The following is an 89,783-nucleotide window of genomic DNA, read 5'->3' as shown; positions in this document are numbered from 1 at the left end:
AGACTCCCTGGAGAACCGGGTACTATTGCACCCCATTTGTCACCAACAGCTCCACGCACGTGGTCTGCACGTGAGCAAACTGGCCCCCTTGGGGGTTTTGGATAGGCCTGAGCCGTAAGCGCTGAAAGGTGCACGTACGGTTCTTAGGGGGGGATCAGCCAGTAATGGCTGGTTCCCACCCGACTTTCAGCCCATCGAGAGGCGTGCGGCCCACCGGGCCGATGGCGCGCAGGAAGCCCGGATTAACAAGATGGCAGTGAAATCCCTCGTGTTTCGAAGAAAGTTTCCCCTGCTGGTCACCGGCAGCCTGCTGGCTCTGCAGCCGGTCGCAGCATTGACTGTACAGGCCGCCGATCAGTTCGACTGCAAGGTATCGGCCACCGGCGGCTGGGATTGCTCCCCGCTGCAGAACGCCAATGCCAACCTGCCACCGCGCCCGGCGCATACCGCGACCTCGGTCAGCACCGCCGCGGCGGGCACCAGTGTATCCGGCAGCGGAGGCGAAACCGTCGAGGCAGAGCCGACCCAGCGCCTGGTCACCGAGTCCGGCGGTCGCGCGCTGAAATCCCGCAGTGCGGACTACTCGCACCTCGACTGGATTCCTCGGGAAAAACTGACCGCCGCCCAGTTGGCGGAAATCGGCCCCTATTGCGGCGGCTCCTACATCGAGCCGGTGCGTCCGGGCATGGATGACGGCGCGCCCAGCGACGAGAGCCCGACCTACGTATCCGCCAAGGCTTCGCGCTACGAGCAGGAAAAACAGATCGCCACCCTCGCCGGTGACGTGGTCCTGCGCCAGGGCAGCATGCAGGTGGAAGGCGACGAGGCCAACCTGCACCAGCTGGAAAACCGCGGCGAACTGGTCGGCAACGTCAAGCTGCGCGACAAGGGCATGCTGGTGGTCGGTGACCACGCCCAGGTCCAGCTGGACAACGGCGAGGCCCAGGTCGACAACGCCGAGTACGTGATCCACAAGGCCCATGCCCGCGGCAGCGCGCTCTACGCCAAGCGCAGCGAGAACGCCATCATCATGCTCAAGGATGGCACCTACACCCGCTGCGAACCGAGCAGCAACGCCTGGACCCTGAAGGGCAACAACGTCAAGCTGAACCCGGCCACCGGCTTCGGCACCGCGACCAACGCGACCCTGCGGGTCAAAGATTTCCCGGTGTTCTACACCCCGTACATCTATTTCCCGATCGACGACCGCCGCCAGTCCGGCTTCCTGCCGCCGAGCTTCAGCAGCACCAGCGACACCGGCTTCACCCTGGTCACCCCGTACTACTTCAACCTGGCGCCGAACTACGACGCCACGTTGTACCCGCGCTACATGGCCAAGCGCGGCATGATGCTGGAAGGCGAGTTCCGCTACCTGACCCACAGCAGCGAAGGGATGGTGACGGCCGCCTACCTGAACGACAAGGACGACCACCGCGAGAACTTCCCGGACTACAGCAAGGACCGCTGGCTGTACGGCCTCAAGAACACCACCGGCCTCGATTCGCGCTGGCTGGCCGAGGTCGACTACACGCGGATCAGCGATCCCTACTACTTCCAGGATCTGGATACTGACCTGGGTGTAGGCAGTACCACCTATGTCAATCAGCGCGGCAGCGTGACCTACCGGGGCGATACCTTTACCGGTCGCCTGAACCTGCAAGGTTATCAACTGGCGACCACCACCGACGTGACGCCTTACAACCGTCTGCCGCAGGTCACCTTCGACGGTTTCTTGCCATACAATCCGGGCGGCCTGAAATTCGACTACAAAACCGAATTCGTCCGCTTCGACAGAGACCTCGATGACGGATACTACATCGCGGACGAGAACGACCCTATCGGTTCCCGAGTACCCCGTGTCGACAACAACCTGAAGGGTCTGGCCCGGGCCAATGGCGACCGGGCACACCTGGAACCCGGCATGAGTCTGCCGATGACCCGGAGTTGGGGTTATCTGACCCCGACCCTGAAGTTCCTCTATACGAAGTACGATCTGGATCTGGACAGCCAGGGCAAGCAAACCCTTACTGCATATGACGAAACATTCGATAGCAGTCAGGATCGCTCGCTTCCGTTGGTCAAGGTTGATAGTGGCCTGTATTTTGACCGTGATATGACCTTTGCCGGCACGCAGTTTCGGCAAACCCTGGAACCAAGAGCGATGTATTTGTACGTTCCGTACAAGGACCAGGACAATATTCCAGTATTCGACACCAGCGAACCGTCGTTCAGCTATGACTCCCTCTGGCGAGAGAATCGGTTCTCCGGCCGTGACCGTATCGGAGACGCCAACCAATTGTCGCTCGGCGTGACTACCCGCTTCATCGAACCCAATGGATTCGAGCGCGCCAGCTTAAGTGCTGGACAGATTTACTACTTCCGTGATCGTCGTGTACAACTGCCCGGCCTGACCGAAAAAGATCTGGATCGTCTGCGTGCGACCAATCCTGACCTGAAAGATCCGGATACCGATAGCTGGCGTTCTCCATATGCACTGATGGGGCAATACCGCTTCAACCGCGACTGGAGGGTCAGCTCCGACTTCAACTGGAACCCCAACACCAGCCGTACCCAATCCGGCAGCGCCATATTCCACTATCAGCCAGAAGACAACCCAAACAAGGTGGTCAATGCTGGCTATCGCTACCGCGAAGATGCTCGCCGCTTCAACAGCTCCACGGGACGGTTCATGTACGGCCGCGAAGACGACATCATCAAACAGCACGACTTCTCGGTCATCTGGCCGATGGTGCCGCAGTGGTCCGTGCTCGCCCGCTGGCAGTACGACTACAACAAGAACCGCACCCTAGAGGCCTTCGGTGGCTTCGAATACGACAGCTGCTGCTGGAAGCTGCGTCTGATCAACCGTTATTGGCTTGATGTGGACGACGATGCCTTCCTTACGCAGAACGCAAAGGCCGACCGCGGCGTCTTCCTGCAGATCGTCCTGAAGGGCCTCGGCGGCATCGTAGGCAACAAGACGGAAATGTTCCTCGACAAAGGCATCCAAGGTTATCGTCAACGTGAAGATCAAGCTATGTAACCGGCTGCGCCCCCTTGCATTGGGCGCAGCACTCCTTTGCTCCTTCGCGCATGCCGAAGTGGTACCACTGGACCGGGTCGTCGCCATCGTCGACAACGATGTGATCATGCAGAGCCAGCTCGACCAGCGCCTGCGTGAAGTGCACCAGACGCTGCTCAAGCGCGGTGCGCCGCTGCCGCCCGAGCACGTGCTGACCCAGCAGGTGCTGGAACGCCTGATCATCGAGAACATCCAGCAGCAGATCGGCGACCGCTCCGGCATCCGCATCTCCGACGAGGAGCTGAACCAGGCGATGGGCACCATCGCCCAGCGCAACGGCATGAGCCTGGAGCAGTTCCAGGCCGCCCTCACCCGAGACGGCCTGTCCTACGCCGACGCACGCGAGCAGGTCCGTCGCGAGATGGTGATCAGCCGTGTGCGCCAGCGCCGGGTCGCCGAGCGCATCCAGGTCAGCGAGCAGGAGGTGAAGAACTTCCTTGCCTCGGACATGGGCAAGATCCAGCTTTCCGAAGAGTACCGCCTGGCCAATATCCTGATCCCGGTGCCGGAAGCCGCGTCCTCGGACGTGATCCAGGCCGCCGCAAGGCAGGCCCAGGAGCTTTACCAGCAGCTCAAGCAGGGCGCCGACTTCGGCCAACTGGCGATTTCCCGCTCGGCCGGCGATAACGCCCTGGAAGGCGGCGAGATCGGCTGGCGCAAGGCCGCCCAGTTGCCGCAGCCGTTCGACAGCATGATCGGCTCCCTGGCCGTCGGCGACGTCACCGAGCCTGTCCGCACCCCCGGCGGCTTCATCATCCTCAAGCTGGAAGAGAAGCGCGGCGGCAGCAAGATGGTCCGTGACGAAGTGCATGTCCGCCATATCCTGCTCAAGCCCAGCGAAATCCGCAGCGAAGCGGAGACCGAGAAGCTGGCGCAGAAGCTGTACGAGCGCATCCAGTCCGGGGAGGACTTCGGCGAACTGGCGAAGAGCTTCTCCGAAGATCCGGGTTCCGCCCTCAACGGCGGCGACCTGAACTGGATCGACCCGGAAGCCCTGGTGCCCGAGTTCCGCCAGGTGATGAACGATACCCCGCAGGGCGAGCTGTCCAAGCCGTTCCGCTCGCAGTTCGGCTGGCACATCCTGCAGGTCCTCGGCCGTCGCGCCACCGACAGCAGCGAGAAGTTCCGCGAGCAGCAGGCGGTAAGCGTACTGCGCAACCGCAAGTACGACGAGGAACTGCAAGCCTGGCTGCGGCAGATCCGCGACGAGGCCTACGTGGAAATCAAGCAGTGAGCCTGCGCTTCGCGCTCACTCCCGGCGAGCCGGCAGGTATCGGACCCGATCTGTGCCTGCTGCTCGCCCGCTCCGCCCAGCCCCACCCCCTGATCGCCATCGCCAGCCGCACGCTCCTGCAAGAGCGCGCCGGCCAACTGGGCCTGGCGATCGACCTTAAGGACGTTTCCCCGGCCGCCTGGCCAGAGCGACCGGCCAAGGCCGGCCAACTGTACGTATGGGATACGCCCCTGGCCGCCCCGGTCCGGCCCGGGCAATTGGACCGCGCCAACGCCGCCTACGTCCTGGAAACCCTGACCCGCGCCGGCCAGGGCTGCCTCGACGGGCACTTCGCCGGGATGATCACCGCACCGGTGCACAAGGGCGTGATCAACGAAGCCGGCATCCCCTTTTCCGGCCATACCGAATTCCTCGCCGACCTCACCCACACCGCCCAGGTGGTGATGATGCTGGCCACCCGCGGCCTGCGCGTGGCCCTGGCGACCACCCACCTGCCGCTGCGCGAGGTCGCCGACGCCATTAGCGATGAGCGCCTGACCCGGGTCGCGCGCATCCTCCACGCCGACCTGCGCGACAAGTTCGGCATCGCCCATCCGCGCATCCTGGTCTGCGGACTCAACCCGCACGCCGGCGAAGGCGGTCACCTGGGCCGGGAAGAGATCGAGGTGATCGAACCCTGCCTCGAGCGCCTGCGTGGCGAAGGCCTCGACCTGATCGGCCCGCTGCCGGCCGACACCCTGTTCACTCCCAAGCACCTGGAGCATTGCGACGCGGTGCTGGCGATGTACCACGACCAGGGTCTCCCCGTGCTCAAGTACAAGGGCTTCGGTGCCGCCGTGAACGTGACCCTCGGCCTGCCGATCATCCGCACCTCTGTCGACCACGGTACCGCGCTCGACCTGGCCGGAAGCGGCCGCATCGATAGCGGCAGCCTGCAGGTCGCCCTGGAAACCGCCTACCAGATGGCGGCCAGCCGCTGCTGACGGCGGTCGGCCATCGTTTAGCCCTGCCGGCCCGACGCTTCGCTGTTAAAATGGCGCCCTTTCGCATCCGCGCCTCCCGCCTTGGCCTGGGGCCCGCAGCCTGGAACCGTTTCCAATGTCCGAGCTTTACCAACACCGCGCGCGCAAGCGCTTCGGCCAGAACTTCCTGCACGATGCCGGGGTGATTCACCGCATCCTCCGTGCCATCCATGCCCGCGAGGGTCAGCGCCTGCTGGAGATCGGCCCGGGCCAGGGCGCCCTGACCGAGGGACTGCTGGGCAGCGGCGCACGCCTGGACGTGATCGAGCTCGACCAGGACCTGATCCCCCTGTTGAAGCTGAAATTCGGCCTCGAGTCGCGCTTCAGCCTGCACCAGGGCGACGCCCTCAAGTTCGATTTCGCCTCGCTGGTGGAGAGCGGCGAGAAGCTGCGAGTGGTCGGCAACCTGCCCTACAACATCTCCACGCCACTGATCTTCCATCTGCTGGAGCACGCGCCGGTGATCGAGGACATGCACTTCATGCTGCAGAAGGAAGTGGTCGAGCGCCTGGCGGCCACGCCGGGCGGCGGGGACTGGGGCCGGCTCTCGATCATGGTCCAGTATCACTGTCGGGTGGAGCACCTGTTCAACGTCGGCCCCGGCGCGTTCAACCCGCCGCCCAAGGTCGACTCGGCCATCGTCCGCCTCACCCCCTTCGCCGAGCCGCCCCATCCGGCACGCGACCCGAAACTGCTCGAACGGGTGGTCCGCGAGGCCTTCAACCAGCGCCGCAAGACCCTGCGCAACACCCTCAAGCCTCTCCTGAGCGTCGAGGACATCGAGGCCGCAGAGGTCGATCCGACCCTTCGTCCCGAACAACTCGACCTGGCCGCATTCGTCCGCCTGGCCAACCAACTGGCCGAGCTGCCAGGCAATCGTTAGTCTGATGAGACACTCGTCAGGAATCAGGCAAGCCGTATGAGCGATACCCAGCACCAGGTCAACGTCAGGGTCGACACCCGCTACCTTCCGGAACAGTCCGCCCCGGAGCAGAACCGTTTCGCCTTCGCCTACACGGTGACCATCGAGAACCAGGGCGAGGTTCCGGCCCAACTGCTGTCGCGCCACTGGATCATCACCGACGGCGACGGCCGTACCCAGGAAGTTCGCGGCGCCGGCGTGGTCGGCGAGCAACCGCTGATCGCCCCCGGCGCGCAACACACCTACACCAGCGGCACGGTGCTGGCGACCCGGGTCGGCAGCATGCGCGGCAGCTATCAGATGCTCGGCAGCGACGGAATCGCCTTCGACGCCGCGATCCCGGTGTTTCGCCTGGCCGTACCGGGAGCGCTGCACTGATGGCGGTCTACGCGGTAGGCGACCTGCAGGGTTGCCTGGATCCCCTGAAATGCCTGCTGGAGCGCGTCGCCTTCGACCCGGCCAAGGACCGCCTGTGGCTGGTCGGCGACCTGGTCAACCGCGGCCCGCAGTCCCTGGAGACGCTGCGCTTCCTCTATGCCATGCGCGAGTCGGTGGTCAGCGTCCTGGGCAACCACGACCTGCACCTGCTGGCGGTGGCGCACAAGTCCGAGCGCCTGAAGAAGTCCGACACGCTGCGGGAAATCCTCGAGGCGCCGGACCGCGAGCCACTGCTCGACTGGCTGCGTCGCCTGCCGCTGCTGCACTACGACGAACAACGCAAGGTCGCCCTGGTGCATGCCGGCATCCCCCCGCAGTGGAGCCTGGAAAAAGCCCGCCTGCGCGCAGCCGAGGTGGAGCAAGCATTGCGCGACGACCAGCGCCTGCCGCTGTTCCTCGACGGCATGTACGGCAACGAGCCGGCCAAGTGGGACAAGAAGCTGCATGGCATCGATCGCCTGAGGGTGATCACCAACTACTTCACCCGCATGCGTTTCTGCACCGAAGATGGCAAGCTCGACCTGAAGAGCAAGGAAGGCCTCGACACCGCGCCGCCCGGCTACGCCCCCTGGTTCAGCTTCCCTTCGCGCAAGACCCGCGGCGAGAAGATCATCTTCGGCCACTGGGCGGCCCTCGAAGGCCACTGCGACGAGCCCGGCCTGTTCGCCCTGGATACCGGCTGCGTCTGGGGCGCGCGGATGACCCTGTTGAACGTCGACAGCGGCGAACGCCTGAGCTGCGATTGCGCCGAACAGCGCGCGCCGGCCAGACCCGCCGCCACGCCCGCATGAATCCCCGGCGTCCGGTGGACGCCCTGTACACAGGTACCCCGACATGAGCGACACCTTCCAGCGCATCGCCCCCGAACAGGTCCGCCAGCTCCGCGAAAACGGCGCCCAGGTGGTCGACATCCGCGACCCGCAGAGCTTCGCTGTCGGCCATATCAGCGGCTCGCGGCACATCGACAACCACTCGGTGGCGGACTTCATCGCCGCCGCCGACCTCGACGCTCCGCTGGTGGTGGTCTGCTACCACGGCAACTCCAGCCAGAGCGCCGCCGCCTATTTCATCCAGCAGGGCTTCAGCGACGTCTACAGCCTCGACGGCGGCTTCGAGCTATGGCGCAGCGTCTATCCCGCGGATACCAGCAGCGGCGAAGCGGAGTAGGCCACGCCGCTACCCCGCCAAAAAAACTGTAACTTCTCTCGCCTTTCTTCCTTTACTCCGTCCAGAACGAACTATTCTTTTCCTCAGGCCATCCAAAACAGGGGAGAGCCGGCACACCGGCTTCCGGGCCATCGGCTGTGACCGTTAGGAGCGCTGGCGGAAAGGGAAGCACCGTGCAGCGACGGAGTCTGGGGGATTCTCGCCGGCCTGGCTGGCGGCCCCCCCGCACCCGCACGACCGATCCCGCGCCGGCTCACTGCATCGAGCGAGGAGACGTCATGAGCATTTTCAGTCACTTCCAGGAACGCTTCGAGGCGACCCGCCAAGAGGAATATTCCCTCCAGGAATATCTCGACCTCTGCAAGCAAGACAAGACAGCCTATGCCTCTGCCGCCGAGCGCCTGCTGATGGCGATCGGCGAGCCGGAATTGCTGGACACCTCGGTGGACTCCAGGCTGTCGCGGATCTTCTCCAACAAGGTGATTCGCCGCTACCCGGCGTTCGCCGACTTCCACGGCATGGAGGAATGCATCGACCAGATCGTCGCGTTCTTCCGCCATGCGGCCCAGGGCCTGGAGGAGAAGAAGCAGATCCTTTACCTGCTCGGCCCGGTCGGCGGCGGTAAATCCTCCCTGGCGGAAAAACTCAAGCAACTGATGGAGAAGGTGCCCTTCTACGCGATCAAGGGCTCGCCGGTCTTCGAGTCGCCGCTGGGCTTGTTCAACCCCGACGAAGACGGCGCCATCCTCGAGGAGGACTACGGCATCCCGAGGCGCTACCTGCGCTCGATCATGTCGCCCTGGGCAACCAAGCGCCTCAACGAGTTCGGCGGCGACATCAGCCAGTTCCGCGTGGTCAAGCTGTACCCCTCGATCCTCAACCAGATCGCCATCGCCAAGACCGAACCCGGCGACGAGAACAACCAGGACATATCCGCGCTGGTCGGCAAGGTCGACATCCGCAAGCTGGAGGAATACCCGCAGAACGACGCGGACGCCTACAGCTATTCGGGCGCCCTCTGCCGGGCCAACCAGGGCCTGATGGAATTCGTCGAGATGTTCAAGGCCCCGATCAAGGTCCTGCACCCGCTGCTGACCGCGACCCAGGAAGGCAACTACAACAGCACCGAAGGCCTCGGCGCCCTGCCCTACAGCGGCATCATCCTGGCTCACTCCAACGAGTCGGAATGGCACAGCTTCCGCAACAACAAAAACAACGAGGCCTTCATCGACCGCATCTACATCGTCAAGGTGCCGTACTGCCTGCGCGTGGCGGACGAGATCAAGATCTACGATAAGTTGCTGGTCAACAGCTCGCTGGCGCATGCCCACTGCGCGCCGGACACCCTGAAGATGCTCTCGCAGTTCTCCGTGCTGTCGAGGCTGAAAGAGCCGGAAAACTCGAATATCTACTCGAAGATGCGGGTATATGACGGCGAAAACCTGAAAGATACCGATCCCAAGGCCAAGTCGATCCAGGAATACCGCGACTCGGCCGGGGTCGACGAAGGCATGGCCGGGCTTTCCACCCGCTTCGCCTTCAAGATCCTCTCCAAGGTATTCAACTTCGACCCGCACGAGGTAGCGGCCAACCCGGTGCACCTGCTCTACGTCCTCGAACAGCAGATCGAGCAGGAACAGTTCCAGCCGGAAACCCGCGAGCGCTACCTGCGCTTCATCAAGGAATACCTGGCGCCGCGCTACGTCGAGTTCATCGGCAAGGAAATCCAGACCGCCTACCTGGAGTCCTACAGCGAATACGGTCAGAACATCTTCGACCGCTATGTGCTGTACGCCGACTTCTGGATCCAGGATCAGGAATACCGCGACCCGGAAACCGGCGAGATCCTCAACCGCGCCGCCCTCAACGAGGAACTGGAGAAGATCGAGAAACCCGCGGGCATCAGCAACCCGAAGGACTTCCGCAACGAGATCGTCAACTTCGTGCTGCGCGCCCGCGCCGGCAACAACGGCAAGAACCCGAGCTGGCTGTCCTACGAGAAGCTGCGCGTGGTGATCGAGAAGAAGATGTTCTCCAACACCGAGGACCTGCTTCCGGTCATCAGCTTCAACGCCAAGGCCAGCAAGGAGGACCAGCAGAAGCACAACGACTTCGTCAAACGCATGGTCGAGCGCGGCTACACCGAGAAGCAGGTCCGCCTGCTGTCGGAATGGTACCTGCGGGTTCGCAAGTCGCAGTAGTCTGCCATCGGTACGGTCGCTGCGACCGTACCGGTCGCCGTCGCATTCGGACCTCGGCGCCTCCGCTCCGGCGGGGCGCCACAGGCCCTGAGGAGCATTCATGAGCTACGTCATCGACCGGCGTCTGAACGGCAAGAACAAGAGCACGGTGAACCGCCAGCGCTTCCTGAGGCGCTACCGTGAACACATCAAGAAGGCCGTCGAGGAGGCCGTCAGCCGGCGTTCCATCACCGACATGGAGCACGGCGAGCAGATCAGCATTCCCGGGCGCGATATCGACGAACCGGTGCTGCACCATGGCCGCGGCGGGCGGCAGACCGTCGTCCACCCCGGCAACAAGGAATTCACCGCCGGCGAGCACATCGCCCGCCCATCCGGCGGCGGGGGTGGCCGCGGCGGCGGCAAGGCCAGCAACAGCGGCGAAGGCATGGACGACTTCGTCTTCCAGATCACCCAGGAGGAGTTCCTCGACTTCATGTTCGAGGACCTGGAGCTGCCCAACCTGGTCAAGCGCCACATCACCGGCACCGACACCTTCAAGACCGTCCGCGCCGGCATCAGCAACGACGGCAACCCGTCGCGCATCAACATCGTCCGCACCCTGCGCTCGGCCCATGCGCGGCGCATCGCGCTGTCCGGCGGCAGCCGGGCCAAGCTGCGCGCGGCGCTGAAGGAACTGGAGCGGATCAAGCGCGAAGAACCGGACAACCTCGGCGATATCCAGGAACTCGAGCTGGAAATCGCCAAGCTCCGCGCGCGCATCGACCGGGTGCCGTTCCTCGATACCTTCGATCTCAAGTACAACCTGCTGGTCAAGCAGCCCAACCCCACCTCCAAGGCGGTGATGTTCTGCCTGATGGACGTCTCCGGCTCGATGACCCAGGCGACCAAGGACATCGCCAAGCGCTTCTTCATCCTACTCTACCTGTTCCTCAAGCGGAACTACGAGAAGATCGAAGTGGTGTTCATCCGCCACCACACCAGCGCCCGCGAGGTCGACGAGGAGGAGTTCTTCTACTCCCGCGAGACCGGCGGCACCATCGTCTCCAGCGCGCTGAAGATGATGCAGGAGATCATGGCCGAGCGTTATCCGACCCATGAGTGGAACATCTACGCCGCCCAGGCCTCGGACGGCGACAACTGGAACGACGACTCGCCGGTGTGCCGGGACATCCTCCTCAAGCAGATCATGCCGTTCGTCCAGTACTACACCTACGTCGAGATCACCCCGCGCGAACACCAGGCCCTGTGGTTCGAGTACGAGCGCGTGCGCGAAGCCTTCGAAGACAGCTTCGCCCAGCAGCAGATCGTCTCGGCATCGGACATCTACCCGGTGTTCCGCGAGCTGTTCCAGAGGAGGCTCGTCGCATGAGCAAGCGCCAGCCCATCGCCACCGGCTCGGAATGGACCTTCGAGCTGATCCAGCAGTACGACCGGGAAATCAGCAGGATCGCCGAACGCTATGCCCTGGATACCTATCCGAACCAGATCGAGGTGATCACCGCCGAGCAGATGATGGACGCCTACGCCTCGGTGGGCATGCCGATCGGCTATAACCACTGGTCCTACGGCAAGCACTTCCTCAGCACGGAAAAGAACTACAAGCGTGGCCAGATGGGCCTGGCCTACGAGATCGTGATCAACTCCGACCCCTGCATCGCCTACCTGATGGAGGAAAACACCCAGTGCATGCAGGCGCTGGTGATCGCCCACGCCTGCTACGGGCACAACAGTTTCTTCAAGGGCAACTACCTGTTCCGCACCTGGACCGATGCCAGTTCGATCATCGATTACCTGGTGTTCGCCAAGCAGTACATCATGCAGTGCGAGGAGCGCTACGGGATCGACGCGGTGGAAGACCTGCTCGACTCCTGCCACGCCCTGATGAACTACGGTGTCGACCGCTACAAGCGGCCCTACCCGATTTCCGCGGAAGAGGAGCGGCAGCGGCAGAAGGAGCGCGAGGAACTGATCCAGCGCCAGGTCAACGACCTCTGGCGGACCATCCCGCGCGTCGGCGGCAAGGACAAGGAACAATCCATGGCGCGCTATCCGAGCGAGCCGCAGGAGAACATCCTCTACTTCATCGAGAAGAACGCGCCGCTGCTGGAGCCCTGGCAGCGTGAGGTGATCCGCATCGTGCGCAAGATCGCCCAGTATTTCTACCCGCAACGCCAGACCCAGGTGATGAACGAAGGCTGGGCGACCTTCTGGCACTACACGCTGCTCAACGACCTCTACGACGAAGGCCTGGTCAACGACGGCTTCATGATGGAGTTCCTGCAATACCACACCAGCGTGGTCTACCAGCCGTCCTTCGACAGCCCCTACTACAGCGGCATCAACCCCTACGCCCTGGGCTTCGCCATGTACCGCGACATCCGCCGCATCTGCGAGGAACCTACCGACGAGGACCGCCGCTGGTTCCCGGATATCGCCGGCAGCGACTGGCTGGCCACGCTGAAGTTCGCCATGAAGAGCTTCAAGGACGAAAGCTTCATCCTCCAGTTCCTCTCGCCCAAGGTGATTCGCGACCTGAAGCTGTTCAGCATTCTCGACGACGACCAGAAGGACGACCTGCTGGTCGCGGCGATCCACGACGAAGCCGGCTACCGCACCATCCGCGAGACCCTGGCGGCGCAGTACAACCTCGGCAACCGCGAGCCGAACATCCAGATCTGGAACGTCGACCGTCGCGGCGACCGCTCGCTGACCCTGCGCCACCAGCAGTTCGACCGCCAGCCGCTGAGCGACTCCACCGCCGACGTGCTCAAGCACCTGCATCGCTTGTGGGGCTTCGATATCCACCTGGAGACCCTGCAGGGCGACCAGCTCGTGCAGACCCACCACATGCCGCCCAAGGGCGCCAGCGAGGGCGAGGAAGGCTACCCGCGTTTGGACCTGATCATCCCGCCCATTTGATCGGTTGACGTCCGCCCCGACCGCCGGCCAGCATGCCGGCACGGTCGGGGCGCCCACAGCAGAACAAGAAGCCGGCCGTCCACGGGAGCCGCCATGCGCCTGTTCGCCATCGTCCTGCTCTGCCTCGTCCTGGCCACCTGCGCCAGCCACATCCCCAGCGCCCGGGTGACCCATCCGGCCAGCGCCGGACTGCCCGGCCTGCAAGGTTTCCAGTTGATGCCGCCGGAACAGGCGGTCGACGCCCTTCCCTACCGCAACCGCTATCCGCTGATAAACGCAGAGCTGCGCCAGGGACTGGCGGCCCACGGCTACCACGAGAGCGCTACCCCGCAATTCCGCGTCTACTACTGGCTGGCGCTACGCGACGCACCGCTGGAGTTCCGCCCCGACCTTCCGCCCACCTCCGGCATGGGGCCTTATCTGGCGATCCACCGCCTGCGCGACGAAACCGGGACATTGCGCGTGCGCCTGGTCGACCTGGAGGAGCGCGTTCTCTGGGAAGGTATGGTAAGCACCGGCCTCAGCCCCGCCAGGGCCAATCCGGAACAGCTCGAACTGGCGGTCGGCGCCCTGCTCCGGCAGCTTCCACGCGCCCGCTAGGACACCCTGGGGTAGACTTCCGCCTATCACGCGGAGGATTCCCATGCAGATTTACAAGGTCGGCGGCGCCGTGCGCGATCGCCTTCTCGGCCGTCCGGTCACCGATATCGACTGGGTGGTGGTCGGTGCCAGCAGCGACGAGATGCTCGCCCGCGGCTACCGCCCGGTGGGCGCCGACTTCCCGGTCTTCCTTCATCCGCAGAGCGGCGAGGAATACGCCCTGGCGCGCACCGAGCGAAAGAGCGGGCGCGGCTACGGCGGCTTCACCTTCCATGCCAGCCCCGAGGTGACCCTGGAGGAAGACCTGACTCGCCGTGACCTGACCATCAACGCCATGGCCGAGGACGAACAGGGCCGGGTAATAGACCCCTACGGCGGCCAGGCCGACCTCGAGGCGCGCCTGCTGCGCCACGTTTCCCCGGCGTTCGCCGAGGATCCCCTGCGGGTCCTGCGCGTAGCGCGCTTCGCCGCCCGCTACGCCGGCCTGGGCTTCCGGGTCGCCGCCGAAACCCTCGCCCTGATGCGCCAACTGGCGGAATCCGGCGAGTTGCAGGCGCTGACCCCGGAGCGCAGTTGGAAGGAAATTTCCCGCGCCCTGATGGAACCCAACCCCGAGGTCTTCATCCAGGTCCTGCACGACTGCGGCGCCCTGGCCGAACTGATCCCGGAAGTCGAGGCGCTATTCGGCGTACCGCAGCCGGCGGCCCACCATCCGGAAATCGATACCGGCGTCCATGTCCTGTCGGTATTGCAGCAATGCGCCCGCCACCGGCAGCCGCTCAGCGTACGCTGGGCCTGCCTGCTGCACGACCTGGGCAAGGGACTCACCAGCGAAGCGGACTGGCCCCGCCATATCGCCCACGAGGCTCGCGGCGTGCCGTTGATCGATGCGGTGAACCAGCGCTTCAGGGTGCCGCGCGACTGCCAGGAACTGGCGCGCCTGGTGGGCGAGTACCACACCCATGCCCACCGGGCGCTGGAGCTGCGCCCGAATACACTGCTGGAGCTGTTGCAGAGCTTCGACGTGTATCGCCGCCCGCAGCGTTTCGAGGAGTTCGTCGCCGCCAGCGAGATGGACGCGCGCGGCCGCCTCGGCCTGGAACAGCGGGACTATCCGCAGGCCGCCTACCTGCTCGGCGCGGCGCAGGCAGCGCGGGCGGTCAGCGTGAAGCCGCTGGTGGAAAAGGGCTTGAAGGGCGCGGAACTGGGCGAGGCGCTGAAGCGTGCGCGCCTCGCCGCACTCAAGGCCTACAAGGAAGAACGCGGAAAGGCCTGAAGCAGCGCTTCGGGAGTCAACGCCTGGCCACGCCATTCGAATGGCGCCGGCCAGAGCTTCTGCTGGATCCTCGCCTCGCGCCAGAGATCGCCCAGCGGCTGGCGGGCGACCGGATGCTCCAGGTTCGGCGCCAGCTCGGACAAGGGCCAGAGCACGAAAGCGTTCTTCAGCACTTCGGCGCGCGGCAGCACCAGGCCATCGAAATCGCCCACCAGGTCGCCGTAGAACAGCACGTCGATATCCAGCGGCAGCCCCTTGCGCTCTGGCGCATAGCGGCCATTGTCGGCCTCGATGTGCTTGAGTCGCAGGCTCAGTTCGGCCAGCGGCAGATCGGTGCGGGCAGACACCACCAGGTTGAAGAACGGCCCGCTCTTGATACCCACCGGCTCGCTCTCGAACACCGGCGAGCAACGCAGGTCATGAAGGAAACCGGCCAGCGCATCGAGGCCGGCATGCAGGTGGCGCTCACGCTCGACATTGCTGCCGAGGCCGAGGTAGACCGGGATCAGCGACATCCGCGTTCGATCTCCACGCCAACGCCACGGGCCGCCGGCACCGCGCCGGGCTTGGTCACGCGGATGCGCAGCCAGGGAATGCCGCGCTCGCCCATCAGTACCTCGGCGAGGCGCTCGGCGAAGGTTTCCACCAACTGGAAATGCGATTCCCGGGCGAATTCCTGCACCCGCTCGGACAACGCGGCATAGTCCAGCGCCAGGGCGAGATCGTCGCCCGCGGCGGCCGGACGGTTGTCCCAGCCCAGGGTCAGGTCCAGGCGCAGGCACTGACGGATGCCGCGCTCCCAGTCGTACACGCCGATGACGGTATCGACCTCCAAGCCTTCGATAAAAACTCTGTCCACTTCGCTACCCGCTCCAAGGGATGCCACGACAAGCGTGCGCCGCCCCGTTAGAATCGAGGACATCCTCGTCCTCGGTGGAATCCATGGTCTGGCTACTGGCGATCCTCGCCTACCTGCTCGGTTCCCTCTCCTTCGCCGTCCTGCTCAGCCGCTGGTTCGGCACCCAGGACCCGCGCGCCAGCGGTTCCGGCAACCCCGGCGCGACCAACATGCTGCGCGTCGCCGGGAAGAAACTCGCCATCCTGACCCTGCTCGGCGACGTCGGCAAAGGCCTGTTGCCGGTGCTGGTCGCCCGCTGGCTGGGGCTCGGCGTGATGGAGGAGGCCTGGGTCGGCATCGCCGCCGTGATCGGCCACCTGTATCCGCTGTACTTCAACTTCCGCGGCGGCAAGGGTGTCGCCACCGCCGCGGGCATGCTCCTCGGCCTCTATCCGCCGGCCGTACTGCTGGCCGCGGCGGCCTGGCTGCTGACCTTCAAGCTGTCGCGCACCAGCTCGCTCGCCTCGCTGGTGGCCACCCCGCTGACCCTGCCGTTGCTGGCCTGGCAGCAGCCCGGAGCGCTGCTGCCGATGACCGTGCTGACCGGCCTGATCGTCTGGCGGCACCGCGCCAACTTACGCGATCTGTTCGCCGGCCGCGAACGGCATTTCTAATCCATAAAAGGAAAAAACTTCATGCAGTCTGGCCCAGCTGCGTCATCGACACCTGCCTGACTGCGACCTGGCGGCCACTCAGACCGCCGGCAGCGACTCCATCGGCCAGCGCGGCTGGACGCTGATCGCCGGGCCGTCATGCTGGCCGGCGAGCAGGCGCTGGCAGCCGGCGTAGGCGATCATCGCGCCATTGTCGGTGCAGAAGCGCGGGCGGGCGTAGAACACCTGCCCCTTCATTTCGCCGAGCATCTTTTCCAGGCCGCTGCGCAGCGCCTGGTTGGCGCTGACACCGCCGGCGATCACCAGGTTCTTCAGGCCGGTCTGCTTCAAGGCGCGACGGCACTTGATCAGCAGGGTCTCGACCACCGCGGTCTGGAACGCCAGGGCGATGTCGCAGCGGGTCTGCTCGCTGTCGTCGCCGGCCTCGACGCAACGCTGCCAGGTGTTCAGGGTAAAGGTCTTGAGCCCGCTGAAGCTGAAGTCCAGGCCGGGGCGATCGGTCATCGGCCGCGGGAACACGAAGCGGCCAGGAGTGCCGCGCTCCGCCAGGCGGGCGATTTCCGGACCACCGGGATAGCCCAGGCCGATCAGCTTGGCGGTCTTGTCGAAGGCTTCGCCGGCGGCATCGTCCACCGATTCGCCAAGCAACTGGTAGCGGCCGATACCGTCCACCCGCACCAACTGGGTGTGACCGCCGGAAACCAGCAAGGCGACGAACGGGAACCGCGGCGGCTGCTCTTCCAGCATCGGCGCCAGCAGGTGCCCTTCCATGTGGTGCACGCCGACCGCCGGCACGCCCCAGGCGAAGGCCATCGCCTGGGCACAGGAAGCCCCCACCAGCAGGGCGCCGACCAGGCCGGGGCCGGCGGTATAGGCGATCGCGTCGATATCCGCCGGCGTGCAGCCGGACTCGTCGAGCACCTGGCGGATCAGCGGCAGCATGCGCTTGACGTGGTCGCGCGAGGCCAGCTCGGGCACGACGCCGCCGTAGACGCGATGGAGGTCGATCTGACTGAACAGCGCGTCGGCCAGCAGGCCGCGTTCGCTGTCGTAAAGGGCGACGCCGGTTTCGTCGCAGGACGTTTCCAGTCCCAGCACGCGCATGGGCTTGAGCCTTAGAGCTTGGCAAATACGAAGCCGCGCATGATAATCGGCGGCTTTGCGCCAGACCAGTGTTTTTCGATCGGAGGCTTTGCATTCCTCCGGCCGAACCGTTAATATCCGCAACCCTTGAAAACCGACGTATCCGCGCCACCTTGCCGGAGTACGTTCAACCCCCGGTAATCAGTGAAGGTACGACCTGGATGCCAGCCGTCAAAGTAAAAGAGAACGAACCCTTCGACGTAGCCCTGCGTCGTTTCAAGCGCTCCTGCGAAAAAGCAGGTGTACTGGCTGAAGTTCGCAGCCGCGAGTTCTACGAGAAGCCCACTGCCGAGCGCAAGCGCAAGGCCGCTGCCGCAGTGAAGCGCCACGCGAAGAAAGTACAGCGCGAACAGCGCCGTCGCGAGCGCCTGTACTGATCCACTCGACGCCCAGGCGTCAGTGATCGTGCCTCAGCCCGGCCCCGGCCGGGCTTTCGGCTTTCCGCCATGAGCGAAATCAAATCCCGCCTCCTCGACGCCGTCAAGGTCGCCATGCGCGCCCAGGACAAGCCGCGGCTGACCACGTTGCGCCTGGCCCTCGCGGACATCAAGCGCGTCGAAGTCGACGAACGCATCGAGGTGGATGAGGCCCGAGCCCTGCTGATCCTCGACCGGATGATCAAGCAGCGCCGCGACGCCCAGCGCCAGTTCAGCGACGCCGGCCGCCAGGACCTCGCCGAGGTCGAGGCCGCCGAGATCCTCGTGCTCCAGGACTTCATGCCCAAGCCCCTGGACGACCATGAGATCGACGCCCTGATCGAGCGCAGCATCGTCGACAGCGGCGCCCAGGGTCCGCAGGACATGGGCAAGGCGATGAACCTGCTGCGACCGCAGGTCCAGGGTCGCGTCGACATGGCACAGGTCAGCCAGCGCCTGAAGGCGCGCCTCTCCTCCTGAAACACCGCGCCGGCCTGATCGGCCCGGCGATAATTGCTATGCTGCCGCTCTGCGCCCACGCGCCGTCGTTTTCGAGAACACCATGGCCGGCCTGATTCCGCAAAGCTTCATCGATGACCTGCTGAACCGCACCGACATCGTCGAGGTGGTGAGTTCGCGCATCCAGCTGAAGAAAACCGGCAAGAACTACAGCGCCTGCTGCCCGTTCCACAAGGAAAAGACTCCCTCGTTCACCGTCAGCCCGGACAAGCAGTTCTACTACTGCTTCGGCTGCGGCGCCGGCGGCAACGCGCTCGGCTTCGTCATGGACCACGACCAGCTGGAGTTCCCCCAGGCGGTCGAGGAACTGGCCAAGCGCGCCGGCATGGACGTGCCGCGCGAGGAACGCGGCGGACGCGGGCACACGCCGCGCCAGCCGACCGACTCGCCGCTCTACCCGCTGCTCAGCGCCGCCGCCGAGTTCTACAAGCAGGCGCTGAAAAGCCACCCGGCGCGCAAGGCCGCGGTGAACTACCTGAAGGGCCGCGGCCTGACCGGCGAGATCGCCCGCGACTTCGGCCTCGGTTTCGCCCCGCCCGGCTGGGACAACCTGCTCAAGCACCTGGGTGGCGACAACCTGCAACTCAAGGCCATGCTCGACGCCGGCCTGCTGGTGGAGAACAGCGACACCGGCAAGCGCTACGACCGCTTCCGCGATCGCGTGATGTTCCCGATCCGCGACAGCCGCGGGCGGATCATCGCCTTCGGCGGCCGGGTGCTCGGCGACGACAAGCCGAAGTACCTGAACTCCCCGGAGACTCCGGTCTTCCACAAGGGCCAGGAACTCTACGGACTCTACGAAGCCCGGCAGAAGAATCGCGACCTCGACGAGATCATGGTGGTCGAGGGCTACATGGATGTCATCGCCCTGGCCCAGCAAGGCATCCGCAACGCGGTGGCGACCCTCGGCACGGCGACCAGCGAGGAACACATCAAGCGCCTGTTCCGCCTGGTACCGAGCATCCTGTTCTGTTTCGACGGCGACCAGGCCGGCCGCAAGGCGGCCTGGCGCGCCCTGGAGTCGGTGCTGCCGAACCTGCAGGACGGCAAGCGCGTGCGCTTCCTGTTCCTCCCCGAGGGGGAGGACCCGGACAGCCTGGTACGCGCCGAGGGCGAGGATGCCTTCCGCGCACGCATCACCCAGCAGGCCCAGCCGCTGGCGGAGTACTTCTTCCAGCAACTGATGCTCGAGGCCGACCCCGCCACCCTGGAAGGCAAGGCCCACCTGGCGACCCTCGCCGCGCCGCTGCTGGAGAAGATTCCCGGGAACAACCTGCGCCTGCTGATGCGGCAACGTCTGTCGGAAATCACCGGCCTGTCCGGCGAAAACATCGGACAACTGGCGCACCACAGCCCGCCACCGTCGTCCATGGACCACGGAGCGAGCGGCGTCTTGGACGGCGACGACTATTTCGCCGCCAGCGCCTACTACGAGAACGAGCCCTCCCATGCGCCGTTCGACGCTGCGCCAGGCTATGGCGAGGCGCAACCGCGCAAGAGCTGGAACAAGGACAAGAAGCCCTGGGACGGCAAGAAGTGGGATGGCAAGAAGAAGTGGGACAAAGGCGGCCGCGGCGACTTCAAGGCTCCGCAACGAACGCCGGTCAGCGTGGAGTCCACCACCCTCAACGCCCTGCGCACCTTGCTGCATCATCCGCAGTTGGCCTTGAAGGTCGACGATGCGGGCACCCTCGCCAGGGAGCAGGATACCTACGCCCAGTTGCTGGTGTCCCTGCTGGAAGCCCTGCAGAAGAACCCGCGGCAGAGCTCGATGCAACTCATCGCGCGCTGGCACGGCACGCCCCAGGGCCGCCTGCTGCAGGCCCTGGGCGAGAAGGAGTGGCTGATCGTCCAGGAGAACCTTGAAAAGCAGTTCTTCGACACCATTACTAAACTCTCCGAGAGCCAGCGTTTCGGCGAGCGGGAGGAGCGTTTACGCAGCGTCATGCAGAAGAGCTACAGTGAACTGACCGATGAAGAGAAAGCCTTGCTCAGAGAGCACTACAGTGTTGCCGCTTCATCGCCTTCCCAGAGCTGAACTGGCGCCTCAGCCCAGGCATCAGGTATAATCCTCTGCTTATTTTTTGCCCGCCAAGACCTTCAGTGGATAGGGTGTTATGTCCGGAAAAGCGCAACAGCAATCTCGTCTGAAAGAGTTGATCGCCCGAGGCCGTGAGCAGGGATACCTGACTTACGCGGAGGTCAACGACCACCTGCCGGAGGATATTTCCGATCCGGAACAGGTGGAAGACATCATCCGCATGATCAACGACATGGGGATCAACGTATTCGAGACAGCCCCGGATGCGGATGCCCTGTTGCTGGCCGAGGCGGATACCGACGAAGCCGCAGCGGAAGAAGCCGCAGCGGCCCTGGCCGCGGTGGAAAGCGACATCGGTCGCACCACCGACCCGGTGCGCATGTACATGCGTGAAATGGGTACCGTGGAACTGCTGACCCGCGAAGGCGAGATCGAAATCGCCAAGCGCATCGAGGAAGGCATCCGCGAAGTGATGAGCGCCATCGCCCAGTTCCCGGGCACGGTGGACAGCATCCTGGCCGACTACAATCGCATCGTCGCCGAAGGCGGTCGCCTCTCCGACGTCCTCAGCGGCTATATCGATCCCGATGACGGCAGCCTGCCCGCCGAAGAGGTGGAGCCGGTCAACCTGAAGGACGATTCCGCCGACTCGAAAGAGAAGGACGACGAGGAAGAAGAAAGCGACGACAGCAGCGACAGCGACGACGAAGGCGACGGCGGTCCGGATCCGGAAGAAGCCCGCCTGCGTTTCACCGCGGTCTCCGAGCAGCTCGACAAGGCCAAGAAGGCCCTGAAGAAGCACGGTCGCGGCAGCAAGCAGGCCACCGCCGAACTCACCGGCCTGGCCGAGCTGTTCATGCCGATCAAGCTGGTGCCCAAGCAGTTCGACGCCCTGGTCGCCCGCGTGCGCTCCGCCCTGGAAGGCGTGCGCGCCCAGGAACGCGCCATCATGCAACTCTGCGTGCGTGACGCGCGCATGCCGCGTGCCGACTTCCTGCGCCTGTTCCCGAACCACGAGACCGACGAGAAGTGGGTCGACAGCGTCCTGAAGAGCAAGCCGAAGTACGCCGAGGCCATCGAGCGCCTGCGCGACGACATCCTGCGCAACCAGCAGAAGCTGGCGGCCCTGGAAAGCGAGGTCGAGCTGACCGTCGCCGAGATCAAGGAAATCAACCGCGCGATGTCGATCGGCGAAGCCAAGGCTCGCCGGGCGAAGAAGGAAATGGTCGAGGCCAACCTGCGCCTGGTGATTTCCATCGCCAAGAAGTACACCAACCGCGGCCTGCAATTCCTCGACCTGATCCAGGAAGGCAACATCGGCCTGATGAAGGCGGTGGACAAGTTCGAATACCGTCGTGGCTACAAATTCTCTACCTACGCCACCTGGTGGATTCGCCAGGCGATCACCCGTTCGATCGCCGACCAGGCACGCACCATCCGCATCCCGGTGCACATGATCGAGACGATCAACAAGCTCAACCGCATCTCCCGCCAGATGCTCCAGGAAATGGGTCGCGAGCCCACCCCGGAAGAGCTTGGCGAGCGCATGGACATGCCTGAGGACAAGATCCGCAAGGTACTGAAGATCGCCAAAGAGCCGATCTCCATGGAAACCCCGATCGGTGACGACGAAGATTCGCACCTGGGCGATTTCATCGAGGACTCCACCATGCAGTCGCCGATCGAGATGGCGACCAGCGAGAGCCTCAAGGAATCCACCCGCGAAGTCCTCGCCGGCCTCACTGCCCGGGAAGCCAAGGTGCTGCGCATGCGCTTCGGCATCGACATGAACACCGACCACACCCTCGAGGAAGTCGGCAAGCAGTTCGATGTGACCCGCGAGCGGATCCGCCAGATCGAAGCCAAGGCGTTGCGCAAGCTGCGCCATCCGTCGCGAAGCGAGCACCTGCGCTCCTTCCTCGACGAGTGACGAACGAACCCCCGGCCTGAAAAACCGGGGGTTTTTCTTTGCCGCTTGCCCCGCCGCCCGGCGTCTACACTTCCGCTTATATTCCCGTCCACCGCGAGACCGCCTCATGCAGCGTCTGCAGGCCGTGCTTCTCCTGTGTCTGGCCTGCTGCTGGCCGGGGCTGGCCGGCGCCCTCACGCTCACGCCCGAGGAACGGGCCTGGCTGGCCGAGCACCCGAGCATCCGCCTGGGCGTGGACACCTCCTGGCCGCCATTCGAGTTCCGCGACGAACAGGGCCGCTACCAGGGACTCGCCGCCGGCTACGTCAGCCTGCTGCAGGAACGCCTGGGCGTCAGCCTGACGCCTGTCGAACCGAAGACCTGGACGCAGGTCCTGGAGCAGGCCAAGGACGGTCGGCTGGACCTGCTGCCCGGCATCATGGCTACCCCGGAGCGCCAGGAGTACCTGAGCTTCACCCGGCCCTACCTGGACTTCCCGATCATCATCCTGGCACGCAAGAACGGCCCGATGCCGAAGCGCATCGACGAGCTCTACGGACTCAAGGTCGCGGTGGTCGACCACTATGCTCCTCACGAACTGCTGATCGCCCAGCATCCCGACCTCACCCTGCTGCCGCTGCCTTCGGTAGCGGCAGCCCTGCAGGCGCTGGCCACCGACCAGGCCGACGCCTTCGTCGGCGACTTCGCCTCCAGCGTATGGAACCTCCGCCAGCTCAAGCTCAACGGCCTGGAGATCAGCGGCGAGACGCCATACCGCTACCAACTGGCGATGGCCGTGCCGCGCGGACAACCGATCCTCGCCGGGATCGTCGACAAGGTCCTCGCCGACCTCAGCGCCGAGGAGATCGAGCGACTCCAGGCCCCCTGGGTCGGCGGCCTGCTCGACCGACGTCCGGCCTGGCGCGAGATGGCGACCTACGGCCTTCCCATCGTCCTGCTGATCCTGGTCTCGGTCGCCATACTGCTGGCCATGAACCGCCGCCTGCGCCGCGAGGTGAGTCGCCGGCGGCAATTGGAGCGCGAACTGCGCGACAGCGAACAGCACTACCGGGGACTGGTGGAAAGCCTGAATGCCATCGCCTGGGAAATGCGCCTCGAGGAGAACCGCTTCACCTACGTCTCGCCCCACGCCGAACGCCTGCTCGGCTATCCTCTCGGCGAATGGCTGCAGCCGGGCTTCTGGCAGCGGACCCTGCACCCCATGGACGCCGAGTACGCCATCCACTACTGCATGAGCGAAAGCCAGGCCGGACGCGACCACAGCTTCGACTACCGGATGCTCGCCGCCGACGGCCGGGTAGTCTGGATTCGCGATCTGGTCACCCCGATCGCGCAAGGCCGGGACCTGCTCCTGCGCGGTCTGATGATCGACATCACCGAGGCCAAGCTCACCGAGCAGGCCATGCGCCTGTCCGAACAGAAGTTCGCTTCGGTGTTCCACCACTGTCCGGACATGGTGGTACTGGCCAATGGCGCCGACGGCCGCTTCCTCGCGGTGAACAACACCTTCGAGCAGCAGATCGGCATCGCCGCCGACGACGCCATCGGCAAGACCGCCACCGAACTGGGCATCTGGGCACTCCCCGGCCTGGGCCCGCAGGTCCTGGAAAAGCTCGGCCACGGCAACCTGACCAACCTCGAGGTGCCCCTGCGGCGCCGCAATGGCAGTACCTTCAGCGCGCTGCTCAGCGCCCAGCACGTGGCCCTCGACCAGACACCGGCGCTGGTGGTGGTGATCCGCGACATCACCCACCTGGTGGAGACCCAGGAACTGCTGCGGATCTCCGAGGAGAAGTTCGCCAACGCCTTCCATGCCTACCCCGACGGTCTGCTGATCAGCCGCCTCGAAGACGGCACGCTGATCGACGTGAACGAAGGCTTCACCCGTCTCACCGGCTACCGCCGCGACGAGGTCATCTCCCGCTCCACGCTCGAACTCGGCCTGTGGGTCGACACCGAGGACCGCAAGCGCCTGATCTCGCTGGTACGCCACCACACCCTGACCCAGGGCTTCACCGCCCCTGTACGGGACCGCAACGGTGGCATCCGCCAGTGCGAGATGTCCGCCCACCGGATCAGCATCGATGGCGAGGACTGCGTGCTGACCATCGCCCGCGATATCACCGAGCGCCAGCTCATGCAGGAGAAGCTGCAGCAGGCCGCCACCGTCTTCGAAAGCACCGCCGAAGGCGTGATGATCACCGATACCCGCCAACGCATCACCGCGGTCAACCGCGCCTTCAGCGAGATCACCGGCTACAGCGAGCAGGAGGCGCTGGGACGCTCGCCCAGCCTGCTCTCCTCCGGACAACACGACTCCAGCTTCTACCTCGCCATGTGGAACCAGCTGGAGCGCGACGGGCACTGGCAGGGCGAGATCTGGAACCGACGCAAGACCGGCGAGCTGTACCCCGAATGGCTGACCATCAGCGCGGTACACAATCCGCAGGGCGAGATCACCCACTTCGTCGGCGTCTTCGCCGATATCTCCACCCTCAAGTACGCCCAGGCCCGGCTCGACTACCAGGCCCACCACGATCCGCTCACCGGCCTGCCCAATCGCCTGCTGTTCGAGAGCCGGCTCAATCACGCCCTCGACGAGGCCCGCGAAGAGAGCCGTCCCGGCGCCGTGCTGTTCATCGACCTGGACCGCTTCAAGCACATCAACGACAGCCTCGGCCATCCCATCGGCGACCTGCTGCTCAAGGCCATCGCCGAACGCCTGCGCGACCAGTTGCGCGACGTCGATACCGTGGCCCGCCTGGGGGGCGACGAATTCATCATCCTGCTCCCAGGCCTGCACCAGGAAAGCGACGCCGAGCACGTCGCGCGCAAGCTGCTGAATGCCTTCACCGCGCCGTTCCAGGCCGACGGTCATGAATTCTTCGTCAGCGCCAGCGTCGGCATCGCCCTGTTCCCCAAGGACGGCGACGACGCCCCGACCCTGGTGAAGAACGCCGACGCCGCCATGTACCGCGCCAAGTCGCGGGGCCGCAGCCGCATCGAGTACTACACCCGCGAACTGACCTACCTGGCCACCGAGCGCATGGCGCTGGAAACCGAACTGCGCCGCGCCCTCGAGCGCGACGAGTTGCAGCTCTACTACCAACCCAAGCTGAGCCTGGAGAGCGGCTTGCTGGTCGGCGCCGAGGCACTGGTGCGCTGGTACCATCCGCTGTTCGGGGAAATTTCCCCGGAGCGCTTCATCCCCCTCGCCGAGGATTGCGGCCTGATCCTGCCCCTCGGCGACTGGGTGCTGGAACACGCCTGCCAGCAGATGGGCGAATGGCAAAAGCTGCACGCGCCGTTCGGCCCGCTGTCGGTCAACCTCGCCGGCGCCCAGCTCGGCCAGCCGCAACTGATCGAACGCCTCGAGCAACTGCTGGAGCAGTCCGGCCTGGAACCGTCGCGGCTGCAACTGGAAATCACCGAGAGCTTCATCATGAACCAGACCGAGGAGGCCCTCGCCGTCCTCCACGGCCTCAAGCGCCTCGGCGTACAGCTGGCGATCGACGACTTCGGCACCGGCTACTCCTCGCTCAGCTACCTCAAGCGCCTGCCGCTGGACATCCTGAAGATCGACAAGTCGTTCATCCGCGGCCTCCCCGACGATCCCCACGATGCCGCCATCACCCGCGCCATCATCGCCCTCGGCCGCAGCATGCAGCTCACGGTGATCGCCGAAGGCGTGGAAACCGAAGGCCAGCAGAGCTTCCTCACCCACGAAGGCTGCGAGCAGATCCAGGGCTTCGTCCTCAGCCCGCCGCTGCCCGCCGAGCTGTTCGCCAGCAAATTCCTCAAACCGCGCCAGCCGATTGGCGCTCCCCGAGAAGCGCCGGTATAATCCGCCGACCTGTGCGACACGCGTGGCGTGTCTCCGTCTCCAAGCTGTAGGGTCAGCTTGGGGGATTTCCGCAAGGAAATCGAACGCTTGGGTATCCATCCCCGGGAACCAAAACTCGCCCAGAAGTCTTTTGCCTTCAAGGACTTGCCGCAGCGGCGGTGGCAATAAAAACCCAAGGTCGTTGAGCTCTCGGCAGCACGACCGCAGGACCAGAACACCGGTCTTGGAGCGCATCCTAAAACCAACCCCTGCGGGAGAGTCGATCCCCGCTGGGGTCACCTCCTGCGTAATTTGAAACAGGAGGTAATAAATCAGGAACTGGCGGCCAGCAGGTCGTCCCTGTTCTCCCTTCCCCAAAGGAGACATGAGCGAAAGCTCTGTCTGTCATTGTCCAACCACTGCTTGTATGGAGTGGCAGCGGACTCGTTGTGCGACCAACGGTAGCCTAGGGAAACGTGCGTTGCTGGTAACGGCAGGGTGCGAAGCTTTCCCGACAACGTAGCCCCCGCGAGGGTGCGAATTCACCGTGAGGTGAACCGCAGAGGGTCGGAGTAGCACCGACCCAAGGCGCTAGGCTGACTGGTACGGGCAACCTAGGTGAACTGCTGATAAACACCGTAAGGATTGACGAGCCAAAGCTGCTGACAGGCTCGAACCAAAAGGTACGTGGTCGGTTATCTCCGTAGGTCGTGGAGATACGTCGCCTTCAGACCACCGGTGAAAAGGCAGGTCCTAACCCAGTCGTGTGACAGTCAGGGAACGTGGTAAGCCCGTATCGCCGCCCTCGGGGCAGGGGAGCCGTAAGGCGAACTGTTGGCGGTGCGGGTATGGGATCGCAGAGAAAGCGAACGCCAGGCTGTAATCGTCTGGATAGGGGTTGGAACATCACCCCACGGGAAACCGGGCAGACTTCTGCGTGGTCTTTCGTCGCAAGAACTCTGATTGAACCTGTCTCAATGAACCCAGGGCTCAGCAACATCGAGCCCACACAAACCAACCTTGGCGGGGTGCGCGCATCCCGTCAGGGACCGGCGTGCGCCTTCCGCTCGGGTGGACTAACCATCATGAGAGGAAAGCAGCATGAAAGAACTCAGCCCATCGGCCGGGTCTGCGCTTTCCGGCGCTCCGCAGCAGTGGCACGACATCGACTGGTGTCGGGTCCAGCGGAATGTCCGGGGAATGCAGGTACGGATTGCGAAGGCTTGTCGGGAAGGCAAATGGCGCAGGGTGAAGGCCCTACAACGGATGCTGACCCGCTCGACGTCGGCCAGGTACCTGGCTGTACGGAGAGTCACTGAAAACCAGGGCAAGCGCACGGCGGGAGTCGACCGCGTGCTCTGGGATACGCCTGACACCAAGTGGAAAGCGGCACAAGGGTTGAAAAGGCGCGGGTACCAACCTCGGCCTCTACGGCGAGTGTCCATCCCGAAGTCGAACGGAAAGGAGCGCCCCCTGGGTATCCCGACCATGACTGACAGGGCAATGCAGGCACTCTACCTGCTCGCTCTGTCGCCCATTGCAGAAACCACCGGCGATCCGAACAGCTATGGCTTCAGGATCGAGCGATCCACGGCGGATGCAATGTCCCAGTTGTTCGTTTGCCTATCCGGAAAGGCTTCGGCCCAATGGATACTGGAGGCGGACATACAAGGGTGTTTTGACCACATCAATCATGACTGGCTACTGAACCATGTCCCCACGGACAAGGTGATCCTCCGGAAATGGTTGAAGGCCGGCGTGATCCACAAAGGCCAGCTCCAGGCAACGGATGCTGGAACACCTCAAGGCGGAATCATCTCGCCTACTTTGGCAAACATGGTGCTCGATGGCCTGGAATCACAGCTCAAGCGACACCTGGGCGTGACAAGGGCGAAGAAGCTGAAACTCAATGTGGTGCGCTATGCGGACGACTTCGTCATCACCGGTGTCTCTCCCGAGGTACTGGAGAAAGAAGTCAAACCCTGGGTAGAGCAGTTCCTGGCGGTACGCGGGCTGCAGCTCTCTCTGGAGAAAACGCGGATCGCCCACATAGATCAGGGCTTCGACTTCCTCGGTTGGAACTTCCGCAAGTACAACGGGAAGCTTCTGATCAAACCCAGCCAGAAGAACGCGAAAGCGTTCTACGGCAAGGTGAAGGAGGTCATCGAAACCAGCAGGACGGCAAGGCAAGAGGACTTGATCCGAACGCTGAATCCGATTCTGCGCGGCTGGGCGCTGTATCACCAGCCAGTGGTTGCCAAGCAAACGTTCAGCCGCATGGACAACAGAGTGTTTCTCAAGCTCTGGCGTTGGGCGAAACGGCGGCACCCGAACAAGTCACTGGATTGGATCAGGAGGCGATATTTCCGGATTCACGGGGACAAGACTTGGGTGTTCGCTACCACGGTGCTGGAAAGCAACGGTAAGAAACGGGAGGTCGCGCTGTACTCGCTGGCGAGCACGCCGATTGAGCGACATAGGAAGGTGAGTGGGGAATACAACCCCTACGATCCAGCCATGGAAGCAATAGGTGAAAAACTGCGAACGGAACGGATGTTGAAAAAGCTGAAGTACCGAACTCAGATCAGAAACCTATACCTCTCCCAGAAGGGGCTCTGCTCGCTCTGCAACCAACCGATAACCAGGGAAACCGGGTGGCACGACCACCACATCCTCTATCGCTCACAAGGCGGTGGAGACTCCCTGGAGAACCGGGTACTATTGCACCCCGCTTGCCACCAGCAACTCCATGCTCGTGGTCTGACAGTAAGCAAGCCGGCCCGTTAGGGGGCTTTGAAAGGCTTGAGCCGTATGCGTTGAAAGGCGCACGTACGGTTCTTAGGGGGGGATGGGCCAGCAATGGCCCATCCCCACCCGACTCTGGGGGCCTATAGCTCAGTCGGTTAGAGCAGAGGACTCATAATCCTTTGGTCCACGGTTCGAGTCCGTGTGGGCCCACCACCTTCAAAGCCGCGCACTGCGCGGCTTTGCGCTTTCTGGGATAGTGGCCTCATAAACGGCTCCATGGCCAAAAGGTACAAGATCGGTACAGTACTGGTTAGCCAGTCTGCCTTTGGAGTCCTTATCTGATGGCAACAATCGTCCCCCTTCCCGTGGTCCGCAAAACGGACTGGCCGACCAACGAAAAAACCTTCCGCACCAAGCGCGACGCCGAAGACTGGGCACGCCGCACCGAAGACGAGATGGTACGCGGCGTGTACATCCAGCACAGCGGCTCCGAGCGCATGTGACCTGCCCCCATTTTGTAGCCCGAGAGCTACATGTCCCTGCATCAAATTTTATCGATGCCCAAGGGGTACGGCCGACCTCTGTCCACAAGGTTTCTGAAGTGCTGAAACAGGCGCTTTAGCTGACTCAGTCACCCTGAACAGGCATGCTCATCAAGCTATCAACCCAGCTTGAGAATTAGACAGTGAGCCGAATAGCTGGCATTATCGGCTCACAGAATGAGCCGAATAGGCTCTCTAATCGGCTCAAGATGAACATCCCTTATGAACGACCCACTCTGGATCTGGCAGCAGCCCGACTGGCCGCAGTTCAACTGGCAAGCCGAAGCGCTTGCACCACTGCTGCGCTCCTGTAGCCAGGCTCAGGGTCGTTTGTTAGGAATGCTCGGTGCCGTGGGGAGTGACACCGAAGTGCAGAGCAGCCTGGATGCCATGCTGCAGAACATCGTCACCTCTTCAGCCATTGAGGGAGAGCAACTGAATGTCGGTTCGGTGCGCTCATCACTGGCACGGCGACTGGGATTGCACGAAGAAGGTCGAACCACCTCTCGCTCCGAAGGCCTGGCGGAACTGCTGCTCGATGCCACCCACGCACATCAAGAGCCGCTAGACGAACAGCGACTGTTCACCTGGCACAGTTGGTTATTCCCCACCGATGACCAACTTCTGGCTCGACCACTACACATCGGCGCACTGCGCGGCGAAGAGCCCATGCAGGTAGTTTCGGGTCGGATAGACCGCCCTACCGTATATTTCGAAGCCCCTCCCCGCGCAGGGTTGGAAGCGCAACTGGCGGACTTTCTCGCCTGGTTCGAAAGCAGCCGCAGCGATGCCAGCCTCGACCCCTTTCTGCGCGCCGGTATCGCACATTTCTGGTTCGTGACCCTGCATCCCTTCGACGACGGCAACGGTCGCCTCACCCGCGCTATCACCGATCTGGCATTGGCTCAGGGCGAGCAGCAAGCCATTCGCTTCTACGCCATGTCTGCGAGCATCCTCGACGACCGCGCCGGCTATTACCGCATCCTAGAAGCCAGTCAGAAAGGCGGGCTGGATATCACCAAGTGGCTGCAGTGGTTTCTCGAAACCTTGCTCAAGAGCCTGGAGCAAGCCCTTGCCCGTATAGACCGCGTGCTGGTCAAGGCGCGCTTCTGGCAGGCACATCGCAGCCAAACGCTATCGGCGGAGCAGATCAAAGTGCTTAACCGCCTGCTCGATGGCGGCGAAAGGGGGTTCGAGGACGGCATCAGTGCGGCGCAATACCAAGCTGTGGCCAAGGTTTCCAAAGCCACCGCGACCCGCCACCTGAGCGACCTGCTGGAAAAGGGCTGCATCGAGCGACTGCCCGGCGGAGGGCGTAGCACCCGTTACCAGATAGCACGCTGAGCGCCTGCACCTGGCTCATCAGCCCTTGATGCGTCATCGCGCCATAGGACAATGGTCGCCTCTCCATTAAGCAGCTCGGCTCAAGGAATAAAGTGGATTACAGCCCGATAGTCGCCCAGGTCTGGGGCATGCTGACCTGGTTTATCCCGGCAGCCCTGCTGATCGGCCTGCTCAAATCGCCTTGGGCCAAGGGGCAGATCGGTGAACTGCTGGTGCGCCTGTTCGCCCATTGGCAGCTGGACAGGCAAACCTACCGCCGCCTGCACAACGTCACCCTGAACACGCCGGACGGCACGACACAGATCGACCACGTATTTTTCTCACCCTACGGCATCTTCGTGCTGGAAACGGCAGGTTTCCAGCACCTGCCGATAGGTCTCTACCGTTGCACCGGCGAGCCGTGCTGCAGGTCACAGGCTTTGGTGTGAATCGCCCCCACTGCGCGATCAATTGCAGGGTGTCGGCGGCAGCAGCGCAAGTTTCGGCGAAGGCGAACTGGCGCTGGCGGAGCGGAATCCGATGGACGTGGCGCTCTGCTCGCCGCCTGAGCGTGGGAAGGCACTTATCAGGCACTTCCGAAGGCACTACCGGACGATATCGATTCCATCGCCAACGCGGTAACTTCGAAGCACTTAAACCTTCATGAAACTGCAACTTCCAACTCGATCGACAGCTCTGGAAATACATCCTCGGTATTTTCCAAGACCCTAACCAAAGTCTGGATCGTTTCGTCACAGGAAACGCTGGAGCGCCTATTCCAGAGCGCTTCGAACAATCGGTAAAAATAAAATCCAAATAATCAGACGCAGTTCAAAACAACCAGAACAGATAGTTTTTCCGCCTTTCCCAACATGCTCCTCTCGCCTTGACTCGTTCGATGCAGCGGATCGCCCATGCGTATTTCCGGCATTGTCCGAGGCCCATTCCCTGTTCGACGCGATACCCGGCGCACCCATAACAATATGCCGCCCTCCACGGGCCGATAGCGCCAGTTGTGAGCTTGTCCACCACTGCATTTCCCTCACTGCAAGGAGAGAACATGAGTCGCTCACCCATCCCTCGCCACCGAGCGTTGCTGGCCGGTTTCTGCCTGGCTGGCGCGCTGTCCGCCCAGGCGGCCACCCAGGAAGAAATCCTCGATGCGGCACTGGTCAGCGGGGATTCCTCGCAACTGACCGACAGCCACCTGGTCGCCCTCCGCCTGCAGCAGCAGGTCGAGCGCATCCGCCAGACCCGCACGCAGTTGCTCGACGGTCTCTACCAGAACCTCAGCCAAGCCTATGATCCTGGCGCCGCCAGCATGTGGGTCCTGCCGGCCAACCCGGACAATACCCTGCCCTTCCTCATCGGCGACAAGGGCCGCGTGCTCGCCAGCCTGAGCCTGGAGGCCGGCGGCCGCGGGCTGGCCTATGGCACCAACGTGCTCACCCAACTGAGCGGGGCCAATGCCGCCCACGCGCCGCTGCTGAAGCGGGCGGTGCAGTGGCTGGTGAACGGCGACCCGGGCGCGGCCACTGCGAAGGACTTCAAGGTCAGCGTGGTCGGGGTGGACAAGACCGCCACCCTCAACGGCCTGAAGAGCGCCGGCCTGCAACCGGCGGACGCCGCCTGCAACGCGCTGACCGACGCCAGTTGCGCCAGCACCAGCAAATTGCTGGTACTGGGCAACGGCGCCAGCGCCGCTAGCCTGAGCGCCACGGTGCGCGCACGGCTACAGGCCGGGCTGCCGATCCTCTTCGTGCACACCAATGGCTGGAACCAGAGCAGCACCGGCCAGCAGATCCTCGCCGGCCTGGGCCTGCAGGAAGGCCCCTACGGCGGCAACTACTGGGACAAGGACACGGTGCCATCCAGCCGCACCCGGACGCGTTCGGTCGAGTTGGGCGGCGCCTATGGCCAGGACCCGGCGCTGGTGCAGCAGATCGTCGACGGTAGCTGGCGCACGGACTACGACTGGTCGAAATGCACCTCCTACGTCGGTCGCACCACCTGCGACGACGTGCCGGGACTGAGCGACTTCAGCAAGCGCGTCGATGTATTGAAAGGCGCCCTCGACGCCTACAACCAGAAGGCGCAGAACCTCTTCGCCCTGCCCGGCACCACCTCGCTGCGGCTCTGGCTGCTGTGGGCCGACGCGGTGCGGCAGAACATCCGCTACCCGATGGACAAGGCCGCCGACACGGCGCGCTTCCAGGAAACCTTCGTCGCCGACGCCATCGTCGGCTACGTGCGCGAAGCCGGCGCGGCGCAGAAGGAACTGGGCAGCTACGCCGGCCAGCGCCAACAGTCGATGCCGGTATCGGGCTCGGAGGAAACCCTGACCCTCACCTTGCCGTCGGCCCAGGGCTTCACCGCCATCGGCCGCATGGCGGCGCCGGGCAAGCGCCTGAGCATTCGCATCGAAGACGCTGGCCAGGCCAGCCTGGCGGTCGGCCTGAACACCCAGCGCATCGGCTCGACGCGGCTGTGGAATACCCGCCAGTATGACCGCCCGCGCTTCCTCAAGAGCCCGGACATCAAGCTCCAGGCAAACCAGTCGGTGGCGCTGGTATCGCCCTACGGCGGCCTGTTGCAACTGGTCTACAGCGGCGCCACGCCGGGTCAGACGGTAACCGTCAAGGTAACCGGCGCGGCCAGCCAGCCGTTCCTCGACATCCAGCCGGGCGAGGACAGCAGCCAGGCGATTGCCGACTTCATCCAGGCGCTGGACGCCGACAAGGCCGACTGGCTGGAGATCCGCAGCGGCTCGGTGGAGGTCCACGCCAAGGTGGAGAAGGTCCGTGGCTCGATCGACAAGGACTATGGCGGCGACGTCCAGCGCTTCATCCGTGAGTTGAACGAGGTGTTCATCGACGACGCCTACACCCTGGCCGGCTTCACCATTCCCAACCAGGCGAAGACTCCGGCAATCCAGCAGGAATGCGCGGTGCGCGGCTGGGACTGCGACAGCGAGACCCTGCACAAGCTGCCCGGCACCCAGCACATCAACGTCGACCAGTACGCCCAGTGCGGCGGCGGTTGCAGCGGCAACCCCTACGACCAGACCTGGGGCCTGAACCCGCGTGGCTGGGGCGAAAGCCATGAGCTGGGCCACAACCTGCAAGTGAATCGACTGAAGGTCTACGGCGGGCGCTCGGGCGAAATCTCCAACCAGATATTCCCGTTGCACAAGGACTGGCGCGTGCTCCGCGAGTTCGGGCAGAACCTCGACGATACGCGGGTCAACTACCGCAACGCCTACAACCTGATCGTCGCCGGACGCGCCGAGGCCGATCCGCTGGCAGGCGTATACAAGCGCCTGTGGGAAGACCCGGGCACCTACGCGCTGAACGGCGAGCGGATGGCCTTCTATACCCAATGGGTGCATTACTGGGCCGACCTGAAGAGCGATCCGCTGCAAGGCTGGGACATCTGGACCCTGCTCTACCTGCACCAGCGCCAGGTGGACAAGGCCGACTGGGACGCCAACAAGGCCGCTCTCGGCTACGGCACCTACGCCCAGCGCCCGGGCAACAGCGGCGACGCCAGCAGCACCGACGGCAACGACAACCTGCTGATCGGCCTGTCCTGGCTGACCCAGCGCGACCAGCGGCCAACCTTCGCGCTATGGGGCATCCGTACCTCGGCAGCGGCCCAGGCGCAGGTGGCGGCCTACGGTTTCGCCGAGCAGCCGGCGTTCTTCTATGCCAACAACCGGACCAACGAATACAGCACGGTGAAGCTTCTGGACATGAGCCAGGGGTCGCCGGCGTGGCCGTTTCCGTGAGTCGTAGCTGAGGGGGCTGGCGCGGGGTGATGCTTCTCGCTCCGCGCCGGTCCTCATGCCCCTCTCCCCGACGGGAGAGAGGGTCGGCCATGCCAGCGGGCAATGCCGTGCCAGGCTGGCAAGCAAAACTGTCGTTCAAGCTGAACGATCCTGCGCAATAATGAGCCCCTTCCACCAGCAAGGACCGCTCATGACCGACCGCCTTCCCTGCCGCGCCTGCGGCCATCTCATTCTCCCGACCACGGCGGCGAGGAACGACGGACTGTGCATGCCCTGCAAGGGCGGCTACCGGCAGAACATCGAGGATGGCAAGCGTTTCCACACGGAGCGACGGCGCTACCTGACGAGTCCGCAGGCGCTGTACTGGAGCGCGCTGGTGAATCGCGTCTACGATGGCCGCGAGAGATTCGCCGGGCTGTCGCCGGCCGAACGGAGCTACTACGCAGTGAGCGTGCTCAGCGGCGAAGTGCACAACGGCGGCTTCGACCAGTACTTCGGCAACTCCTCCGGCGACCAGTACCAGGCGGCGCGCGCGGGTCTTCGCGAGTTGGAGGCGGAGGACGCCCTGGCCCTGCTGGAGCGAGCCGCCGCCCTGCTGTTCGGCGACGGTCCGGTGCCAGTCTCCCAGGCCGAACGCCAGTTGCGCATGCCGACCTGGGCCGATGAACCCGACCGCGACTGCGAAGCGGCCCTGGATGCGCTGGACACGCGCTTCTACGCCCTGGCCGACGCGCTGGGCGAACGCCTGCTGGCCCATGCCCGCCACCATGCATTGTTTGCCCTGGACGAGCCCGATGAAGCCTGAATTGGATGCCCTAGAGGCCTGGCTCGGACAACCGCTGCCGGCTGCCTTCGTCGCCGCTCTGGAGCAGCACGGCGGCCGCCTCGTCGAGCCGGACCTGCTGCTCTACGCCGCCGACGAGTTGCTGGAACGCAACCGGGCCTTCGAAACCTCTCTCTACTGCCCCGGTTACCTGGCCATAGGCGACGACAGCGGCGGCCGCGCCGTGGTGATGGCCCTGGACGACCATTGGCAGGCGCTGTTCCTGGTCGACCATGGCGCGATGACCCCGGACTGCTTCGAACCCCTGGCACCCAGCCTGGAGGCCTGGCTGGAAGCCGGGCCCTGCCTGCCCGAATGACGGAGAAACGCCCATGATTCCTTTCGGCCTCAGCCCCGAACAATTCCGCGAGCGCTACCGCCGCGACCTGCAACGCGCCGCGCCGGGCGTGATCCAGCGCCTGCGCGAGCTGCTCCGGCAACCCTTGGAGGAAGGACTGCGCGACGGCGAGATCCAACTGTTCCTCGGCGAGGACGGACGCGACGCAGCGGAAGCGTGGTTGTACCTGAATGGCGCCAACAACCGGGTCGACGCCAGCGACCCGCGCCTGTTTCCCGGCAAGGCGCTGGACCTGGCGCTCGGCCTGGGACATGCCCCGGATTTCGACGAAGCCTACTTCGCCGACGGCTTCGGCGGCGTCGACCTGCTCGCCGATACGCTGCAAGCCTGGTTCGCCGAGTGCTGGTGGAAGGCCGGCGGCTGGGCCTGGCCGATCCCGCTGTGGCTGCACGTACACGATGGCTTCGGCGACGGCCGTGGCATCGCCCTCACCGAACGCTGCTGAACAGGGAGACCACGCATGGAACTGATCCGCAACCTGGACGATGCGAACATGGGCGAAGTGTATTGGCGCCTGTACCGGCGCTACATCAGCCTGTTCATCGAGAACGAGGCCGACGACGCCTACGCCTGGCGCTGCGCCCGAGCCCTCGACGAACTGGATGACGCCGTGGTCGAGCGGCTTTGTGCCGCCAGCCTGCGCTACCGCGCCGCGCGCCTGGAGCGGCTGGGCGAGTCTGCGGAGGAAGTCGCGCCGGCGCGCGGGGTGCTGGAACGGATCGAACCGGGCGAGCTGATCGTGCCCGACCCGGAACAGGGCGACGAAGCGGTGATCCACCTGTCGCTGAACTGCGAATGGGACCGCGAACACGGTATGGAATGGATCGTCCGGGGCGGCGAGGTGCTCTATGTCGGCCCCTTCCACGGCGAAGACCCGTGGCGGGACTTCACCGTGAAGGAACCATGGAACTACGCCTGAGCAGGGGCCTCAACGCTTGGCGATGATGTACACCGCGTGGACGATGCCCGGGATGTAGCCGAGCAGGGTGAGCAGGATGTTCAGCCAGAAGGCGCCGCCGAAGCCGACTTGCAGGAACACGCCCAGCGGCGGCAGGAGGATGGCGATGAGGATGCGGATCAGGTCCATGAACGGAACTCCTTGGTCCAGGGTCGATACGGTGTCCGGCGCGTGAGCCGGCGTTTTTTCGCGTCACCCTATGACTGACTCCCGCCATTCGCGGAGGGTTCAACCGCAACGGTACTCGCCGCCTGTCACGCGCAGCGGTACGCTTGAGCCTACGCTCATGCGAGCGGACAACCCGCAAGGAACATCCATGTCCGACCTGCCCCCGCGTCCCGCCTTCTGGCCGTACCTGCCGGGCTACGCCCTGTTGCTGCTTTCGGTGCTGCTCTGCGCCAGCGGCAGCTACCGTTTCGTCACCCCGATGGCGCTCGCCGACGGCGTCGACCTGGTCTACCTCAGCCAGGGCCTGGCGCTGCTACCGCTGGGTACCGGGCTGGTCGGCCTGCTCGCGGGCTTCCTCCTGCATGTCCGCGGGCGCTGGCTCGGCGCGCTGCTGGCGCTGCTGCCGGCGACGCTGATCTGCGCCTGGAACCTGTACAACTATGCCGCCCACGGCGACGAGGCGTTGTCGCCGAGTTTCGCCCAGTACACCCAGGCGCTGCTCGGCCTGCTGCTGCTCGGCGGCGTGCTGAGCCTGGTCGACCTGCTCCACGGCAGGCCCTCGACGCTGCTGCGCAAGGGCCTGCTGGGGCTGGGCTGGCTGGCCCTGGTGGCCTGGCTGGGGTTGCTGTTCTACCTGCAGCGCCTGTACGGCCTCACTTTTTGAACTGGTCGTAGGCTTCCAGCGCGCGCAGCGAATAGACATAGGCGGCGCCGGCATTCAGGGAGATGGCGGTAGCCAGGGTCTGGGCGATTTCCGCCTCGCTGGCGCCGGCCTTCAGCGCGGCCTCGGTGTGCACGCCGATGCAACCGTCGCAACGGGTGGTAATAGCCACGGCGATGGAGATCAGTTCGCGGGTCTTGGCATCCAGGGCGCCCTCGGCGCTGGCTTCCTCCAGCGCGCCATAGGCGGCGAGCATCTTCGGGTGTTGCTTGCCCAGGGCACCGAAGGCTTTTTTCACGGCGGGGACGAACTCGGTCCAGTTGTTCAGCATGGTGATATTCTCCGTTGCTTTCGCGCCGGGAGTGGCGCGTCGGGTTACCAGTCTCGACCAGTCTGGACCGCGCCGCCTGCCCATGCGTCTCTACTTTCGACCTGATCGGCTCATCCCATGGACCCACTCGACCGGCTCATCCAGCTCGCCAACCTGCAGGGCCGCCTCGACCAGCGCTGCCAGCTACAGGGCAGCTGGGCGCTGGAGCACCCGCAAGCGGTGCCCGGCGAGGCGACCTTCCATATCGTCATGGCCGGCACCTGCTATTGCGAATTCCTCGATGGCGCTCGCCTCGACCTGCATCCCGGCGACCTGATCCTGTTGCCACGCGGCACCCCGCACCTCCTGCGCAGCGACAGCCCGGCGCAACCCTGCGAACCCACCGTAGAGCGCCGCGGCAGCATCCCGCTGTACCAGTTGAACGGCCCCGGCGAGGCCCTCGACATGCTTTGCGGCAGCTACCGCTACCACGCCGGTGCCAGCCTGTTCGGCGCGCTCCCCGAGCGCCTGCTGGTGCATATGGACGAGTCGACCCAGCAGCCCCTGCGCGCGCTGATCGGGTTGATGCGCGAGGAAGCCGAGAGCACCCGCAGCGGCGCCCGCTCGATCATCGACGCGCTGGCCACCGCGCTGTTCGCCCTGGCCCTGCGCGCCTACCTGGACCGCCAACCGCTGGGCGACGGCCTGTTCGGCCTGCTGGGCGACGCCCGCCTGGGACGAGCCCTGCGGGCCATGCTGGAACGCCCGGAGCATGCCTGGACCCTGGAACAGCTTGCCCAGCAGGCGGCGATGTCGCGGGCCAGTTTCGTCCGCGCCTTCTCCGCCCTCGGCGGGACCTCGCCGTGGATCCTGCTGACCCGCATCCGCATGGAAAAGGCCCGCGGTCTGCTGCGACAAACGCAGAAGAGCCTGCTGGATATCGCCGCCGAGACCGGCTACCAGTCGGAGGCGGCGTTTTCCCGCAATTTCCGCCAGGCCTTCGGCGAATCGCCGGGCCGTTTCCGCCGCCAGGCCGACTCCGCTCGCTGAAAGCGCTACCGGCGCACATTTCGGCGATCCGCTGCTATGCAATGTGAATGATTTTCGCAACATCCTGTACGAATTCACTGACAGTACGGCTACACTGTGCTTTCCCGGCAAGGAGGCGCGGGGGTACTTGTCGCGGCACCCACTCTCCCGCTTTACCAGTACGCCCAGGAGGCAAACATGGAATGGTTTCTGAAATGCGTGAAGGAACACTACTTCGACTTCAACGGGCGTGCCCGTCGCAAGGAATACTGGATGTTCACCCTGGTGAACATCATCATCTCCGTCGCGCTGAGCGTCGTGCTCGGCCTGATCAGTGAAAAGCTCCTGCCGATCGCCAATCTCTACTCGCTCGCCGTGCTGCTGCCGGCCCTGGGCGTCACCGCCCGGCGTCTGCACGACATCAACAAGAGCGGCTGGTGGATGCTGATCGCGCTGATCCCGATCGTCGGCCTGTACCTGATCTACCTGCTGGCCAAGGACAGCGACGCCGGCCAGAACCAGTACGGCCAGAACCCGAAAGGCATCGCCTGATTCCTTCCCGCCGGGCCGCACGGCTCGGCGTTCTCCCTCTCCCTGTTTCCCTTCCCGCCCCTGACCGGGGTTAGAATGCCTCGCTCCCACTCCGGCGCCCTGCGCCAACGCCCGCAGCGAGGTAGCCCATGCCCCATCCCATCGACGCACTGATTTCCGACTGCGACGGCGTCCTGGTCGACAGCGAGGTCATCGCCGAGCGCGTGATGTACGAGGCGCTCAGCGCCTACGCGCCGCTGGAGGAGCTGCAGCGCCTGCTGGAAGGCACCTTCGGCCTGACCAGCCGCGACATCCTCGATCGCGTCGAGAAGCACTTCGGCCTGCGCATCCCCGACAGCTTCAACCGCGAGGTGCGCCAGCGCAGCGAGGAGATGGTCGCCCAGGTCCAACCCATTCCCGGCGCACGCGAGGCGCTGCTGGCCCTGGATCTGCCCGTCGCGGTGGCCTCCAACAGCCGCCGCCACAGCCTGGAGCGCTCGCTGGCGCGCGCCGGGCTCAGCGAACTGATCGGCGAACGCCTGGCCAGCGCCGATATGGTCGCCCTGCCCAAGCCCGCACCCGACGTCTACCTGCACGCCGCCAGCCTGCTCGGCGTCGCCCCCGAGCGTTGCCTGGTGGTGGAAGACAGCAGCACCGGCACCCGCGCCGCCCTCGCCGCGGGGATGCGGGTGATCGGCTTCGTCGGCGCCGGGCACATTCCCGCCGGGCACGCCGAGGTACTGCGCGAGCTGGGCGCCATCGCCATCGTCGAGCACATGCGCGAACTGCCGGAGACCGTGGCGCGCCTGCGCCGGACAGTCTGAGTCAGGGCTGCCCGCAGAGGGTTGCGAACAAGGCTCCCGTTCCCGTCAGCACGAAGAAGGTCCAGTGGAAGGGCACGGCAAGATTCAAGCGCTGGATCGCCGCGACTATCCAGCAAACGCCCCCCAGAACAGCCAAGAGAATCCGCATCAGCGCCTCTCCCAACGTTCTCGCCGAGGAAAAGACTCGGAGCAGGCAATGCAAAAGCGTGCAAAGAAGCAGCACAAGCAGGGCAACGAGCCACAGCACAAGCTTGCCGATGGCGCTTCTCCACTCCTCGTAGAAGAAGTCGACCATGGAGTCGACCGCCCGTAGCACCCTGCTGTTGGCACTGGGGTTCGCCGGTTTCACTCCGTCCGCCCAGATGAGCCGCTGGATGAATTGATAGAACAGCTTGTCGCTTGGTTGGGAAATGGATAATGCGTCGATCATTGCGCGCAGTACCAGGCGCGCCTGCATCCCCAGGAAGATCATGTATGGACCGCTGAAGGCAATGATGAAAACGACGCCCCAATACAGTTTCAGATAGGCGGGCAGGTTGTCGACAAACTCGAAATAGCCCTGCCTGTCAGCCCCCAGGGTAATGATGAGAGTGGCGATGACCGCAATGAGCGCAGCCAACAGCGTGACCAGACGAGCAAGGTCCCGGGGAGGCAGAAAGAATCGCAGCATCACTGCGCCGTCGATATCCTTCGCGGCCTTCGAATTCACCTCCTTCCAGAGGCGCCAGTTCTCCACCAGATCGCCCGCCAGGCAGCGGAGGTTACCGCCATAGGCCCGGTACCGCAGCCGGAACCATTGCCGTTCGTAGAGGGAAAGCTGGACGTAGCGACTGCTCTCGGCGGAGCGCTCGAAGCCTCCCAGGTTCTCCACATTGCGACAGCGCGTATCGACGACGATATCGCCTATCCGTAGCGCAGCGATCAGAAACGGGAACAGATAGAAAGGGAGCAGACTCCTGGCTTCGTAGAGGTACTGTCCGGAGTGGCAATACAAGTCCCAGAACATCGTGATCAACACGAAGAAGAAATACAGCAGGGGAACCCAGTAGTCCCTGTGTTTCAGCAATTGAAAGAATGGCGCCCGGATAAAGATCCGGTAGTGATCTCCCACGTCCTCATAAAGATCCTGCACCGAACGTTGCGAAGCGCTTCCCATCGAGAATTCATCCTTGTAACAGCCGCTAGAGACTCTTCCAGGTCAGGTACACCCGCAAGTCGAACTCCAGCTGGTGATAGTCCGGCAGCATGTACTGGCAGAGCTGGTAGAACGCCTTGTTGTGCTCGCTTTCCTTCAGGTGGGCGAGTTCGTGGACGACGATCATCCGCAGGAACTCCGGGGCGGCGTCCTTGAACAGGGAAGCCACGCGGATTTCCTTCTTCGCCTTGAGCTTGCCGCCCTGCACCCGCGAGATCGCGGTGTGCAGGCCGAGGGCACGCTGGACCACGTCGAGCTTGTTGTCGTAGAGCACCTTGTCCAGGCCCGGCGCGTTGCGCAGGTGTTCCTGCTTGAGGTTCATGGTGTAGGCGTACAGCGCCTTGTCGCTCTGCACATCGTGACGCCCCGGGTAGCGGCGCTCGAGGTACTCGCCCAGGCGGTTCTCGGCGATCAGCTGGCGGACCTGGTCCTGCAGCGATGCGGGATAGGCCTGGAGGTACTTGAGGGGGATCATGCACGGGTCCGGCGGTTCGCGGAAAACGCCCAGTGTACCGCGTCGGGAGCTCCGGCGGCCGACCGCCGCTTCGGGTAAGATGCGCGCCGTTTCCGATGAGCGGAGTGGGACAGTGGCAAGTACAGATGTGCTGATCGTTGGCGCCGGGGCGGCCGGGCTGATGTGTGCGATGACGGCGGCCGGACGCGGGCGCCGCGTGCGGGTACTCGACCACGCCAACAAGGCCGGCAAGAAGATCCTCATGTCCGGCGGCGGGCGCTGCAATTTCACCAACCTGTACACCGAGCCGGCCAACTTCCTTTCGCGCAACCCGCACTTCTGCAAGTCGGCGCTGGCCCGCTACACCCAGTGGGACTTCATCGGCCTGGTGGCCAAGCACCAGGTGCCGTACCACGAGAAGAAACTCGGCCAGCTGTTCTGCGACAACAAGTCCAGCGACATCCTCGAGATGCTGCTGCGCGAATGCGCCGAGGCCGGAGCGGAAATCCTGCTGGACACCTCGATCGAAGAGATCGCCCGCGACGACGCCGGCTACCGCCTGCGTACCAGCGCCGGCGAGATGCGCTGCGAGTCGCTGGTGATCGCCAGCGGCGGCCTGTCGATCCCGACCCTCGGCGCTAGCGGTTTCGGCTACCAGGTGGCGCGCCAGTTCGGCCACGAGGTGCTGCCGACCCGCGCCGGGCTGGTGCCGTTCACCATCACCGACCAGCTGAAGGAGCTGTGCGCCGAGCTTTCCGGCACCTCCGTGGATTGCCGGGTGAGCTGCAACGGCCAAGTGTTCCGCGAGAACCTGCTGTTCACCCATCGCGGCCTCAGCGGCCCGGCGATGTTGCAGATTTCCTCCTACTGGCAACCGGGCGATACCCTGGAAATCGACCTGCTGCCGGACCACGACGCCAGCGAATGGCTGGCGCAGCAACAGCGCGAGCGTCCCAACAGCGAGCTGAAGACCCTGCTCGCCGAGTTGTTCACCAAGAAGCTCGCCGGACTGCTGGCCGACCGCTGGTTCGTCTCCAAGCCGATGAAACAGTACACCCCGACCGAACTGGCGGGTATCGCCGGGCAGCTTTCGGCCTGGCGGGTCACGCCCTCGGGCACCGAGGGCTACCGCACCGCGGAAGTGACCCTGGGCGGGGTGAGCACCGACGAAGTGTCGTCGAAGACCATGGAGTCGCAGCGCTCGCCGGGGCTGTATTTCGTCGGCGAAGTACTGGACGTCAGCGGCCACCTCGGCGGCTTCAACTTCCAGTGGGCCTGGGCCTCGGGTTATGCGGCGGGACAGTACGCCTAGCGCGCCTCGGCCAGATAGGCCTCGGTGCGATAGGGCAGCGCTACCTGCTCCTTCCCCTTGAGCGCCGGGTGGCTGGCGACCAGCTCGCGCAATTGCGCCGCCACGGCGTTCTTTTCCGTCTCCGGCAAGGCGGCGATGAAGCTCACCGAAAGGAAGCGCGAGACGATCACCTGCTCCGGCGGGCCGACATGCTCGTAGGCGAAGGTGGAAAGTCGCAGCGGTCCGAAGGGCGCACGCTCGAACGGCCGACGCCAGTCGCCCTTGTAGAAACGCGGCGCATCGCCTTCGTAGGGGGTGATGATGCGGGTGATCTCGGCGACCCAATCCAGCGACTCGTCACGCACGTTCCACACCAGCCCCAGCCTGCCTTCCGCCGTCAGCACGCGGCGCATTTCCTCCAGCGCCTCCACGGTGGCGAACCAATGAAAGGCCTGTGCGCACACCAGGGCGTCGGCGAAGCCGTTGGCCAGCGGAATCGACTGGGCGCTACCGGCCAGCGCCTGGACCTGCGGCAAGGCTTCGGCGAGCTGGGCGCGCATCGCATCCACCGGTTCCACCGCGACCACCCGCGCGCCGGTACGGGCCAGCAGGCGGGTGAACTTGCCGGTGCCGGCGCCGAGGTCCACCGCGACGGTCTGCGGACGCAGGCCAAGGGCATCGCGCAGCCAGTCGGAGAGCGCTTCCGGGTACTCGGGCCGGCCCTGGGCGTAACGCTGGGCCTCGGCGCTGAAACCTTGCTGGGCGGCGCTGTGTACGGACGACATGAGGGACCTCCTGGGCGGCAGGGAAAGCCCGAGGTATAGCACAGCGGTTTTCCTCCGAATTCCAGACGAACGGTTCAAAGCCTTGCGCAGCGTGGCTCGCAGCCATTGGTCAGGGGCTTCGTGGACCTCTCGGGGAAGAGGCTATTGTCGATCCGAAGGCCCACCCGACGACCAGGGTAAAAGCATCCCGGCACACGCCGGCGTCCCCCGCCACAACCAGGAGTCAGCCATGAGCAGCGAAGTCAGCGCCATCCGCCAATTGATCGAAGACTGGCGAGCCGCCGTCCGCGCCAGCGACGTTCCGCGCATCGTCTCGTACTACGCGGAGGACATCGTCGCCTTCGACGCCATCCTGCAATTGCAATTCAAGGGGCGCGACGCCTACCAGAAGCACTGGCAGGCCTGCACCGAGATGTGCAAAGGACCGATGACCTTCGATATCGCCGAACTGCAGATCCATGCCGACCAGCAGGTCGCCTTCGCCCACTACCTCTGCCACTGCGGCGGCACCGGCCCGGACGGCCAGCCGCACTCCTCGTGGATGCGGGTCAGCGCCGGCTACCGCAAGCAAGGCGACGGCTGGAAGGTGATCCACGAGCATTTCTCGGCGCCGTTCGACATGGACGGCAAGGCGCTGTTCGACCTGCAGCCCTGACTCAGCGCCGCGCGGCGGTCGTCGCCGGGTCGACGCAGCGTTTCACTGCGCGAGGGCTGAGCAGCGAGCAAGGCTTGCCGACCAGGTAGCTGCGGTAGACCTTCAGCAGCGTAGCCTGGCTGTAGCGGCAGCCCTTGCCGCTCTTGCGCAGGCAGGGGCTCTCGAACTCGAAGCGACCGTTGACCGGCTCGGCCAGCTGGATGCGCAACGCCGGCCAGGTGGAGCGGTGCGGCGCCGGCGGGGTTTCCAGTCGGCGACCGTCGCGCACCACCAGTTCGCCGCCGGCCTCTGCATAGTCGAAGACGAACAACAGGGTGCGCGAAGTCTTGGTCGTGCAGTCGCTACGCGCCAGGCAATCCTGCGGATCGGCGGGATCACGCGCTACGCTCGGCGACGCGGCCTCCTCGACGTCGCGGGACGGCGTGTGCAGGCCAGCGCAACCGGCCAGCAGGAGGAACGGCAGGGTCAGGAGCCAGCGGCGCATCGGATTTCCCCGGGACGGATGTGCAAGAGCCCCGACCAGCGGGGCTCCCGTTCGAACGAAGGCGCTTAGTTGACCTTCGGATCCAGCTCGCCGCGGGCGTAGCGCTGGAACATGCCTTCCAGGGAGATCGGCTTGATCTTGGAAGCGTTGCCGGCGGTGCCGAAGGCTTCGTAGCGAGCGATGCAGATGTCGCGCATGGCCTCGACGGTCTTGGAGAAGTACTTGCGCGGGTCGAACTCGCTCGGGTTCTGCGCCAGGAAGCGGCGGATGGCACCGGTGGAGGCCAGGCGCAGGTCGGTGTCGATGTTCACCTTGCGCACGCCGTACTTGATGCCCTCGACGATTTCCTCGACCGGCACGCCGTAGGTCTCTTTGATCTCGCCGCCGTACTCGTTGATGATCGCCAGCCAGTCCTGCGGTACCGAGGAAGAGCCGTGCATCACCAGGTGGGTGTCCGGGATGCGCGCGTGGATTTCCTTGATGCGCTGGATCGACAGGGTGTCCCCGGTCGGCGGCTTGGTGAACTTGTAGGCGCCGTGGCTGGTGCCGATGGCGATGGCCAGGGCGTCGACCTTGGTCTTCTTCACGAAGTCGGCGGCTTCTTCCGGGTCGGTCAGCAACTGGCTGTGGTCCAGCACGCCTTCCGCGCCGACGCCGTCTTCCTCGCCGGCCATGCCGGTTTCCAGGGAACCCAGGCAGCCCAGCTCGCCTTCCACGGACACGCCGCAGGCATGGGCGAACGCCACGGTCTGCTGGGTCACGCGGACGTTGTAGTCGTAGTCGGCAGGGGTCTTGCCGTCTTCACGCAGGGAGCCGTCCATCATCACCGAGCTGAAGCCCAGCTGGATGGAACGCTGGCAGACGTCGGGACTGGTGCCGTGATCCTGGTGCATGACCACCGGGATGTGCGGGAATTCTTCGATCGCGGCGAGGATCAGGTGGCGCAGGAAGGGCGCGCCGGCGTATTTGCGAGCACCGGCGGAAGCCTGGACGATCACGGGCGAATCGGTCTTGTCGGCCGCTTCCATGATGGCGCGCATCTGCTCGAGGTTGTTGACGTTGAAGGCCGGCACGCCGTAGCCGAATTCGGCGGCGTGATCCAGCATCTGGCGCATGCTGATGAGTGCCATGGTTCTCGTATCTCCCAATCGCGGGGTCGTTCAGTGATTCAGAAGCCTGCCGCAGGGGCAGGCCCGGTTCAAGTTCCTTGCGAGGAGCGGTCGCGGCGCCGCGCCCCTGCCGGCGCGACTCAGCGCGCCTTGCAACCGCGACCGATGAGGTCGTCGGTTTCGACCCAGTACACCAGGCCTTCGTCGTTCTCCAGGTGGAAGCCCAGGCGTCCGTCGCTATAGAAAGCGCCGACGGCCGCAGGTTCCTGCTCCAGATGGTGGACCACGTCGTCCTCGTCCTTCAGGCGCAGGTCGACGATGTTCTTGCTGCCGTCGATATAGCGCCATTCGATCACCGCCTTGCTGTCGCAGGTCCAGCGGGTCCAGTCCTTGCCACCGGGCTTGCCCGAGGAGCCGGAGCAGCCGGCCAGCAGGGCCGCGGCGGCGAGGCCGCCGAGCAGGGCGATACGCGAGTAGTTCATGTCCATCCTCCATCCGTGCGGAACGCTCCGCCGCACCTCGCCGGGCCGCAAGCGGCCCGCGCGGCGGCCGGCTGGCCTTGCCTGTCACAGGAAAGGCGCAATGCTACTGCGTACGCTGGCGAATCCCCAGCCCTTTCCGTAGAAACTGGCAGAAAAGCACTACGGGCATTCCACCGGCTTTTGTCCGGCGGTCGGATCGCCGCTACTCTGCTGCTCGACCCGCTGGCGGTTCTGCTCGGTCGGCACCATCACGTCCGGCGGACTGATCACCTCGCAGGTGCTCGGGCGTCGACCGCCATCGCCGCTACAGGCGGCCAGGCCCAGGCAGAACATCAGGAGTGGCAAGGTTACGGAACGCATGGGGCACCTCCTTTTTTCGTCGTCCTCAAAGGTGTGACCCCCGAGGACGGCGAATGGTTTGCCCCGTCTGCGTCAGCCCTTGGCGCGCTGCTCCAGGATTTCCACGGCCGGCAGGACCTTGCCCTCGACGAACTCGAGGAACGCGCCGCCACCGGTGGAAATATAGGAGATCCGCTCGGCGATGCCGTACTTGTCGATCGCCGCCAGGGTATCGCCGCCGCCGGCGATGGAGAACGCCGCGCTATCGGCGATGGCATTGGCCAGGGTACGGGTGCCCTCGCCGAACTGGTCGAACTCGAACACCCCGACCGGACCGTTCCACAGGATGGTCTTCGAGGTCTTCAGCAGCTCGGCGAACTGCGCGGCGGTCTGCGGGCCGATGTCGAGGATCATGTCGTCGTCGGCGACCTCGGCGATGGCCTTGACGGTCGCCACGGCGCTCTCGGCGAATTCCTTGGCCACCACCACGTCCACCGGCAGCGGCACCTTGACCTTGGCGGCGATGGCCTTGGCGGTCTCGACCAGGTCGGCCTCGTACAGCGACTTGCCGACCTTGTGTCCGGCCGCGGCGAGGAAGGTGTTGGCGATGCCGCCGCCGACGATCAGCTGGTCGCAGATGCCGGCCAGGCTGTTCAGCACGTCGAGCTTGGTGGAAACCTTGGAGCCGGCGACGATCGCCGCCATCGGCCGCGCCGGGTTGCCCAGCGCCTTGCCCAGCGCGTCCAGTTCGGCGGCCAGCAGCGGGCCGGCGGCGGCGACCTTGGCGAACCTGGCCACGCCGTGGGTCGACCCCTCGGCGCGGTGGGCGGTACCGAAGGCATCCATCACGAACACGTCGCACAGCGCGGCGTACTTCTGCGCCAGCTCGTCAGCGTTCTTCTTCTCGCCCTTGTTGAAGCGCACGTTCTCGAACAGCACCAGGTCGCCCGCCTTGACCTCGACGCCGTCGAGGTAGTCGGCCAGCAGCGGCACTTCGCGGCCCAGGGCCTTGGACAGGTACTCGGCCACCGGCTTCAGGCTGTTCTCGGCGGAGAACTCGCCCTCGGTCGGACGGCCCAGGTGCGAGCAGACCATCACCGCCGCGCCCTTCTCCAGGGCCAGCTTGAGGGTCGGCAGGGCGGCCTTGATCCGTGCATCGCTCTGCACCTGGCCGTCCTTCACGGGCACGTTGAGGTCCTCGCGGATCAGCACGCGCTTACCTTTGAGGTCGAGGTCAGTCATCTTCAACACGGTCATGACAATCAGTCCTTGGGTACTTGTTGATCAGGCACGGCGGCGCGCAGGTAGTGTCCGGCGACGTCGAGCATACGGTTGGCGAATCCCCATTCGTTGTCGAACCAGGCCAGCAGGTTGACCAGGCGAGGCCCGGAAACGCGGGTCTGGCTGCCATCGACGATGGCCGAATGGGGGTCGTGGTTGAAATCGCAACTGGCGTGCGGCAGCTCGGTATAAGCCAGCAGTCCGCGCAGCGGGCCGCTTTCGGCGGCCTCGCGAAGCACCCGGTTGATCTCGGCGGCGGAGGTGTCGCGGGAAGTCTGCAGGGTGATGTCCAGCGCCGAGACGTTCACCGTGGGCACGCGTATGGCTTTGGCCTGGATGCGCCCGGCAAGTTCCGGCAACAGGCGTTCGATGCCGCGCGCCAGACCGGTGGACACCGGGATCACCGACTGGAACGCCGAACGGGTACGGCGCAGGTCCTCATGGTGGTAGGCGTCGATCACCGGCTGGTCGTTCATCGCCGAGTGGATGGTGGTGATCGACACGTATTCCAGGCCGATCGCCTCGTTCAGCAGCTTGAGCAGCGGCACCCCGCAATTGGTCGTGCAGGAGGCGTTGGAGACCAGCGTTTCGCGGCCGCTGAGGTCCTGCTGGTTGACCCCATAGACGATGGTGGCGTCGATGTCCGCCTCGCTCGCCATCGGCTGCGAGAACAGCACCCGCGGCGCGCCGGCGCGGAGGAAACGCTCGGCCTGGGCGCGATTGGTGTACTGGCCGGAGCACTCCAGCACCAGGTCGACCCGCAGCGCCTGCCAGTCGATGGCCTCCGGAGTCGGGCTGCGCAGCACCTTCACGCAATCGCCGTTGATGTGCAGGCAGTCGCCGTCGACCTTCACTTCGCCGGGAAAGCGGCCATGGGTGGAGTCGAAGCGGGTCAGGTACTCGACGCTGGCCTGGTCGGCCAGGTCGTTCAGCGCGACGATCTCGAAGCCCAGTTGCTCCGGGCGCTCGTGCAGCGCGCGCAGGACGCAGCGGCCGATACGGCCATAGCCATTGAGCGCGACGCGAAAAGGCGGGGTGGACATCGGCAGGGATAGCTCCGGCAAGGGGCCAGTGAAAGGCGCCAATTATGCGGGGGATGGGCCCGCCTGGGAACCGTCCGCGACCCGCGCGGCGCGGCGTGCGCCGCGGCGACGGCTCGCGTGCAGGCGCTGAAACGATTCATGCGACACCTGGCTGGCGCGACCGCGTTCCGCTGTGCAAGGCTCGCCCGCATCCACCGACCGCCAGGAGCGCCAGATGCCCCGCTTCGCCGCCAACCTCAGCATGCTCTACCCCCGCCACGACTTCCTCGAACGCTTCGCCGCCGCCGCGGCGGACGGCTTCGAGGGCGTGGAGTACCTGTTCCCCTATGCCTACCCTGCGGCCGAACTGAAGGCCCGGCTGGACGACCACGGCCTGCGCCAGGTGCTGTTCAATGCCGCACCCGGCGACTGGGACAAGGGCGAGCGCGGCCTGGCCAGCCTGCCGGGGCGCGAGGCCGAATTCCGCCGCGCCATCGCCCAGGCCATCGACTATGCCCAGGTCCTCGGCAACCGCCACATCCATGTCATGGCCGGACTGCTGCCGGCCGGCGCCGACCGCATCCGCCACCGCGAGACCTACCTCGACAACCTCGCCCATGCCGCCCGCGAAGCCGCCGGCGCCAGGCTGACGGTGCTCATAGAGCCGATCAACAACCGCGACATGCCGGGCTTCTTCCTCACCCGCCAGGACGACGCCCAGGCCATCTGCCGCGAGGTCGGCGCGGACAACCTGCAGGTGCAGTTCGACTGCTACCACTGCCAGATCGTCGAGGGCGACCTGGCCACCACCCTGCGTCGCGACATCGGCAATATCGGCCATGTCCAGATCGCCGGGGTACCCGACCGCCACGAGCCGGATGACGACAACGAAGTGAACTACCCCTACCTGTTCGAGCTACTCGACCGGCTCGGCTACCAGGGCTGGATCGGCTGCGAGTACCGTCCGCGCGGCGACACCTCGGCAGGCCTGGAATGGCTGCGGCGCTGGCGCGCTACTCGACGCGACGGATGATCGGCTCCAGCGCGTCCAGGCGCTCGCGGGCGGCCAGCCAGTCGCGCACTTCCGCGCACCACTGTTCTTCCTTCAGCACCGCGCGTGCACGGGTCAGCACTCGCGGCCAGGGACGGTCGTCGAACAGGCGCAGCAGCACCTGGTTGAGCTGTTCGCTATCCAGCGGCCGGCGTCCACGGCGCACCGGCGCGTCGACCCGCTGCGCCAGCGATTGCAGCACCCGTTCGCGCTGTGCCGTATCCACCGGCATCGGCTGCTCGTCGTAGGCGCAGAGCACCAGGATCTCCGGCGCGACGTTCTCCAGCAGGCCGGCGCGCAGCCGGCAGTGGCCATCGAGGATCACGCAGGCATCCAGGCAGTTCAGGCGCAGCGCCAGCACCGGCGGCAGCTCGCCTTCGCGGGCCTTCTTGCGCCACCACTTGACCCGCCCCTCGTCATCCTCGACCCGGCGCAGGGCGATCAGGGCGTCGTTGTCGCGCCCCCACCAGTCGAGCCACTGCACCCAATCGTCGTCGAGGACCTTCTCCAGACTGTAGAAGCGCCAGTCCGGCAACAGAGCGTCGCGCCCGACGCTGCGGTAGCGCCAGCGTTCCAGCACCCGTTCGCGCGGATCGTGGCTCTGCGGCGGCTGCCAGGCGGGCGCCTGCTCGGCGAGCGACAGGCGCAGCAACCAGCGCCCGGCCTCCAGGCAACTGCCCGGGCTGGCGCGCAGGGCCTCGACGAAATGCCGGCTCCAGGCCTTGTAGCGGGCCTCGCCGCGCAGGCCGCGCAAGGCTTCCAGGGTCGGCGAGTCGATGGGCGGCACGCTGGCCTGCGCCGGGCTCGCCGCGACCAGGCTCTTCACCAGCCAGATGCCATCGTGGTACGGCAACTGGGTGGCCCAGAGCAGCGGCTGATCGCCACGCATCAGGCAGATGCGGGCCTGGCCGCCGGATTGCAGATGAAGGAAAGAGGGCGCCCGATGGGCGCCCTCCACCTGGACCGCGAGGCCCAGCCATTCGCCATTGGCGGGGCTTTCGAGGTCCCGCCAGTAGAGCGTGTGCATCAGTCTTCCAGCAGCTCCTCGGCCACCGCCAGGACGTTGTCCAGGGTGAAGCCGAAGTGCTCGAACAGCGCCGGGGCCGGCGCCGACTCGCCGAAGCTGGTCATGCCGATGATGCGCCCGTCGAGACCGACGTACTTGTACCAGTAGTCGGCATGGGCGGCCTCGATGGCGATGCGCGCGCCGACTTCCACCGGCAGCACGGACTGCTTGTAGGACTCGTCCTGCTGCTCGTAGACGCTGGTGCATGGCATCGATACCACGCGGACCTTGCGGCCCTGCTCGCTGAGCTTGTCGTAGGCCTGCACGGCCAGGCCGACTTCCGAACCGGTGGCGATCAGGATCAGTTCCGGCTCGCCGGCGCAGTCCTTCAGCACGTAGCCGCCGCGGGCGATGTCGGCCACCTGGGCGACGTCGCGCGCCTGGTGCGGCAGGTTCTGGCGGGAGAAGATCAGCGCGGACGGACCGTCGGCACGCTCGATGGCATGCTTCCAGGCCACCGCCGACTCGACCGCGTCGGCCGGGCGCCAGGTGTCCAGGTTCGGGGTCAGGCGCAGGCTGGCCAGTTGTTCGATCGGCTGGTGGGTCGGGCCGTCCTCGCCGAGGCCGATGGAGTCGTGGGTGAACACGTAGAGCACGCGCTGCTTCATCAGTGCGGACATGCGCACGGCGTTGCGCGCGTATTCCATGAAGATCAGGAAGGTCGCACCGTAGGGAATGAAACCGCCGTGCAGGGCGACGCCATTCATGATCGCGCTCATGCCGAATTCACGCACGCCGTAGAACACGTAGTTGCCGGCAGCGTCGTCGGCGCTGACGCCCTTGCAGCCCTTCCACAGGGTCAGGTTGGAGCCGGCCAGGTCGGCGGAACCGCCGAGCAGCTCCGGCAGCAGCGGGCCGAAGGCGTTCAGCGCGTTCTGGCTGGCCTTGCGGCTGGCGATGGTCTCACCCTTGTTGGCAACATCGGCGACGTAGGCCGCGGCCTTCTCGGCGAAGTCGGCCGGCAGCTCGCCCTTCAGGCGGCGCAGCAGTTCGGTGGCCAGTTCCGGATGGGCGGCCTGGTAGGCGGCGAAACGCTTGTTCCACTCGGCTTCCTGGGCGGCGCCGGTTTCCTTGGCGTCCCACTCGGCGTAGATCTGCGCCGGGATTTCGAACGGAGCGTGCTCCCAGCCCAGCGCAGCGCGGGTCGCGGCGATCTCGTCGGCACCCAGCGGCGCGCCGTGGCACTCTTCCTTGCCCTGCTTGTTCGGCGAGCCGAAGCCGATCACGGTCTTGCAGCAGATCAGGGTCGGCTGGTCGCTCTTGCGGGCGGTATCGATGGCGGTCTTGATCTCGTCGGCGTCATGCCCGTCGACGTTGCGGATCACTTGCCAGCCATAGGCCTCGAAGCGCTTCGGGGTGTCGTCGGTGAACCAGCCGTGGACCTCGCCGTCGATGGAAATGCCGTTGTCGTCGTAGAAGGCGATCAGCTTGTTCAGGCGCAGGGTGCCGGCCAGCGAGGCGACCTCATGGGAAATGCCTTCCATCATGCAGCCGTCGCCGAGGAAGGCGTAGGTGTAGTGGTCGACCACCGCGTGGCCGTCGCGGTTGAACTGGGCGGCCAGGACCTTCTCCGCCAGCGCCATGCCCACCGCATTGGCGATGCCCTGGCCGAGCGGGCCGGTGGTGGTCTCGACGCCGGCGGTGTAGCCGTACTCCGGGTGGCCCGGGGTGCGCGAGTTGAGCTGGCGGAAGTTCTTCAGGTCCTCGATGCCGAGGTCGTACCCGGTGAGGTGCAGCAGGGAGTAGATCAGCATCGAGCCGTGGCCGTTGGACAGCACGAAGCGGTCGCGGTTGGCCCACTGCGGGTTGCTCGGGTTGTGCTGCATGTAGTCGCGCCAGAGGACCTCGGCGATATCGGCCATGCCCATCGGGGCGCCCGGGTGGCCGCTGTTGGCTTTCTGCACGGCATCCATGCTCAGTGCACGGATGGCATTGGCTCGCTCACGACGGCTGGGCATCGCAATTCTCCTACGGGGGTTGCTGGTCGGAAGACCAGGAGTGAAAAAAAGGGCGCCATTTTCGCCCACCGAAGGCCCAAGGGGCAATGACAGATCGGCAGGGGGACAGTATGTCGCTGCCGACCGGTTTTGCCAGAAGCCTGGCGCAGCCGGATTGCAATTGCGCGACGGCCACCCGTCATCAATATCAAAAATTTTTGATACAGGCATTGCCGGGGTTCGGACCCGGTACTAGACTGCGCCTCCATGAGCCTTCGCGTGCCTTCGATACGACCAGACGACTACGACCCGCTCGCCGCGCTGTGCAAGGCGGCTGGCGACTCGCTGCGACTGAATGTGTTGCGCGCCCTGGCCAACGATTCGTTCGGCGTGCTGGAGCTGGCGCAGATCTTCGCCATCGGCCAGTCGGGCATGAGCCACCACCTCAAGGTGCTGGCCCAGGCCGGGCTGGTGGCGACGCGCCGCGAGGGCAACGCGATCTTCTACCGGCGTTCGCTGCCCCTGGCCGAACGCACCGGCGGCGCGCTGCACGCGGCGCTGCTGGAGGAAGTGGACGAACGGGCGCTACCCGACGACGTGCGGGCGCGGATCGATGCCGTGCACGCCCAGCGCGCGGCGGTCAGCCAGGACTTCTTCGCCCGCGCGGCGGACAAGTTCCAGGCCCAGCAGGACCTGATCGCAGGACTGCCGCAATACCGTGAGAGCGTGTTGGCCTTGCTCGACGCACTGGCCTTCGCCCCCGGCGCCACGGCGCTGGAGGTCGGCCCGGGGGACGGCGGGTTCCTGCCGGAACTCGCCAGGCGTTTCCGCCAGGTCACGGCGCTGGACAACAGCGCGGCGATGCTGGAACTGGCGCGCCAGCGCTGCAAGGAAGAAGGATTGGGCAACGTCCGCCTGGAATTGGCCGATGCCCTGCAGGATGCCGCCGAACCGGCCGATTGCGTGGTGCTGAACATGGTCCTGCACCACTTCGCCGCGCCGGCGGAGGCGCTGAAACAGTTGGCCCGCCTGGTCCATCCGGGCGGCAGCCTGCTGGTGACGGACTTGTGCCGGCACAACCAGGGCTGGGCCAGGGAGGCCTGCGGCGACCTCTGGTTGGGTTTCGAACAGGAGGACCTGGCCCAGTGGGCCGACGCCGCAGGGCTCACGCCCGGCGAGAGTCTTTACATTGGTTTACGCAATGGCTTCCAGATCCAGGTCCGGCACTTCGCCAGGGATGCATCCGAAAGCCGCCTCACCCACCGGTAATGTAGGAACCGATTGATGAGCGAATATTCCGTTTTCACCTCCGAGTCCGTGTCCGAAGGCCATCCGGACAAGATCGCGGACCAGATCTCCGACGCGGTGCTGGACGCCATCATCGCCAAGGACAAGTACGCTCGCGTGGCATGCGAAACCCTGGTCAAGACCGGCGTGGCGATCATCGCCGGTGAAGTCACCACCTCCGCCTGGGTCGACCTGGAAGAGCTGGTGCGCAAGGTCATCATCGACATCGGCTACGACAGCTCCGACGTCGGCTTCGATGGCGCCACCTGCGGCGTGCTGAACATCATCGGCAAGCAGTCGGTGGACATCAACCAGGGCGTCGACCGGGCCAAGCCGGAAGACCAGGGCGCCGGCGACCAGGGCCTGATGTTCGGCTACGCCAGCAACGAGACCGACGTGCTGATGCCGGCGCCGATCTGCTTCTCCCACCGCCTGGTCGAGCGCCAGGCCGAGGCGCGCAAGTCCGGCCTGCTGCCATGGCTGCGCCCGGACGCCAAGTCCCAGGTGACCTGCCGCTACGAAGGCGGCAAGGTGGTCGGCATCGATGCGGTGGTGCTGTCCACCCAGCACAACCCGGAAGTCTCCTATAACGACCTGCGCGACGGCGTGATGGAGCTGATCATCAAGCAGGTGCTGCCGGCCGAGCTGCTGCACAAGGACACCCAGTTCCACATCAACCCGACCGGCAACTTCGTGATCGGCGGCCCGGTCGGCGACTGCGGCCTGACCGGACGCAAGATCATCGTCGACTCCTACGGCGGCATGGCCCGCCACGGCGGCGGCGCGTTCTCCGGCAAGGACCCGTCCAAGGTCGACCGCTCCGCCGCCTACGCCGGCCGCTACGTGGCGAAGAACATCGTCGCCGCCGGCCTCGCCGAGCGTTGCGAGATCCAGGTTTCCTACGCCATCGGCGTGGCCCAGCCGACCTCGATCTCGATCAACACCTTCGGCACCGGCAAGGTCAGCGACGAGAAGATCGTGCAACTGGTCCGCGAGCACTTCGACCTGCGCCCGTACGCGATCACCAAGATGCTCGACCTGCTCCACCCGATGTACCAGCCGACCGCGGCCTACGGCCACTTCGGTCGTCATCCGTTCGAGCTGACCGTGGACGGCGATACCTTCACCGCGTTCACCTGGGAGAAGACCGACAAGGCCGCTCTCCTGCGCGACGCCGCCGGCCTCTGAGCGACCGCGCGATGAAGAAGCCCCGCTTCGGTGGGGCTTTTTCGTTTCCGGCAGGCTCAGCGCATGCGGAAGGCTTCCTGGTGGAACAGCCGCAGCGGCATGCCCTGCCGGCGCAGATCGCGGCGCAGGCTGTCGGCCAGCCCCTGCGGACCGCAGAACCAGACGCTCGGCCAGCGTCCTTCGGCGCTCTTCAGCACGCCCAGTTGCGCCGCCTGCGGCTTGCCCTGCTCGTCGCTATAGCGGATGTGCAGGGTCACGCTGGGCAGGTGTTCGCAAAGTTCGCGCAAGCGCCCGGCGAACAGCGCTTCCTGGGAATTGCGCACGCAATAGTGCAGCTCCACCGATGGCGCGCTTTCCGGCGCGGCCTGCAGCGACTCCAGCCAGGCGATGAACGGCGTCACGCCGATCCCGGCGGCGACCCAGACCTGCCGCCCGGCCAGGCCACGGCGGAAGTCGAAGCAGCCGTATGGCCCCTCCACCTCGACCCTGGCGCCGACCTCCAGGTTGTCCTGCAGGCGCCGGGTGTAGTCGCCCAATGCCTTGATGCTGAAGCGCACCTCGCCGCAGCCGCGGTCGGCGCTGGCGATGGTGAACGGATGGGCACCCTCCAGGCGGTCGCAGGTGAGAAAGGCGAACTGCCCGGCCCTGTGCGACCAGTCGCCCTGCAGCCGGCAGGTCACCTCGAGCAGGCTTTCGCCGCGCCGCTCGACGGCGGTGACCACGCCCGCATGGCGACGCGTGCGACCGATCCGCCCGCTCAGAGACAACAGTGCGCAGGCCGAACCGAGCAGAGCGCAGGCCGCCACCAGCCAACCGGCCGGCTGGCTCCAGTAGCTGGCCGGGGCGAGCACCACGGAATGGAAGGCCAGTACCAGGTAGACCAGGGCCAACGCCTTGTGCACATAACGCCAGAGGTGATACGGGAAGCGCTGCCAGAGAGTGATCAGCAGCATCCCGCCGAGAATCCACGCCGACCATTCACCCAACTCCTTGGCCGAGCCACGGAAGACGTCGAGGAAGGCTTCCACCCGCGGGCCTTTCACCGGTTTGCCGACGATACCCGCCAGCCAGGGGCCGGCCAACTCCAGCAGGTAGTGCAACAGGCCGAGGACGATGGCCAGGATGCCCGCCCACTTGTGCAGGCGGTACATGCGGTCGAGCCCGTCCAGCGGCTTCTCCAGCCAGACCGGACGCACCGCCAGCAGCATGATCAACGACATCAGGGCGAAGGACGCTACCCCGGTAAGCAGGATCGCCTGCTTGCGCACCACCCAGATATCCAGGCTCGCCGGCGGATCGACGGCCAGCGTCAGGCCCCAGGCCGCCAGCGCGGCGGCGAGAACTCCCCATAACAGTTTCATTGGCACCACTCCCCGACAGAACGCGCGAATCGCTGGAATGAACCCTGCGCGTCCAGTCTTAATTGTCCCTTAACTTCATGGGGGAATTAGCGAGGCCAGCGAGGTTTTCCCGCACAGCCATGACCTGCGTCAATCGTTGTCGGCCTTCAACCCCGGGGTGGGCGGAGCTATGCTGGTCCGCCGCGCCTACCGCCGAGCCGTGCCATGAAGATCCGCCTGCTGTCCGACCTCCACCACGAACATTTCGACGGGCGACGCCAACTGCCAGAGCTCGAGGCCGACGTGGTGGTGCTGGCCGGCGATATCCACAGCCACCTGGAAGGTCTGCACTGGGCCCGCGAGACCTTCGCCGACAGCGAGATCGTCTACGTCGCCGGCAACCATGAGTTCTACTCCTCGGAAATGACCGACCTGACCCAGGCGATGCGCAATATCGCCCGGGCGCTGGAGATCCACTTCCTGGAAAACGACGAAGCGCGGATCGGCCCGGCGCGCTTCCTCGGCGCCACCCTGTGGACCGACTTCCAGCTCTATGGCGCGGACGGCTATGCGCCCGCCCATGAGCTGGCCCTGCAATCGATGCCGGACTTCAGCTGCATCGACTGGTTCGGCGGCGACTTCACCCCCGAGCAGAGCATCGCCCTGCACCGGGCCTCGCGCGACTGGCTCGCCGAACAGCTGGCGCGGCCCCACGACGGCCCGACGCTGGTGGTCAGCCACCACGCGCCCAGTGCGCTGTCGATCCCGCCGCAGTTCGTCGGCAACCCGCTGTCGCCAGCCTTCGCTTCCAACCTCGACGAACTGGTGGCGCAGGCCGACTACTGGCTGCACGGTCACGTCCACGATGCCCTCGACTACCGCATCGGCCGGGCACGGGTGCTGGCCAATCCGGGCGGCTATCCCCACGAGAGAGGCGGGTTCCGTCCGGAATTCGTCTTCGAGGTCTGAGCCTCAGCGCGGCAACTGGCTGAAGAAGCGCCAGATTTCCGCTGGCGCGTCCAGTTCCGGGTCGCTCTTGCCGAGAATCCGCGGGAAGCGATAGTCCGGCTGCGCCAGCACGTGGCCGCCGCCATGCACGCTGAGCAGCTCCACCGGCGGATGGCCGTCTTCCTGCCAGCGCTGGCGCTCGGTCCAGACCGGGCCGGGACGGGTCAGCGGCGCCACGTCCGGCGGCGCGGCGATGCCGTTCAGGCCGGCCCACCAGCGTGCCGAGTCCGGGGTCGAGCGTACCGCGCCCCGGTCGCCGAAGCCGAACAGGCTGACCTTGCCGCCGAGATAGGGATTGATCGGATCGCGCGTGCCGTTGATCAGCAACGCAGCGGTCGGCCGCTCGACCGGCCGACAGGCATCGTTCTCCGTGGTCGGCAGGCTCGCCGCCACCGTTGCGATCGCCGCCGGCAACCCCGGTGCTTCGGCGGCCAGGCGGAAAGCCATCTGGCCGCCATTGGAGTAGCCGGCGACATATACCCGCTGCGGATCGACGCGGTATTCCTGGGCCAGCCGCGCCACCAGCGCGCGGAGGAAAGCCACGTCATCGACGTCACGCAGCCGCGCCGAATAGCTGGCGGCCTTGCGGCAATCGTTCCAGTGGCCCTCGAAGCCGTCCGGGTAGGCCACCAGGAAACCTTCTTGCGCCGCCAGCCGGTCGAAGCCGTAGCCGCTGATGCGGCGCATCTGCGCGCCGTCGCCCCGTGAGCCGTGCAGCACCACCAGCAACGGCGCTCCCTCGGTCACGCCCGGCGGCACGTAGAGCAGGTAATGCCGGCGCAGGCCCGCGACCTTCAGGCTCGAGTCCTCGCTGTGGCCGGCCAGCGCGGGGGTGCGCAGGGCCTCGTCCTGCAGCCACCACCAGGCGCCGGCGAGCAGCGCCAGGACCAGCAGCAGGATAAGCGTGCGAACCAGGCGGATCAGCGTACGCATCGCGGTTCTCCCGTTCTCGGCGTCTTCGGACAACGTTAGGCCGGGTTGCGCCGGAATGCCCGAACCATGGCCCTTCTCCAGAGACCCCGGGGCGGCGTACTTTGCTCCCGGACAACCACAACCGTGCCGTTTGCTGGCACACTTGCGCCTTTGTCACGCCGGCTGCCGCCTGCCTCATCCGCCTGCCAGGACGCTCGGCCGAGCCGTCGTCCGGCAACCGCACCGGCCGTTCGATCAAGGAGCCAACCGATGTCCATTCGTCCTTCACTGCCGCTGGCCGGGCTGCTGCTCGCCGTCTCCCTGCCGCTCTCCGCCGCCCAGCCGGGCACCATCAAAGGCGCCCCGCTCAGCGGTTGCGCCGCCAAGCAGGCCGCCATCGAGGCGAAGCTGGAAACGGCCCGTTCGTTCGCCAACGAAGGCCAGGTGGCCGGCTTGGAAAAGGCCCTCTCCGAGGTCAAGGAACACTGCACCGAAGCCGGCCTGCTGAGGGAGAACAAGCAGAAGGTGATCGACAGCGAGCGCGAGGTCAGCGAACGCGAGAAGGATTTGCGCAAGGCCATGGGCAAGGGCGATCCGGAGAAGATCGAGAAACGCAAGGCCAAGCTGGCCGAGGCCCGCGCCGAACTGGAAGAGGCCAAGAAAGGCCTGGAACAGGCCCAGGCACAGTAGGACACCAGGTACCGCCCTACGCCTCGCGCCTCCCACGTAAGGCGTATGACGCCCACGGCGTTACCCGCCATCCGCGCCGCAGCGGGACACCAGGTGCCGCCCAGCGCTGCCGCAACGGCGAATGAGCGCCAGCGCTCATTCGCCCTACCCCTCGCGCCTTCCAGGCAGGGCGTATGACGCCCGGTCCGGCCTCAGAGCGCGCGGAATTTCTTGTGGCAGGCTTCGCAGGCGTCTTCCACCGCGGCGAAGTCCTTGCGCACGCCATCCGGGGTCGGCGTGGCCTGGCGAGTGTTGTCCTGGAGACGGTTCATCGCGTCGATGAAGACCTGGGTGGCGGCCTTGAACTCCTGCTGGCGCTGCCAGACCTCGTCCTTGGCGCGGGTGTCCTCGCCCTCCTCGCCGGCCTTGGGACTGGGGAAGTACTGCCAGGGCTGGTCGGCCAGTTGGTGCAACTTCGCCGATCCGGCGCGGAACTTCTCCGCGTCGAAGGGCAGGCGTCCGCGGAGCATCCCGCCCATGTCCTCGCTGGTCCGTAGCATTTCCTTGAAGATCGCCTGGCGCTTGGCCTCGGGCGAATTGGGATCCATACGGTGACAGCCGCTCAGGGCGACGCCGGCCAGCAGCACGACGAGCAGGGACTTCAGCTTCATGGCAAGGCTCTTTTTTTCAGGGTCGATCACGGAAGCGGCGGATTATCCGTCGCCACCGCCGATTGATCCAGAGCCGCGCGCCCGCACTGCGGCCATAGGCCGCAGCGGGCTGCTCAGGCGGAAACCACGAAGAACGCGGCGATGAGCAGCATGCCGACGAACCAGACCAGCGAGCGCAACGGCCCCCAGTCGGCGAGGTAGCAGATGACGTAGAGCAGGCGACTGGTGATCCAGGCAATGGCCAGGCTATCCAGGGTCGCCTGCGAAGCGTTGCCGACCAGATGGGCGATGATCACCGCCGCGGCGAACGCCGGGGTCACTTCGAAAGCGTTCAACTGGGCGTTGTTGGCACGCCGGCGAAAGCCTTCGAGCGAACCGAGGAACGCCCGCGGGTCGGCGTTGGCCCGACCGCCGTAGCCCTCCCCGCCGAACTTGGCGATGGAGGTACAGACGTAAGGCAGGAAGATCGCGATCAGCACGCACCAGAAAGCGATGGTCATGGCAGTTCCTTGTGGTTGTGGAACTGCAACTCAAGCTGGCGCCGCTCGTTCTGTAAAGGCACAGCCCCTTCAGAGCTTCATCAGCAGCATTCCGGCCAGCACCAGGCCGCACGCCAGCAGGCGTGGCAGTCCGAACGGCTCGTTGAGGAAGCGCATGCCGAACAGCACCGCCAGCAGCACGCTGGTCTCGCGCAACGCTGCCGCTTCGGCGATCGACCCCAGCTGCATGGCCCACAGCACCAGGCCGTAGCTGGCCAGCACGCAGACCCCGACCGCCAGGCCGAGCTTCCACTCCAGCGCCCAGAAGCGGGCGAAGGCGCGGGTTCGCGCGCCAACGGCGATCAGCGGGAACGGCAGGCCGGAGAGCAGCGTCAGCCAGACCAGGTAGTCAAGCGCCAACGGCCATCGCTTCAAGGCGTTGCCGTCGCTCCAAGTGTAGCCGCCGATGCACAGGCCGATCAGCAGCACCACCGGCAGAGTCCGCCAGGGCAGGCGCGAACCGCCGCCGCCCCAGAGCAGGCAAAGCATGCCGAAGGGGATCAAGAGGATGCCGAGGATCTGCCGGCCGCTGAGCTGCTCGCCGCCGAACGCCAGGGTCAGGCCCAGCACCACCAGCGGCGACAGCCCGCGCATCAGCGGATAGACCAGGCCCAGGTCGCCGACCTTGTAGGCCTCGATCAGCAGTACCCGGTAGAGCAGTTGCAGGACGGTGGCGCCGAGCAGCCAGGGCCAGACTTCGGCCGGCGGCAGGCTGACGAAGGGCAACAGCAGGATGGCGCAGAGCACGCCGACCACGTCCATGCAGGCGACGACCAGCAAGCGGTCGCTGCTGAACTTGACCAGGGTGTTCCAGGTGGCGTGGAGAACGGCGGCGCACAGCACCAGGCTGGTGGCTAGCATGACGGACCTTATTGGTATAGACCAAGATAGTCTATCCCGGCGGAGCCTCCAGATGCTCACCCCGTTGCGGCGTTTTTCCCTGAAAGCTCCTACGAAAGCGGAGAAACATGCAGCAGACATCGTTACGTCAAACGGCTTAATCTTCGGGCAATCCTGATGGACTACCATCGGCCAGCGCCGCACAGTGCCGGCCCGGCCTCCCTTATCAACGACACAGGAATCCCTGCCTTGAGCGCTCTCCTCAAGCCCCTCGACAACCGCTTGTTCTGGCCCGCGGTCGCCATCGGCGGCCTGCTGATCCTCGCTTTCGTCCTCTACCTCCAGCACGTGCGCGGCTTCGCGCCCTGCTCGCTGTGCATCTTCATTCGCCTGGACGTGCTCGGCCTGGTGCTCGCCGGGATCGTCGGCAGCCTCGCCCCGCGTTCGCGGATCGCCGGCGGCATCGCCGCGCTGGGCATGCTCGCCGCCAGCCTGGGCGGGATCTACCACGCCTGGTCGCTGGTCGCGGAAGAGAAACTGGCTGCCCAGGGCATGGGCAGTTGCAAGATGTTCATGGGCTTCCCCGAATGGATACCGCTGGATACCTGGCTGCCGCAGGTCTTCCAGCCCGAGGGACTGTGCGGCGAAGTGGTCTGGACCCTGCTCGGCCAGTCCATGGCGGTCTGGTCGCTGGCGCTGTTCGTGTTCTGCCTGCTGGCCCTGGCGGCCAAGCTGGCGTTCGGCCGCCGCACCGCCTGACAGCGCCGATATCCGTGCCGGCACAAGGAACGTGCTGGCCATTGGCTGGTCTACAATCGAGCTTTCTCAACCCGGATGAGTACCACCATGCCTCGATTCCTCAGAAATGCCCTCCTTCCCGTCCTCGCCCTGCTGCTCAGCGGCTGCGGCTACAACGCCATGCAGGCCGGCGACGAACAGGTGAAAGCCGCCTGGTCGGAAGTGCTCAACCAGTACCAGCGGCGCGCCGACCTGGTGCCCAACCTGGTCAGCACGGTGAAGGGCTATGCCTCCCATGAGGCGTCGGTCCTGACCCAGGTCACCGAGGCCCGGGCCAAGGTCGGCAGCGTGCAGCTGAACGCCGACCAACTGGACGACGAGCAGGCCGTGCAGCGCTTCCAGAAGGCCCAGGGCGAACTGAGCTCGGCGCTTTCGCGCCTGCTGGTAGTCACCGAGAACTACCCGCAACTGAAGGCCGACGGCCTGTTCAAGGACCTGCTGACACAACTGGAAGGCACCGAGAACCGCATCGCCGTCGCTCGCGGCCGCTACGTCAAGTCGGTACAGGAATACAACGTGCTGCTGCGCCAGTTCCCCGGCGTGATCACCGCCAAGCTGTTCGGCTACAAGCCCAAGGCGAACTTCAGCGTGGAAAACGAAGCGGCCATCTCCACCGCGCCGAAAGTCGATTTCGGCAACCCGCAACCGGCGCAGTAAGCCATGCGCCGGCTGCTACTGGGCGCCGGGCTGCTGCTCGCCAGCCTGGTCGCCTGGGCCGATGTGCCACCGATACCCGCGCTGACGGCGCGGGTCACCGACCTCACCGCGACCCTTTCCGGCGACCAGCGCCAGCACCTGGAGCAACAGCTCGCCGCCCTGGAAGCCAAGAGCGGCGCGCAGCTCGCGGTGCTGCTGGTCCCGACCACCGGCGACGATTCCATCGAGGAGTACGCGGTGCGTACCTTCGAGAAATGGAAGCTGGGCCAGAAGAAGGTCGACGACGGCGTCCTGCTGCTGGTGGCGAAGAACGACCGCACCCTGCGCATCGAGGTCGGCTACGGCCTGGAAGGGGCCATCACCGACGTCCAGGCCGGGCGGATCATCAGCGAGCAGATCACGCCGCAGTTCCGCCAGGGCAACTTCTATGGCGGCATCCAGGCCGGCGTGGACAGCCTGGTGCAACTGATCGATGCCGAGAAGAACCCGGACAGCGCTACCGCCAGCGCTCCCGTCGACGCCTTGCCGGCGGTTCCCGAGGCCACGCCGCCGCGGGCCCTGCCGGCACCGGTCGACGAGGGTGAGGTGTATGACAGCGCCCCGCCGGAGCCGAAGAAGAAGAGCGGCCTGAGCGGACAGCTCTGGGGCAATCCGGTCTACCTCGGTGTCTATGTGGCGGTCCTGCTCGCCGTGGCCCTGCTCGGACGCCTGCTGCCGTTGCAGTGGATGCGGCGGCGCAGCATCGGCCGCTTCCTGCTTTGCAGCGCGGCGGTCGCCGGCCTGGCCTGGCTGTTGAGCATGGGCCTGTGGCAGAACGTCGACCGCGCGGCGGACGACAGTCTCGGCGTACTGGCCCCGACCCTGTTCATCTACGCCCTGTTCCTGCTTCCCGGCGAAGTGCTGATGGCCATTCTCAGCGCCATCCTCAATAGTCGCGGCGGCGGTGGGGGAGGCGGCAGCGGCGGTGGCAGCATCTTCCGCGGTGGCGGCGGCTCCAGCGGCGGCGGCGGCGCCTCCGGACGCTGGTGACGAAAAGCCCGAGGCCTGTGCCTCGGGCTTTTTTCATCGGTCGGCGACGGTTCTCGCCGATGCCGGAAGTCTTCGCCGCTATCCGGCAAACGACAGGGTAACGCGCTTCGTCAGGCGTATACCCAGAGCACCCTGACCGGCGCCTGGCTGCGGTTGGCATAGCGGCTGCGCATATGGCTGGGAATCTGGAAACCGTCGCCGGCCTGCAGGCGCAGCTCCTCGTCCTCCAGCCACAGGGTCAGCTCGCCTTCGAGCACGTAGCCGCCCTGCTCCGAGCTGTCCAGCAGGTCGCGCTCGCCGCTGTCGGCACCCGCTTCAAGGCAGGTTTCGAGCATGAAGAAGGCACCGCCAAGACGCGGCGACACCAGGTTGTCGCTGGCGCCACGAGCGTAGGCCAGGGTCCGACGCTCGCCCGGACGGGTCACCCAGGGCGAGGCCTGGGTCTTCGGCGAGCAGAAGAAGTAGGTCGCCGGCACCCCGAGCACCTGGCTGATGGCGACCAGGTCGTCCACCGCCGGCCGCGACAGGCCGCGCTCGACCTGGGAGACGAAGCCCACCGAACGGCGAATGCCGTCGGCCAGCGCCTGCAGGGTGATGCCCTTGCGCTTGCGCAATTCGCGCACCAGGCTGGCGATCTCCGCCAGGTCGTCGGCTACTTCGCTCATCTCGGCTCCGGGCCCTCTCAGAACAGGTCGCGCAAACGGTAATACGCTTTGCCCAGGGCTTCCAGCGGCGCGGCGAAGCGCTGGCCACCGGGAAACTTCGGATTGCGCAGACGCTGGTAGAGCGCCAGGGTCTCGTCGTCGCCGAGCAGCGCGTCGCTGACCGCCCTGGCCGCCGCCAGACTCGGCAGCACGCCGTGGCCGGAGTAGCCTTGCAGCCAGTAGCGGTTGCCCTGCCGGCCGATGTCCGGGGTGCGCCGCATGCTGCAGTCGATATGCCCGCCCCAGGCGTATTCCAGCGCCACCCCGCGCAACTGCGGGAACACCCGTTCGAGATAGGGCCGGGTGGCGGCGCGGATGTCGCTGGGCATGCCGCCCAGGTAGGTGCAGCCGCCGCCGAACAGCAGGCGGTGGTCCGGGGTCAGGCGGAAGTAGTCGAGGACGAACTGGTTGTCGGTCACGCAGCAGTTGCGCGGCAGCAACGACTTCGCCCGTTCCTCGCCGAGCGGCTCAGTGGCGACCTGATAGGTGCCCACCGGCAGCATCCGTTGCGACAGCTCGCTGTCCAGCCCGTCGATGTAGGCGTTGCAGGCCAGCACCAGCGCCGCGCAGCGGATCTCGCCGTGCTCGGTACGGACCCGGTAGCCGTCGCCCTCCTCGCGATAGTTCAGGGCCCGGGTCCGCTCGTGGATACGCCCGCCGGCGCGCTCGATGGCGGCGGCCAGGCCGAACGCCAGCTTGAGCGGATTCAGGTGTGCGGCGTGGGGATCGTAGAGACCGGCAAGGTAGCGCTCGCTGGCGATCCATTCGGGCAACTCGTCCTTCGCCACGAAGCGTAGCCCCTCGTAGCCCCAGCGACGGTTGGCCTCGGCCTGCCAGTCGTAGAGCAGGCCGACCCGGCGCGGCAGGATCGCCGTCCATAGGTGGCCGACCCGGTAGTCGCAGTCGAAGCCATGTCGCTGCGGCAACTCGCGCATCTCGCCGGCCGCCCAGAGCATGCCGTCCCAGAGACGGCGTGCGCCTTCGTAGCCGAGGTCGGCCTCCAGCGGCGGCAGGTCGCTGGACCAGCCGGGCAGCGCCTGCCCACCGTTGCGTCCGGAGGCCGCCCAGGCGATCCGGCTGGCTTCGATGACGCATACCTGGCGTCCGCCTTCGACCAGCCGCAGCGCCGTGTGCAAGCCGCTGAAACCGGCGCCGACCACCAGCACCTCGCAGTCGAGGTCACCCTCCAGGGCCTGGCGCGGCTGGATCAGTTCGGGATTGACGGCGGCGTAGTAAGTGCCGACATGCTCGTTGGATTGCAGGAACATCGCGACCTCCGTGAAATTATATTGGTTATTTTTCATGAAAAATAACACTTAAAATTTCACGACACCAGTCCCGAGCATTCGCAAACGGCCGGCAGGATGCCGTCGCGCACCAGCAGAGGCAGAGGGGCAAATATTCGAAAGGAGGCGGGAAGCCCCCCGCCAGAGCGAAACTGGCGAGGGGAACAGACGTGCGGACGGCGCGGCTCGCGCCGCGGAGAAAAGGTGCACGACCACGGGCGGGGGCATGCCGGGCGTGCTGCGCCAGTGTCGGCGCCGACGGGAGCGGGCGACAGGTACGAATGCACCAGCCGCCCTGGTGCATTCGTACCCTCTTCGTTTATTTGCGCCCGTTGCCGTTGCGCGGCTCCGGCGCGAATCCGCGTTCGCGTGCCCAGACGATGGCCTCGCCACGGCTGTGGACATCGAGCTTGGCGTAGATGGTCGCCACGTGGTTGCGCACGGTGTTCGGCGCCAGGCCCAGTTCCTTGGCGATCTCCTTGTCCGCCAGGCCCTGGCAGATGAGGTCGAACACCTCGCGCTCGCGCGCGGTCAGGTCGGCCAGTTCGGCGCCGGTGCCCGGCGCGTTGGCGCGGCGCACGTTGGCGAGCTTTTCGATCAGGGTGCGGCTGAACCAGGAAGCGTCCTGCATCACCGTCTCGATGGCGTGCACCAGCTCCATTTCGGTGCGCCGCCGGTCGCTGATGTCCAGCAAGGCCACCAGCACGCAGTCCTGCTCGTTGAGGCTCACCGCCTCGGCCGAGACCAGGCAGTCCAGGCCGTTGCGATCCTTGTGCTGCAGGCGCAGCTGGACGTTGCGCACGCTGCCGCTCTGCGCCAGCAGCTCGCCCAGGCGCTCGGCGCCGCCGTCCTGCCACAGCCCGCAGGCGACGGTGGACTCGCCGAGCAGTTCCTCGGCCTGGTAGCCGAAGGTTTCGCTGAAGGCCTGGTTGATGTCCAGCGCCTGCAGGTCGTCGCCGTACAGCACCAGGCTCGGCACCGGTGCCATGCGGAAGGCCTTGGCGAAGCGCTCCTCGCTCTTGCGCAGGGCCTCCTCGGCCTTCTTCCGCGGTTCGAGATCGGTGAAAGTGAAGAGCATGCAGGCCTCCTCGCCGACCTCTATCGGCTGCCCGGCGACCACCACGCACTTGCGTCCGCCCTCCGCCACCCGCAGGCTCGCCTCCATCTGCGGAATGGTCTCGCCGGCGCCCAGGCGCTCCACCGCCAGTTCGCGGCGCTCGGCCTGGTCGAGTACGTCCAGCTCGTACACCGAACGGCCGATCACCTGGTCGCGGGCATAGCCGGTCATTTCCAGGAAACCGACATTGACCTTCACGTAGCGGTAGTCGCTGAGCCGGCAGATCACCGCCGGCGCCGGGTTGGCATTGAAGGTCTTCTCGAAGCGCTGCTCGGCGCTGGCCCACTCGGTGGCGTCGTGGAGGATCAGCACCAGGCAGTCGGGCTTGTCCTCGGGGGTGGTCAGCACCAGCCCGCGCACGCGGTGCACCCAGCGGGTGTCCTCGTCGGCGGCGGGAAACACTTCCACCACCACGTCGCTGAAGCACTCGCCAGCCACCAGGCGCTCGGCCGGGTACTGCCCCTCCTGCAGCGGATGATTGTTGCGGTAGCGCAGGCGAAAGCGCTCGCGATACTCGCCGGTATCGGCGCCCAGGCCTTCCAGCGAATCGACGCCGTGCATCGCCAGGGCCGCCTCGTTGGCCCAGAGGATGCGCTGGTCCGGCTCGATCAGGATCACCCCTTCGGTAAGACCGGCGATGATCTGCTGCAACTGGCGGCGGTCGGTCTGGGTACGCAGTACCTGGTCGTTCATGCTGTTCCTCTTGGATGGAGCGATTTTCCGGGGGGCAGCAAGGATGCCCGCCCGCCCTGACCGCGCACGCGTGACGATTGCACTAGCGGTGCTAGTGCATTTGCATCGCGAAACGATAGCGGAGGCACCCCTACCCTGGCGATACAGGAAGCAATGTCCGGGCGGGAAGCCCAGACGCCGCGCCGGCCGGGAGGCTACGCCGCCCCTCGGTCCCGAGGTCGTCGACGCATCCACCCGACTCGCCCTGCACGAGAAGAAAGCCCCATCCCCTTGCATGAGCGATGCGATGAGCAAGAACAAGCACCCCGATCTCGGCGAGATCCAGCGCAGCCTGAACCAGGCGCTGGAAGGCTACGACTGCCAGTGCCGGATGCACTACGACGGCACCGTCAGTATCAATGTCGCCGCCCGAGAGCACGACGAAACCTTCACCTTCGTCGGCATCCAGCCCGGCGAGCTGGACAACCCCACCCGCCTGCACCTGTTCGCCGAAAGCCTGCGTCGCGACCTGGCACTACTGGAGCCCTGGTTGGGAAAGCACGCAGCCTAGAATAAAAAAAGCGCCCCACAGGACCAAAACGACGTCCGGAGGCGCATGCGAGGACAGAGGAATCTTTCTGGCGATCAGGCCCGGCGTGCGATCTCCGCCGGCCGATGCGCCAGGTAATCGAGCAACAGGAACAGCACCGGCGCCACCTCGCGGCAATGCGCGACACCCTGGCGGATCCTCCCGGCGCTCTGCACCGCCCCTTCCCGTTGCAGGTCCTGCGGGCAGGCATCGAGCAGCGCCTCGATGCTCTCCGCGGTGCTTTCCAGGTGACATTGCAGGCCGATAGCCTGCTCGTTCCAGATGAAGCCCTGGTTGGCGCAGGCAGCCGAACCATAGAGCGGCACGCTGCCGGCTGGCAGGTCGAAGGTCTCGCCGTGCCAGTGGAACGCCATCAGCCGTTCCGGCAGGCGCTCGCCCAGCGGCGAGCCCAGCGCCTGGCTGTACCTGTGCAGCGGCCACCAGCCGATCTCCGCCTGGCGTCCCGGGCGTACCGCAGCCCCCAGCGCCTGGGCCAGCAGCTGCGCGCCGAGGCAGATGCCAAGGACCTTCTTGCCGGCATCCAGCGCCGCGCGGATCAAACGCTTCTCCGCCACCAGCCAGGGATATTGCGCTTCGTCGTGGACGCTCATCGGCCCGCCCATCACCACCAGCAGGTCGAAGCTGTCCAGCGCAGGCAGGTGGGCGTCGGCGTAGAGGTAGCAGACGTGCTCGTGCTCGCAGTGGCGGCCGATCCAGTCGCCGATCCGCGCGCTGCCTTCGAAGGGAACGTGTTGCAATACCAGGGCGCGCATCAGGCCACCTCCTCGTGTCGGTTGGCGACCCGGGCCAGGGCCCGTTCCAGTCGCCGCAGCATTTCGTCGACGTTGGCCCGGCTCACCGTCAGCGCCGGGGAAAAACGCAGGCAATGCGGCTGCGGCGCGTTGATCAGCAGGCCTTCGCCGAACGCCGCGCGAACCACCGCCGGCGCGCGCTGGCCGATCAGCGGCAGCCCCCAGAACAGTCCCTGGCCGCGCAGCGGACCATGCCCATAGCGACGCGCGACACGGGCCAGGCCATCGCGCAGGTGAGTGCCCTGCTCGCGCACCTGCTCCAGGAAACCCGGCTCCAGCACGGTATTCAGTACCGCCAGCCCGGCAGCGGTCATCAACGCGTTGCCGTGGTGGGTGCCAAGCTGGTCGCCCGGTTCGAAGCAGCAGGCGTTGCCACGCGCCAGCAGCGCCGACAGCGGCACCCCGGCGCCGAGGCCTTTGCCAAGGGTAACGATGTCGGCGCGTACCCCGTACAGTTCCTCCGCCAGCAGCGCGCCGCAGCGGCCGATGCCGGTCTGCACCTCGTCGAGGATCAACAGGACGCCACGCTGCCGGCACAGCCGCTCGATGCCACGCAGGTAGTCGAGGGTCGCCGGGATCACCCCGGCATCGCCCTGCACCGGCTCCAGCATCACCGCCACCGTCTCTTCGTCGATGGCCGCGGCCATGGCGTCGAGGTCGTTGAACGGCACCCTGGCGAAGCCCTCCAGGCCATGCTGCGCCGGCTTGCCACAAGCCGTCAGGGTGCCCGGGGTGCGTCCATGGATGCTGTTGACGGTGCTGACGATCCGTTGCGCGCCGCCGCGATGCAGGCGGCCCCACTTGCGCGCCAGGGCGATGGCCGCTTCGTTGGCCTCGGCGCCGCTGGTGAGGAAGTAGGCCTGGTCGCTGCCGGTCGCCAGGCACAGGCGCTGCGCCAATGCCAGCACCGGCCGGTTGAGCAGGCCGGGGCCGGCGCTGACCAGCTCCCGCGCCTGCCGGGCCAGGGCCTGGACCAGCACGCTGGGACTGTGGCCAAGGCAGTTCACCGCCAGGCCCTGGGTGAAGTCGAGGAAGGCGCGTCCGTCGCTGTCCCACAGCCACGAGCCCTGGCCACGGACGAACACCTGCGCGGGCCGTTCCTGGGTGCGCATCAGGCGCAGGCTATCCAGCGCATCAGCCATCTTTCAGTTCCTCGGTCATGTACTCCACCGCCAGCAGGCGCACGCCCTGTGGCCCCTGCTCCAGCAGCCGACGCTTTTCCCGGCGCGTTTCGAAGCGCAGTTCGAAGCCGTCGCCGGCGGGGAAGCGCTGGCGCATCAGCTCGCGCACCTCGGCAAAGCGCGCGGCGCTCACCGTCATGCTGGCCAACAGCCGGCCGGACTGGCTCAGGGTGATCAGGTAGTCGCTCAAGAGGCATGCTCCCGGTAATCCGACGGCCCGTGCAGGCGCGGCCCCCAGTCTTCCACCACGCCGCTGGACAGGCGTTTCGCCGCTGTCTTGCGCCAACGCTGGGAGAGCGCGTCGCAGGCCATCATCTGGCGCAACCCGAGAGGCTCCAGGGGATCGCCGAAATACCACTGCAACAGGCGGGCGACGGTCAGTTCGGGGTAATGCCGCTGGACCAGCTTCAGCTCGTCCCCGGGAGTCACCATGCCGCTGCGCAGGACCCGATAGAACCAGCCGCAGCGGCCGCCGCTCTGCAATTCGTCGGGCAGCTCGGGAAGATTCCAGCGCTGGCCCTGGCGATAGCAGGGCGAACGCGGCTGGCTGACTTCCAGCAGGGCATCGCCCCAATGGAACTGGTCGCCGATGCAGACCTCGGCTTCGGTGATGCCGTAGGTCGAGATGTTCTCGCCGAACGCCGGCAGTTGCCAGCGGTTCAGCGGGTGGCGCTTGCGCCAGTAGCGGTAGTGCTCGGCGGGATAGTGATGAAGAGCGCGCTCGAGGCCGCCGTGGTGGCGGATGTCGGCCTGTTCGTCGCCGGGCAGGCCATCGTGGCCCAGCCAGAACTCCTGCTCGACCGGCAGCTTGTCGATCGCGCTGACCAATCCGCCCCAGGTTTCTTCGACTTTACCTATGAAAACGCCGTTTACGACTATCTGCTCCATTGCTCCGCGACCACCCGATGTACCGCCAATGCAGCTAGACTAGTGCCTCACGCGGGACCCACTCCATTTCGATTTTCCAGTTTCATCGATAAGAACAGCTTATGGATTTTCGCCAACTCCGCTATTTCGTCGCGCTCTACGAAGAAGGCCACGTCGGCCGCGCCGCCGAACGCCTGGCCCTGTCGCAACCGGCCCTCTCGCAGCAGATCCGCCAGTTGGAGCAGAACCTCGACGTCTCGCTGTTCCAGCGCAGCGGCAAGCGCCTGCTGCCGACCGTCGCCGCCCACACCCTGTACAACCATGCGGTACCGCTGCTGGAGGGATTGGAAAGGGCCCGCGAGGCGATGCGCGTATTCCGCGGGCAGACCCCGCGCAGCCTGGCGATCGGCGTGCTGCAGACGGTCAACGCCAGCCTGGTGCCGTACATGGTCGAACGCCTGCACGCCGCGCAGCCGCATCTGCGGGTGCAGATCTACGAACTGTCGGGAATCGACATCGAGCGGCGCCTGCTCACCGGCAACCTGGATATCGGCATCGGCTTCCTGCCGCCGCGCCAGCCGGGCTTGCACAGCGTCGAGCTGTACGAGGACGAATTGCAGTTGGTGATCCCCGAGGAACACCCGTTGAAGGAGTTCAGAAAGGTGTCCCTGGCCCAGGCCGCGGAGTTGCCGATGCTGCTGCTCGGCGAAGAGTTCCGCGCGCGCCAGATCTGGCAGGAGCAACTCGCCGCGATCGGCCGGCGGCCGCGGGTGCAGGCGGAACTGAACCACATGAGCGGGATTCTCGACAGCCTGCCGCAGACCCGCTTCGCCACCGTTCTACCGGGCAAGGCACGGCAGATGCACTCGAACCAGCGGCTGCTGTGGAAACCGCTCAGCGAACCGCGCATCCCGCTGAAGGTCGGCCTGGTCTACCGCGACGCGCAACGCCAGCACGCCAGCGTCGAGCTGCTGCGCTCGCTGCTGGAAGGCGTGGTCTGAGCGACGCGGTTTTCCTCGGGCAATAAAAAACCCCGCCTTTTGGGCGGGGTTTTGCAGACCTCTATCCTGACATCCGTGCTACGCCACCATCCATGGTGGATTCCCTGAGTTTCCGTATTGTCTTTGGCGCTTCCTGCGCAATGTCCTGACGGTTTGAAGATTACGCATCTCTGCGAGGGGGAGAAAGCAGCCAAAACCACCGCCGTTTGTAAGCCTTGGCTTACACGCTGTAATAGTTCCGCTCGCCGGACCGACGGCAACACCCAGCCGCCGGGAGCTTGCCGTGCGTCAAGATGATCTGCGCCGGGCCCGCTACAGTGGCCAGTCCCCTCATCATCGCGAGCCTTCCCAGCATGGAATTCCAGCGCGTCCACCAGCAGTTGCTGCAAAGCCACCACCTGTTCGAACCGCTTTCTCCCGTCCAGCTCCAGGAACTGCTCGCCAGCAGCGACCTGGTCAACCTCGACAAGGGCGCCTACGTGTTCCGCCAGGGCGAGCCGGCGCACGCCTTCTACTACCTGATTTCCGGCTGCGTGAAGATCTACCGGCTGACCCCGGAAGGCCAGGAGAAGATTCTCGAAGTGACCAACGAACGCAACACCTTCGCCGAGGCGATGATGTTCATGGACACCCCGAACTACGTGGCCACCGCCCAGGCCGTGGTGCCCAGCCAGCTGTTCCGTTTCTCCAACAAGGCCTACCTGCGCCAGTTGCAGGACAACACCCCGTTGGCCCTGGCCCTGCTGGCCAAGCTCAGCACCCGCCTGCACCAGCGCATCGACGAGATCGAGACGCTTTCCCTGAAGAACGCCACCCACCGCGTGGTGCGCTACCTGCTGACCCTCGCCGCCCACGCGCCGGGGGAGAACTGCCGGGTGGAAATCCCGGTGGCCAAGCAACTGGTGGCCGGTCACCTGTCGATCCAGCCGGAAACCTTCTCGCGGATCATGCACCGCCTCGGCGACGAGGGCATCATCCGCCTCGACGGCCGCGAAATCAGCATCCTCGATCGCGAACGCCTGGAGTGCTTCGAGTGAACAGCGCCGCCGCTTGATCGCGGTCAAGCGCGCCACGGCCCGTCCGCCGGCAAGCTGGCGGGGTCGAGCCCGCGAGAACGCCCATGCGCCAATGCCTGTATTGCCTCCATGAAACCGAGGGCGCGGAAAGCGCCTGCGAACAGTGCGGCATGCCGCTGCCCAGCGCTTCCCAGCGCCAACTCCAGGGTCGCCGGCAGCGGCGCTTCGCCTGGTTCTGCGTCGGGCTGGCGCTGTTCTGCCTGGGCATGATGCTCTGGCTGCCGCGCGATGTTCCCTGAGGCCTCTCAGCGGCGCAGGCGCCGATAGAGCTGGAGCAGGCGCTCAGGCAACTGCCCGGCGCGCTCGACCAGCGCGAAGCCGTCGGCGCCGAACAGGTAGGGCAGGTAGTCCGCCGCCTCCTTGTCGATGGTGATGCAGAAGGGCACCAGTCCCTGGCTGCGCGCCTCGATCACCGCCTGGCGGGTGTCCTCGATGCCGTAGCGGCCCTCGTAGCGGTCCAGGTCGTTGGGCTTGCCGTCGCTCAACAGCAACAGCAGGCGACGCTTCTGCGGCTGCCCGCCGAGCACCTGGCTGGCCCGGCGGATCGCCGCGCCCATCCGCGTGTAGTAGCCCGGCGAGAGCGCCAGCACGCGACCGCGGACCTCGCCGCCGTAGCCTTCGTCGAAGTCCTTCAGCACCTGCCAGCGCACCTGCTGCCGGCGCACCGAGGAAAACCCGTACAGCGCGAAGGGGTCGCCCAGTGCCTGCAACGCCTCGCCGAACAGCAGCAGGCTGTCGACGATGCTGTCGATCACTCGCCGCTGGTCGTCGAGGTAGGCTTCGGTGGACATCGACAGGTCCGCCAGCAACAGGCAGGCGAGGTCGCGCCGGCGCGGCCGCTGTTCGAGGAACAGGCCTGGCTGGGTGGAACCGCCGCGCCGCCGCTCGACCTGGAAGTCGAGCCAGGCATCGAGGTCGATCTCGTCGCCTTGCGGCTGCTGGCGCAGGCGTTGGCGGCCGTCGCGCAGGCAGGCGAACTGGCGGCGCAGATGCAGCGCGGTCTTCTCCAGGTGCGCCGGCAGGCTGGCGCTGGTCGCGCCGCGCGGCCGCATCGGTTGCAGCAGCACGTGGTCGCTCAGCAGGCGCTGCTGCCGATAGTCCCACTCGGGCAGCTTCAGCCCGGGGCCGAGCGGCAGGTCATCGTAGTCGGCGGCCGGCAGGTCGAGATCCAGGCGCAGGCCGCCGCCCTTCTGCGTGCGCTGGCGCGACAGCGACAGGTAGTCGAGGTCTTCGGCGACGCGCGCGCCGTCCGGGTCGTCCTCGTCGTCGCTACAGCGGTCCAGGGCCAGGTGCTCCGACCAACTGAGCAGGCTTTCCAGGCGGAACAGCAGCAGGTTGCGTTCGCTGTCGCGTTCCTCGACACGCTCGGCGCGCTTGCGCGCTCCGCTGCGGGCGACCTGGCGCTTGCCGGCGCCGGCGGCCGCTTCCTCGCCGTCCTCCGCGCTGGCGGAAGGCGTCCAGCGCTCGCCGGGATACAGCCACAGCGGCACCGGCCAGGGCGCCCGCTCGACTCGCGGGAAGCGCTCGACGCTGCCCGGTTTGGCAAGCGCGCGGCGCAGGGCGATTTCCAGTTCGGCGTCTGCCGCCGGGCAATCGTCCAGCGACGGGCGCTGGCGCAGATGCGCGGCGACCAGCCGGGCGTAGCGCGGGCGCAGCGCCGGATAGGCGTCGAGCAACTGCCGCGCCCAGCGCTGGTTGTCCTGGGCCCAGTGCCGCAGCGGCCCGGCGCTGGCCGCCAGCAGCGCCAGCCAGCGATACAGTTCACGGTTCAGCTCGGCCTGCGGATAGACCGCGAGGGATTCCGGCAGGCGCAGGCTGTCGCCGTTGAACCAGGACACCGGGGCCTGCTCGCAGGTCCCGGCGACCCGCTGCAACCAGGTGCGGCGTAGCAGCAGGCGGCGCGCCGGGGTCGCCTCGAGGGCTACCCCCGGTGCGCCGCCGAGCGCCCGGAAGAGCATGCCGAGCGGACGCCGCATGCTCTCCAGGGTCACCCGCGCCGCCTCGAACTCGCCGCTGGCATGGCGGGTGATGAAGCGGTGCCAGTGGGCGCCGACCCATTCCTCCAGCTCGACGGCGAAGGCCATCTCAGGCGGCCGCCTTGCCGCGCCGGAAGCTCAGCAGGTAGGCGACCAGGCCGATGAGGAACACCACCCCGGCGCCTTCGCGCAGCCAGTAGAAGATCGCCAGCTGGTCCTGGGTGGCCATGAAGGTCATCGCCGCGCCGTCCGCCGGCATCCGTTGCAGCCAGACCTGCAGCACCCCGGCCGCGGAGAGGAACAGGGTGATGAACACCATCGCCACGGTCATCAGCCAGAAGCCCCACATCTCCAGGACCTGCGAGCGGTTGTCCATCGCCTCGCCGATCCCGCGCAAGCGCGGCATGGCGTAGGAGATGATGGTCATCACGATCATCGCGTAGGCGCCATAGAAGGCCATGTGGCCGTGGGCGGCGGTGAGCTGGGTGCCGTGGGTGTAGTAGTTGACCGGCGCCAGGGTATGCATGAAGCCCCACACTCCCGCGCCGAGGAAGGCCATCACCGTGGTGCCCATGGCCCACAGTGCGACCGCGCGGTTCGGATAGTCGCGGCGGCGGCGGTTGATGGTGTTGAAGGCGAACAGCACCATGGCGAAGAACGGCAGCGGCTCCAGCGCCGAGAATACCGAGCCGAGCCACAGCCAGTAGCCGGGCACGCCGATCCAGAAGTAGTGGTGGCCGGTGCCGATGATGCCGCTGATCAGCGCCATGGCGATGATCACGTAGAGCCACTTCTCGATCACCTCGCGGTCGACCCCGGTGATCTTCACCAGCACGAAGGCGAGGATCGCACCCATGATCAGTTCCCACACGCCTTCCACCCACAGGTGCACCACCCACCACCAGTAGAACTTGTCGCGGGTGAGGTTTTCCGGGTTGTAGAAGGAGAACAGGAACAGCAGGGCGAGGCCGATCAGGCCGGTCATCAGGACCATGCTGATGGCGGTCTTGCGCCCGCGCAGCACGGTCATGCCGACGTTGAACAGGAAGCCCAGGGCGACGATCACGATGCCCGCCTTGCTGATGGTCGGCTGTTCGAGGAACTCGCGGCCCATGGTCGGCCACAGTTCGTTGCCGGTGAGCCTGGCCAGGCCGGCGTAGGGTACCAGCAGGTAGCCGAGGATGGTCAGCACGCCGGCAGCGGCGAATACCCAGAACAGGATCCAGGCCAGCTTCGGGCTGTACAGCTCGCAGTCGCTCTCCTCCGGCACCAGGTAGTAGGCAGCGCCCATGAAGCCGAACAGCAGCCAGACGATCAGCAGGTTGGTGTGCACCATGCGCGCGACGTTGAAGGGGATCGCCGGGAACAGGAAATCGCCGACCACGTACTGCAGGCCCATGATCAGGCCGAACAGGATCTGCCCGACGAAGAGGATCAGGGCGAACACGAAGTAGGGTTTGGCGACCGCCTGCGAGGCGAATTTCAGGGAGCCATTGGGCGACATCATCAACCCTCCTTGTTCGGCGGCCATTGGTTGGTATCGATCTTCGAGCTCCACTTGAGGAACTCGGCCAGGTCGTCGACCTGCCCTTCGCTGAGATGGAACTGCGGCATGGCGCGGCGGCCCGGCACGTTCAGTGGCTGGATCTTCATCCAGGCCTGGAGGAAGGTGTTGAAGCCCTCCTCGCCGCCACGGCGTCCGACCACGTTGCCCAGCTCCGGCGCGAAGTAGGCACCCTCGCCGAGCAGGGTGTGGCAGCCGACGCAGTTGTTCTGTTCCCAGACCAGCTTGCCGCGCACCACCGCGGCGCTCATCGCGGCCTCGTTGGTGCGCTCGGGCAGGGTCTTCTCGGTGTGGTAGGTCAGGGCCAGGAACAGCAGGATGAAGAACACACTCCCGCCGAAATAGATGTTCCTGGCCATGCCTTTGGTAAAGGTCTCGGACATGCGGCCTCCTGGAATGGGTGGTGCGGCGATTCTAGGAAGCGGCGGCGGCGAACCCGCTTGATGGCAATCAAGATTCCCGAACGATTTACTCAGTTATTCATCCGCGCCAGGTACAGCGCAGCGCCCACCGCCAGGGCCATCAGCAGCGGCCAGGCCAGCAGCAGGCGGCGCCATAGCGCCGGGGCATGGGCCAGCTCCATGAAGCGCTCGCCGATCAGCCAGCCCTTGGCCACCGCGCAGGCCAGCACCACCGCCAGCAGCCAGGGAGAGTCGCCGGCGCCGCCCAGCAGCACGCCGGCCACGGCCAGCGCCAGCAACGCCAGCCAGCAGAGGGTCAGGGTTCGCATCGGCACCTCATTGCAGGACGTAGACCAGCGGGAACAGCAGCACCCAGACCAGGTCGACCATGTGCCAGTAGAGCACTCCCGACTCCAGTCCCGAGCAAGCCTGCGGCGTATAACACCGGCGCCAGCAGGCCTGCGCCAGCCAGCCGAGGATCAGCAGGCCGAGCAGGACGTGGAGGAAATGGAAGCCGGTCAGGCACCAGTAGAGGGTGAAGAAAGTGTCGTGCTCGATGTCCAGGCCGAGATCGGCGAGCCGCCCGTACTCGTGCAGCTTCAGGCCGACGTAGACCAGCGCCAGCAGCAGCGCCGCCAGCAACCAGCCGCTCGCCTGGCGCGGCCGTCCGCGGCGCACCGCATGCACCGCCAGCGCGGCGAGCCAGCCGGAGCTGAGCAGGGCCACGGTCAGCAACAGGCCCCAGCGGCTATCCAGTTGCTCCCGGCCGGCACGGAACAGCTCCGGCTGCCAGGCCTGGGCGCCGGCGAACGCCAGCAGCAGCAGGCTGAACACGCTGAGTTCGGCGAGGATGAAGAACCACATCGCGAGGTCGCCGGGCAGGCGCCGCTCGACGGTATCAGGCGACATGGAGATCGACGATGTCCATCAGCGCCGCCACCGTCGCCGGGTCGTCCGAGAGCGGTTCGGCCAGCGCCACCCGGCACGCCTCGCGCGGGTCCATGCCGTCGCCGATGAGGCGCGCGGCGAAGATCAGCAGGCGGGTCGAGGCGACTTCCTCCAGGTCGTGCTGCTCCAGCCGCCGCAGCGCCTGGCCCAACTGCACCAGGCGCTGCGCCAGGGCCTCGGCACAACCGCTCTCGCCGACCAGGATGCGTGCCTCCTGCTGCGCCGCCGGGTAGTCGAAGCGCAACGCGACGAAACGCTGCCGGGTGCTGGGCTTCAGGCCCTTGAGCAGGTTCTGGTAGCCGGGGTTGTAGGACACCACCAGCATGAACGAAGGCGGCGCCTGCAACGTCTCGCCGGTGCGCTCCAGGTACAGCTCGCGGCGGTCGTCGGCCAGCGGGTGGATGGCGACCGTGGTGTCCTGGCGCGCCTCCACCACTTCGTCCAGGTAGCAGATACCGCCTTCGCGCACCGCGCGGGTCAGCGGGCCGTCCTGCCACCAGGTGCCGTCGGCGCCGATCAGATGGCGGCCGAGCAGGTCGGCGGCGCCCAGGTCGTCGTGGCAGGCGACGCTGTACAGCGGCAGTTCCAGGCGCCGCGCCATGTACTGGACGAAGCGGGTCTTGCCGCAACCGGTGGGGCCCTTGAGCAATACCGGCAGGCCGTGCCGCCAGGCGCGCTCGAAGACTTCGATCTCATGGCCGGTGGCCTCGTAGAAGGGTGTCGCGTCCCGCATGTCCTACTCCTGCGCTAGGGATTAGGACCGCACGCTATTCACAGTTGGAAGGTGCCACAAGCGCAAAGCAACGCAATCTTGATTCCGGTCAAGCAAGGGTAAAGACCCTGCTTTCTATGATCCTTTCGCGCCATGAATTCCCGGGAGTTCCCGACGCAGCCACCCCCAAAACACTGCTAAGGGAGCGCCTCGCAGGGCTCCTGAGGAGATAGACCATGCCATTTGGCAAGCCACTGGTGGGCACCTTGCTCGCCTCGCTGACGCTGCTGGGCCTGGCCACCGCTCACGCCAAGGACGACATGAAAGCCGCCGAGCAATACCAGGGTGCCGCTTCCGCCGTCGATCCCGCTCACGTGGTGCGCACCAACGGTGCCCCCGACATGAGTGAAAGCGAGTTCAACGAGGCCAAGCAGATCTACTTCCAACGCTGCGCCGGTTGCCACGGCGTCCTGCGCAAGGGCGCCACCGGCAAGCCGCTGACCCCGGACATCACCCAGCAACGCGGCCAGCAATACCTGGAAGCGCTGATCACCTACGGCACCCCGCTGGGCATGCCGAACTGGGGCAGCTCCGGCGAGCTGAGCAAGGAACAGATCACCCTGATGGCCAAGTACATCCAGCACACCCCGCCGCAACCGCCGGAGTGGGGCATGCCGGAGATGCGCGAATCGTGGAAGGTGCTGGTGAAGCCGGAGGACCGGCCGAAGAAACAGCTCAACGACCTCGACCTGCCCAACCTGTTCTCGGTGACCCTGCGCGACGCCGGGCAGATCGCCCTGGTCGACGGCGACAGCAAGAAGATCGTCAAGGTCATCGATACCGGCTATGCCGTGCATATCTCGCGGATGTCCGCTTCCGGCCGCTACCTGCTGGTGATCGGCCGCGACGCGCGGATCGACATGATCGACCTGTGGGCCAAGGAGCCGACCAAGGTCGCCGAGATCAAGATCGGCATCGAGGCGCGCTCGGTGGAAAGCTCCAAGTTCAAGGGCTACGAGGACCGCTACACCATCGCCGGCGCCTACTGGCCGCCGCAGTTCGCGATCATGGACGGCGAGACCCTGGAGCCGAAGCAGATCGTCTCCACCCGCGGCATGACCGTAGACACCCAGACCTACCACCCGGAACCGCGCGTGGCGGCGATCATCGCCTCCCACGAGCACCCCGAGTTCATCGTCAACGTGAAGGAGACCGGCAAGGTCCTGCTGGTCAACTACAAGGACATCGACAACCTCACCGTCACCAGCATCGGTGCGGCGCCGTTCCTCCACGACGGCGGCTGGGACAGCAGCCACCGCTACTTCATGACCGCCGCCAACAACTCCAACAAGGTTGCCGTGATCGACTCCAAGGACCGTCGCCTGTCGGCCCTGGTCGACGTCGGCAAGACCCCGCACCCGGGGCGTGGCGCCAACTTCGTGCATCCCAAGTACGGCCCGGTGTGGAGCACCAGCCACCTGGGCGACGGCAGCATCTCGCTGATCGGCACCGATCCGAAGAACCATCCGCAGTACGCCTGGAAGAAAGTCGCCGAGCTACAGGGCCAGGGCGGCGGCTCGCTGTTCATCAAGACCCATCCGAAGTCCTCGCACCTCTACGTCGACACCACCTTCAACCCCGACGCCAGGATCAGCCAGAGCGTCGCGGTGTTCGACCTGAAGAACCTCGACGCCAAGTACCAGGTGCTGCCGATCGCCGAATGGGCCGATCTCGGCGAAGGCGCCAAGCGGGTGGTGCAGCCCGAGTACAACAAGCGCGGCGATGAAGTCTGGTTCTCGGTGTGGAACGGCAAGAACGACAGCTCCGCGCTGGTGGTGGTGGACGACAAGACCCTGAAGCTCAAGGCCGTGGTCAAGGACCCGCGGCTGATCACCCCGACCGGCAAGTTCAACGTCTACAACACCCAGCACGACGTGTACTGAGACCCGCGTGCGGGGCACGCCCCGCACGCTCCCCCCTACGAGGAACCGTGATGAAACCGTATGCACTGCTTTCGCTGCTCGCCGCCGGCACCCTGCTCGCCCAGGGCGCCTGGGCCGAAGACCCCGAAGTGCTGTTCAAGAACAAGGGCTGCGTGGCCTGCCATGCCATCGACACCAAGATGGTCGGCCCGGCCTACAAGGACGTCGCCGCCAAGTTCGCCGGCCAGGCCGGCGCCGAAGCGGAACTCGCGCAGCGGATCAAGAACGGCAGCCAGGGCGTCTGGGGCCCGATCCCGATGCCGCCGAACGCGGTCAGCGACGACGAGGCGCAGACCCTGGCGAAGTGGGTCCTGTCGCAGAAATGAACGCCCCTCCGGACTTCCGGCGCGCCGCCAGCCACGCCTTGTGGCTGGCCCTCGCGCTGACGTTCGCCTGTCCTCTTCCGGGCCTGGCCGACGAGCATCCCGATGCCCGTCGCCAGGCCCAGTTGCGTCACCTGCTGTTGCAGGACTGCGGCTCCTGCCACGGCCTGCGCCTGACCGGCGGCCTCGGCCCGGCGCTGACCCCCGAGGCCCTGCGCGGCAAGCCGCGCGAATCGCTGGTCGCCACCGTGCTCATGGGCCGTCCGCAAACCCCGATGCCCCCCTGGGCCGGCCTGCTCAGCGAAGACGACGCCGGCTGGCTGGTGGACCGCCTGATCGAAGGAGAGATCGCCCCATGAACCTGCGTCCCCTCGCGCCGCTTTTCCTCGCCCTGCTCGCCGGCTGTAGCCAGCAGCCGCCCTTGCGCGGCAGCGGCGACCTCGGCGTGCTGATCGAACGCGCCGACGGCAGCGTGCAGATCCTCGACGGCACGGCGAAGACCTCGCTGGCGCGGGTCGAAGGCCTCGGCGACCTGTCCCACGCCTCCCTGGTGTTCTCCCGCGACCAGCGCTACGCCTACGTGTTCGGTCGCGACGGCGGCCTGACCAAGCTCGACCTGCTGGCCCAGCGCATCGACAAGCGCCTGATCCAGGGCGGCAACAGCATCGGCGGAGCGATCAGCCAGGACGGTCGGCTGGTCGCGGTATCCAACTACGAGCCGGGCGGGGTCAAGGTGTTCGACAGCCGCACCCTGGAGCTGGTCGCCGAGATTCCCGCCACCCGCCTCCCCGGCCAGGACAGGAACTCCCGGGTGGTCGGCCTGGTCGACGCGCCGGGGCAGCGTTTCGTGTTCAGCCTGTTCGACAGCGGCGAGATCTGGATCGCCGACTTCAGCCAGGGCGACACGCCGCACCTGACCCGCTTCCGCGATGTCGGCAAGCAACCCTACGACGCCCTCATCAGCCCCGACGGGCGCTACTACATGGCCGGGCTGTTCGGCGAGGACGGCATGGCCCAGCTCGACCTCTGGCACCCGGAGCGCGGCGTCAGGCGCGTACTCGGCGACTACGGCCGCGGCCAACGCAAGCTGCCGGTGTACAAGATGCCGCACCTGGAGGGCTGGACCATCGCCAGCGACCAGGCCTTCGTCCCGGCGGTCGGCCATCACCAGGTGCTGGTGCTCGACGCGCGCGACTGGAAGCAGACCGACGCCATCGACGTCGCCGGCCAGCCGGTGTTCGTCATGACTCGACCGGACGACCGGCAGATCTGGGTCAACTTCGCCTACCCGGACAACGACAAGGTGCAGGTCATCGACAGCGAGACCCACGAAGTGATCGAAACCCTACGCCCTGGCCCCGGCGTACTGCACATGGAATTCAGCGGGCGCGGCGACCAGGTCTGGATCTCGGTGCGCGACGCCGACCAGTTGCAGGTCTGGGACCCGTACCGCCTGAAGCGCATCGGCAGCCTTCCGGCCCGCAGCCCGAGCGGCATCTTCTTCAGCCACCGCGCCCAGCACATCGGACTCTAGGAGGCACCATGGACGACCTCTCCCGCCGCCTCCTCGCCCGCTACCAGAAAGGCCTGCCGATCTGCGCGGAACCCTATCGGCGGATGGCCGAGACCCTGGGTTGCAGCGAAGCCGAGGTGCTCGAACGGCTGCGTCGCCTGGAAGCCGACGGCGCGTTGTCGCGGGTCGGCCCGGTGCTCCGCCACCAACGCGCCGGGGCCAGCACCCTGGCTGCCCTGGCGGTGCCCGAGGAGCGTCTGCAACGGGTCGCCGAGCGCATCAGCCAGTACGCCGAGGTCAACCACAACTACCAGCGCGAACACCGCTACAACCTGTGGTTCGTGCTCACCGCCGGCGACCGCGCGCAACTCGACCGGGTACTGGCGGAGATCGCCGCCGACACCGGCCTGCAACCCCTCGACCTACCGATGCAGGAAGCCTACTGCATCGACCTCGCGTTTCCCCTGGAGGCCAGCCGATGAACCCCGTCGAACCCCTCGCCGCGCCGCAGCGGCAACACCTGCGCTACCTGCTGGAACAGGGCCTGCCGCTGGCCAGCCGGCCCTACCGGGTGCTCGCCGAACGCATCGGCGCCGGCGAAGACGAAGTGCTGGAACAGGTCCGCCGCTGGGACGAAGACGGCCTGTTCCGCCGCTTCGGAGTGATCCTCCACCACCGCGCCCTGGGCTATACCGCCAACGCCATGCTGGTGCTGGACGTCGCCGACGCGGAGGTCGACGCCGTCGGCCGCGCCCTCGCCCACGAAACGATCGTCTCGCTCTGTTACCGCCGCCCGCGTCGCCTGCCGATGTGGCCATACAACCTGTTCTGCATGATCCACGGCCGCGAGCGCGGCGAAGTGGAACGCCAGATCGAGGCCCTGCTGGAGCGCCACGCCCTGCGCCAGACACCGCACCGCTGGCTGTTCAGCCTGCGCGCCTACAAGCAGTGCGGCGGCCGCTACACCGCGCCGCCGGCCGACCTGGAGCGCCGCCATGGATGAGTTCGACCGGCGCCTGCTGAACCGCCTGCAACACGGCCTGCCGCTGGAGCCGCATCCCTACGCGCTGCTCGCCGCCGAGCTGGATTGCCGCGAGGAAGACATCCTGCGCCGCCTCGACGACCTGCTCGACGACGGCACCCTGACCCGCTTCGGTCCGATGTTCGATATCGAGCCCCTCGGCGGTGCCTTCACCCTGGCCGCCATGAGCGTGCCGGAGGCGCGTTTCGAAGAGATCGCCGCGCTGCTCGCCGGCTGGCCGCAGGTCGCCCACAACTACCGTCGCGAGCACGCCCTGAACATGTGGCTGGTGGTCGCCTGCGACAGCCCGGCGGAGGTCGCCGAGACCCTCGCACGGCTGGAGCGCGAGAGCGGGCTGGCGGTACTCGACCTGCCCAAGGAGGCGACCTACCATGTCGGCCTGCATTTCCCCCTCTGACGCCCTGCTCGCCCGCCGCCTGATCGAACTGACCCAGGCCGGCCTGCCGCTGGTCGCCGACCCTTGGGCGTGGATCGCCGCGCAACTGCGGCTGAGCGAGGCGGAGACCCTGGCGCTGCTGAAGCGCCTGCGCGACGCCGGGGTGATCCGGCGCATCGCCGCGGTGCCCAACCACTATCGCCTTGGCTACCGGCACAACGGCATGACCGTCTGGGACGTCGCCGACGAACGCATCGAACGCCTCGGCCGGCTGGTAGGCGGGCTGTCCTTCGTCAGCCATTGCTACCGGCGCCCGCGCCATCTGCCGCAGTGGCGCTACAACCTGTTCGCCATGGTCCACGGCCGCAGCGAAGCGGAGATCGAAGGCTACCGCCAGCAGATCCGCCTGCTGCTCGGCGAGGACTGTCGCGCCGACGAGATGCTGGTGAGCAGCCGCATCCTGAAGAAGACCGGCCTGCGCCTGGCGCAGAAGGAGGAACGTCCATGCTGAGGATCAGCCATTACCTGCGCAGCCTCGCCGAGGACGCGCCGACGCCGCGCCGCGCCGGCGGCAGGCGCGCCCCGGTGGTGATCTGGAACCTGCTGCGGCGCTGCAACCTGACCTGCAAGCACTGTTACTCCACCTCCGCCGACAGCGACTTCCGTGGCGAGCTGGAGACCGCGGAAATCCTTCGCGGCATCGACGACCTGCGCGCCGCCGGAGTGCGTGTGCTGATCCTCTCCGGCGGCGAGCCGCTGATGCACCCGGACCTCTTCGAGATCGCCGCCCATGCGCGCCAGGCCGGGATGTTCGTGGCGCTGTCGAGCAACGGTACGCTGATCGACGAAGGCAACATCCAGCGCGTCGCCGAGGCCCGCTTCGACTACGTCGGCATCAGCCTCGACGGCCTGCGCGAGACCCACGACCGCTTCCGCCAGAAGCAGGGCAGCTTCGACGCCGCGCTGGCGGCCATGCGCCTGTGCCGCGAGGCGGATATCCGCGTCGGCATGCGCACCACCCTGACCGAGGAGAACGCCGCGCAACTACCGGCACTGCTCGACCTGATGCGCGAACTCGACGTGCAGAAGTTCTACCTCTCGCACCTCAACTACAGTGGCCGCGGCCGCCGCAGCCGCGCCCTCGACGCCCACCACCGGCGCACCCGCGAGGCCCTCGCGCTGCTCTTCGAACGGGCCGACGAGGACATCCGGCAGGGGCGCGACAGCGACTTCGTCACCGGCAACAACGACGCCGACGCGATCCTTCTCCTCGACTGGCTCAAGCGCCGCCGCCCGCAGCAACTGGCGCGTCTCTGCGAGCTGCTGCTGGACTGGGGCGGCAACGCCTCGGGCGAGGGCATCGCCAACATCGACAACACCGGCGAGGTGCATCCGGACAGCTACTGGTGGCACCACAGCGTCGGCAACATCCGCCATCAGCGCTTCGCCGACTTCTGGTTCGAGCGCCCCGACCCGCTGCTCCTGCAACTGCGCCAGCGCCCGCGACCGGTGGTCGGGCGCTGCAGCCAATGCCGCTGGCTGGACATCTGCAACGGCAACACCCGCACCCGCGCCTGGGCCGGCGGAGAACTCTGGGGCGAAGACCCCGGCTGCTACCTCAGCGATCAGGAAATCGGCCTCGAGCGCATCGCGCTGCACGCCGTCTAAGGAAAGCCTCATGAACACTACCGTGATTCCGCCGTCCCTCCTCGATGTCGATTTCCCTGCCGGCAGCGTCGCCCTGGTCGGCGCCGGCCCCGGCGATCCGGGCCTGCTCACCCTGCGCGCCTGGGCCCTGCTGCAACAGGCCGAGGTGGTGGTCTACGACCGCCTGGTCGCCCGCGAGCTGATCGCCCTTCTGCCGGAAAGCTGCCAGCGCATCTACGTCGGCAAGCGCTGCGGCCACCACAGCCTGCCGCAGGAAGAAATCAACGAGCTGCTGGTGCGCCTGGCCCGGCAGCAACGCCGGGTGGTCCGCCTGAAAGGCGGCGACCCGTTCATCTTCGGTCGCGGCGCCGAGGAGCTGGAGCGCCTGCTCGAAGCCGGCGTCGACTGCCAGGTGGTCCCCGGCGTCACCGCCGCCTCCGGTTGCAGTACCTACGCCGGCATCCCGCTGACCCACCGCGACCTCGCCCAGTCTTGCACCTTCGTCACCGGCCACCTGCAGAACGACGGCCGCCTCGACCTCGACTGGGCCGGCCTGGCGCGTGGCAAGCAGACCCTGGTGTTCTACATGGGCCTGGGCAACCTCGCCGAGATCGCCGCGCGCCTGGTCGAGCACGGCCTCGCCAGCGACACCCCGGCGGCGCTGGTCAGCCAGGGCACCCAGGCGGGCCAGCAGGTGACCCGCGGCGCCCTTGCCGAGCTGCCGGCGCTGGCGCGACGCTACCAGTTGAAGCCGCCGACGCTGATCGTCGTCGGCCAGGTGGTGGCGCTCTTCGCCGAGCGCGCGATGGCGCATCCGTCATACCTGGGCGCCGGCTCGCCGGTCAGCCGCGAGGCCGTCGCATGCGCCTGATCGGCCTCGCCCTCGGCCTGCTCCTCGGCGCCCTCGCACAGGCCGGCGAAGCGCCGGGGGAAGCGCTCTACCGCCAGCACTGCCAGGCCTGCCACGGCGCCGGGCGGCTCGGCGGCAGCGGCCCGACCCTGCTCCCGGAAAGCCTTTCGCGGCTGAAGCCGGCGCAGGCCCGCGAGGTGATCCTGCACGGTCGTCCGGCAACCCAGATGGCCGGCTTTGCCGGTCAATTGGACGACGCCGCGGCGGACGCCCTGGTCGCCTATCTCTACCAGGCGCCGCCGCGCGAACCGCAGTGGAGCGCCGAGGACATCCGGGCCAGCCAGGTTCAGCCGCATCCCCTCGCCACCCTGCCGTCCAGGCCCCGCTTCGAGGCCGACCCGCTGAACCTGTTCGTGGTGGTGGAGTCCGGCGACCACCACGTGACCATCCTCGACGGCGATCGCTTCGAGCCCATCGCCCGCTTCCCCTCGCGCTACGCCCTGCACGGAGGTCCGAAGTTCTCCCCGGACGGGCGCCTGGTGTACTTCGCCTCGCGCGACGGCTGGGTGACCCTCTACGACCTGTACAACCTGAAGGTGGTCGCCGAGGTCCGCGCCGGCCTCAACACGCGCAACCTGGCGGTCAGCGACGACGGGCGCTGGGTCCTGGTGGGCAACTACCTGCCCGGCAACCTGGTGCTGCTGGATGCCCGCGACCTTTCCCTGGTGCAGGTCATCCCGGCGGCCGACGCCCAGGGCCAGGCCTCGCGGGTCAGCGCGGTATACACGGCACCGCCGCGGCACAGCTTCGTGGTCGCCCTGAAGGACGTCCACGAGCTGTGGGAGCTGCCCTATGCCAACGGCAAGCCGGTCGCGCCGAAACGGTTGGCGGTGGCCGACTACCTCGACGACTTCTCCTTCAGCCCCGACTACCGCTACCTGCTGGGCAGCTCGCGGCAGGCCAGGGGCGGCGAGGTGATCGAGCTGGACAGCGGCGCGCGGGTCGCCTCGATCCCGCTGTCGGGCATGCCGCACCTCGGCTCGGGCATCTACTGGAAGCGCGACGGGCGCTGGGTGTTCGCTACGCCGAACATCAGCCGCGGGGTGATCTCGGTGATCGACCTGCAAAACTGGAAGCCGTTGAAGGAAATCGTCACCGACGGCCCCGGCTTCTTCATGCGCAGCCATGCCGACTCGCCCTACGCCTGGACCGATACCTTCCTTGGCAAGAAACACGACGAGATCCTGCTGATCGACAAGCAGACCCTGGAAATCGCCCATCGCCTGCGCCCCAGCCCGGGCAAGGTGGCCGGCCACGTCGAGTTCACCCGCGACGGCCGCTACGCCCTGCTCAGCGTCTGGGACCGCGACGGCGCGCTGGTGGTCTACGACGCGCACAGCCTGGAGGAAGTGAAGCGACTGCCGATGAACAAGCCGTCGGGCAAGTACAACGTCGGCAACAAGATCGGCTATGCGGAGGGAACCTCGCACTGAGGCTCGGGCGAGACGCCATCAACGGATATCCCCGTATCCTCCGCGACGGGCCACGACACCCCTGTCCCATCACGGCACGAGAAAAACCACGGGAATGGCGGATAACCGCAAGCGGTTATTCGCCCTACCGCCCACCCTGTGCGAGGAGCCGTAGGGCGCATAACGCCAACGGCGTTATCCGCCGATCACCCTGTCCCATCACGGCCCCGAGAAAACCCTGGGAATGGCGGATAGCCGCAAGCGGATATCCCCCCACCCGTCCCGCGCGCCGAGCCCCCGGCGCCTAGAAAAAAGCCCCGCATCGCGGGGCTTTCCGTCTCAGGCGCCAGGCCTCAGAACTGCTCGGCGTCCAGCAGGTACAGCGACTCGCTGCCGGCGCGCACGGAGGCGCTCAGGGAATGGATGCGCGGCAGCAGGCGGGCGAAGTAGAAGCGCGCGGTACCCAGCTTGCTGGCGTAGAAGTCGTCCTCGCCCTGCTTGGCCAGCGCGGTGCGCGCCATCAATGCCCACATGTAGGCGTAGGCGGTATAGCCGAACACATGCAGGTATTCGACCGACGCCGCGCCGATCTCGTTGGGGTTGCCCTTGGCACGGTCGAGCAGCCAGGCGGTCAGCTCTTCCAGATTCTCCACGGCGGCCGCCAGCGGCTTGCTGAACTCGCCCAGGGCCTCGTCGGCGGAAGCGACGAAGGCCTTGATCTCGTCGGTGAAGTGACGGGAGAAGGCGCCGCCGCTGCCGATCACCTTGCGCCCCACCAGGTCGAGCGCCTGAATGCCGTTGGTGCCTTCGTAGATCTGCGTGATGCGACAGTCGCGCACCAGTTGCTCCTGGCCCCATTCGCGGATGAAGCCGTGGCCGCCGAAGATCTGCTGGCCATGGATAGTGGTTTCCAGTCCCATGTCGGTGAGGAATGCCTTGGCCACCGGGGTCAGCAGCGCCACCAGCTCTTCCGCACGCTTGCGGGTGACCGCGTCTTCGCTGTACTTGGCGGTGTCCAGCTGCATCGCGACGTAGCTGGAGAAGGCGCGGCCGCCTTCGTTCAGCGCCTTCATGGTGAGCAGCATGCGGCGCACGTCGGGGTGCACGATGATCGGGTCGGCGGCCTTGTCCTTGGCTACCGGGCCGGTCGGCGCGCGGCTCTGGATACGCTCGCGGGCATACTCGATGGCGCTCTGGTAGGAGCGCTCGCCGGTGGCCAGGCCCTGGATGCCGACGCCAAGGCGCTCGTAGTTCATCATGGTGAACATCGCCG

At 66.2% G+C, this 89,783-nt stretch carries 90 protein-coding genes, 1 tRNA gene and 1 pseudogene; 57 read left to right on the top strand and 35 right to left on the bottom strand.

What is annotated here, in order from left to right; translation table 11 throughout:
• Positions 1-250 precede the first annotated feature (250 nt).
• The 12 genes from lptD (at position 251) to HMPREF2914_RS30310 (ending at position 14,864) form a co-directional block, all read left to right on the top strand.
• Positions 251-3,043, top strand: coding sequence for an LPS-assembly protein LptD (lptD, locus tag HMPREF2914_RS30365; RefSeq protein WP_023092353.1), 2,793 nt, complete (start codon positions 251-253; stop codon positions 3,041-3,043).
• The gene (locus HMPREF2914_RS30360) at positions 3,024-4,316 is read left to right on the top strand and encodes a peptidylprolyl isomerase (RefSeq protein ID WP_003109024.1); all 1,293 of its coding nucleotides are present in this window, start codon (positions 3,024-3,026) and stop codon (positions 4,314-4,316) included. The genes lptD and HMPREF2914_RS30360 overlap by 20 nt, the downstream gene beginning before the upstream one ends.
• On the top strand, positions 4,313-5,299 hold the full coding sequence (gene pdxA, locus HMPREF2914_RS30355; RefSeq protein WP_003109023.1) for a 4-hydroxythreonine-4-phosphate dehydrogenase PdxA: 987 nt from the start codon (positions 4,313-4,315) through the stop codon (positions 5,297-5,299). The genes HMPREF2914_RS30360 and pdxA overlap by 4 nt, the downstream gene beginning before the upstream one ends.
• A gap of 115 nt (positions 5,300-5,414) precedes the next feature.
• Positions 5,415-6,221: a 16S rRNA (adenine(1518)-N(6)/adenine(1519)-N(6))-dimethyltransferase RsmA gene (gene rsmA, locus HMPREF2914_RS30350; RefSeq protein WP_003113212.1), complete on the top strand. Its 807-nt coding sequence runs from the start codon at positions 5,415-5,417 to the stop codon at positions 6,219-6,221.
• A 36-nt stretch (positions 6,222-6,257) separates the two neighbouring features.
• Positions 6,258-6,638: a Co2+/Mg2+ efflux protein ApaG gene (gene apaG, locus HMPREF2914_RS30345; protein WP_003085085.1), complete on the top strand. Its 381-nt coding sequence runs from the start codon at positions 6,258-6,260 to the stop codon at positions 6,636-6,638.
• The gene (locus HMPREF2914_RS30340; RefSeq protein ID WP_003113213.1) at positions 6,638-7,489 is read left to right on the top strand and encodes a symmetrical bis(5'-nucleosyl)-tetraphosphatase; all 852 of its coding nucleotides are present in this window, start codon (positions 6,638-6,640) and stop codon (positions 7,487-7,489) included. Before apaG ends, HMPREF2914_RS30340 begins: the two co-directional genes overlap by 1 nt.
• 43 nt (positions 7,490-7,532) lie before the next feature.
• Positions 7,533-7,865 (top strand): thiosulfate sulfurtransferase GlpE, encoded by a 333-nt coding sequence (gene glpE, locus HMPREF2914_RS30335; RefSeq protein ID WP_003085081.1) that lies wholly within the window; start codon positions 7,533-7,535, stop codon positions 7,863-7,865.
• 278 nt (positions 7,866-8,143) lie between these two features.
• Positions 8,144-10,066, top strand: a complete 1,923-nt coding sequence (locus HMPREF2914_RS30330) for a PrkA family serine protein kinase (protein WP_003085078.1) — start codon at positions 8,144-8,146, stop codon at positions 10,064-10,066.
• Between the two features lie 100 nt (positions 10,067-10,166).
• Complete coding sequence (locus tag HMPREF2914_RS30325) at positions 10,167-11,438, top strand: YeaH/YhbH family protein (protein WP_003099579.1); 1,272 nt, start codon at positions 10,167-10,169, stop codon at positions 11,436-11,438.
• Positions 11,435-12,988, top strand: a complete 1,554-nt coding sequence (locus tag HMPREF2914_RS30320; protein WP_003099581.1) for a SpoVR family protein — start codon at positions 11,435-11,437, stop codon at positions 12,986-12,988. The genes HMPREF2914_RS30325 and HMPREF2914_RS30320 overlap by 4 nt, the downstream gene beginning before the upstream one ends.
• Positions 12,989-13,081: 93 nt before the next feature.
• Positions 13,082-13,588 carry a DUF4136 domain-containing protein gene (locus HMPREF2914_RS30315; RefSeq protein ID WP_003085071.1) on the top strand — a complete coding sequence of 169 codons (507 nt, stop codon included), beginning with the start codon at positions 13,082-13,084 and terminating at the stop codon, positions 13,586-13,588.
• 43 nt (positions 13,589-13,631) lie between these two features.
• Positions 13,632-14,864 carry a multifunctional CCA addition/repair protein gene (locus tag HMPREF2914_RS30310; RefSeq protein ID WP_003099584.1) on the top strand — a complete coding sequence of 411 codons (1,233 nt, stop codon included), beginning with the start codon at positions 13,632-13,634 and terminating at the stop codon, positions 14,862-14,864.
• On the opposite strand, the gene folK is transcribed toward HMPREF2914_RS30310, so the two are convergent.
• Both folK and folB read right to left on the bottom strand, forming a co-directional pair.
• Positions 14,837-15,379, bottom strand: a complete 543-nt coding sequence (gene folK, locus HMPREF2914_RS30305) for a 2-amino-4-hydroxy-6-hydroxymethyldihydropteridine diphosphokinase (protein WP_003085067.1) — start codon at positions 15,377-15,379, stop codon at positions 14,837-14,839. The genes HMPREF2914_RS30310 and folK overlap by 28 nt on opposite strands.
• On the bottom strand, positions 15,370-15,723 hold the full coding sequence (gene folB / locus HMPREF2914_RS30300) for a dihydroneopterin aldolase (protein ID WP_003099587.1): 354 nt from the start codon (positions 15,721-15,723) through the stop codon (positions 15,370-15,372). Before folB ends, folK begins: the two co-directional genes overlap by 10 nt.
• Positions 15,724-15,806: 83 nt before the next feature.
• Here folB and plsY point away from each other — a divergent pair, with 83 nt between their 5' ends.
• The gene (gene plsY / locus HMPREF2914_RS30295) at positions 15,807-16,376 is read left to right on the top strand and encodes a glycerol-3-phosphate 1-O-acyltransferase PlsY (protein ID WP_003085061.1); all 570 of its coding nucleotides are present in this window, start codon (positions 15,807-15,809) and stop codon (positions 16,374-16,376) included.
• A gap of 78 nt (positions 16,377-16,454) precedes the next feature.
• Here the strand turns inward: plsY and tsaD are convergent, their stop codons facing one another.
• On the bottom strand, positions 16,455-17,480 hold the full coding sequence (tsaD, locus tag HMPREF2914_RS30290) for a tRNA (adenosine(37)-N6)-threonylcarbamoyltransferase complex transferase subunit TsaD (protein WP_003109020.1): 1,026 nt from the start codon (positions 17,478-17,480) through the stop codon (positions 16,455-16,457).
• 200 nt (positions 17,481-17,680) lie between these two features.
• On the opposite strand from tsaD, the gene rpsU reads away from it, so the two are divergent.
• From rpsU to HMPREF2914_RS30215, 15 genes and pseudogenes are all read left to right on the top strand, one after another.
• Positions 17,681-17,896 (top strand): 30S ribosomal protein S21, encoded by a 216-nt coding sequence (gene rpsU, locus HMPREF2914_RS30285; RefSeq protein ID WP_003085057.1) that lies wholly within the window; start codon positions 17,681-17,683, stop codon positions 17,894-17,896.
• A gap of 69 nt (positions 17,897-17,965) precedes the next feature.
• Positions 17,966-18,415, top strand: a complete 450-nt coding sequence (locus HMPREF2914_RS30280; RefSeq protein ID WP_023092352.1) for a GatB/YqeY domain-containing protein — start codon at positions 17,966-17,968, stop codon at positions 18,413-18,415.
• A gap of 82 nt (positions 18,416-18,497) precedes the next feature.
• Positions 18,498-20,492: a DNA primase gene (gene dnaG / locus HMPREF2914_RS30275; protein ID WP_003121834.1), complete on the top strand. Its 1,995-nt coding sequence runs from the start codon at positions 18,498-18,500 to the stop codon at positions 20,490-20,492.
• A 79-nt stretch (positions 20,493-20,571) separates the two neighbouring features.
• The gene (gene rpoD / locus HMPREF2914_RS30270) at positions 20,572-22,425 is read left to right on the top strand and encodes an RNA polymerase sigma factor RpoD (protein ID WP_003085035.1); all 1,854 of its coding nucleotides are present in this window, start codon (positions 20,572-20,574) and stop codon (positions 22,423-22,425) included.
• Positions 22,426-22,531: 106 nt separating this feature from the next.
• Positions 22,532-26,269 (top strand): bifunctional diguanylate cyclase/phosphodiesterase, encoded by a 3,738-nt coding sequence (locus HMPREF2914_RS30265; protein WP_023092351.1) that lies wholly within the window; start codon positions 22,532-22,534, stop codon positions 26,267-26,269.
• Between the two features lie 1,080 nt (positions 26,270-27,349).
• Positions 27,350-29,035: a group II intron reverse transcriptase/maturase gene (gene ltrA, locus HMPREF2914_RS30260; protein ID WP_031691035.1), complete on the top strand. Its 1,686-nt coding sequence runs from the start codon at positions 27,350-27,352 to the stop codon at positions 29,033-29,035.
• A 97-nt stretch (positions 29,036-29,132) separates the two neighbouring features.
• Positions 29,133-29,209: transfer RNA gene (locus HMPREF2914_RS30255), tRNA-Ile, on the top strand.
• A 128-nt stretch (positions 29,210-29,337) separates the two neighbouring features.
• Positions 29,338-29,499, top strand: a complete 162-nt coding sequence (locus tag HMPREF2914_RS30250; protein WP_015502271.1) for a hypothetical protein — start codon at positions 29,338-29,340, stop codon at positions 29,497-29,499.
• A 261-nt stretch (positions 29,500-29,760) separates the two neighbouring features.
• A complete protein-coding gene (locus HMPREF2914_RS30245; protein ID WP_003137352.1) occupies positions 29,761-30,882 on the top strand; it encodes a Fic family protein in 1,122 nt (373 codons plus the stop codon).
• Positions 30,883-30,974: 92 nt separating this feature from the next.
• Positions 30,975-31,232, top strand: a pseudogene (locus HMPREF2914_RS30240) (nuclease-related domain-containing protein); the annotation flags it as partial.
• A 644-nt stretch (positions 31,233-31,876) separates the two neighbouring features.
• Complete coding sequence (gene impA / locus HMPREF2914_RS30235; RefSeq protein ID WP_023980261.1) at positions 31,877-34,648, top strand: ImpA family metalloprotease; 2,772 nt, start codon at positions 31,877-31,879, stop codon at positions 34,646-34,648.
• A 190-nt stretch (positions 34,649-34,838) separates the two neighbouring features.
• Positions 34,839-35,453 (top strand): DMP19 family protein, encoded by a 615-nt coding sequence (locus HMPREF2914_RS30230; protein WP_023092348.1) that lies wholly within the window; start codon positions 34,839-34,841, stop codon positions 35,451-35,453.
• Positions 35,443-35,790, top strand: coding sequence for an SMI1/KNR4 family protein (locus tag HMPREF2914_RS30225; RefSeq protein WP_003084996.1), 348 nt, complete (start codon positions 35,443-35,445; stop codon positions 35,788-35,790). Before HMPREF2914_RS30230 ends, HMPREF2914_RS30225 begins: the two co-directional genes overlap by 11 nt.
• Positions 35,791-35,803: 13 nt before the next feature.
• Complete coding sequence (locus HMPREF2914_RS30220; RefSeq protein ID WP_003161937.1) at positions 35,804-36,274, top strand: hypothetical protein; 471 nt, start codon at positions 35,804-35,806, stop codon at positions 36,272-36,274.
• Between the two features lie 15 nt (positions 36,275-36,289).
• Positions 36,290-36,748 carry a DUF6985 domain-containing protein gene (locus tag HMPREF2914_RS30215; RefSeq protein WP_003084991.1) on the top strand — a complete coding sequence of 153 codons (459 nt, stop codon included), beginning with the start codon at positions 36,290-36,292 and terminating at the stop codon, positions 36,746-36,748.
• Between the two features lie 9 nt (positions 36,749-36,757).
• Here HMPREF2914_RS30215 and HMPREF2914_RS30210 read toward each other — a convergent pair whose 3' ends face one another.
• Complete coding sequence (locus HMPREF2914_RS30210; protein ID WP_003084988.1) at positions 36,758-36,916, bottom strand: YqaE/Pmp3 family membrane protein; 159 nt, start codon at positions 36,914-36,916, stop codon at positions 36,758-36,760.
• Between the two features lie 187 nt (positions 36,917-37,103).
• Here HMPREF2914_RS30210 and HMPREF2914_RS30205 point away from each other — a divergent pair, with 187 nt between their 5' ends.
• Positions 37,104-37,619 (top strand): hypothetical protein, encoded by a 516-nt coding sequence (locus HMPREF2914_RS30205; RefSeq protein ID WP_003117947.1) that lies wholly within the window; start codon positions 37,104-37,106, stop codon positions 37,617-37,619.
• On the opposite strand, the gene HMPREF2914_RS30200 is transcribed toward HMPREF2914_RS30205, so the two are convergent.
• Positions 37,609-37,947, bottom strand: a complete 339-nt coding sequence (locus HMPREF2914_RS30200; RefSeq protein WP_003084980.1) for a carboxymuconolactone decarboxylase family protein — start codon at positions 37,945-37,947, stop codon at positions 37,609-37,611. The two genes, HMPREF2914_RS30205 and HMPREF2914_RS30200, sit on opposite strands and share 11 nt — an antisense overlap.
• 117 nt (positions 37,948-38,064) lie before the next feature.
• Between HMPREF2914_RS30200 and HMPREF2914_RS30195 the strand changes: the two genes are divergently transcribed.
• From HMPREF2914_RS30195 to HMPREF2914_RS30185, 3 genes are all read left to right on the top strand, one after another.
• Positions 38,065-38,976, top strand: a complete 912-nt coding sequence (locus HMPREF2914_RS30195) for an AraC family transcriptional regulator (RefSeq protein WP_003161938.1) — start codon at positions 38,065-38,067, stop codon at positions 38,974-38,976.
• Between the two features lie 177 nt (positions 38,977-39,153).
• Positions 39,154-39,507: a DUF805 domain-containing protein gene (locus tag HMPREF2914_RS30190; protein WP_003084974.1), complete on the top strand. Its 354-nt coding sequence runs from the start codon at positions 39,154-39,156 to the stop codon at positions 39,505-39,507.
• Positions 39,508-39,635: 128 nt separating this feature from the next.
• The gene (locus HMPREF2914_RS30185; protein WP_003101612.1) at positions 39,636-40,310 is read left to right on the top strand and encodes an HAD family hydrolase; all 675 of its coding nucleotides are present in this window, start codon (positions 39,636-39,638) and stop codon (positions 40,308-40,310) included.
• A 1-nt stretch (position 40,311) separates the two neighbouring features.
• Here the strand turns inward: HMPREF2914_RS30185 and HMPREF2914_RS30180 are convergent, their stop codons facing one another.
• Together HMPREF2914_RS30180 and HMPREF2914_RS30175 are read right to left on the bottom strand one after the other, a co-directional pair.
• Positions 40,312-41,466, bottom strand: a complete 1,155-nt coding sequence (locus HMPREF2914_RS30180; RefSeq protein WP_003118883.1) for a hypothetical protein — start codon at positions 41,464-41,466, stop codon at positions 40,312-40,314.
• Positions 41,467-41,491: 25 nt separating this feature from the next.
• The gene (locus HMPREF2914_RS30175) at positions 41,492-41,980 is read right to left on the bottom strand and encodes a M48 metallopeptidase family protein (RefSeq protein ID WP_003084971.1); all 489 of its coding nucleotides are present in this window, start codon (positions 41,978-41,980) and stop codon (positions 41,492-41,494) included.
• Positions 41,981-42,092: 112 nt separating this feature from the next.
• Between HMPREF2914_RS30175 and HMPREF2914_RS30170 the strand changes: the two genes are divergently transcribed.
• A complete protein-coding gene (locus HMPREF2914_RS30170; protein ID WP_003084970.1) occupies positions 42,093-43,271 on the top strand; it encodes a BaiN/RdsA family NAD(P)/FAD-dependent oxidoreductase in 1,179 nt (392 codons plus the stop codon).
• On the opposite strand, the gene HMPREF2914_RS30165 is transcribed toward HMPREF2914_RS30170, so the two are convergent.
• Entirely contained in the window at positions 43,268-44,035 is a 768-nt protein-coding gene (locus HMPREF2914_RS30165) for a class I SAM-dependent methyltransferase (protein WP_003084969.1), read from the bottom strand. The genes HMPREF2914_RS30170 and HMPREF2914_RS30165 overlap by 4 nt on opposite strands.
• A gap of 229 nt (positions 44,036-44,264) precedes the next feature.
• Between HMPREF2914_RS30165 and HMPREF2914_RS32710 the strand changes: the two genes are divergently transcribed.
• Positions 44,265-44,690 carry a YybH family protein gene (locus tag HMPREF2914_RS32710; protein ID WP_003110219.1) on the top strand — a complete coding sequence of 142 codons (426 nt, stop codon included), beginning with the start codon at positions 44,265-44,267 and terminating at the stop codon, positions 44,688-44,690.
• A gap of 1 nt (position 44,691) precedes the next feature.
• On the opposite strand, the gene HMPREF2914_RS30155 is transcribed toward HMPREF2914_RS32710, so the two are convergent.
• From HMPREF2914_RS30155 to epd, 6 genes are all read right to left on the bottom strand, one after another.
• Positions 44,692-45,174 carry a hypothetical protein gene (locus HMPREF2914_RS30155; protein WP_015502261.1) on the bottom strand — a complete coding sequence of 161 codons (483 nt, stop codon included), beginning with the start codon at positions 45,172-45,174 and terminating at the stop codon, positions 44,692-44,694.
• 65 nt (positions 45,175-45,239) lie between these two features.
• Positions 45,240-46,304, bottom strand: coding sequence for a class II fructose-bisphosphate aldolase (gene fba, locus HMPREF2914_RS30150; RefSeq protein ID WP_003084964.1), 1,065 nt, complete (start codon positions 46,302-46,304; stop codon positions 45,240-45,242).
• A gap of 119 nt (positions 46,305-46,423) precedes the next feature.
• Positions 46,424-46,765 carry an MliC family protein gene (locus HMPREF2914_RS30145; protein ID WP_003084963.1) on the bottom strand — a complete coding sequence of 114 codons (342 nt, stop codon included), beginning with the start codon at positions 46,763-46,765 and terminating at the stop codon, positions 46,424-46,426.
• Between the two features lie 159 nt (positions 46,766-46,924).
• The gene (locus tag HMPREF2914_RS30140) at positions 46,925-47,125 is read right to left on the bottom strand and encodes a hypothetical protein (RefSeq protein ID WP_003084961.1); all 201 of its coding nucleotides are present in this window, start codon (positions 47,123-47,125) and stop codon (positions 46,925-46,927) included.
• A 72-nt stretch (positions 47,126-47,197) separates the two neighbouring features.
• The gene (locus tag HMPREF2914_RS30135) at positions 47,198-48,361 is read right to left on the bottom strand and encodes a phosphoglycerate kinase (RefSeq protein WP_003084960.1); all 1,164 of its coding nucleotides are present in this window, start codon (positions 48,359-48,361) and stop codon (positions 47,198-47,200) included.
• A 5-nt stretch (positions 48,362-48,366) separates the two neighbouring features.
• The gene (gene epd, locus HMPREF2914_RS30130; protein ID WP_003084958.1) at positions 48,367-49,428 is read right to left on the bottom strand and encodes an erythrose-4-phosphate dehydrogenase; all 1,062 of its coding nucleotides are present in this window, start codon (positions 49,426-49,428) and stop codon (positions 48,367-48,369) included.
• Positions 49,429-49,642: 214 nt separating this feature from the next.
• Between epd and otnI the strand changes: the two genes are divergently transcribed.
• Positions 49,643-50,440: a 2-oxo-tetronate isomerase gene (otnI, locus tag HMPREF2914_RS30125; RefSeq protein WP_003084956.1), complete on the top strand. Its 798-nt coding sequence runs from the start codon at positions 49,643-49,645 to the stop codon at positions 50,438-50,440.
• On the opposite strand, the gene HMPREF2914_RS30120 is transcribed toward otnI, so the two are convergent.
• Together HMPREF2914_RS30120 and tkt are read right to left on the bottom strand one after the other, a co-directional pair.
• Positions 50,421-51,485 carry a hypothetical protein gene (locus tag HMPREF2914_RS30120; RefSeq protein ID WP_023092347.1) on the bottom strand — a complete coding sequence of 355 codons (1,065 nt, stop codon included), beginning with the start codon at positions 51,483-51,485 and terminating at the stop codon, positions 50,421-50,423. The two genes, otnI and HMPREF2914_RS30120, sit on opposite strands and share 20 nt — an antisense overlap.
• A complete protein-coding gene (tkt, locus tag HMPREF2914_RS30115; RefSeq protein WP_023092346.1) occupies positions 51,485-53,482 on the bottom strand; it encodes a transketolase in 1,998 nt (665 codons plus the stop codon). The genes HMPREF2914_RS30120 and tkt overlap by 1 nt, the downstream gene beginning before the upstream one ends.
• Before the next feature lie 246 nt (positions 53,483-53,728).
• Between tkt and HMPREF2914_RS30110 the strand changes: the two genes are divergently transcribed.
• Both HMPREF2914_RS30110 and metK read left to right on the top strand, forming a co-directional pair.
• Entirely contained in the window at positions 53,729-54,730 is a 1,002-nt protein-coding gene (locus HMPREF2914_RS30110) for an ArsR/SmtB family transcription factor (RefSeq protein ID WP_003113231.1), read from the top strand.
• 15 nt (positions 54,731-54,745) lie between these two features.
• Positions 54,746-55,936, top strand: coding sequence for a methionine adenosyltransferase (metK, locus tag HMPREF2914_RS30105; protein ID WP_003084948.1), 1,191 nt, complete (start codon positions 54,746-54,748; stop codon positions 55,934-55,936).
• 56 nt (positions 55,937-55,992) lie between these two features.
• On the opposite strand, the gene HMPREF2914_RS30100 is transcribed toward metK, so the two are convergent.
• A complete protein-coding gene (locus tag HMPREF2914_RS30100) occupies positions 55,993-57,297 on the bottom strand; it encodes a ferredoxin reductase family protein (RefSeq protein ID WP_023092345.1) in 1,305 nt (434 codons plus the stop codon).
• 204 nt (positions 57,298-57,501) lie between these two features.
• On the opposite strand from HMPREF2914_RS30100, the gene HMPREF2914_RS30095 reads away from it, so the two are divergent.
• Positions 57,502-58,245: a metallophosphoesterase gene (locus HMPREF2914_RS30095; RefSeq protein ID WP_010793507.1), complete on the top strand. Its 744-nt coding sequence runs from the start codon at positions 57,502-57,504 to the stop codon at positions 58,243-58,245.
• 3 nt (positions 58,246-58,248) lie between these two features.
• Here HMPREF2914_RS30095 and HMPREF2914_RS30090 read toward each other — a convergent pair whose 3' ends face one another.
• Positions 58,249-59,217 carry an extracellular catalytic domain type 1 short-chain-length polyhydroxyalkanoate depolymerase gene (locus HMPREF2914_RS30090; protein ID WP_023092344.1) on the bottom strand — a complete coding sequence of 323 codons (969 nt, stop codon included), beginning with the start codon at positions 59,215-59,217 and terminating at the stop codon, positions 58,249-58,251.
• A 249-nt stretch (positions 59,218-59,466) separates the two neighbouring features.
• Here HMPREF2914_RS30090 and HMPREF2914_RS30085 point away from each other — a divergent pair, with 249 nt between their 5' ends.
• On the top strand, positions 59,467-59,886 hold the full coding sequence (locus tag HMPREF2914_RS30085) for a DUF1090 domain-containing protein (RefSeq protein WP_015649728.1): 420 nt from the start codon (positions 59,467-59,469) through the stop codon (positions 59,884-59,886).
• 191 nt (positions 59,887-60,077) lie between these two features.
• Here the strand turns inward: HMPREF2914_RS30085 and HMPREF2914_RS30080 are convergent, their stop codons facing one another.
• The 3 genes from HMPREF2914_RS30080 to HMPREF2914_RS30070 form a co-directional block, all read right to left on the bottom strand.
• The gene (locus HMPREF2914_RS30080; protein ID WP_003110213.1) at positions 60,078-60,536 is read right to left on the bottom strand and encodes a c-type cytochrome; all 459 of its coding nucleotides are present in this window, start codon (positions 60,534-60,536) and stop codon (positions 60,078-60,080) included.
• 113 nt (positions 60,537-60,649) lie between these two features.
• On the bottom strand, positions 60,650-61,036 hold the full coding sequence (locus HMPREF2914_RS30075; protein ID WP_003101585.1) for an MAPEG family protein: 387 nt from the start codon (positions 61,034-61,036) through the stop codon (positions 60,650-60,652).
• Positions 61,037-61,105: 69 nt separating this feature from the next.
• Positions 61,106-61,936, bottom strand: a complete 831-nt coding sequence (locus tag HMPREF2914_RS30070; protein ID WP_003101583.1) for a DMT family transporter — start codon at positions 61,934-61,936, stop codon at positions 61,106-61,108.
• 228 nt (positions 61,937-62,164) lie between these two features.
• Here HMPREF2914_RS30070 and HMPREF2914_RS30065 point away from each other — a divergent pair, with 228 nt between their 5' ends.
• From HMPREF2914_RS30065 to HMPREF2914_RS30055, 3 genes are all read left to right on the top strand, one after another.
• Positions 62,165-62,674 carry a disulfide bond formation protein B gene (locus HMPREF2914_RS30065; RefSeq protein ID WP_003101580.1) on the top strand — a complete coding sequence of 170 codons (510 nt, stop codon included), beginning with the start codon at positions 62,165-62,167 and terminating at the stop codon, positions 62,672-62,674.
• A gap of 87 nt (positions 62,675-62,761) precedes the next feature.
• Positions 62,762-63,370, top strand: coding sequence for a LemA family protein (locus HMPREF2914_RS30060; protein WP_003084923.1), 609 nt, complete (start codon positions 62,762-62,764; stop codon positions 63,368-63,370).
• 3 nt (positions 63,371-63,373) lie between these two features.
• Entirely contained in the window at positions 63,374-64,399 is a 1,026-nt protein-coding gene (locus tag HMPREF2914_RS30055) for a TPM domain-containing protein (RefSeq protein ID WP_003121802.1), read from the top strand.
• 110 nt (positions 64,400-64,509) lie between these two features.
• Here the strand turns inward: HMPREF2914_RS30055 and HMPREF2914_RS30050 are convergent, their stop codons facing one another.
• The 3 genes from HMPREF2914_RS30050 to HMPREF2914_RS30040 all read right to left on the bottom strand — a co-directional run bounded on the left by HMPREF2914_RS30050 (position 64,510) and on the right by HMPREF2914_RS30040 (position 68,199).
• Positions 64,510-65,064, bottom strand: a complete 555-nt coding sequence (locus HMPREF2914_RS30050; RefSeq protein ID WP_003084911.1) for a helix-turn-helix domain-containing protein — start codon at positions 65,062-65,064, stop codon at positions 64,510-64,512.
• 17 nt (positions 65,065-65,081) lie between these two features.
• Positions 65,082-66,371 carry an NAD(P)/FAD-dependent oxidoreductase gene (locus tag HMPREF2914_RS30045; protein ID WP_003101571.1) on the bottom strand — a complete coding sequence of 430 codons (1,290 nt, stop codon included), beginning with the start codon at positions 66,369-66,371 and terminating at the stop codon, positions 65,082-65,084.
• A gap of 337 nt (positions 66,372-66,708) precedes the next feature.
• Positions 66,709-68,199, bottom strand: a complete 1,491-nt coding sequence (locus tag HMPREF2914_RS30040) for a helix-turn-helix transcriptional regulator (RefSeq protein WP_003084906.1) — start codon at positions 68,197-68,199, stop codon at positions 66,709-66,711.
• A 286-nt stretch (positions 68,200-68,485) separates the two neighbouring features.
• On the opposite strand from HMPREF2914_RS30040, the gene HMPREF2914_RS32810 reads away from it, so the two are divergent.
• On the top strand, positions 68,486-68,749 hold the full coding sequence (locus tag HMPREF2914_RS32810; protein WP_003084903.1) for a hypothetical protein: 264 nt from the start codon (positions 68,486-68,488) through the stop codon (positions 68,747-68,749).
• Positions 68,750-68,823: 74 nt separating this feature from the next.
• On the opposite strand, the gene HMPREF2914_RS30030 is transcribed toward HMPREF2914_RS32810, so the two are convergent.
• From HMPREF2914_RS30030 to HMPREF2914_RS30015, 4 genes are read right to left on the bottom strand one after another with little or no spacing between them, the layout of a single operon-like run.
• The gene (locus HMPREF2914_RS30030; RefSeq protein WP_003084901.1) at positions 68,824-69,540 is read right to left on the bottom strand and encodes a type 1 glutamine amidotransferase; all 717 of its coding nucleotides are present in this window, start codon (positions 69,538-69,540) and stop codon (positions 68,824-68,826) included.
• A complete protein-coding gene (locus HMPREF2914_RS30025; RefSeq protein WP_003084899.1) occupies positions 69,540-70,721 on the bottom strand; it encodes an aspartate aminotransferase family protein in 1,182 nt (393 codons plus the stop codon). The genes HMPREF2914_RS30030 and HMPREF2914_RS30025 overlap by 1 nt, the downstream gene beginning before the upstream one ends.
• Positions 70,714-70,950: a hypothetical protein gene (locus HMPREF2914_RS30020; protein WP_003113233.1), complete on the bottom strand. Its 237-nt coding sequence runs from the start codon at positions 70,948-70,950 to the stop codon at positions 70,714-70,716. The genes HMPREF2914_RS30025 and HMPREF2914_RS30020 overlap by 8 nt, the downstream gene beginning before the upstream one ends.
• A complete protein-coding gene (locus HMPREF2914_RS30015) occupies positions 70,947-71,648 on the bottom strand; it encodes an MOSC domain-containing protein (protein WP_009315131.1) in 702 nt (233 codons plus the stop codon). Before HMPREF2914_RS30015 ends, HMPREF2914_RS30020 begins: the two co-directional genes overlap by 4 nt.
• Positions 71,649-71,749: 101 nt before the next feature.
• Here HMPREF2914_RS30015 and HMPREF2914_RS30010 point away from each other — a divergent pair, with 101 nt between their 5' ends.
• From HMPREF2914_RS30010 to HMPREF2914_RS30000, 3 genes are all read left to right on the top strand, one after another.
• The gene (locus tag HMPREF2914_RS30010) at positions 71,750-72,628 is read left to right on the top strand and encodes a LysR family transcriptional regulator (protein WP_003084893.1); all 879 of its coding nucleotides are present in this window, start codon (positions 71,750-71,752) and stop codon (positions 72,626-72,628) included.
• 353 nt (positions 72,629-72,981) lie between these two features.
• Positions 72,982-73,665 carry a transcriptional regulator Dnr gene (dnr, locus tag HMPREF2914_RS30005; protein WP_003084891.1) on the top strand — a complete coding sequence of 228 codons (684 nt, stop codon included), beginning with the start codon at positions 72,982-72,984 and terminating at the stop codon, positions 73,663-73,665.
• 83 nt (positions 73,666-73,748) lie between these two features.
• Positions 73,749-73,943, top strand: a complete 195-nt coding sequence (locus HMPREF2914_RS30000; RefSeq protein ID WP_003084889.1) for a hypothetical protein — start codon at positions 73,749-73,751, stop codon at positions 73,941-73,943.
• Between the two features lie 6 nt (positions 73,944-73,949).
• Here the strand turns inward: HMPREF2914_RS30000 and HMPREF2914_RS29995 are convergent, their stop codons facing one another.
• The 6 genes from HMPREF2914_RS29995 to nirQ form a co-directional block, all read right to left on the bottom strand.
• Positions 73,950-75,788 (bottom strand): nitric oxide reductase activation protein NorD, encoded by a 1,839-nt coding sequence (locus tag HMPREF2914_RS29995; RefSeq protein WP_023092343.1) that lies wholly within the window; start codon positions 75,786-75,788, stop codon positions 73,950-73,952.
• A 1-nt stretch (position 75,789) separates the two neighbouring features.
• Positions 75,790-77,187 (bottom strand): nitric-oxide reductase subunit NorB, encoded by a 1,398-nt coding sequence (gene norB / locus HMPREF2914_RS29990; protein WP_003084883.1) that lies wholly within the window; start codon positions 77,185-77,187, stop codon positions 75,790-75,792.
• Positions 77,187-77,627 carry a nitric oxide reductase subunit NorC gene (gene norC / locus HMPREF2914_RS29985; protein WP_003084881.1) on the bottom strand — a complete coding sequence of 147 codons (441 nt, stop codon included), beginning with the start codon at positions 77,625-77,627 and terminating at the stop codon, positions 77,187-77,189. The genes norB and norC overlap by 1 nt, the downstream gene beginning before the upstream one ends.
• 89 nt (positions 77,628-77,716) lie before the next feature.
• The gene (locus HMPREF2914_RS29980; RefSeq protein WP_023092342.1) at positions 77,717-77,974 is read right to left on the bottom strand and encodes a cytochrome C oxidase subunit IV family protein; all 258 of its coding nucleotides are present in this window, start codon (positions 77,972-77,974) and stop codon (positions 77,717-77,719) included.
• A 7-nt stretch (positions 77,975-77,981) separates the two neighbouring features.
• The gene (locus tag HMPREF2914_RS29975) at positions 77,982-78,509 is read right to left on the bottom strand and encodes a cytochrome c oxidase subunit 3 (RefSeq protein ID WP_003118864.1); all 528 of its coding nucleotides are present in this window, start codon (positions 78,507-78,509) and stop codon (positions 77,982-77,984) included.
• 34 nt (positions 78,510-78,543) lie between these two features.
• A complete protein-coding gene (nirQ, locus tag HMPREF2914_RS29970; protein ID WP_003084875.1) occupies positions 78,544-79,326 on the bottom strand; it encodes a transcriptional regulator NirQ in 783 nt (260 codons plus the stop codon).
• A gap of 215 nt (positions 79,327-79,541) precedes the next feature.
• On the opposite strand from nirQ, the gene nirS reads away from it, so the two are divergent.
• Genes nirS through nirN form a run of 11 tightly spaced genes read left to right on the top strand, consistent with a single transcriptional unit; the run spans position 79,542 to position 88,531 of the window.
• Positions 79,542-81,248, top strand: a complete 1,707-nt coding sequence (gene nirS / locus HMPREF2914_RS29965; RefSeq protein WP_003111532.1) for a nitrite reductase — start codon at positions 79,542-79,544, stop codon at positions 81,246-81,248.
• Between the two features lie 50 nt (positions 81,249-81,298).
• On the top strand, positions 81,299-81,613 hold the full coding sequence (nirM, locus tag HMPREF2914_RS29960) for a cytochrome C-551 (RefSeq protein ID WP_003129143.1): 315 nt from the start codon (positions 81,299-81,301) through the stop codon (positions 81,611-81,613).
• Positions 81,610-81,969, top strand: coding sequence for a cytochrome c55X (nirC, locus tag HMPREF2914_RS29955; RefSeq protein WP_003084870.1), 360 nt, complete (start codon positions 81,610-81,612; stop codon positions 81,967-81,969). The genes nirM and nirC overlap by 4 nt, the downstream gene beginning before the upstream one ends.
• Positions 81,966-83,144, top strand: a complete 1,179-nt coding sequence (nirF, locus tag HMPREF2914_RS29950) for a heme d1 biosynthesis protein NirF (protein WP_023092341.1) — start codon at positions 81,966-81,968, stop codon at positions 83,142-83,144. The genes nirC and nirF overlap by 4 nt, the downstream gene beginning before the upstream one ends.
• 8 nt (positions 83,145-83,152) lie before the next feature.
• Positions 83,153-83,605 (top strand): AsnC family transcriptional regulator, encoded by a 453-nt coding sequence (locus HMPREF2914_RS29945; protein WP_003084864.1) that lies wholly within the window; start codon positions 83,153-83,155, stop codon positions 83,603-83,605.
• Positions 83,602-84,126: a siroheme decarboxylase subunit beta gene (locus tag HMPREF2914_RS29940; RefSeq protein ID WP_003111534.1), complete on the top strand. Its 525-nt coding sequence runs from the start codon at positions 83,602-83,604 to the stop codon at positions 84,124-84,126. The genes HMPREF2914_RS29945 and HMPREF2914_RS29940 overlap by 4 nt, the downstream gene beginning before the upstream one ends.
• Complete coding sequence (locus HMPREF2914_RS29935; RefSeq protein ID WP_023092340.1) at positions 84,119-84,562, top strand: Lrp/AsnC family transcriptional regulator; 444 nt, start codon at positions 84,119-84,121, stop codon at positions 84,560-84,562. Before HMPREF2914_RS29940 ends, HMPREF2914_RS29935 begins: the two co-directional genes overlap by 8 nt.
• Positions 84,537-85,052: a siroheme decarboxylase subunit beta gene (locus HMPREF2914_RS29930; RefSeq protein WP_003084858.1), complete on the top strand. Its 516-nt coding sequence runs from the start codon at positions 84,537-84,539 to the stop codon at positions 85,050-85,052. The genes HMPREF2914_RS29935 and HMPREF2914_RS29930 overlap by 26 nt, the downstream gene beginning before the upstream one ends.
• On the top strand, positions 85,046-86,209 hold the full coding sequence (gene nirJ, locus HMPREF2914_RS29925; protein ID WP_003106109.1) for a heme d1 biosynthesis radical SAM protein NirJ: 1,164 nt from the start codon (positions 85,046-85,048) through the stop codon (positions 86,207-86,209). The genes HMPREF2914_RS29930 and nirJ overlap by 7 nt, the downstream gene beginning before the upstream one ends.
• Before the next feature lie 10 nt (positions 86,210-86,219).
• Complete coding sequence (gene cobA, locus HMPREF2914_RS29920) at positions 86,220-87,059, top strand: uroporphyrinogen-III C-methyltransferase (protein ID WP_003113243.1); 840 nt, start codon at positions 86,220-86,222, stop codon at positions 87,057-87,059.
• Positions 87,050-88,531 carry a dihydro-heme d1 dehydrogenase gene (gene nirN, locus HMPREF2914_RS29915; protein ID WP_003113244.1) on the top strand — a complete coding sequence of 494 codons (1,482 nt, stop codon included), beginning with the start codon at positions 87,050-87,052 and terminating at the stop codon, positions 88,529-88,531. Before cobA ends, nirN begins: the two co-directional genes overlap by 10 nt.
• A 332-nt stretch (positions 88,532-88,863) precedes the next feature.
• Here the strand turns inward: nirN and HMPREF2914_RS29910 are convergent.
• A partial coding sequence (locus HMPREF2914_RS29910; RefSeq protein WP_048765244.1) for an acyl-CoA dehydrogenase C-terminal domain-containing protein occupies positions 88,864-89,783 on the bottom strand: 920 nt, incomplete at its 5' end.

The organism is Pseudomonas sp. HMSC067G02, from assembly GCF_001813485.1.
Classification (GTDB): domain Bacteria; phylum Pseudomonadota; class Gammaproteobacteria; order Pseudomonadales; family Pseudomonadaceae; genus Pseudomonas; species Pseudomonas aeruginosa.
Note: the sequence above shows the minus strand (reverse complement) of the source record. Positions and strands in the feature narration are given on the sequence as shown.

Coding starts and splice junctions, on each gene's coding strand:
- lptD (WP_023092353.1), top strand. CDS start 251: ATGGCAGTGAAATCCCTCGTGTTTCGAAGAAAGTTTCCCCTGCTGGTC.
- rsmA (WP_003113212.1), top strand. CDS start 5,415: ATGTCCGAGCTTTACCAACACCGCGCGCGCAAGCGCTTCGGCCAGAAC.
- apaG (WP_003085085.1), top strand. CDS start 6,258: ATGAGCGATACCCAGCACCAGGTCAACGTCAGGGTCGACACCCGCTAC.
- HMPREF2914_RS30340 (WP_003113213.1), top strand. CDS start 6,638: ATGGCGGTCTACGCGGTAGGCGACCTGCAGGGTTGCCTGGATCCCCTG.
- glpE (WP_003085081.1), top strand. CDS start 7,533: ATGAGCGACACCTTCCAGCGCATCGCCCCCGAACAGGTCCGCCAGCTC.
- HMPREF2914_RS30330 (WP_003085078.1), top strand. CDS start 8,144: ATGAGCATTTTCAGTCACTTCCAGGAACGCTTCGAGGCGACCCGCCAA.
- HMPREF2914_RS30325 (WP_003099579.1), top strand. CDS start 10,167: ATGAGCTACGTCATCGACCGGCGTCTGAACGGCAAGAACAAGAGCACG.
- HMPREF2914_RS30320 (WP_003099581.1), top strand. CDS start 11,435: ATGAGCAAGCGCCAGCCCATCGCCACCGGCTCGGAATGGACCTTCGAG.
- HMPREF2914_RS30315 (WP_003085071.1), top strand. CDS start 13,082: ATGCGCCTGTTCGCCATCGTCCTGCTCTGCCTCGTCCTGGCCACCTGC.
- HMPREF2914_RS30310 (WP_003099584.1), top strand. CDS start 13,632: ATGCAGATTTACAAGGTCGGCGGCGCCGTGCGCGATCGCCTTCTCGGC.
- folK (WP_003085067.1), bottom strand. CDS start 15,379: ATGTCGCTGATCCCGGTCTACCTCGGCCTCGGCAGCAATGTCGAGCGT.
- plsY (WP_003085061.1), top strand. CDS start 15,807: ATGGTCTGGCTACTGGCGATCCTCGCCTACCTGCTCGGTTCCCTCTCC.
- tsaD (WP_003109020.1), bottom strand. CDS start 17,480: ATGCGCGTGCTGGGACTGGAAACGTCCTGCGACGAAACCGGCGTCGCC.
- rpsU (WP_003085057.1), top strand. CDS start 17,681: ATGCCAGCCGTCAAAGTAAAAGAGAACGAACCCTTCGACGTAGCCCTG.
- HMPREF2914_RS30280 (WP_023092352.1), top strand. CDS start 17,966: ATGAGCGAAATCAAATCCCGCCTCCTCGACGCCGTCAAGGTCGCCATG.
- dnaG (WP_003121834.1), top strand. CDS start 18,498: ATGGCCGGCCTGATTCCGCAAAGCTTCATCGATGACCTGCTGAACCGC.
- rpoD (WP_003085035.1), top strand. CDS start 20,572: ATGTCCGGAAAAGCGCAACAGCAATCTCGTCTGAAAGAGTTGATCGCC.
- HMPREF2914_RS30265 (WP_023092351.1), top strand. CDS start 22,532: ATGCAGCGTCTGCAGGCCGTGCTTCTCCTGTGTCTGGCCTGCTGCTGG.
- ltrA (WP_031691035.1), top strand. CDS start 27,350: ATGAAAGAACTCAGCCCATCGGCCGGGTCTGCGCTTTCCGGCGCTCCG.
- HMPREF2914_RS30250 (WP_015502271.1), top strand. CDS start 29,338: ATGGCAACAATCGTCCCCCTTCCCGTGGTCCGCAAAACGGACTGGCCG.
- HMPREF2914_RS30245 (WP_003137352.1), top strand. CDS start 29,761: ATGAACGACCCACTCTGGATCTGGCAGCAGCCCGACTGGCCGCAGTTC.
- HMPREF2914_RS30230 (WP_023092348.1), top strand. CDS start 34,839: ATGACCGACCGCCTTCCCTGCCGCGCCTGCGGCCATCTCATTCTCCCG.
- HMPREF2914_RS30225 (WP_003084996.1), top strand. CDS start 35,443: ATGAAGCCTGAATTGGATGCCCTAGAGGCCTGGCTCGGACAACCGCTG.
- HMPREF2914_RS30220 (WP_003161937.1), top strand. CDS start 35,804: ATGATTCCTTTCGGCCTCAGCCCCGAACAATTCCGCGAGCGCTACCGC.
- HMPREF2914_RS30215 (WP_003084991.1), top strand. CDS start 36,290: ATGGAACTGATCCGCAACCTGGACGATGCGAACATGGGCGAAGTGTAT.
- HMPREF2914_RS30210 (WP_003084988.1), bottom strand. CDS start 36,916: ATGGACCTGATCCGCATCCTCATCGCCATCCTCCTGCCGCCGCTGGGC.
- HMPREF2914_RS30205 (WP_003117947.1), top strand. CDS start 37,104: ATGTCCGACCTGCCCCCGCGTCCCGCCTTCTGGCCGTACCTGCCGGGC.
- HMPREF2914_RS30200 (WP_003084980.1), bottom strand. CDS start 37,947: ATGCTGAACAACTGGACCGAGTTCGTCCCCGCCGTGAAAAAAGCCTTC.
- HMPREF2914_RS30195 (WP_003161938.1), top strand. CDS start 38,065: ATGGACCCACTCGACCGGCTCATCCAGCTCGCCAACCTGCAGGGCCGC.
- HMPREF2914_RS30190 (WP_003084974.1), top strand. CDS start 39,154: ATGGAATGGTTTCTGAAATGCGTGAAGGAACACTACTTCGACTTCAAC.
- HMPREF2914_RS30185 (WP_003101612.1), top strand. CDS start 39,636: ATGCCCCATCCCATCGACGCACTGATTTCCGACTGCGACGGCGTCCTG.
- HMPREF2914_RS30180 (WP_003118883.1), bottom strand. CDS start 41,466: ATGGGAAGCGCTTCGCAACGTTCGGTGCAGGATCTTTATGAGGACGTG.
- HMPREF2914_RS30175 (WP_003084971.1), bottom strand. CDS start 41,980: ATGATCCCCCTCAAGTACCTCCAGGCCTATCCCGCATCGCTGCAGGAC.
- HMPREF2914_RS30165 (WP_003084969.1), bottom strand. CDS start 44,035: ATGTCGTCCGTACACAGCGCCGCCCAGCAAGGTTTCAGCGCCGAGGCC.
- HMPREF2914_RS32710 (WP_003110219.1), top strand. CDS start 44,265: ATGAGCAGCGAAGTCAGCGCCATCCGCCAATTGATCGAAGACTGGCGA.
- HMPREF2914_RS30155 (WP_015502261.1), bottom strand. CDS start 45,174: ATGCGCCGCTGGCTCCTGACCCTGCCGTTCCTCCTGCTGGCCGGTTGC.
- fba (WP_003084964.1), bottom strand. CDS start 46,304: ATGGCACTCATCAGCATGCGCCAGATGCTGGATCACGCCGCCGAATTC.
- HMPREF2914_RS30145 (WP_003084963.1), bottom strand. CDS start 46,765: ATGAACTACTCGCGTATCGCCCTGCTCGGCGGCCTCGCCGCCGCGGCC.
- HMPREF2914_RS30140 (WP_003084961.1), bottom strand. CDS start 47,125: ATGCGTTCCGTAACCTTGCCACTCCTGATGTTCTGCCTGGGCCTGGCC.
- HMPREF2914_RS30135 (WP_003084960.1), bottom strand. CDS start 48,361: ATGACCGTGTTGAAGATGACTGACCTCGACCTCAAAGGTAAGCGCGTG.
- epd (WP_003084958.1), bottom strand. CDS start 49,428: ATGTCCACCCCGCCTTTTCGCGTCGCGCTCAATGGCTATGGCCGTATC.
- otnI (WP_003084956.1), top strand. CDS start 49,643: ATGCCCCGCTTCGCCGCCAACCTCAGCATGCTCTACCCCCGCCACGAC.
- HMPREF2914_RS30120 (WP_023092347.1), bottom strand. CDS start 51,485: ATGCACACGCTCTACTGGCGGGACCTCGAAAGCCCCGCCAATGGCGAA.
- tkt (WP_023092346.1), bottom strand. CDS start 53,482: ATGCCCAGCCGTCGTGAGCGAGCCAATGCCATCCGTGCACTGAGCATG.
- HMPREF2914_RS30110 (WP_003113231.1), top strand. CDS start 53,729: ATGAGCCTTCGCGTGCCTTCGATACGACCAGACGACTACGACCCGCTC.
- metK (WP_003084948.1), top strand. CDS start 54,746: ATGAGCGAATATTCCGTTTTCACCTCCGAGTCCGTGTCCGAAGGCCAT.
- HMPREF2914_RS30100 (WP_023092345.1), bottom strand. CDS start 57,297: ATGAAACTGTTATGGGGAGTTCTCGCCGCCGCGCTGGCGGCCTGGGGC.
- HMPREF2914_RS30095 (WP_010793507.1), top strand. CDS start 57,502: ATGAAGATCCGCCTGCTGTCCGACCTCCACCACGAACATTTCGACGGG.
- HMPREF2914_RS30090 (WP_023092344.1), bottom strand. CDS start 59,217: ATGCGTACGCTGATCCGCCTGGTTCGCACGCTTATCCTGCTGCTGGTC.
- HMPREF2914_RS30085 (WP_015649728.1), top strand. CDS start 59,467: ATGTCCATTCGTCCTTCACTGCCGCTGGCCGGGCTGCTGCTCGCCGTC.
- HMPREF2914_RS30080 (WP_003110213.1), bottom strand. CDS start 60,536: ATGAAGCTGAAGTCCCTGCTCGTCGTGCTGCTGGCCGGCGTCGCCCTG.
- HMPREF2914_RS30075 (WP_003101585.1), bottom strand. CDS start 61,036: ATGACCATCGCTTTCTGGTGCGTGCTGATCGCGATCTTCCTGCCTTAC.
- HMPREF2914_RS30070 (WP_003101583.1), bottom strand. CDS start 61,936: ATGCTAGCCACCAGCCTGGTGCTGTGCGCCGCCGTTCTCCACGCCACC.
- HMPREF2914_RS30060 (WP_003084923.1), top strand. CDS start 62,762: ATGCCTCGATTCCTCAGAAATGCCCTCCTTCCCGTCCTCGCCCTGCTG.
- HMPREF2914_RS30055 (WP_003121802.1), top strand. CDS start 63,374: ATGCGCCGGCTGCTACTGGGCGCCGGGCTGCTGCTCGCCAGCCTGGTC.
- HMPREF2914_RS30050 (WP_003084911.1), bottom strand. CDS start 65,064: ATGAGCGAAGTAGCCGACGACCTGGCGGAGATCGCCAGCCTGGTGCGC.
- HMPREF2914_RS30045 (WP_003101571.1), bottom strand. CDS start 66,371: ATGTTCCTGCAATCCAACGAGCATGTCGGCACTTACTACGCCGCCGTC.
- HMPREF2914_RS30040 (WP_003084906.1), bottom strand. CDS start 68,199: ATGAACGACCAGGTACTGCGTACCCAGACCGACCGCCGCCAGTTGCAG.
- HMPREF2914_RS32810 (WP_003084903.1), top strand. CDS start 68,486: ATGAGCAAGAACAAGCACCCCGATCTCGGCGAGATCCAGCGCAGCCTG.
- HMPREF2914_RS30030 (WP_003084901.1), bottom strand. CDS start 69,540: ATGCGCGCCCTGGTATTGCAACACGTTCCCTTCGAAGGCAGCGCGCGG.
- HMPREF2914_RS30025 (WP_003084899.1), bottom strand. CDS start 70,721: ATGGCTGATGCGCTGGATAGCCTGCGCCTGATGCGCACCCAGGAACGG.
- HMPREF2914_RS30015 (WP_009315131.1), bottom strand. CDS start 71,648: ATGGAGCAGATAGTCGTAAACGGCGTTTTCATAGGTAAAGTCGAAGAA.
- HMPREF2914_RS30010 (WP_003084893.1), top strand. CDS start 71,750: ATGGATTTTCGCCAACTCCGCTATTTCGTCGCGCTCTACGAAGAAGGC.
- dnr (WP_003084891.1), top strand. CDS start 72,982: ATGGAATTCCAGCGCGTCCACCAGCAGTTGCTGCAAAGCCACCACCTG.
- HMPREF2914_RS30000 (WP_003084889.1), top strand. CDS start 73,749: ATGCGCCAATGCCTGTATTGCCTCCATGAAACCGAGGGCGCGGAAAGC.
- HMPREF2914_RS29995 (WP_023092343.1), bottom strand. CDS start 75,788: ATGGCCTTCGCCGTCGAGCTGGAGGAATGGGTCGGCGCCCACTGGCAC.
- norB (WP_003084883.1), bottom strand. CDS start 77,187: ATGATGTCGCCCAATGGCTCCCTGAAATTCGCCTCGCAGGCGGTCGCC.
- norC (WP_003084881.1), bottom strand. CDS start 77,627: ATGTCCGAGACCTTTACCAAAGGCATGGCCAGGAACATCTATTTCGGC.
- HMPREF2914_RS29980 (WP_023092342.1), bottom strand. CDS start 77,974: ATGCGAACCCTGACCCTCTGCTGGCTGGCGTTGCTGGCGCTGGCCGTG.
- HMPREF2914_RS29975 (WP_003118864.1), bottom strand. CDS start 78,509: ATGTGGTTCTTCATCCTCGCCGAACTCAGCGTGTTCAGCCTGCTGCTG.
- nirQ (WP_003084875.1), bottom strand. CDS start 79,326: ATGCGGGACGCGACACCCTTCTACGAGGCCACCGGCCATGAGATCGAA.
- nirS (WP_003111532.1), top strand. CDS start 79,542: ATGCCATTTGGCAAGCCACTGGTGGGCACCTTGCTCGCCTCGCTGACG.
- nirM (WP_003129143.1), top strand. CDS start 81,299: ATGAAACCGTATGCACTGCTTTCGCTGCTCGCCGCCGGCACCCTGCTC.
- nirC (WP_003084870.1), top strand. CDS start 81,610: ATGAACGCCCCTCCGGACTTCCGGCGCGCCGCCAGCCACGCCTTGTGG.
- nirF (WP_023092341.1), top strand. CDS start 81,966: ATGAACCTGCGTCCCCTCGCGCCGCTTTTCCTCGCCCTGCTCGCCGGC.
- HMPREF2914_RS29945 (WP_003084864.1), top strand. CDS start 83,153: ATGGACGACCTCTCCCGCCGCCTCCTCGCCCGCTACCAGAAAGGCCTG.
- HMPREF2914_RS29940 (WP_003111534.1), top strand. CDS start 83,602: ATGAACCCCGTCGAACCCCTCGCCGCGCCGCAGCGGCAACACCTGCGC.
- HMPREF2914_RS29935 (WP_023092340.1), top strand. CDS start 84,119: ATGGATGAGTTCGACCGGCGCCTGCTGAACCGCCTGCAACACGGCCTG.
- HMPREF2914_RS29930 (WP_003084858.1), top strand. CDS start 84,537: ATGTCGGCCTGCATTTCCCCCTCTGACGCCCTGCTCGCCCGCCGCCTG.
- nirJ (WP_003106109.1), top strand. CDS start 85,046: ATGCTGAGGATCAGCCATTACCTGCGCAGCCTCGCCGAGGACGCGCCG.
- cobA (WP_003113243.1), top strand. CDS start 86,220: ATGAACACTACCGTGATTCCGCCGTCCCTCCTCGATGTCGATTTCCCT.
- nirN (WP_003113244.1), top strand. CDS start 87,050: ATGCGCCTGATCGGCCTCGCCCTCGGCCTGCTCCTCGGCGCCCTCGCA.